Here is a 113,372-nt window from a genome sequence, read left to right on the forward strand (position 1 = left end):
GAGGGCCACTTGCGGCATCCAGGTGTCGCTGTCGAGCACCGCATCGCCGGCCACTCGAACCTTCAGGCCGACGATGTCCTGCTTGAGGTGAAGGCCGTTGAAGCCGGGGTCGCCGAGAAATGCGGCCAAGGCTCCACCGACCGGGCCGGTGTCGAAGTCTTGTTTGGCGAGCGATACCTCGACGCGATCACCCCAGCTTGCAGCCACGCCGTAGCCGGTGAGGCCGAAGTCTTGAGTCTTCACGCGGGTGACGAAGCCCGAGCCGCCGAACTCGGTGCCCGTGCCATAGCCGCCGGTCACGGCCCAGGGCGTCAAGCCGCCGCCGGCCGCGCCGTCGATGCTGCTGACCCCGCCGGTGAGCAGCAGCTTGCCGCTGTGGGTGCTGGCGCTCGGGGGTGTGCTCTGAGCCAGCGCAGGTGCGCAGGCCATGGCCAGAGGAAGCAGGCCGCACGCAAGTGCGATGCGGCTGGGTTTGAACGGCATGGGCTCTCTCCTCGCTGGGTGTGATGAAGGAACTACGTTCATCTTCATCACTTGGATGCGTTTTATCCGGAGGGCCCGTTCAGACGGGCCGGGCGAACGTGCAAAGTTGGCAACAGCGGCGGCAATCAGCCCTGGCGAGGCAGCGGTGGGAGCTCGTCGAACAAGGGCATCGGTGCATCATGGTAAGCAGGCACTGGCTCCTGCGCCATGGGCACCGCACCGGTGGTGTGGCGCGGGTCCAGCAGGTCGGAGAGCTTGGCCAAGCTACCCGCACGCACACCGAGCAGGCGCAGCCGGCGCGTCAAGTCCACGCGCTTCAAGCATTCGCCGGCAGCACGGCGGATGGTGTGCGCGTCCATCGTGTGAGCGGGCAGCGTCAGGTCGCGCGTGACGATCTTGAAGTCGTCGAAGCGCAGCTTGATGCCGATGGTCTTGCTCGCGTAGCCCTTGCGCGTGAGGTCGCCTGCAAGCTCGATGCACAGCTCGGTGAAGATCGGCGTGAGCGTGTTGCGGTCGCGCACGGCATGCAGGTCGCGCTCGAAGGTGGTTTCGCGGCTGATCGACTTGGGCTCGCTGTAGGTGACGACCGGTCGCTCGTCACGGCCATGCGCGGCCTCGTGCATCCAGGCGCCGTAGCTCTTGCCGAAGTTGGCGACCAGGAAGGCCGGGTCGGCGGCGGCCAGGTCCCCGATGGTGTGGATGTTCAGGGCAGTGAGCTTCTCGGTGGCCTTGGGACCGATGCCGTTGATCTTCTTCGCGGCCAGCGGCCAGATGCGTGAGGGAATCTCGTCGTACGACAGCAGCGTGAGGCCGTTCGGCTTGTCGAGCTCGGAGCAGAGCTTGGAGAGCAGCTTGTTCGGCGTCACGCCCACCGAGCAGGTGAGGCCGGTGGCTTGGTGAACAGCGTCCTTCAGCGCCTGCCCTGCGGCGCGGCCCTGGTCGTGCTGCGCGCCGGGGATCTCGGTGAGGTCGATGTAGATCTCGTCAACGCCGCGGTCTTCGACGATGGGCGCGATGCTGCGCACGGCGGCCTTAAAGAGGCGTGAGTACTTGCGGTACTCGTCGAAGTCGACCGGCAGCAGCACGGCCTCGGGCGCCAGCACGGCGGCCTTCATCATGCCCATCGCCGAGTTGACGCCGAACGCCCGCGCCTCGTACGTGGCCGTGGTGATGACGCCGCGGCCGGTGTAGTTGCGCAAGCGTGCGTAGCGCCGCGTGCCGTCGGGCAACAACACCGGCCGGCTGTCTCGCCCGCCGCCGATGACCACGGGCTGGCCTCTCAGGTCGGGATAGCGCAGCAACTCGACGGACGCATAGAACGCGTCCATGTCGAGGTGGGCAATCAGGCGCTGAAGAGGCGGGGGCATGGGGTGGGCGGAAAGCTGTATTTTCATACAGCATCGAGCGCGGCGCCACTAGGGCGGCCGAAATTCGGCGGCCCTGTTCTCTGATGAATCCCCCTGTTTGCGGAGGTGACATTCGCGTGGTGCCCGCATAAGGTAACGAATCGTTTTTTTGCGCCGGGGACGGCTTCTTGAATGAGACCTTCTCTGGTGGCGGCGCTGAGCGCCGATTTTTTTGTGTGGGCCGCGCGGGCGAGCGCTGCGCCTGCACGACCGACCAACGCCATCGCGGCCGCATCGCGACGGATGCGCGTCATGGTGCGGACCCGAAAGACAGCCGGCAATTGGCCTGAACGCTGTCAATTGCAAGGTCCAAAGCACGCCCACTTCGCAAATCGCCACCGGGTAAGAGAACGATCACTTGACCATCATGCAAGTCTGGCGACGCTTGCCTACATTCGTGTGCCTGTACCCGAAGCAGCCGCCACGAAGTACTCCAATGCAGTTTTCTATTCGCTCGACACCGCCCTACCGGATTCCGACCGACCTGCCATTGCGCCTGCCGCGCTGAGGCTCGTGAGCCGATTTCTGGCGGTGCTGGTCGGCACCGCTTTCCTTGCCCTGAATGCGTGGGCCCAGCCTGCGGTACTCCAGCGAGTCGGCCTGCGCGACCACCGAGGCCTGGCCGTGGACGCGGCCTCATTGAAAGGCCGCCCGGTGTTGATGAACTTCGTCTTCACAGGCTGCTCGGCCACTTGCCCGACGCAAGTGCACGAACTGGCCGAACTGCACCGCGCGCTGCCGGGCGACGTGCGTGCAGCCGTGCGGTTCCTGTCGATCACCGTCGACCCTTGGCACGACACACCGCAGACGCTGGCGGAGTTCGCACAGCGCATGGGTGCCGACTTGCCGGGTTGGCGCTTCGCCACCGGGGCACCGCCGCAGGTGGAGGCATTGCTCGCGCGCATGCAGGCGTTCGATACGCGTCGTAGCCAGCCGCGACCTGAGGACCATCGAACGTCTCTCTACCTCTTCGACGCCAGCGGTGCGCTGGTGCAGCGATTCGCCGGCGTGCCGGTCGACCGGCCGCGCCTGGCCGCTGAACTGAACCGCCTGGCGCGTGAGCCGCGCGGCCATGGCCCTGTGAACACCAACAAAAAACCCAACGAGAACAAGACATGAAACCCATCGTGCAGAACGGCAGCCCCTCATTCAGCAGGAGATGGACGACACGCCTCGCGATGGCAGCTGCTTTGGCGTCACTCGCCAGCTGCGGGGGCGGTGGCAGCAGCGATACCGATGTGGCGAACACCGACGACGGGACGCGCGAGCACGCGCAAGCCACGTCGATGCGCGACGAGTTGTCGGTGGTGCTGCCGCAGACGAACGACCCGCTCTTTCAGAACCTCACGATACCGGTGGATGCCGCCACCAAGGGCCTGTGGTCGACCACGAAGGCGTGGCCGATGAACGGCCTGCATGCCGTGCTGCTGCCCGACGGCAAGGTCCTCACCTACGGCACGCCGAAGAACACGCCTGCCACGCAGGATGGCCGCACCTTCGACCTGTGGACGCCGTCGCTCGGTTTCGACGACGCCAGCCATGCGACCAGCTACGACGCCGCGCGCGTCAACAGTTTCTGCAACAGCGCGGCCTGGCTCAGCGATGGCCGGCTGATGCTCACAGGCGGCAATTCGCCGCTGGCCAGCAGCCTCGTCACGGCCTCCACAGGCGGCGCGGTGACAGACACCTCAATGATGGCCGACCAGCGCTGGTACGCCACGATGCTGACCCTGCCCGACGGACGCAACCTCATCGTCGGCGGCATGGACCCGTACCAGGAGGGCATGGTCGACAAACCCGATGCGGCCATTGCTGCCGGCACGGTGTCGATGACGCCTGAGGTCTACACCATCGGCACCGGCTGGCGCAGCCTCACCGGCGCGCGAAGCCGCGAAGCCTTCGGGCCCGACTACCTCCGGGCCTCCTACCCGCGTGCCTGGGTGGCCCCGAACGGGCGGGTGTTCGGCATCTCCGCCGAGACCATGTGGTCACTGGACCCGACTGCCAACGATGGCGCCGGTGCGGTCACCGTGCTCGGCGCGTTCAAGGGCCCGGCCAACAAGGTGATGCCGGTCAACGTCGGCGCCACCAGTACGGCCGTGATGTACGCGCCGGGCAAGGTGTTGCAGGTCGGCGGCAATGGCTACTTCAACGGCGACGGGTTGCCGGCAAGCAACCTGGCCACGGTTGTCGACATCAACGGAGCCGCACCGGTGGTCACCGAGACGGCGCCGATGAGCTACGCGCGCCGCTACGGCAATTCGGTGGTGCTGCCGAACGGCCAGGTACTTGTCACCGGAGGCACCGCCCTGGGCAACAACGCCGGCAACGACGCCGTCTACGCCGCAGAAATCTGGGACCCGGCTTCCGGTGCCTGGACCGTCGGTGCCAGCGCGGCACAAGTCCGCGTGTACCACTCGGCCACGCTGCTGCTGCCGAACGGGACCGTGCTGTCGACCGGAGGCGGGGCGCCCGGACCGGTGAACAACATGAACGCCGAGGTCTATTACCCGCCGTACCTCTTCAAGAACATCGACGGCGTGGCGCAGCTTGCGCCGCGCCCGGCGATGTCGTCGATCAGCGCGCTCAGCTTCAGCCATGCCGGCTCCGTGCAGATCCGGATGACCGACGCGTCGCCTGTCACGCGCTTGGTGTTGCTGGCGAACGGCACGGTCACGCATTCGTTCAACACCACGCAGCGCTTTCAGGAACTGAGCTTCACGCAAGACGGTGATCTGCTCGCAGCCACGATGCCGGCCAGCGCCAGCCTGGCGCCGCCGGGCTACTACCAGATCATTGCGCTGAATGCCGACGGCGTGCCATCGCGTTCGGTGATCGTGGGCCTGGGCCTCACCGGCAATCTGCCGCTGTCCCAGACCGACCTGCCGCGCAACCAGGCGCTGGTTTTCGAGAGCGTCAACGCGACGGGCCAGGCCATCGCCACCGACAGCGACGGATCGGGCGTGCTCGCTGCGGTGCCGAACACCGCCGCAGCACCCGCTGCGGTGCAGTTCTGGGTGCGCAACGGGCTGGCGGATGCCAACTGCGTGTCGCTCGAATCGATCGCCTCCACCGGCCAATGGCTGCGCAGGCAGGGTTTGAAGGTGGCGCTTGGCAGCAGTGACAGCAGCGCGGCATTCCGCAGCGATGCGACCTTCTGCCCCGAGGCCGGCCAGTCGGGCCTGGGGGTGACCCTTCGTTCCAAGGCGCGCAGCGATCTGGTGCTGCGCCACCGCGGTGCCGAGCTGTCGCTCGAAGCCGTCGCCGACGACGCGGTGTTCAGAGCCGATGCCAGCTTCGCGCCACGCGCGACCCTGCCACGCGGCGCGGTGCTCGAGTTGGGCAGCGTGGCGACGAGCGGCTCGGCAATTTCCGTCGACGCGGCGAATCTCGCAGTGCTCGCTGCACTCGGCAGTCCACCCACAGCCGCGGCGCTGGCTCCGGCTGGCTACGTCGCCCGCAATGGCTTGGCCGACGCGTCGTGCGTCTCGCTCGAGTCCGTGGCTGCGCCCGGCAAGTGGCTGCGCCATGCCGGCTACCGCCTTCAGCTGAGCGCCTACGCGGCCACCGGCGTGTTCCTCAACGACGCCACGTTCTGCCCCGAGCCGGGTGTGTCCGGCAGCGGCGTCTCGCTGCGGTCAAAGAACTTCCCGGCCCGCGTGATGCACCACCGCGACGGCCAGATCTGGATCGACACCCAGGCCAGCGACACCGCGTTCACCACGAGCGCCAGCTTCCTCTCGCAGCAGCTCTCGCCGGCCACAGCACTGCCTGTGCTCGGCCCGGTTGCGGCGCTGCCGGTGAACATCGGCAACTCGGCCAGCTGGACCCCTGGGCTCGACGCCTCCGGGCTCGAGTTCAGCTGGGACTACGGCGACGGCAGCAGCTCGCCCTACTCGGTCAGCAGCTCCGCCACGCATGCGTATGCGAACCCGGGCCTCTACCTGGTGACGCTGACGGTGCGCAACGCCGCCGGCCAGAGCAGCACGAAGAGCTTCATGCAGGCGATCTACCGCAGCGCGACGGCCAATCCTTCGAGGGCTTCATCGGCGATGCTGATCGAGCCACGCAATGGGGCGTCTGCACGGCTGTGGGTCGTGAACCCGGACAACGATTCGGTCAGCGTCTTCGACACCGGCACCAATGCACGCGTTGCCGAGATCGCCACCGGCAGTGCGCCACGCACGCTCGCGCTTACGCCCGACGGCAGCGTGTGGGTGGTGAACCGCGATGGGGCTTCCATTTCGATCATCAACGGCAGCACGCTCGCGGTCACGCGTACTGTTGCGCTGCCGCGTGCCTCGCAGCCCTACGGCATCGTCTTCGCGGCGGCCGGCACGGCTTATGTGAGCCTCGAGGCCGCGGGCCGATTGCTGGCGCTCGACGGCAGCACTGCCGCCACGCTGGCCACACTCAACGTCGGCACCAGCCCCCGCCACCTGTCGGTGAGCGGCGATTCGAAGCGAGTGCTGGTGTCGCGCTTCGTGACGCCACCCTTGCCAGGCGAGGGCACGGCCGCAGTGCAGCCCACGATCGACGGCGTGCAATACGGCGGCGAGGTCGTGGTCGTCGATGCCACCAGCATGGCGGTGAGCTCATTGGTCGTGCTGCGCCACAGCGGCAAGACCGACACCGAAATCTCCGGCGGCGGCGTGCCGAACTACCTGGGTGCGGCCGTGATCTCGCCGGACGGTCGGTCCGCCTGGCTTCCATCGAAGCAAGACAACGTGATGCGTGGCTTGCTGCGCAACGGCCTGAGCCTGGACTTCCAGAACACCGTGCGCGCCATCAGCTCGCGCATCGATCTGGGCACGCTGAGCGAGGACTACCCCTCGCGCATCGACCACGACAACGCCGGCGTCGCCAGCGCTGCAGCCTTCGATGCCACGGGCGCCTATCTGTTCGTCGCGCTCGAGACCTCGCGCCAGGTGGCGGTGGTCGATGCGATCGGCGGCAAGGAACTGTTCCGCATCGAAGCCGGTCTCGCGCCGCAGGGCGTGGTGGTGTCGGCCGACAACACGCGGCTGTACGTGCACAACTTCCTCGGGCGCAGTGTCAGCGTCGTCGACATCTCTGCACTCACCACGCGCGGCGAATTCGCAAGCACGCTGCTCGCGACAGTCGCTAGCATCGGCACCGAAAAGCTGGGCGCCACGGTCCTGCTGGGCAAGCAGCTGTTCTACGACGCTCGCGATGCACGCCTGGCGCGTGACTCGTACATGAGCTGTGCCAGCTGCCACCACGACGGTGCCCACGACGGCCGCACCTGGGACATCGGCGCCCAGGGCGAAGGCCTGCGCAACACCATCAGCCTGCGCGGGCGCGCGGGCATTGGCCACGGGCGGCTGCATTGGAGCGGCAACTTTGACGAGGTTCAAGACTTCGAAGGCCAGATCCGGAGCTTGGCCGGCGGCACCGGCCTGATGAGCGACGCCGCGTTCGCTACCGGCACGCGCAACCAGCCGCTGGGCAACGCCAAGGCGGGCGTGAGCACCGACCTGGACGTGCTCGCGGCCTATGTGAATTCGCTGTCGGTGATGCCGCAGAGCGCGCAGCGCAGCAGCACTGGCGCGTTGACGGCCGATGCCGTTGCCGGCCGCGCGGTGTTCGCGAAGCAGAACTGCGCGAGCTGCCATGGCGGTACCAACTTTGCGACCAGCGGCCTGCTGCTGGCCGACGTGGGCACCATCAAACCCACCAGCGGCAAGCGCCTGGGCGAGGTGCTCCCGGGCATCGACGTGCCGACGCTGCGCGATGTCGCGCTGACCGGGCCCTATCTGCACGACGGCTCGGCCGCGGCTCTCGGCGCCGCAGTGACGGCACATCGCGGCATGGCGATTGGCGATGCAGACCTGGGCAACCTGGTCACCTATCTCGGGCAGATTGGCAGCGAAGAGACGGTCGCTCCAGCCGCATTGCCGGTGGGAGCTGTGCAATGCGCGGCCGAAGGGCGCAACTGCACGCTGCCGGCCGGGACGCCGGCGACCGTGTACTACGGCGCCAATGGCAGCCACACCAGCAAGGGCGTGGTGTCGGGCACGATCGCCTGCAACAACGCGAGCTTCGGCGATCCGATCTTTGGTACGGGCAAGTCGTGCAGCTATGTCGCTGCCGTGAAGTGCGCGGCCGAGAACGCCACCTGCACCGTGCCCGCCGGGGCGATGGCCACGGTGCTGTACGGCGCAGGCGGCCGTTACATCGCGCGGACGGTGCCTGGCGGCACGGTGCTCGCATGCAACAACGCGAGCTTCACCGATCCGATTTTCGGGAGCCCCAAGGCCTGCTGGCTGAGATAGCGGGAGGGCGGTAACGACGGGCATGGCGGTCGGGGCACGCAACGGCTAAAGTCTTGCGACACCCTTTCATTCGACCACCATGACCATCGAAAACCAACACGATGTGGACGGCCTCAAGCGCGTCGGCCGCATCGTTTCGCTCGTGCTGCACAAGATGCTGGACGCCCTGGAACCGGGCATGACCACGCGTGAACTCGATGCCATCGGCGCGCGCTTGCTCGAAGAGCATGGCGCCCGGTCGGCACCACAGCTCACCTACGGCTTCCCGGCGGCCACCTGCGTCAGCGTCAACGAAGAAGCGGCACACGGCGTTCCTGGCGATCGTGTGATTCATGCGGGCGACCTGGTCAACGTCGATGTTTCGGCCGAACTCGGCGGCTATTTCGCCGACACCGGCGGCACCCGGGTGGTGCCGCCATCCACGCCGGCGAAGACGCGCCTGTGCCATGCCACGCACGAGGCCTTGAACGCGGCGATGAAGCAGGCCCGCGCCGGCGCGCGGCTCAACGGCATCGGCCGCGCCATCGAGCGCACGGCACGCGCTTACCAGCTCAAGGTGATCGAGAACCTGGCCAGCCATGGCGTGGGCCGCGCGCTGCACGAAGAGCCGGGGCAGATTCCCGGCTACTACGACGCACGCGACACGCGGGTGCTGCGCGAAGGCATGGTCATCACCATCGAGCCTTTCCTGTCGACCAAGAGCCGTTTCGTCGAAGAGACCGGTGACGGCTGGACGCTGGCTGGTGTGCCCGGGAACCTCTCGGCGCAGTACGAGCACACGATGATCATCACGCGCGGCGCGCCCATCGTGGTCACCGTGCATTGAGTTCCCATGTACACGGGCAACTGCCTTTGCGGCGGCATCCGGTTCAGCATCGACGGTGAGCTGGCACCGATCCAGCTCTGTCATTGCTCGCAGTGCCGCAAAGCGCAAGGCACGCCGTTCGCAGCCAACATGCCCATCGCCCGCTCGGCCTTCCGCCTCGACAGCGGTGCCGAGTTGATCAAAGAGTTCGAGTCGACTCCCGGCAAGAAGCGCGCGTTCTGCAGCCGCTGCGGCTCGCCGGTCTACAGCCGCCGCGATGCGACTCCGGATGCGTTGCGAATTCGCGCGGGGCTGATCAATGAGCCGCTGGCCGTGCGGCCTGCCGCACATTTCAATACAGGCTCGAAGGCAAACTGGTGGACGATCGGTGACGATCTGCCTCAGTTTTCCAAAGACTTCATCCCTCAAAAACCATGACCACACGCCGCATCGGCCTGGTGGGCGACTTCAACCCCGCCATCCCCGCACACCAGGCCATCCCGATGGCCCTGCAACTCGCCTCCAACGCTCTGGACGTTGATCTCGACCACGACTGGCTCCCCACCGAAGAGATCACTCACACCAACCGCTTGTCGCGCTACGACGCGCTGTGGTGCGTGCCCGCCACCCCCTATCGCAGCATGGACGGTGCGCTGAGCGCCATCCGCTTCGCGCGCGAGAACAAGCGCCCGTTTCTCGGCACCTGTGGCGGCTTTCAGCACGCGGTGATCGAGTACGCACGCAACGTGCTGGGCTGGGCCGATGCCGACCACGCCGAGACATCCACCGATTCGTTACGGCTGGTGATCACGCCGTTGGCCTGCGCGCTGATCGAGTCGACCGGGGCGGTGCGCTTCGAGCGTGGCTCGCGCATTGCCACCGCCTATGGCGTGAACGAAGCCGGCGAGGGCTACCACTGCAGCTACGGCATCGACGCCGAGTACCAGGCGGAGTTGATGTCAGGGCCGCTTCAGATCACGGCACGCGACGAAGACGAGGAGGTTCGTGCCATCGAGCTCGAAGGCCACCCGTTCTTCGTCGCCACGCTGTTCCAACCCGAGCGCGCAGCACTCCGCGGCCGTCTGCCACCGCTGGTGGCCGCCTTCGTGCGGGCGATCGACAGACAGGCGCGTTCGCGCTGAGCCGGCACATCCGCGAGCAGACATGAGCCAACTTGATTTCGAAGCCCCGCCGATCGAGTCGTCGCAGATGCGGCGCGCGGGCAAGGGCTTGCTCTCGCTGGCGCTGATGGATGCGCGCAACCACACGCTGCGCTGGATGAGCGCGCTCGAAGCGGCGCTCACCGAACCGCCGCTGGCCGTGCCAATGCAGCCGGAGCTGAACCCGCCGCTGTGGTCGCTGGGCCACCTGGGGTGGTTCCAAGAATACTGGATCTCGCGCAACCTGCAGCGCCATCGCGGCGAGCATGCCGACGCAAGCTCGGTACGCCTGGCGTCCATCGACCCATTTGCCGACGAGTGGTACGACCCGACGCTGGCGCCCCACGGCGCCCGTTGGCAGTTGCCGCTGCCACACGCCCAGGCYACGCGACAGTACCTGGCCGACACGCTCGAGACCACGCTCGAATTGCTGGAACACGCCGGCGAAGAAGACGACGCGCTGTACTTCTATCGCCTGGCGCTGTTTCGCGAAGACATGCAATGTGAGGCCTTCGCCGAGATGTCGCAGACGCTGGGTTTCGACGCCAAGCTGCTGCCTGCGTTGGGCACGATGGCGCCGCGCGAGCCGCTCATGTTCCCGGCTTCGCGCTTCAGCCTTGGCAGCCCGCCCGAAGGGTTCGCGTTCGACAACGAGCGCGCAGCCAACGAGCACAGCGTGCCCGAGTTCGAGATCGACGCGCAGCCGGTCACCTGGGCTCAGTACTGCGAGTTCGTTGAAGACGGCGGCTACGACGAGTCGCGTTTCTGGTCTGCCGAAGGCTGGGATTGGGTGCAGCAGGAAGGCCGCCGCACGCCGCGCCATGTGGACCAGATGCGCCAGAGCGTGCTGCTGCAACGCTTCGGCAAGCTCACGCGCGTGCCCATGAGCCAGTCGGCCATGCACGTGAGCTGGTATGAAGCCGATGCCTGGTGCCGCTGGGCCGGGCGGCGTTTGCCGACCGAACTAGAGTGGGAGGCGGCAGCGCATGCCGGCGTCTCACGCGGCTTTCGCTTCGGCTCGGTGTGGGAGTGGATGGCCAGCGGTTTCAGGCCGTACGCCGGCTTCGTGCCGGGGCCGGACCGCAGCTATTCCATGCCGTCGTTCGGCACGCACAAGGTCTTGCGAGGCGCTTCATTCGCCACGCGCGAGCGCATGCGCAACCCCAAGTTCCGGCGCTTTCTGCTGCCGCAGCGGGATGATGTGTTCAGCGGCTTTCGCAGCTGCGGGTTATAGACCGCCTGCTCGGAATACGCACGCGCTGAGGCTGCGTCAAGGCGCGTAGCGAACTGCGCTCTCGCCGCGGCAGAAGCCATACAGCTGCATGCCGGCCTGCTTCGCAATGTCCACAGCCAGCGTGGTGGGCGCCGAGATCGTGGCCAGCACCGGCACGCCCAGGCGCGCGCATTTGCGCACCAGCTCGTAGCTCGCGCGGCTCGACATGATCACGAAGCCTTCGTTGTTCGCCAGCCGGTCCAGCGCGCGCTGGCCCAGCAGTTTGTCGAGCGCGTTGTGGCGGCCCACGTCTTCCATCACGGTGGTGACGTGGCCTTCGGGCGTGACCCAGGCGGCGGCGTGGTGGGCACCGGTCTGCGCATTGAGCGGCTGCATCGACGGCAACTGAGCGAATGCGCGCAGCACGGTGGGGGCTTGCAGACCGCCGACCCAAGCCGCCGGTGCCACACCCTCGGGCAAAAGGTCGAGCTGCTTCAGGCTGTCGATGCCGCACAGGCCGCAGCCAGTGCGGCCGACCAGGCTGCGGCGTTTTTCTTTCAGGCGCATCTCGGCGGCAGCGGCCACCTCGATCTGAATCTCCACGCCTTCGGCGTTGCCGATCACGTCGATGCCATGGCATTCCGCACGTGAATCTAGCAGTCCTTCGGACAGCGCGAAGCCGAGCGCAAACGCCTCCAGGTCGGCCGGCGTGGCCATCATCACGGCATGCGAGATGCCGTTGAACACCAGCGCAATCGGCACCTCGGCGGCAATTCGGTCGGTGAGGGCCTGGCTGCCCTTCGGCCCGAGGCGCAACACCGCGACTTCGCGCGTGGAGTCAGGCGGCGGTGAGTCGGGCAGTCGATCGTTCATGCCTCTACGCTAGCACGCTCCGGTGGCTGACGATGGCCTCCTTCACCGCAGGGTGAAGGTCGTCGCCGCCGGTGTCGATGTAGCCCAGCAGCTCACGCCGCATGCGCGGCTCCCAGAATTTCTTGATGTGGTTGGCGATGCCTTCCCGCGCTTCGACCGGGTCGGGCATGCTCTCGAAGAAGCTGCCGATCTGATTGGCCATCTTGACCAGGTTGTCCACGTGCATTCGAACCTCGCTTTATTTTGCGGTAACGGCAGCAGCGGATGAGCCGGCATTCAGCAGCTCGTGTTGCACACGGTTGAAGCGGCTGTACTCCTGCTGCCAGGCCGAGGGCTGCATCACCGGCATCACCTGCACGGCCGTCACCTTGTACTCGGGGCAGTTGGTCGCCCAGTCGGAGTTGTCGGTGGTGATCACGTTGGCGCCCGATTCCGGGAAGTGGAAGGTCGTGTACACCACGCCCGGTTGCATGCGCTCGCTCACCGTCGCCCGCAGCACGGTCTCGCCCGCGCGGCTCTGGATGCCGACCCAGTCGTCGGTCTTGATGCCACGGTCTTCGGCGTCGTGCGGGTGGATCTCCAGCCGGTCTTCGCTGTGCCACTGATTGTTCTCGGTGCGCCGCGTCTGCGCGCCCACGTTGTACTGCGACAGGATGCGGCCGGTCGTCAGCAGCAGCGGGAACTTGCGCGTGACCTTCTCGTCGGTGGCCACGTACTGCGTGATGATGAACTTGCCCTTGCCGCGCACGAACTTGTCGATGTGCATGGTCGGTGTGCCATCGGGCGCAGCGTCGTTGCAAGGCCATTGCACGCTGCCGGTCTCGTCGATCTTGTCGAAGCTCACGCCTTTGAAGGTGGGCGTCAGCGCGGCGATCTCGTCCATGATCTGCGACGGGTGCGTGTAGTTCATCGGGTAGCCGAGTGCGTTCGACAGCTTGACCGTCACCTCCCAATCGGCCAGCCCCGCCTTCGGCGGCATGACCTTGCGCACGCGCGAGATGCGGCGTTCGGCATTCGTGAAGGTGCCGTCCTTCTCGAGGAACGACGAACCCGGCAAGAACACGTGCGCGTACTTGGCGGTCTCGTTCAGGAAGAGGTCTTGCACCACCACGCATTCCATCGCCATCATGGCCTGCGCCACGTGCTGCGTGTTCGGGTCTGATTGGACGATGTCTTCGCCTTCGCAGTACAGGCCCTTGAAGCTGCCGGTGAGGGCTGCGTCGAACATGTTCGGGATGCGCAGGCCCGGCTCGGGCTGGAGCGTCACGCCCCACGCGTCTTCGAACGAGGCACGCACGGTGCTGTCCGACACATGGCGGTAGCCCGGCAGCTCGTGCGGGAACGAGCCCATGTCGCAGGCGCCCTGCACGTTGTTCTGGCCGCGCAGCGGGTTCACGCCCACGCCTTCGCGACCGACATTGCCGGTGGCCATGGCGAGGTTGGCGATGCCCATCACCATGGTCGAACCCTGGCTGTGTTCGGTGACGCCGAGACCGTAGTAGATGGCTGAGTTGCCCTTTTGCGCATAGAGGCGGGCGGCGGCTCGCACTTCGGCGGCGGGCACGCCGGTCACGTCTTCCATCACCTCGGGCGAGTTGTCGGGCCGGGCCACGAACTCGCGCCATTCGTTGAATGACTTGGGGTCGCAGCGCTCCGCCACGAAGGCCTCGTCGACCAGGCCCTCGGTGACGATCACGTGCGCCAGCGCGCTGATGATCGCGACGTTGGTGCCCGGCTTCAGCTGCAGGTGGTGTTGGGCGCTGATGTGCGGCGACTTGACGATGTCGATGCGGCGCGGGTCGACCACGATGAGCTTCGCACCTTCACGCAGGCGCTTCTTCATGCGCGAGGCGAACACCGGGTGACCATCGGTCGGGTTGGCGCCGATGACCATGATGACGTCGGCCTTCTCCACCGACTTGAAGGTCTGCGTGCCGGCCGAGGTGCCGTAGGTCTGGCCCAGGCCATAGCCGGTGGGCGAGTGGCACACCCGGGCGCAGGTGTCGACGTTGTTGTTGCCGAAGGCCGCACGCACGAGCTTCTGCACGAGGTAGGTTTCTTCGTTCGTGCAGCGCGACGAGGTGATGCCACCGATCGAGTCGCGGCCATGCTCGGCCTGGATGCGCTTGAACTCGCCTGCGGCGTAGTTGATGGCTTCGTCCCAGCTCACCTCTTGCCACGGGTCGGTGATCTGCTTGCGGATCATCGGCTTGAGCATGCGGTCTTTGTGGGAGGCATAGCCCCAGGCAAAGCGGCCCTTCACGCACGAGTGGCCTTCGTTGGCCTTGCCGTCTTTCCACGGCACCATGCGCACGACCTCGTTGCCCTTCATCTCTGCCTTGAAGGAACAACCCACACCGCAGTAGGCGCAGGTGGTGATGACGCTGTGCTCCGGCTGGCCGAGCCAGATCACGCTCTTCTCTTGCAGCGTGGCAGTGGGGCAGGCCTCGACGCAGGCGCCGCAGCTCACGCACTCGCTGTCCATGAAGTTCTCGTCTTGCCCCGCTGACACGCGAGACTCGAAGCCGCGGCCGCTGATGGTCAGCGCGAAGGTGCCTTGCGTCTCTTCGCAGGCCCGCACGCAGCGGTTGCAGACGATGCACTTGCTGGGGTCGTAGGTGAAGTACGGGTTGGACTCGTCCTTCTGGTCCTTCAGGTGATTGGCACCGTCGAAGCCGTAGCGCACGTTGCGCAGGCCAGTGACGCCGGCCATGTCCTGCAGCTCGCAGTTGCCGTTGGCACTGCAGGTCAGGCAATCAAGCGGGTGGTCGCTGATGTACAGCTCCATCACGCCTTTGCGCAGCTCTTGCAGCTTGGGCGTTTGCGTGTGCACGTTCATGCCGGCTTCGGCCGGCGTGGTGCATGACGCGGGGTAGCCCTTGCGCCCATCGATCTCCACCAGGCACAGCCGGCAGGAGCCAAAGGGCTCCAGGCTGTCGGTGGCACACAGCTTGGGCACCTTCACGCCGGCGTCGACGGCCGCGCGCATCAGCGAGGTGCCTTTTGGCACCGTCACCTGCACGCCATCGATGTTCAGCGTGACCTCTTGCTCCGACTCGCGCCGGGGGGTGCCGTAGTCGATTTCGTTGAGGTGATCCAGCATGGAGTTCTCCTTCAGGCGGCTTGATTGGCCGGCGCGTTGTCAGGTGCAGCGAGGCCGAAGTCTTGCGGATAGTGGTTCAAGGCCGACAGCACCGGATAGGGCGTCATGCCGCCCATGGCGCACAGCGAGCCATTGACCATGGTGTCACAGAGGTCGCGAAGCAGTTGGACCTCTTGTTGGAGGGGAATCGGGCGGTTTTGGTTCGCCGTGATCTTGTCGATGACCTCCACCCCGCGCGTGGAACCGATGCGGCAGGGCGTGCACTTGCCGCAGCTCTCGATGGCGCAGAACTCCATGGCGTAGCGCGCCAGCTGCGACAGATCGGCCGTGTCGTCGTGGACAACGATGCCGCCGTGCCCGACCACCGCGCCCAGCGCCGCATAGGCCTCGTARTCGAGCGGCACGTCCCATTGCGATTCAGGCAGGTAGGCGCCCAGCGGGCCGCCCACCTGCACGGCCTTGATCGGCCGGCCGGTGGCCGAGCCGCCGCCGTAGTCGTACAGCAGCTCGCGCAGCGTCACGCCGAAGGCCTTTTCAACCAGGCCGCCGTACTTGATGTTGCCGGCGAGCTGGATCGGCAGCGTGCCGCGCGAGCGGCCCATGCCGAAGTCTTTGTAGAAGGTGGCGCCGCGCGCCAGGATCAGCGGCACGGTCGCCAGCGTGATCACGTTGTTGATCACCGTCGGCTGGCCGAACAAACCCACCAGCGCCGGCACCGGCGGCTTGGCACGCACGATGCCGCGCTTGCCTTCCAGGCTTTCGAGCAGGGCGGTTTCTTCGCCGCAGACATAGGAGCCCGCGGCCTTGCGCACCTCGAGGCTGAAGTGGTGCGTGGAGCCCAGCAGGTTGTTGCCGAGGTAGCCCTCCGATTCGGCCCGGCGTATCGCCTCGTTCAGCGTGGCGATGGCGTGCGGATATTCGGAGCGGACGTAGATGTAGCCCTTGGTCGCACCGGTGGCGATGCCGGCAATCGTCATGCCCTCGATCAGCATGAAGGGGTCGCCCTCCATCGTCATGCGGTCGGAGTAGGTGCCGGAGTCGCCCTCGTCGGCATTGCAGACGATGTATTTCTGCTCAGCTGGCGTGGCCAGCACCGTCTTCCATTTGATGCCGGCCGGGAAGGCGGCGCCGCCGCGGCCACGCAGGCCCGAGTCGAGCACTTCCTGCACGATCTGCACGGGCTGCAGCGCCAGTGCGCGTTTCAGGCCGGCGAAGCCTTCGTGCGCGGTGTAGTCGGACAGCGAGAGCGGGTCTGTCACGCCCATGCGGGCGAAGGTCAGCCGCTCCTGCTTCTTGAGATAGGGAATGTCTTCGGTCAGGCCGAGTTGCAGCGCGTGCTCGCCGCCGGTGTGGAAGGCGGCGTCGAAGAGAGAAGCGACGTCGCCCACGGTCACCGGGCCATAGGCAATGCGGCCCAGCGGCGTGCCGACCTCGACGAGCGGCTCCAGCCAGAAGAGGCCGCGCGAGCCGTTGCGCACCAGCGTGATGGCCACGCCGCGCTGGGCTGCTTCATCGGCGATGCGGCGCGCCACCCGGTCGGCTCCAGCGGCGAGCGCTGCCGAATCGCGCGGCACGTAGATCGTGGTGTTCATGGGGTGCCTTTTGCTTCGGCAATCAGTTCATCGAAGCGCTGCGGCGTGACGCAAGCATGCAACTCATCGCCCAGCATGATCGCCGGCGACTGGGCGCACAAGCCCAGGCAGTACACAGGCTCCAGTGTGAAGGCGCCATCGGCCGAATGACCGTGCACCGCGCAGCCGAGGCGCTGCTGCGCATGGGCCAGCAGCGCGTCGGCGCCCATGGCCTTGCACGACTCGGCGCGGCAGATCTGCACCACCTTGCCGGCCGCCGGGGCGGCGCGGAAGTGGTGGTAGTAGGTGATGACGCCGTGCACCTCGGCGCGAGACAGGTTGAGCACGCTGGCGATCTCGGGCACCACATCCGAAGGGATGTGGCCCAGAGCGTCCTGCACCTCGTGCAGGATGGGCAGCAGCCCACCCTGTTCATGCCCTCGGCGAGCGAGCACCTCGCGCACCAGGGCCACGTGTTCCGCTGATGTCACGGGCGTCATCACGTTTCGCTCAGTTGAAGAACTTCGCCGTGCTCAGCAGCGTGCGGTACACGCCCCATGCGAGCGGAATGCCCACGGCGGCCCAGGCCAGAACGACCATGGCCGTTGGCGTGGTGCCGCCCGAACCGGGGCCGCTGCCGACTTCAGATGCGCTGGCGCGTTCGTGTGCCAGGCGCTTTTCTTCAGCCAGCTCTTCATCGGTCATGAACCACTTGTCGGCCACCGGGCGCACCAGCAGGTTCGCGATCAGGCCGATCACCAGCATGCCGACCAGGATGTACATGGTCTGGTTGTAGACCTGCTCTCGCGGGATGCCCAGGCCGAGCTGGTACTCGCGCATATAGTTCACGACCACGGGGCCGAGGATGCCGGCCGTGGCCCAGGCGGTGAGCAGGCGGCCGTGAATGGCGCCAACCATCTGCGTGCCGAACAGGTCGGCAAGATACGCCGGCACGGTGGCGAAGCCGCCGCCGTACATGCTCAGGATGATGCAGAAGGCCGCCACGAAGAGCAGCTTGCTGCCGGCCGCGGCGCTGCCGGGGATGCTGAAATACAGCACGCCGCCGAGCACGAAGAACATCACGTAGGTCATCTTGCGGCCGAGCTTGTCGGACAGGCTGGCCCAGAAGAAGCGGCCACCGATGTTGAACAGGCTCAGCAGGGCGGTGAAGCCCGCGGCCACGCCGGCGATGGCGGCCAGTTGCGTCTTGTCGAGTTCGCCGAACTTCTTGGCCACGCCAATCAGGCCGCCGCCGAACACTTCCTGCAGCATCGGGCTCGACATGCCGATCACGCCGATGCCGGCGCTGACGTTCATGCACAGCACCAGCCACACCAGCCAGAACTGCGGAATGCCCCAGACCTTCTTCACGTGCACGTGGCGCTGCGTGATCATGGTGTTGGACGCATCGGCCGCCTTGGGCACCCAGCCTGCGGGCTTCCAGCCGGTGGGCGGCACGCGGTAGCCGAAGGCACCGCCGAGCATGAAGACGAAATAGATCAGTGCCATCACGATGAAGGTCTGCATCACGCCGACGTCGGTCGGCGTGGCGAACATCTTCATCAGTTCAGCGGCGAGCGGCGAGCCGATCATGGCGCCACCACCGAAGCCCATGATGGCCATGCCGGTCGCCATGCCGCGGCGGTCAGGGAACCATTTGATCAGCGTGCTGACGGGCGAGATGTAGCCGAGGCCGAGACCGATGCCGCCGATGATCCCGGAGCCGATGATCATCAGCCAGAACTGGTGGAGGTAGATGCCGAGGGCCGACATCAGCATGCCGCCGCACCAGCACAGCGCGCTCACCACACCGGCCTTGCGCGGGCCGGCGCGTTCGAGCCAGCCACCCCACAGTGCAGCCGAGCAGCCGAGGAACACGAAGAAGAGGGTGTACATCCAGCCCAGAGTGGAGATCTTCCAGTCGCAGGTGCTGGTGAAGAGCTCGGCGAAGAAGCCGACGTCGGGGCCGCACTTGATGGCTTCCTTGATGCCCAGCGCCTTCGACAGCGGCAGCCAGAACACCGAGAAGCCGTAGGCCATGCCGATGCACAGGTGAATCGCAAGGGCTGCGGGCGGCACCAACCAGCGGTTGAAGCCTGGCCCGGCGATCGTTCTTTCTTTTTCCAGCAAACCCGGCGCGCTATCCGGCGCGCCGACAACCGTTCCCAATCCGACAGACGACATTGTTTTTTCTCTCCAGTTTCGTGGTGCTTCCACGGGTCCAAACGACAAGGCCGCAAGCATAAGCAATGCCTAATGACATTTCATAGTTTTGCGAATGCATTGACGCTGCATTTCCACGGCGCACGGCGAGGCAAACTCGAGCTGGCCTTCTCGCATTCGTTGAAACCGTGAGAAATTCACGGTTCGGCCGGCTGAACGCGTCGAAGGTGCGACGGAGCAGCAGACGTCAGCACACGCCCAGGCAAAGGCGGCCGGAGGCGACGCCTTGCACCTATCCAGTCAGCTTGTTGCGGTGCGATGGCAGAACCGCAACACCTGCCCCACCGAAGACACGTTATGTGTCAGGGGCAGCGGGCCTCGGCTCCGTTGTAGATGGCGAGCGCCTGGTTGCCGATTTCGTCGGCGAGGCGCACCACGGCCCGCCGGTGGGCGGCGGCCACGGCCAGCAGATCCCCTGCGACCGGCTCGCGAATGGTGCTGCGGCACAGCAAGGGCAAGGCCTTCACGACGTCGCTTTGCGCCGACCACACGCTGTCGAGCCACACCTCCTTGCCGGCGATGGACTCGAAACGTTGCACGTCAACCTTGACGCGCACCGCATTCGGCGATGGCACGTTGCGCGCATCCACCGCACCGAAGCGCTGCGACAGGCGCTCGAACAGCGCGGCGCGCAGTTCGTCGCGCAGCGGCGAGATCCACTGCTCCTGCTCCAGCAAACGCAAGCTTTCGTCGGGCAGCCGCACCACCCATTGCGATTGATCGACAGCCGGCGGCACGCTCACCGCGAGCAGGTCGACCGGCAAGGCCGGCAGGCTCGTATCGCGTGCGGGCGCAGTGGCCATCGACTGCAGGCTGTGGAAGCGCGGTGCAGCAGGCGAGGAGCAACCGGCGACAGCAAAGACGCTTGAGGCCAGGGCGAGGACAAGGTATTTCATCGTGGGCTGGATGTTCAACGGCGCTCGGGCGAACTGGGAATCTTCGGGTCTTCCGGCTTGCCGCGCAGCAGCGATTCCGGATGGCGTTGCAGGTAGTCGGTCAACACGCGCAACGATTGCGCGGCGCGCTGCAGGTCGATCAGCGTCTGCTCAGCGTTGCGCTGCAGGGGCGCGCTCGGGTCGAGCAGGTTGCGGTCGGCGCGGGCCAGGCTCTCCTGCACCGACTGCAGCGTGCGCCTCACCTCGGCGAGCGAAGCCTGTGCATCCGGCTTGAGCTGCTCGATGGCGGTGCGCGCCTGCGTCAGCGTCTCGTTGAGGTTGCGGCCGATGTCGTCGAACGGCACCTTGTTGATCTTGGCCACGATCTCGGCGAGCTGCGGCTGCACGTCGGCGAGCGTGCCCGGCACCGTGGGGATGGCCGGGATGGTGGTGGCCGTGTCGAGCGTGGCGCGGGTGGCCCGGCCCGGGAAGTCGAGCGCGATGTACATCTGTCCGGTGAGCAGGTTGCCGGTGCGGGCCTCCGCGCGCAGGCCGCTGTCGACCAGGCGCTGCAGCAGTGCGATGTCGCGCTTGGCGTCGTCGCTGCCGGGCTCGTGCAGCGCATCGCGCACGGCGCCCAGGCGGGTCGGGAAGATTTCGGCCTCGACCTCCACCGGGAAGCGCTTGCGCTTGGTGTCGTAGTCGAGCCGCACGGCCTTGACCGAGCCGATCTCGATGCCGAGAAAGTCAACCGGCGCATCGACGGCCATGCCGCGCATCGATTGGTCGAACACCATGCGCACGCGTTGCGGCGGACCGTCGGGCGGCGCCATTGCGCGCTTGCGGTCGGGGTACAGAACGAAACGGCTGCCGTCGGCTGCTGGGGGCACGTCACGGGTGCCCGGCGGGCGCTCGAACGACACGCCGCCTGCCAGCACCGACGCCAGCGTCTGCGTGTTGACGGTGAGGCCGCTGCTGGTGAGAGAGACCTCCACGCCGCTGGCGTTCCAGAAGCGCGTCTGGCCGTTGACCAGCTTGTCGTACGGCGCTTCGATGAAGACCTGCACCGACAGCTCGTCCACCAGCGGGTCGAGCGTGTAGCCCACGACCCGGCCCACGCGGTTGCGGCGATAGAAGATCGGCGAGCCCACGTCGAGCGAGCCCAGGTCCTCGGTGCGCAGCACGAAGCCTCGCCCCGGCTCCCCGCGCAGCACGAAGGGTGGTGCCTCGAGGCCTGTGAACTGGCGCCGCTCCGTGGTCGACACGCCGGCATCGACGCCGATGTAGGCGCCGGAGAACAAGGTCTCGATGCCGCTCACACCGGCGGTGTCGATGCGCGGGCGCACCACCCAGAAACGGGTGTCGTCGACGGCGATGTTTGCGACCGAGCGGTCAAGCCGCACCGACACGTGCACGCGGTCCCGGTTTTCGCTCAAGGTCACCGACTGCACACGACCGACCACCACTTCCTTGTAGCGGACTTCTGTCTTGCCGGGGCGCAGGCCGTCGGCGGAATGGAAGTCGATCGTCACCTGCGGGCCGGTGGAGAGCAGCGCGCGGATCAGCAAAGAGATGCCGATCGCCAGCGCGACGATGGGCACGATCCAGACCAGCGATGGCCCGCGCCATTTGCGTGTGACGGGCTTGGGCGGCGAGAAGGGGGGTGTTTCGATGTCGTCAGCCATGGGTCTCGGGAATGGTGGGCTCCTCGGGGGGGGATTCCTCAGGCCAGATCAGTCGGGGGTCGAAGCTGCCGGCGGCGAGCATGGTCAACACGACCACGGCGCCGAAGGCCAACAGCCCGGCCTGCGGCTGCACGCCGCCGAAAGCGCCGAAGCGCAGCGTGCCGACCAGCAGCACGACCACGAACACGTCGAGCATGGACCAGTGGCCCACTGCTTCGACCATGCGGTAGAGCTGAGCACGCTCGAAGCATTTCCAGCGCGAGCGGCGTTGCGCCGTGATGGTGAGCAGCAGCAGCACGGCGATCTTGAGCAGCGGCACCACGATGCTGGCGATGAACACGATCAGCGCCAGCGACCAATCGCCCCCGACGCGCAACTCCTCGATGCCGCCGAGGATGGTGTGGTTGGCGTCGCCGAACACGCTGTTGGTCGACATGATGGGCAGCAGGTTGGCGGGCACGTAGAGGATCATCGCTGCGATCAGAAAGGCCCAGGTGCGCTGAAGGCTGCCGGGCCGCCGATGGTGCAGCGCGGCGTTGCAGCGCGGGCAATGAAGCGGCGTGTCGGCCGGCACCGGCCGCGCAAGCTGCGACACGCGGCCGCAGGCCTGGCAGCTGAAGAGATGCTGCTGGGTGCCGGTGTGCAGGGGCGGCTCAGGGGCGGTCTCCATCATCGCGTGGACCCCAGCTCGCTACCGATCTTCCACAGCGAATGCGTGCCTGCGGCCAGGATGGAGGTGAGCAGCAAGGTCAGCGCTGCGTAGGCGAAGAGGCCGATGCCGGGTGTCGCACTGGCAAGCCCTGCGCTGCGCACCACGGCGACCAGCGTGCCCATCATGAACACCTCGACCATGCTCCAGCGGTTGAGAAAATTCAACGAACGCATCGCCGTGTTGAAGCCGGGCGGCACCAGCCCCCGTACGATCGACAGGAGCACATACAAGCGCACCAGCGTGAAACAGAGCGGGAACACGATGGCGGTGGCGGCGGTCAGCAAGGCCACCAGCGGTTGACCGCTTTCCCAGGTGTAGCGGATGGACTCCGGCAGCGTCGCGCGGCTGATCACGCCGCGCAGGTCGAGCGTGACGATGGGTGCGGTGTTGCCGATCACGATCAGCAGCAATGCCGCGAACGCGAAGGCCAACAGGCTTTGCACCGGCATCACATGGCCGCGGCCCAGCAAGGCGTTGCAGCGGAGGCAACGTGCCACGTTGCCCGGCTTGAGCTCGATGCGCTGGTGCACCGCATCACACTCGTTGCACACCACCAGATCGGGGCGGGCAATCAATACGGCCTGGGTGCGTGAGGTGGCCGACGCGCGGGGCGCAGGGGCATTCACGTGCATCTCGGGCTGGGTCATCCGCCGATCTTAGAGCCAGAGCCGCGGGGCGGCAGCGCGCAGGGGCACAGCTGGCAAGGCGCTGCGGTGTTCGGCCTCATCGGCTGCTTGGCGAAGGCCCTTTTCGGCGTCAGCTTGAACTCACCGGCCCGCTTCTGGGCGCTGTCACAATCGCGGAGTTTCCTCGAGGGCTGACCAGCGCAGTGTTGAAGCAATCCGGTGGGTTTTCCATGGCATGGCTACTGGCCCTGGCCTGTCTTCTCGTCAGTACCGGCGCGGAGTGGCACCGTTGGCGCGGCGTGGCCTCGCGTGCGGCGGTGCCATTGACGGTGGCCAAGGCCAAGCCCCGCAGCTTCTTCCTCACCGAGCGCAGTGCCGACACCATTCCCATGCCGCCCGGCGTGCCTGCAGCCCACGCGAGTGCGTTGGCCGCTTTGCCCAACGGTGAACTGCTGGCCTGCTGGTGGGCGGGCGCGCGCGAGAGCGCACCTGACGTGCAGATCTACATCGCCCGTTGGCGAGATGGCCATTGGAGCGACGCCCGCGCGATCGTTGATCGCCGTTCGCTCGGCAAGGCGTTGCACGTGGGTGTGCGGCGCATCGGCAACCCGGTGATATGGGTCGCCGATGACGGCCGGGTCCACTTGTACATCGTGGCCACCGGCCTGGGCGGCTGGGCCGCGGGCCGCGTGGCCCAGCTCACATCCGAAGACGGCGGCCACAGCTTCGTCGCGAATCGCTTGCTGCCGCTCACGCCGCTGTGGAACACCAGCGTGCTGGTGCGCACGCGGCCGGTCGGTGTGGCCGATGGCGGCTGGCTCCTGCCGGCCTACTTCGAACTTGGTCACAAGTACCCGATGGTGATTTCTTTCGATGCGCATGGCGAGCCACGCTGGGTGCAGCGCATCGGCGACAAGGTGACCTCGCTGCAGCCCGCGCTGCTGCCGCTGAGCGGCACCGAGCTGCGCGCGATGATGCGCGACATCAGCCCCCAACGCCGTGTGCAGCAGGCCGTGAGCCACGATGGCGGCCTGAGCTGGCAGGACATCCCGGCATCCACCCTCGCCAACCGAGACAACTCGGTGGCGGGCCTGCAGCTCGCAGGCGGCGGCTACGTGCTGCTCCACAACGACACGCCGCCCGGGAGCACCTCGCCGCGCCAGTGGTTGCGCCTCTCGACCTCGACCGACGGCACGACCTGGCTGCCGGGGCCGGACACGCAGCGCGGCGTGGCCGATGACGAGTTCTCTTACCCCAGCATCGTGCAGATCGGGCAGCAGCTGCACGTGACCTACACCCAGCAGCGCACGGCCATTGCCCACCGCGTCTACGACATCAAGTACCTGGAGCCCGAGCCATGAACCTGCCCTGGCTCGGTTTGCAGGTGGTCTACGCGCACGTCGCCTGGGGCGTGGTGCTGGCGGCCTGCGGTGTTGGCGCGCTGTCGTGGCGGACGCCGTTTCCGTCGCGGTTGGCGATGGGGTGGATGATTTTTTCGCTCGTGGCGTGCGCGCTGCCCGGTCCGGCCTCGCCGGCCCACTGGCTGATGCTCGCCTTTCAGCTGCCGAGCTTGCTGCTGGTCGCCTGCTGCGGCATGACGATGCTGGCCAACGCGCGTTGCGTCACGTGCTACCGCGTGCTTCCGCCCGGCTTGGCGCTGGGTCTCGCGATCGTGGGCGCTGTCTTGTATGTCGACACCGTGGGCTGGTTCGGCATGGGCTTGTATGTGCGCGGTTTCGGCCCTGAAGCGGCGTTCGCCGGGCTCCTGGTCGGTGCCGCGGCGGTGCTGGCCATTGCGACCGACCAGAGCCGCTCGGCCGGTTTCGCCGTGTTGCTCGCCTTGATGGTCTTTGCACTGTGCCGGCTGCCCACCGGCAATGTGTGGGACGCCGTGCTCGACCCCTTGCTCTGGGTGTGGGCCATCTTCAGCCTTGTGGCGCGCTGGAAGGCGCGTCGCCCTGCAGCTCCCTTGGTCCCGTCTACCTGACCGATGCTCCCGATCCGATCGCACCTTCGTCTTGCGCTGGCTATGGCCGGCGTGCTCTTCGTCGCGGCCACGCTGGCACGCATCGCCTTGGGTTTGTGGTTCGCGCCGCAAGGCATGTCGGCCAGCGACTGGGGCGGTGCGCTGTGGTTGGGGGCGCGTTTCGACGCGCGCGTGGCACTGGTCAGCGTGCTGGCAGCCTGGCTGCTGAGCAGCCTGCCGTGGCTGGGCAAGTACCTGAAGCCGCCACGGGCGCGCGGGCTGTGGTGGGCCTACTGGATGATCGCGGCGGCGGTATGGGGCCTCGCGGCAATCCTCGATGCCGGCCACTACGCCTATCTGGCGCAGCGCCTGTCGGCGGTCGTGTTCTCGCTCGCCCGCGATGCTGGTGAGGCCACCGGCATGGTGTGGCAGACCTATCCGGTGGTGTGGATCGGACTCGGCTTTGCGCTGTGGTTGGTGCTGTGCCACCTGGTGTTCTCGGCGCTCTGGACCTGGGCGGCGCGGACACCAGTGGCAAGGCCGTGGCCTGCTCGGTTGGCGGAGACAGTCGTGGTGCTGCTTGCGGTGTTCGTCGTGCACGGCAAGCTGTCGCAATACCCGCTGCGCTGGAGCGATGCGGTCGAGCTGCCCAACACCTTCTCGCAGTCGCTTGCGCTCAACCCGCTGCACAGCCTGTACGACACCTGGACCTTCCGCGTGCAACGGCTCGACGACGCGCAGATGCGGCCCGGTGCCGACCGCGTCCGCGCCTTCGTCGGCCTGCCGCCGCTGAAACCCGGCGAACCGATCTCGTTCCTGCGCACCGTGCCGCCCAAGCCCGCGGCCGCCAACGAACCACCGCCCAACGTGGTGCTGGTGCAGCTCGAATCCTTCGCTGCACACAAGACCGGTGTGCTCGGCAACCCGCTGGGCGCCACGCCGGCGTTCGATGCGTTGGCAAAAGACGGCTTGTTGTTCACCCACATGATGACGGCGCATGCCCACACTGCGCGCGGCGTGTGGGCCTTGGTGACGGGGCTGCCGGATGTGTCGCGCGAGTCCACTGCATCGCGCAACCCGGCGGCGGCCAACCAGCACAGCATCATCAACGAGTTCAAGGGCTACAAGAAGTTCTACTTCATCGGCGGCAGCACCTCGTGGGCCAACGTGCGGGGCGTGCTCACCGGCAACATCGACGGCATCGACATCTACGAACAGCAGCGCTACAAGGCCCCGGTGGTCGACGTGTGGGGTGTCTCCGACAAGAGCGTCTTCTTCGGCGCCAACGAAGTGTTCCGCGCGCAGAAGCAGCCGTTCTTCGCCTACATCCAGACCAGCGGCAACCACCGGCCCTACACCGTTCCCGACGAAGACCTGGACGCCTTCGTGCCGCCCACGCCGAGCGAAGCCGAACTGAAAGCGCAAGGCTTCATCTCGCGCGACGAATACCGGGCGTTCGCTTACCTCGACTGGTGCATCGGCCAGTTCATGGAGCGCGCACGCAAGGAAGCGTATTTCAAGAACACGGTGTTCGCCTTTGTCGGCGACCACGGCATCATCGGCCCGACCGGCCCGCACATGCCGCGTGCCTGGCACGACCTGGCCATCACGCAAGGCCATACGCCGCTGTTGATCTATGCGCCCGGCAGGGTGGCCCCGCGGCGCGTGGACACCTGGGCCCAGCAGGTCGACGTGCTGCCGACGCTGGCCTCGCTGGTGGGCATCGGCTACCGCAATACCAGCCTCGGCCGCGACCTGCTCGATCCGCAGTTCGACGCTTCGCGCGTGGCCTTCGAGTTCCAGTTCACCGGCCCCGGCGAACCCGGCATGCTGGTCGATCACCACATGCTGGTGAACCGCAAATCCCCTGCGGCCTACGACATTCTTTCGGACAAACCCATGAGCAACCTGCTGCAGCAAAAGCCGGTGCCGCCCGACGTGCAGCAGCTGGAGCAACAGTGGGGTTCATTCACCGTGGCATACGACAACGCGGCGCTGTATCTGCAAACGCACAACCCACGCTTCAGAGACTGAGATGCCGGTGCTGCAAACCGAACGCTTGCAGCTGCGCTGTTTCGACACGCAAGATGCCGAATTCATTCTCGAACTGCTGAACGACCCGGGCTGGTTGCAGCACATCGGCGACCGCAATGTGCGCAGCACCGACGATGCGCGCCAATGGATATCCACCCGGCTCGTCGACGTCTACCAGCGGCTCGGGTTCGGCTTCTGGGCCGTGCACCTGCACGATGACCCGACACTGCTCGGCCTGTGCGGCCTCATCAAGCGCGACACCCTGCCCGAAGTGGACGTGGGGTATGCCTTCCTGCCGAGCCACCGAGGCAAGGGCTATGCGCGCGAGGCCGTCGCAGGTTGCTTGAAGCACGGGCACGAGGTGCTGGGCCTGCACCGCATCCTCGCCATCACGTCACCCGGCAATATGGCATCACAGCGCGTGCTCGAGACCTCGGGCATGCAGTTGGAAGATCGGCGTACGCTCGCTGGTGAGGAGCGCGAGACGCTGGTATACGCCTGGAGCTCGCCGCCCCGCTGACGGCTTGTCAGACGTTGCTGGTCGCGCGTACTTCCGCCAGGCTGGTGATGCCTTGCAGAACCTTCTCGATACCGTCTTGCCGCAGCGTGCGCATGCCTTCGATCATGGCGGTTTGCAGCAGCTCTTCGGCGCGTGCGCTGGTCTGGATCAGGCGGCGCAGGCCGCGTGAGACGACCATCAGCTCGTGCAGTCCAGCTCGGCCCCGCGTGCCGGTCTGGCCGCAGTGTTCGCAGCCGGGGCTGTGGTGCATGCGCAGCTGGCCTTGCACGCCGAAGCGCTCGACCCACTCGGCGCGCACGGTGTCGCGGCTGAAGAGGGGGTTGCCGGGCGGGCACACGTGCAGGTAGTCGTCGAGCAGTTCGTTGACTTCGTCGTCGGTCGCGAGGCGCGACTGGCGGCAGTGGTTGCAGAGGCGGCGCACCAGGCGCTGCGCCAGCACGCACAGCAGCGAGTCGGCAAAGTTGAAGGGGTCGAGGCCCATGTCGATAAGCCGCGTGACGGTCTCGGGCGCGCTGTTGGTGTGCAGCGTGCTCAGCACCAGGTGGCCGGTGAGCGAGGCTTCGATGCCCATCTGCGCGGTCTCTTCGTCGCGCATTTCGCCGACCATGATCACGTCGGGGTCCGCGCGCAGGAAGGCGCGCAGCGCTTTCGCAAACGTCCACTCGATCTTCGGGTTCACCTGCACCTGGCGCAGGCCGGGCTGGGTGATTTCGACCGGGTCTTCGGCTGTCCAGATCTTGCGCTCAGGCACGTTGATGTGGCTCAGCGCCGAGTGCAGCGTCGTCGTCTTGCCCGAACCGGTGGGACCCACGCACAGCACCAGGCCGTAGGGCCGTTCCATCGCCTCTTTCAGGCTCTTGAGGTTGTAGGGTGACAGGCCGAGGTTGTCGACCGGGATGGGCTTGGCCGAGGCCAGGATCCGCATCACCACGTCTTCGAGGTTGTTGTTGGTGGGGATGGTTGCCACGCGCAGTTCGATCTTGTGCTGCGGCGAAAACTTGGCGAAATTGATCTTGCCGTCCTGCGGTTTGCGGCGCTCCGAGATGTCGAGGTCGCACATGATCTTGATGCGGGCGATCAGCGCGTTGCGGTAGTTCGGCGGCAGCTCCAGGTGGGTGCGCAGCACGCCGTCCTTGCGGAAGCGCACCTTGATCTTGTCGCGCCCCGGGTAGCTCTCGACGTGGATGTCCGACACGCCGTCCTTGTGCGCGTCGATGATCATGTTGTTGATCAGTTTGACCAGCGAGTTGTCGGACTGCTCGATCTGCCGATCGTCTTCGGGGAAGGCGTCGTCGTGTTCCTTCTCTAGTGTCTCGACCAGCTTGTCGGTGTCGTGCAGCACGAAGGGGATCGGCTCGGCTGCATTGGAGGCAGAAAAGCGGAGTACGCTCGCGGCGCCGATCTTGTCGTAGGTCTTGAAGAGCGCGTCTTCCATGCTGGGGCTTTGGGACAGCACCGGCACGCATTTCATCTGCGTGATGAACTCGATCTCGTCGACGGTGGCGCGGCGGCGCACCGGGTCGTCCAACGCGATGACGAGGCGGCCCTCGCGGATCATCAGCGGCATCACCAGCACGCGCACCGCCACCGAGTACGGCAGCTTGCGCAACGCGTCTTCTTCGACCGGGAAGGCGTCGACGTCGACCAGCGGGTAGCCCATCTTGCGGGCCAGCGCGGTCTGCAGGTCTTCGCGCGAGACGAGGCTCATCTTGACCAGCAGTTCGCCCAGCGGCACGCTGCGGTCGTTCTGCTGCTGGCTCAGTGCGTCTTGCAATTGCTCATCGGTCACCAGGCCCAGCGAGGTCAGCGCTTCGCCGATGCGCACCATTGGCATGCGCGCCTGCTTTTCGATGGCTGCCAGCAGCTGATCGGCTGTCACCACCTGTCTCAGCACCAGGATGTCACCCAGCTTCTGATCGCGCATCTGCTTCTGCACGATGGCGGCTTGCTCGACTTGCGCGGGCGTGGCCATGTTCTGCTCCACCAGCAACTCGCCGATGCGCGGGCCGATCTCGTACGACTTGTAGCCGCTGCGCGGCACGAACAGCCGCTGCACGGCGCCCTTGTCGTCGACCGGCGGAAAGAGGAAGAGCCCGTGGGCGTTCTCGACATGGCCGACGGTGCTGCCGTCCATCTGCGAGCCATCGGGCAGGATCACGCGAAAGCTGCTTTGTGGGCGCTGCTCCAGCATCAACGCATGCTTCTCATGCGTCAGCAAGGTGGTGCTGACGGGCTTGAGCGGCTCCATGACGCGCAGCGAGCGGAACTGGCTGAAGCGCAGCGGCATCGTGGTACGTGCAGGTGGCACTTGCACGTGCGCGACGAGGTCGTCCGGCACGAAGAAGATGAGCCTGCCGGCGACAGCCTTGCCGTTGATGCCGACGAATTCACAGCCCTGTGCCTGGTGCTGTTCCAGCGCGTCGGGGTAGGCGGCGAAGGGAGGAGTCGGCCAGCGAAACGCAGCATGGCGGGTTTTCTCCGCAGCGGCAGGCGGCAGGGTGGCCGGCGGGTCGCTGGCGAAGTCCATGTTCACGAAATCGGAGAGGTCGGACATGTTGTTTTCGCGGGGGACCTGCTGGCGCCCAGGCGATGGCAAAGCGCGGACATTTTCCGCTCGGCCATGGTAGGGAGCGTGCGCTTGTGTGAAGCGGCGAAATGGGAGGGTTTGGCGGGGCAGTTCGCGCCTGCGCCTTGCTGGAGGCCTTCCCCCGACTCGATTCAGCCCCTCATCTGCATCGGCAGGAAGGTCACGATCTGCGGGAAGACATACAGCAACGTCGCCATCAACACCATCAGCAGGAAGAACGGAAGTGCCGTTCGTGCGATGTAGCTGATCTCGCGCCCCGTCATGCCTTGCAGCACGAAGAGGTTGAAGCCCACCGGCGGGGTGATCTGCGCCATCTCGACGACGATGACGATGAAGATGCCGAACCACAGCGGGTCGATGCCGGCCTTCTGCACCGTGGGCAGGATGACGCCCATCGTCAGCACGACCATCGAGATGCCGTCGAGAAAGCAACCCAGGATCACGTAGAAGATGGTGAGGGCGATGACGAGCTGAAACTTCGACAAGCCCATGCCGCCGATCCATTCGGCAAGGTGGCGTGGCAGCCCGATGTAGCCCATGGCCAGCGTGAGGAACGCGGCCCCGGCAAGGATCAACGCGATCATGCAGTACAGCCGTGTGCCGCCGAGCAGCGATTCCTTGAACGTGCTCCAGCTCATCGAGCCCTGCACGGTTGAGAGGATCAGCGAACCCAGCACACCCAGGCCTGCTGCTTCGGTGGCAGTGGCGATGCCGCTGTAGATCGACCCCAGCACTGCAGCGATCAGAAGCACCACCGGGATCAGGCTGCGCGAGGCGTCGAGCTTGGCTCGCAGCGACATCGGCGGGTCGGCCGGCGGAATCTGCTCCGGGTGGCGCAGCGACCAGATGGCGATGTAGCCGGAGAAAATCACCGCCAGCAAGATGCCTGGCAGAACGCCACCAATGAAGAGCTGCGAGATCGACACGTCCGCCGAGACGCCGTAGACGATCATGATGATCGAGGGCGGAATCAGCAGCCCCAGCGTGCCGGCTCCGGCCAGCGAGCCGACCGACATGGCCTCGGGGTAACCGCGGCGCGTGAGTTCCGGCAAGCTCATCTTGCCGATGGTGGCGCAGGTGGCAGCGCTCGAACCCGACACGGCCGCAAAGATCGCGCAGCCGACGACATTGGTGTGCAGCAGGCGGCCCGGCAGCCGCTGCATCCACGGCGCAAGGCCGCGAAACATGTCCTGGCTGAGCCGTGTGCGAAAGAGAATCTCGCCCATCCAGATGAAGAGCGGCAAGGCGGTGAGCGTCCAACTCGAGGCCGAGCCCCAGATGGTGACGGCCATGGCATCACCGGCCGGCCGGGAGCTGAACAGCTGCATGCCGATCCAGGCCACGCCCGAGAGCGTGAGGCCGATCCACACGCCGCTGCCGAGAATGAGAAAGAGCGATGCGATCAGCAGCGCGGTGATCAGCAGGTCACTCATTGCGCAGGGGCTCTTCGCTTTGCACGACCGCGCGGCGGCCGACGATTTCGAGCACCAGCTCGTCGATGAAGGCGATGGCCAGGATCACCGTGCCCGCTGCCATCGAGAGCTGCGGAATCCACAGCGGCGTGGCGTCGTTGCCGGTGGAGATGTCGTGGAACGCATACGACTGCCAAGCCAGCTTGCAGCTGTAGCCCGCAAACAGGACCGCCAGCGCGGCCGCAGCCGCAAGCGCCCAGATCTCGAAGCCGCGCTTCCAGCGGGGCGTGAGTGCGCTGATCAGCAAGGTCACGCGGATGTGCTCGCCACGCTTGAGCGTGTGGGCTAGCGCCAGGAAGCCGGCCGCTGCCATCAGAAAGCCGGCGTAGCTGTCGGTGCCTGCCACGTTGAACTGCAGCTGCCGGCTCACGATGGAAAGCAGCACCATGCCGAGCAAACCGACCATGCACAGCGCTGCCAAGGCGGCAGCGCCGTCATACAGGCCATCGAGCGCGCGGCGAAGGGGAGTTGGCGGCAAGGCGTTGGCGACCGCCATCACATCTTCTTGTAGGCGTCGACCACCGCCTGGCCCTCGGGGCCGGCTTTCTGCAGCCACTCTTGCAGCATGGTGTCGCCCACCTTCTTCATGTCGGCCTTCAGCGCGGGGGAGGGCGGCACGATGTTCATGCCGTTCTTCTTCAGCAGCTCAAGGTACTCGGTGTTCTTGGCACGGGACGTGGCCCAGCCGCGCGTCTCGGCATCGGCACCGGCCTTGAGCAGCGCCGCCTGCGTGGGCTTGTCGAGCGCGTCGAAGGCGGCCTTGTTGACCAGCACCGCGTTCTTCGGCAGCCATGCTTGGGTGTCGTTGAAGTACTTGAGGTACTCGTAGGTCTTGGTGTCGAAGCCGGTGGAGCCCGACGACATGTATGACTCGATCACGCCGGTGGCCATGGCTTGCGACAACTCGGCCTGCTGCACCGTGACGGGCTGTGCGCCCAGCAGCTCGGCGATGCGCGAGGTGGCCGGGCTGTAGGCGCGCCACTTGATGCCTTTGAGGTCGGCCGCCGAGTTGATGGGCTTCTTGCTGAAGATGCCTTGCGGCGGCCAGGCCACTGCGTACAGCAGCATCAGGCCCTGCTCGGCGAGCTTCTTCTCGAGCACCGGCTTCTGCGCCTTGTAGAGCTTGGCCGATTCGTCATAGCTGTCGGCCAGGAAGGGCAGGCCGTCGGCACCGAAGATCTGCCATTCGTTCTGGTAGTTCACCAGCAGGATCTCGCCGATCTGCGCCTGGCCGCCTTGCACCGCGCGCTTGATCTCGGGCGCCTTGAACAGTGAGGCGTTGGCATGCACCGTGATCTTGAGCTTGCCGCCGCTGGCCTTGTCGACGTCGGCCGCAAACTGCGTGAGGTTCTCGGTGTGGAAGTTGCTGGCAGGATAGGCGGCGGGCAAGTCCCACTTGGTCTGGGCCTGGGCGGTGCCCGCGAGGGCCAGGGCTGCAATCAGCATCGAGACATTGAGGCGCATGTGAGATTCTCCGCTTGGGGCAAAGCGCAAGGGTAAGGGGTGAGAGGGTTGGCAGCATTGGGGCTTTTACGACGCCAATCACAAACACTGCTGCGCAACGAGGACCAACTTAGCAAGCCCTGTTCCAAGCCACTCGATCAGATGGGCCACGAATGGGCCGAAGAACGGACCAACGAATGAGCAAACGAATGACGCTGCCATGAACCTCCGATTTGTCGAAGCCTTCTACTGGGTCGTGCAGCTCAAGAGCGTGTCGCGCGCGGCCGAGAAGCTGTTCATCACTCAGTCGGCCATGTCCAGCCGCATCGCGGCGCTCGAAGACGAGCTGGGCGTGCTGCTGCTCGACCGGCGCGACAAGCAGTTCCGCCTCACCGTGGCGGGCATGCGCTTCTTCAGCCACTCGCAGCGCCTGCTGGCCTTGCAGCGAGAGATCCGCGGCGAGATGGGAGCGGGTGCGCGCAAGGTGTCGCTGCGCATCGGCGTCATCGAGTCGGTGTTGCATTCGTGGCTGCTCGAATGGGTGCAGCACACTCGCAAGGCCGACCCCGACTTCGAGCTCGAGCTGTCGGTCGAAACCACGCCGGTGCTGGTCGACCAGGTGAAGCGCGGCGCGCTCGACCTTGCATTCGCCGCCTTGCCGAGTTCGGGCGAAAGCCTGCGCAGCCGCGAGCTGCCGGCGATGGAAATGGCCTTCGTCGGCCACAAGGACATTCACCGCAAGCGGCGCTACACGCTGGCAGAGCTGGCCGCCTACGACATGCTCACCTTCCAGCGCGGCTCGCAGCCGCACGTGGCGCTGATCGACCTCTTCCGCGAGCTGGGCGTGGAGCCGCCGCGCATCCACACCATCTCATCGATCTCGGCCATGGTGCAGCTGGTGGAAGGCGGCTTCGGCGTGGCGACGCTTCCGCTGGCCGCCGTGCAGCGCTTGAGCGACCGTTTGCCGCTCAAGCCGTTGGCCTGCGAGACGCCTCTGCCGCCGCTGCCGGTGCACGCCAGCTACCGTGAAGACCCGACCTCGGTAGTGGCATCGGGTGTGGTCGATGCCATCCTCGATTTCATCGGCGCACCGCGCACTCCCCACAAAGCGGGCCGAAAAGCGTCATCGAAAAAATCGATGAACTAAGCAGAAAATTTCTTGTTTGCCCGAGCGGCAACGACCCCAACACAATGCGGCCAATTCGCAAGACGGTCATTTGAATTGGGGTTTTTGTGCTGACACCAAAAGCGACATCTTCCGCACCCGAACAGGGCGGCATCGCACGGTCCCGTGCAGCCATCCGAAGCGGCGATTTCACCTCGCACACCAGCGGCCTGGCACGCGACCACGTGCAGGGCAACGTCGTGATCCTGCCGAAGGCGCTGGCCGACGACTTCCTTCGGTTCTGCCAGCTCAACCCGAAGCCGTGCCCCGTGCTGGCGGTCTCTCAACCGGGCGACCCGATGCTGCCCAAACTCGGTGCCGACATCGACATCCGCACCGACGTGCCGCGCTACCGCGTGTGGCGCCGCGGCGAGCTGGTCGACGAACCCACCGACCTGCGCGCACTCTGGCGCGACGACCTCGTCACCTTCGTGATCGGCTGTTCGTTCTCGTTCGAGCAGGCCTTGCTCGACTCGGGGCTGTCGCTGCGCCATGTCGACCAGAACCGCAACGTCGCGATGTACCGCACGAACATCGCCACCGAAGCGGCCGGCCCTTTCCACGGGCCGATGGTGGTCTCGATGCGACCGCTGAAAGCGAAGGCGGCGATCCGCGCCATCCAGATCACCTCGCGCTTTCCGGACGTGCATGGCGCACCGGTGCACCTGGGTGACCCGTCGCTGATCGGCATTGCCGACCTCGCCAAGCCCGACTACGGCGATGCGATCGACGTGATGCCCGATGAGCTGCCGGTGTTCTGGGCCTGTGGCGTGACACCGCAAGCTGCCATTGCACAGGCCAAGCCCGACTTCTGCATCACGCATGCGCCCGGCGCCATGTTGATCACCGACTTGCTGAACCACCAGCTCGCGAGTTTCTGAAGCACCCGACCCTTCTGGCTCTCTCAACCTCATCCTCACCGGAGTGAAACATGCAAGCAAGACAGCAGCGTAGAACCGTGATCCAGGCGCTCGGCGCCGCGATGTTGGGCCTGGGGTTTGGCGCGCGAGCGCAAGCTCCGGCCGAGGTGAAGATCGGTGTGATCTACCCGCTCACGGGGCCGGGTGCGGCAGTGGGTGCCGAGCTGCGCAGTTCGCTCGAACTCGCGGCCGACATCATCAACAACGGCGCGCCTGGCATCACCGACCTGCCGTTCTCCGGCGGCAAGGGCCTGCCAGGCTTGAAGGGCGCCAAGATCAAGCTCGTCTTCGCCGACCACCAGGCCAACCCGCAAACAGGTGCCACCGAGGCCGAGCGGCTGATCACGCAGGAGAAGGTGGTTGCGATCGTCGGCTGCTACAACAGTGCAGTGACTGCCACGGCGAGCCAGGTGGCCGAGCGAGCCGGCATCCCCTTCCTGAACCCGGAGTCGTCGTCGGCCTCGCTCACGGCGCGGGGCTTCAAGTGGTTCTTCCGCACCACGCCGCACGATGACCTGTTCGTGCACAACGCCTTCGACTTCCTGCGAGAGCTGGAGGCCAAGAAAGGCATCAAACCCGGCGTCATCGCTACCCTGAACGAGAACGGCCTGTGGGGCACCGAGACGACCAAGCTGCAGGCCAAGCTGGCGCCCGATTTCAAGTACAACCTCGTCAAGCAGGTGCTGTATCCGGCGAAGACGACGCAGCTCACCTCCGAGGTGCAGACGCTGAAGGCTGCGGCGCCGAATCTGGTGCTGCAATCCTCGTACACGGCCGACGCGATCCTGTCGATGAAGACGTACAAGGAGCTCGGCTTCTCGCCCGACATGATCCTGGCCAACAACGCCGGCTTCACCGACACCGACTTCATCAAGACCTTGGGCAAGGACGCCGAGTACGTGATCACCCGCGAGGTGTGGGCGCTCGACCTGGCCAGCCGCAACCCGCTGATCAAGCAGGTCAACGACCTCTTCAACAGCCGCTACAAGATCAACTTCACCGGCAACTCGTCGCGCAGCTTCACCGGCCTGATGGTGATGGCCGACGCCATCAACCGCGCCGGCTCGACGCAGCCCGAAGCCATTCGCACCGCGCTCGCCGCCACCGACATGCCGGGCAGCAAACTGATCATGCCGTGGAAGGGCGTGAAGTTCGACGCGACCGGTCAGAACACGCTGGGCCAGGGCATCTTGGTGCAGATCGTCGACGGCAAATACAACACGGTGTGGCCGTTTGCCATGGCCTCGCGTGAGGTGGTGTGGCCGATGCCGAAGTGGGATCAAAGGAAGTGACACACCCCCGGAGCGGCTGACGCCGCTCCCCCTCGAGGGGGCGACGCCAGCGGCCCGGCAAAGCCGGTTCCGCGGCGTCCGCTTGATCGCTTCCGCTTGGTGCGTCTCTCGCAATCCGAGCCGCTGGAGTAGCTGTATGACGTTCGAAATCCTTCTGCAAACCCTCGCCTCCGGCGTGTTGATCGGCCTGATCTACGCGCTCGTGGCGATCGGCCTCACGATGATCTTCGGGGTCATGGACATCGTGAACTTCGCGCACGGCGAATTCCTGATGCTCGGCATGTACAGCGCCTTCTGGCTCTTCGCGCTGTACGCACTTGACCCGATCCTCACGCTGCCGCTCACGGTGCTGATGCTGTTCGCCTTCGGCATGCTGCTCTACAAGCTGGTGATCAAGCGCATCGTCAACGCACCGATGCTGAGCCAGATCTTCACCACCTTCGGGCTGATGATCCTGATGCGTGGTGTGGCCCAGTTCCTGTGGAAGCCCGACTTCCGCTCGATCGAGAACTCGTGGGTCGCGGGCAGCGTGAAGCTCGCCGGCATCCAGCTCGGCCAGCCGCAGCTGGTGGCGGGTCTCGGGGCGGTCGCCGTCACGATGCTGATCCACGGGTTTCTCACCCGCACCAAGCTCGGCGCGGCACTCGAAGCCACCGCGGCCGACAAGGAGGCCGCGCAGCTGATGGGCATTGACTCGCATCGGATGTTCTCGCTGGCCTGGGGCATCGGCGCGGCCTGCGCCGGTGCGGCGGGTGTGCTGCTGGCGACCTTCTTTCCGATCTTCCCGGAGGTCGGCGCCAACTTCATCCTGATCGCGTTCGTGGTGGTGAACCTCGGCGGCTTCGGCAGCGTGACCGGTGCGTTCTGGGCCGGCATCCTCGTCGGCGTCATCGAGGTGATGGGCGGCTTGCTGCTCGGGCCTGAATACAAGACGGCGGTGGTGCTGGTGCTGTTTCTCGCGGTGTTGATGTTCCGGCCGCAAGGCTTGATGGGGAAAGCATGAAAGTATTGAATACCCTGATCGGGCTCGGCGTGGTGGCGGCATTGCTGCCGTTCACGACCGACAACCCGACGCACCTCAACCTCGCCATCCTGGTGCTGATGGCCGCCCAGCTCGGCGTGGCCTGGAACGTTCTCGGCGGCTATGCCGGCCAGGTGTCGCTCGGGCACGCGGCGTTCTACGGCCTGGGGGCCTACACCTCGACGATGCTGCTGCTCAACTTCGGCATCAACCCCTGGTTCGGCATGCTGCTCGGCGGCGTGGTGTCGGCGCTGCTGAGCCTGGCTTTCGGCTGGTCGTGCTTCCGCATGAAGGGGCATTACTTCGCGATGGCGACCATCGCGGTGGCCGAGATCGTGCAGATCGTCTTCACCAACTGGGACTATGCCGGCAGCGCGGTGGGCCTCACGATCCCGATGACGGAGCGTGGTTGGGGCGCGATGGTGTTCGCTGACAAGGCGCCGTACTACTGGCTCGCGCTCGGCCTTCTGGTGCTAACGCTGCTGGCGAACTGGGCAGTGGAGCGCAGCCACATCGGCTACTACCTGCGCGCCATCAAGGATGAACCCGACGCTGCGCGCAGCATCGGCATCAACATCGCCCGCTACAAGCAGATCGCCTTGTCGCTGAGTGCCTTCTTCACCGCGCTGGGCGGCAGCCTTTACGCGCAGAAGGAGCTCTACATCGACCCGAACTCGGTGCTGAGCACGGCGCTGTCGATCAAGATGGCGCTGGTGGCCATCCTCGGCGGGGTGGGCACGCTGTTCGGGCCAGTCATCGGCTCGGTGGTGCTCACCACCATCGAGGAGCTGACACGCAGCTTCTTCGGCGGCGGCGGGCGCGGCACCGACACCATCATCTACGCGGCGCTGATCATCGGCATCGCGGTGTTCTACCCGAGCGGCGTGATCGGCTGGTTCCGCGAATGGCAGCAACGGCGCAAGACGAAGCAGCGTGCGCCGGCTGAATCGAAGAATGCGCCGGTGCGTGAAGCGGCTGTCGAAGAGGTGGCGCCATGAGCTTGCTTGAACTGCATGGCGTGACCAAGCGCTTCGGTGGATTGACGGCCAACCAAGACGTGTCGTTCAGCGTCGATGCCGGCCAGATCGTCGGCCTCATCGGCCCCAACGGCGCCGGCAAGACCACCGCCTTCAACTGCGTGGCCGGTTTCTACGCGCCGACTTCGGGCCGCATCGAGCTCGACGGCAAGACCATCTCCGGCCTTACGCCGGAAGCCTGTGCCCGCGCAGGAGTCGGCCGCACCTTCCAGGTGGCGCGCACCTTCACCAGCATGACGGCCTGCGAGAACGTGATGGCGGCTGCGCTGCTGCACGAACGCCGCGTGAGCTCTGCCCGCGCCGAGGCGCTGAAGCTGCTGGCCTTTGTCAACCTCGACCACTTTGCCGACAAGCCCGCCGGCAGCATGACCATCAGCGAGCAGCGCCGCCTGGCCGTTGCACGTGCGCTGGCCACTCGGCCGAAACTGCTGTTGATGGACGAGGTGATGGCCGGGCTCAACCCGTCCGAGGTGCGCGAGATGGTGAAGGTGGTGCTCGCCATCCGCGAGCGCGGCATCGCCTGCCTGATCGTCGAGCATGTGCTCGAAGGCATCATGCCCATCGCCGACAAGATCGTGGTGCTCGACCGCGGCATCAAGATCGCAGACGGCACACCCACCGAGGTGTCGCGCAGCCCGGCCGTGATCTCGGCCTACCTGGGAGATGCGTGATGAGCGCCACCCTGCTTGAAGTGAGCAAGCTGCGCGTCAGCTACAGCGGCGTGCTGGCTCTGTCGGACGTCTCTCTCAACGTGCCGGCGGGCAAGATCGTCGCGTTGGTCGGCGGCAACGGCAACGGCAAGTCGACCACCTTGCGCGCCATTGCCGGGCTCAATGCATTGGACTCCGGCAGCATCCGCTTCAACGGCGAGCCGGTGCACGCCTTGCCGGCGCACAAGCGCGTGCCGCTGGGCTTGTCGCTGGTGCCCGAGGGCCGGCGCCTGTTCCCGCGCCTCACGGTGCAACGCAACCTGGAACTCGGCGCCTTCACACGCGACGATGGGCGCGAGGTCGCGGCGAATGTCGACGCGATGTTCGAACTCTTCCCCATCCTGAAGGAGCGGGCGACGCAACTGGCCGGCACCATGAGCGGTGGCGAGCAGCAGATGCTGGCCATCGCGCGCGGCCTGATGGCCAAGCCCAAGCTGCTGATGCTCGACGAGCCCTCATGGGGCATCGCCCCCAAGTTCGTGACCAAGGTGCTGGAGGTGATCCAGCGCGTCAACGAGACCGGCGTCACGGTGCTGCTGGTCGAGCAGAACCTGCACAAGGCGCTGTCGATTGCGCACCACGGCTATGTGATCCAGACCGGCCGCATCGTGATGCAGGGCAGCGGGCACGAACTGGCCAACAACGACGAGGTCAAGAAGGCCTACCTCGGCCTCTGACGCCATGTTGCAAGCCTCGCTCACCCGTCGCGATCTCGCACTGCTGGCCGGCTCGGCCTTCGTGTCGCCGCGATCGCGAGCCGCTGCCGGCACCGCGTGGCGGCTGGCCACCGGCTACCGCAGCGAGTCGTTCCAGACGGTGAACCTGATGACCATGGCGCGCGAGGTGGAGCAGGCGACGCACGGCGAGCTGCGCATCAGCGTCCATCCCAACGGTGAGCTGGGCAAGCTGGGTGAGATTCGCGGGCTGGTGCAAGGTGGTCTGGTCGATGCGGGCGAAACCATCATGAGCAGCCTGGCCGGCGAGATGCCGATCGCCGGTGCCGACTCGGTGCCTTTCATCACCAACTCGTACGACGATGCGCGCCGCATGTGGACGCTGCAGCGGCCGCTGGTCGAGAAGCAGTTCACCGAGCATGGATTGCAGGTGCTGTATGCCGTGCCCTGGCCGCCACAAGGCTTGTATGCCAACAAGCCGATTGCCGGCATCGGCGACCTGCGCGGCAGTCACATGCGCAGCTACAACGCGACCACCGCACGCATCGCGACGCTGGTCGGCGCCGAGCCGGTCGACGTGCCGATGGTCGAGGTGGGCCGCGCTCTCGCCGAGGGCCGCATCGAAAGCATGATCACCTCGGCCGTTACCGGCGTGGAGAATCGCGTCTGGAGCTTCGTGCGCTACTACTACGACATCAACGCCTGGTTCCCCAAGAACATCGTGTTCGCCAACGCGAAGGCCATGCAGACCTTGTCGGCCAGCGCGCGCCAGGCGGTGCTCGCCGCGGCGGCCGATGCCGAAACGCGCGGTTGGGCGGCCAGCGTGTCGGCGGCGGCGAGCTCGGTGGACGAGCTGCGCCGCAATGGCATGAAAGTCGAGCGCGTGTCGCGCGAATTCAGCCTCGACATCCGCCGCCTGGGCGAGCGCTTCTCGCTCGAGTGGGTGCGCCAGGTCGGCCGCGACGCCAACGACGTTTTCATCCCGTATTTCAACCCTCAGCGATAGGCCACCGCGTTGCCGGGCTGGCGATACCATGCCCAGAGTCTCTTCGGCAGCGCTCATCGACTTTTGAAAGCTTTGCCATATGCACGCTCAACCTCGCACCCCCGACCGCTGGCAGTTCTGGATCGACCGCGGCGGCACCTTCACCGACGTGGTCGGCAAGCGGCCTGACGGCAGCCTCGTCACCCACAAGCTGCTGAGCGAGAACCCCGAGCAGTATCGCGACGCAGCGGTCGCCGGCATCCGCCATCTACTGGGCCTGAAGGCCGGCGAGCCCATCACACCGGCGCAGGTGGAGTGCGTGAAGATGGGCACCACCGTCGCGACCAACGCCTTGCTCGAACGCAAGGGCGAGCCGACGCTGCTGGTCACCACGCGAGGTTTTCGCGACGCGTTGCGCATCGCCTACCAGGAGCGCCCGCGCATCTTCGACCGCCACATCGTGCTGCCCGAGTTGCTCTACGGCCGCGTGATCGAGGCGCATGAACGCGTGGGCGCGCAGGGCGACATCGTCGAAGCGCTCGACCAAGTGCATCTGCGTGGCGAATTGAAGGCCGCATTCGACACTGGTCTGCGCAGCGTGGCCATCGTCTTCATGCACGGCTACCGCTACACCGCCCACGAGCAGGCGGCCAAGAAGCTGGCGCAGGAGATTGGCTTCCCGCAGATCAGCGTGTCGCACGAGGTGAGCCCGCTGATGAAGCTGGTGGGCCGCGGCGACACCACGGTGGTCGACGCCTACCTCTCGCCCATCCTGCGCCGCTATGTGGAGCAGGTGGCGGGTGACATGCCGGGCGTGAAGTTGTTCTTCATGCAGTCGTCGGGTGGGCTCACCGATGCGCATGCCTTCCAGGGCAAGGACGCCATCCTCTCCGGCCCGGCAGGCGGCATCGTCGGCATGGTGCGCACCGCGCAGCTTGCGAAGGCTGACCTCGGCGGAGAGAAGGTGATCGGCTTCGACATGGGCGGCACGTCGACCGACGTGAGCCACTTCGCCGGCGAGTTCGAGCGTGCGTTCGAGACGCAGGTGGCCGGCGTGCGCATGCGCGCGCCGATGATGAGCATCCACACCGTGGCGGCAGGCGGTGGCTCCATCCTCAGCTTCGACGGCGCGCGTTTCCGCGCCGGCCCCGAGAGCGCCGGCGCCAACCCCGGCCCGGCCTGCTATCGGCGCGGTGGCCGGCTGGCGGTGACCGATGCGAACGTGATGCTCGGCAAGATCCAGCCTGCGTACTTCCCGAAGGTCTTCGGTCCGAACGCGAACGAGTCGCTGGACCGAGAGGTGGTGACGCAGAAGTTCAACGCGATGGCGGCCGACATCGAACGCGCGACCGGCGTGAAGCGCTCACCCGAAGAGGTGGCCGAAGGCTTTATCGACATCGCGGTCGGCGCGATGGCCAATGCGATCAAGAAGATCTCGGTGGCACGTGGCTATGACGTGACGCGGTATGCCTTGCAGTGCTTCGGCGGGGCGGGCGGCCAGCACGCCTGCCGCGTGGCCGATGCGCTGGGTATGACCCGCGTGTTCGCACATCCATTGGCCGGCGTGCTGTCGGCCTACGGCATGGGCCTGGCCGACCAAAGCGTGATGCGCGAGCGCTCGATCGAGCTGCCGCTGGACACGGCGCTGCCCGAGGTGCGCGAGCGGCTCGAGGCGCTGGCGACGGAGACTGCCGACGAGCTGCGCCGCCAGGGCGTCAGCAGCGCAGCGGTGACCGTGCACCGGCGTGTGCACCTGCGCTATGAGGGCACGGACTCCGCGCTGGTCGTTCCGTTCGGCAATGCGGCCGAGATCCAGTCCGCATTCGAGACGGCTTATCGGCAGCGCTTCGCCTTCTTGATGAGCGAGCGGCGGCTGGTCGTCGAAGCCGTGTCCGTGGAAGCCGTCGGCGCTGGTGATGCGCCGGCAGAAGCCGTGCGCAGCGAGCTGACCCAGGGTGCCGCCGCCGTGGCCGACACCGTCAAGCTCTTCAGCGGCGGCCGCTGGTGGGATGCCGCGCTCGTCGTGCGTGAACAGGCGCACCCGGGCCACACCATCGACGGCCCGGCCATCATTGCCGAGAAGAACGCCACCACCGTCGTCGAGCCGGGCTGGCGCGCGCGCGTTACGGCCCTCGACCACCTGGTGCTCGAACGTGTGCAGCCACGCGAATCGCGCAAGGCCATCGGCACGACCGTCGACCCGGTGATGCTGGAGGTGTTCAACAACCTGTTCATGAACATCGCCGAGCAGATGGGCCTGCAGCTGCAGAACACGGCCTACTCGGTGAACATCAAGGAGCGGCTCGACTTCTCATGCGCGCTCTTCGACGCCGAAGGCAACCTGATCGCCAACGCGCCGCACATGCCGGTGCACCTGGGCTCGATGAGCGAGTCGATCAAGACGGTGATCAACGGCAACGCCGGCCGCATGCAGCCCGGCGACGTGTATGCGTTGAACGACCCGTACCACGGAGGCACGCACCTGCCCGACGTGACCGTTGTCACGCCGGTGTTCGCCGACGACGGCAAGCAGATCCTTTTCTATGTGGGTTCGCGTGGCCACCATGCCGACATCGGCGGCACCACGCCGGGCTCCATGCCACCGTTCTCGACCCGTATCGAGGAAGAGGGCGTGCAGATCGACAACGTGAAGCTGGTCGAGGCCGGGCAGCTGCGTGAACAGGAGATGGTGGCGTTGCTGAAGAGCGGTGAGTACCCCTCGCGCAACCCGCAGCAGAACATCGCCGACCTCAAGGCGCAGATTGCGGCCAACGAAAAGGGTGTGCAGGAGCTGCGCAAGATGGTCACGCAGTTCGGGCTGGACGTCGTGCGCGCCTACATGGGCCACGTGCAAGACAACGCCGAAGAATCGGTGCGCCGTGTGATCACGAAGCTGAAGGACGGCGAGTTCACGCTGCCGCTGGACAACGGCGCGCGCATCAAGGTGGCGATCAAGGTCGATGCGAAGGCCCGCAGTGCGGTGATCGACTTCACCGGCACCTCGGAGCAGCTGGTCAACAACTTCAACGCGCCGCGCGCGGTGTGCATGGCGGCGGTGCTGTATGTCTTCCGCACACTGGTGAACGACGACATTCCGCTCAACGCGGGCTGCTTGAAGCCGCTGCAGGTGATCATCCCCGAAGGATCGATGTTGAACCCGCGGCCGCCCGCCTCGGTGGTGGCCGGCAACGTGGAGACCTCGACCTGCATCACCAACACGCTGTACGGCGCGCTGGGTGTGATGGCCGCGGGCCAGTGCACGATGAACAACTTCACCTTCGGCAACGCGCGTTACCAGTACTACGAGACCATCTCGGGCGGCTCGGGGGCCGGCCCCGATTTCGACGGCACGAGCGTCGTGCAGACGCACATGACCAACTCGCGGCTCACCGACCCCGAGGTGCTGGAGTTCCGATTCCCCGTGCGGCTTGAAAGTTATGCAATCCGCGCCGGCTCGGGCGGCACCGGCCTGCGCCGCGGCGGCGACGGCGGCATCCGCCGGGTTCGCTTCCTGGAGCCGATGACCGCGTCCATCCTCTCCAACGGCCGGCACACCGGTGCCTTCGGCATGGCCGGTGGCGAGCCGGGGGCGGTGGGCGTCAACCGCGTGGAGCGTGCCGATGGCCGCACCGAGCAGCTCGACCACATCGGCTCGGTCGAGATGCAGCCGGGCGACGTGTTCGTGATCGAGACACCCGGCGGGGGCGGCTACGGCGGTGACTGAATCGCTGCCGGCCGCCTGGTACGGGCCGCTTTTCACGCTCGTCTTCGCGCTCAAGCTCGCGCTGGTGTGCGGCGTGGTGTATGTGGCGAGCTTCGCAGCGAGGCGCTTCGGCCACGGCGTGGCGGGAACCTTGTCGGGGCTGCCGATGATTGCCGGGCCGATCATGGGGTTCGTGTTGTCGCAATCCCCGGCTGACCAGGCGCATGCCATCGCGCTGGCCACGCTCACGGCCTACCCGGCGATGGTGGCGCACATGGTGGTGTTCGCGAGGGCTTCTCTGGGCCGGTCGTGGTGGGTTGCCTGGGCCGCAGCCAACGCCGCCTTTCTGCTGGCGGGCGCTGGACTGTTGTGGTTGGCTCTCCCGTTCCCGGCGAATGCCGTCCTTGCTGCCTTCACGCCCTGGGTCGGCCTGCACCTGATGCCGTCGCCGCGACAGGCGCCCGCCGCGCTGCACATCCCTGCGGTGGAGATGGTTCTGCGCGTCGCCGCTGCCGGTGGGTTGGCGACGGTGCTGATCCTCGGTGCGGCGCCGCTGCCTGCGGCGGTGAGCGGCCTGTTGTTGTCGCTGCCCATCACGGGGAACGTGTTGCCTTGCTTCACACAGGCTCGCCATGGACCCGACGCCACGGTCGAACTCTTGCGAGGTTTTTTGCGCGGCATGGCCGGCTTCCTGGCGCTCTTCATCGTTCTGGCGTGGGGCCTGCCCGCGTTGGGCGCCGTGATGTCCTACGTGCTGGGCTGGGCGGCCGCGCTCGTGACGGCCTACCTGGTCCACGCCCTAACGGCGCGACGGCGGCACTTCAGTGATGCCACGGCAAGCCGATAACCCCGGTCATGATCTCCGCTCCCATTCCGTCCGACGAGGCCGAGCGCCTTGCGGCGCTGCGCGCGCTGTTGATCCTCGACACGCCGCCCGAAGAGCGTTTCGACCGCATCGTGCAGTTCGCGGCCTCGGAGTTCGACATGCCGATGGCGCTCATCAGCCTCGTGGATGGCGATCGCCAGTGGTTCAAGGCGCGGGTGGGCCTGGATGCGTGCGAAACGTCGCGCGAGGTGTCGTTTTGCGCTCATGCGGTGTCCAGCCGCCGGATGCTGCTGGTGGAAGACGCACTGAAGGACCCGCGGTTCTTCGACAACCCGCTGGTGCTCGCCGATCCGCACATCCGTTTCTACGCCGGCTCGCCGCTGGTGCTTCGCTCCGGCGCGATCGTCGGTACGCTGTGTGTGCTCGACACGCGCGAGCGCACGCTCGACGCAGTGGACCGCAGCATCCTCGACTCTCTGCGTGCGCTCGCGGTGGCCGAACTGGAGCCTGGCCCATGAACCGCCGGCTGCTGCTGCTGGAACCGCATTTCGTGATGCGGCGGACCGTGGTCACCGTGGCTCGAGAACTCCGTCTCTGCGAGTTGCACGAAGCCACCAGCCACGAAGCTGCGCTGCGCATGCTCAAGACGGACATCTACGACGGCATGCTGGCCGACATCGGCGACGACATGCTGGGCCTCGCCCTGGTGCAGCAGGTGAGAGAGGGTTCCACGCTGTGCGACAGCACGCTGCCCATTGCGGTGATGGCCGGCCGGTTGGACGCGCCGACCATTGCGATGTTCAAGCAGCTCGACGTGCGCCGCATGATGATCAAGCCTTTCAAGGTGAAGACGGCCATCGAGGTGCTGTCGAGCATCTCCGGCGTGCCGCTGCCGAACTGATTCCGCGCTTGTCGGCCAGGGAGGGGGGCGCCGGCGATTCCGATCCATTGAAGGGCTGCGCGGCGGTCGGCGTCGGCCGTGGCGCGTAGTCAACAAAGTCACGATCTGTGCCTTGTCGGCATGGGGCTTGCGTTTCAGCGGGGTATTAGCATCGGGTTCCGAATGCACCCAGCCGCCCCCTCCTCATGACCCTTCGTGCCTGGCTGGCAGCCTGGTTGCTGTGCTGGCTGCCCTGTGCGGCCGTGCTGGCCTCGCCGACGGACTTGCTGGGCCGCTGGAGCATCGTGGCTGCCGATGGATCGGCGCGCGCTGTCGACCGCGTCTCTGCCACGGGCGGGCGCTTTCGCCACGAAAGTGAACTGCAGCTGACGGGCGCCGGCGTGCACGTCATCGATTTCAAGAACTCCAGCGTCATCGCCCGCTTCGAGCACCGTGTGTACGACACCAGCGGCGTGCTGGTGGCCACGGCAGCCGGCGGCATCGACAGCGACGAGTTCAACCCGTTCTTCCTGCGCCATGGGCGTGAACTGAACCTGCCGCCCGGCCGCTACCGGGTGGTGAGCGAACTCGAGTCGCCGTTCTTCCTGGCGCAGCCCGAGCCCTATGTCGACAGCCTGGGCGACTACCGGCGGTCGATCCGCACGGGCAATGCGCTGCTGCTGGTCTGCCTCGGCATCTTCATCGGGCTGGGCCTGTACTACATGAGCCTGGGGTTCATCCGACGCCAACGCGTGCACACGATGTACGCCTTGTTCATCCTCGGCAACCTGCTCTACAACTCGACGGCGCTGCTGGCGGTGCACGACCTGATCGCGACCGGCTGGTTCTACCTGATCAGCGTGCCCATCCTGCTGTCGAACATGGCCTATGTGGTGTTCGTGATCGATCTGCTGGGCATCCGTGCGGACACCGCCCCTCGCTTGCACAAAGTGAGCCGCGCGGTGCTGGTGCTGCTGGCCTCGTTCGTCGCCATCGCCGCGCTGCGCCCGCACTGGTCGCTCGAACTCGACCGCATCGGCGTGGGCATCTTCCTGCTGTTCGGCATGACAGCTGGTGTGATCCAAGCACGGCGCAGCACGCTTGCTCGGCTCTACCTCGCGGCCAACATCGGCTTCTTCATCTCGGGGATCAGCGCGATCTCGCTGATCGACCTGAAAGGCGTGTACTCGATCTACATCGAACACATCGGACTGGCGTCGGTGACCATCGAGGTGCTGCTACTCGCACTGGTGCTGTCGTACCAGTTCGGCATGCTGCAGAAGGAGAAGGAGAGTGCGCTCCTGCGCGCAGAGAACAACCTTCGCCTGGCCAGCACCGATGCCCTGACCGGCCTGCCCAACCGCTATGCGCTGGAGCTCGCGCTGGCTGCGCTGCCACTCGAAGGCGGCCTGACCTTCATCGATCTCGACGGACTCAAGCGCTACAACGACACCTTCGGCCATGCCGGTGGCGACCAGTTGCTGCGCGACTTCGGCACCGGCTTGGCCGAGCGCCTCGGCAGCCGGGCCACGCTGCACCGCCTGGGCGGCGACGAGTTCGCTGCCACCGTCCACGACGGTGCCGTCGAATGGGTCGAGCAGCAGCTGGCCGACACCGTGGCCGCGTTGCGCCGGGCAGGTTATGAGTCGAGCGGTGCGAGCTGCGGCTCGGTGCGGGCATTCGAGTGCACGCACCGCGACGAGCTGGAGCCGCTGGCCGATGCCCGCATGTACGAGAACAAGCGGCGCCGAAGCGTGCGCGACCAGACCGTGCCGCTCGATTCCAGCCCGGTCTGACAACACAAAAACCAAGACCCACAGGAGAAGAACGAATGAAAAGCATCCACCCCTGGCGTCTGATCTGGCCGGTGCTGGCCACCCTGGTCGTGCCTCTCGTGGCCGCCTGGTTCGTCTACCCCGGCACGCACTTGCCGCCGAAGTTCGGTGTGTTCCCGCCCGAGTTCGTGGTGCAGCAACCGCCTTTCTGGCTGCCGTACTTTTTGCTGATGCTGGCGGTGGTGATCCTGATCGTGGTGTTCCTGCTGTTCCCAGGGCTGTTCGGTTTCAAACCGGGGCCTGCAGCCGGGCCCATGCCTGCGCCGGTGCGCTTGCCGCTCTGGTTCTGGCTGGGCACGGTGCTGACGGTGTTCTTCTTCTGGCTGATGTTTGCGCGCTTCACGGTGTTCGGCCAGCTGGTGTACTACGCGTTCTCGCCACTGTGGTGGGGCTTCATCCTGATGCTCGATGGGCTGGTGTACCGCCGCACCGGCGGGCGGTCTCTGCTGGCCACGCGGCCGCACACACTGTGGCTGAGCGCAGGGGTGTCGGTCGTGGGCTGGTACTACTTCGAATACGCCAACTACTTCGTGCTCGGCAACTGGTACTACCCGAACGGCCACATGCCCGAGCTGAGCCACGCAACCATCGTGGTCCTGTTCCTGGTGGCGTACACGACGGTGTGGCCAGCCATCTTCGAGTGGTGCACCTTGCTGGCGAGCTTCCCGAAGCTGGCGGCGCGCTACGCAAACGGCCCGAAGCTGGCGCTGCCCGGCGGCTTGCTCGTGGCAGGCGGGCTGCTGCTGATCGGCGCGATGGTCTTCTTTCCGTTGCCGCTGTTCTGGGTGGTGTGGATCGGGCCGATGGCGGTCATCGTCGGCCAGATGATCCGCCTCAACGTCTGGACGCCTTTCAGCGCGATGGCGCAGGGCAACTGGTCGCCGGCCGTGCTCGTGGCCCTGGCCTCGCTGTTCAACGGCTTCCTGTGGGAGTTCTGGAACTACGGCAGCGCGCAGCCTGCCGGGCTGCCGCCCACCAACCCGAACTACTGGATCTACGACATCCCGTACGTCAACGTGATCCACATCTACGCCGAGATGCCGCTGCTGGGCTACTTCGGCTACCTGCCGTTCGGCATCCTGGTGTGGGTGGTGTTCCTGTGGGCCGGGCAGCTGTTCGGCTTCAATGCCAGCCTCGACTTGACGCCTGTCGAAGGCCGGCAGCGTGCCGGCGAATCTGCAACGACTCCGTGACCCGCGGCAGCGGGTGATGCCGATGTTGCATGCTGTTTCCGCGTGGGGACGGCTGCGTTTTGAGATGATGGTGGGGCCGCTGTAAGAAGCCCTAACGGGCCCCGACAGAGGCGGGTCGTCTCACTCGTTTGCGACACCTTCCACCCCACTCAAGGAGATAGTTCATGAACCAACGTCTGATCGCTTCGTCCGCACTGGCTTCCGTGCTCGCCCTCGGCCTGATCGGCCAAGCCGCCGCTGAAGAGAAGGCGAAGGAAAAGTGCTTCGGCGTCGCCAAGGCCGGCCAGAACGATTGCGCCAACCTCTCAGGCTCGCACTCGTGCGCCGGGCAATCCAAGGCCGACAAGGGCGCTGACGAGTGGAAGTACGTCGCCAAGGGCACCTGCAAGGACATGGGCGGCACCGATGCCGAGACAGCCAAGAAGGCGATGAAGAAGTAAGTCGCATCGAGCAAGTCGCTCGGTCGCTCTGCACGTGAACGCGGTGGCCGCTTCCAGCATGCCGGTAGGCGTTGGCCTGCGCCAACCCCACTACGCCGAGCTGCTGGAGCGGCGCCCGGACCTCGGCTTCGTGGAGGTGCATTCCGAGAATTTCTTTGCCGATGGCGGCGCAGCGCTGGCCGTGCTGCACGAGGCCCGGTCGGCCTACCCGGTGAGCCTGCATGGCGTGGGCCTGTCGCTCGGGTCGGCGGTCGGGCTGGACCCGTGGCACCTCGAGCGGCTGGCCCGGCTGGTGGACCGCATCGACCCGGTGCGGGTGTCCGACCACGCGAGTTTTGCGCGCGCACCGCAGCGCCCGGGCGGGCCCGTGCTGCATGGCAATGACCTGCTGCCGCTGGCCTTCACAGAGGCGTCCCTGGCCATCATGGTGGCCAACGTGTCGCAGGTGCAAGACCGCCTGAAGCGGCCGCTGCTGGTGGAAAACCTTTCCGCCTACCTCGCGTTCGCCGACCGTGATTTCAGCGAACCCGAGTTCTTCAATGAACTGGCGCGCCGCAGCGGCTGCGGCTTGCTGCTCGACGTCAACAACCTGGTGGTGAATGCGCTCAACGACGGTGAGCGCGACGTGGTGCGCGCGGCCTGCGATTGGGTCAATGCGATCGACACGCACACCGTCGGCGAGATCCACCTGGCCGGCTACAAGGACATGGGCGACATCGTCATCGACGACCACGGCAGCCGGGTGCACGAGCCGGTGTGGCAGGTCTATCGCCATGCGGCGCAGCGTCTCGGCCAGGTGCCCACGCTGGTGGAGTGGGACACCGATGTGCCTGCGCTCGACGTCTTGCTCGGCGAGGCGAACACCGCCGCCGCCTTGATGCGCGAGACGGCATGAACGACGCCGAACTTCAGCGTGAACGTGAGCGTCAACAGGCGCTGATGAGCTCGTTGCTGACGCGCGATGGGGGCGGGTTGCAAGGCTGGCTCAGCCATGCCGATACGCGCAGACAGCGTGGCATGCAGGCCTATCAGGCCAACGCCGGAGCGTCGGCCGAGCGGGCGCTGGCTGCGTCTTTCCCCACTGTGCAGGCGCTGGTCGGCGAAGAGTCGTTTGCGGCGATGGCGCGCGCGTTCTGGCATGCCAATCCACCGCTGCGTGGCGACCTGGCGTGGTTCGGCGAGGCGCTGTCGGCCTTCATCGCCGACAGCGAGCAGCTCGCTGATGTGCCCTATCTGAGGGACGTGGCACGGCTCGATTGGCTGCTGGCCCTGGCCGAGCGCGCGGTCGATGGGAAGGCCGACCCGGCCACGCTGAATCTGCTGGCTGAAGTCGACCCGTCTGCGCTTTGCATCGAGCTGATGCCTGGGCTGGCGGTGCTCGAGAGTGCCTACCCCATCGTGAGCTTGTGGTTGGCGCACCAGCCGGGCGACGAGGCCGCAACGCACCGCGAGAAGGCCCGCCGCGCATTGGTTGCCGGCGAAGGCGAACGGGCGTTGGTGGCGCGCGCCGGATGGCGCGGAACGGTGCTGGCTGTCGACCCTGCCAGCGCGCGTTGGACCCACAGTCTGCTGCGCGGCGACACGCTTTCACAAGCAATGGCCGAGGCCGGCGAAGGTTTCGAGTTCGAGCACTGGCTGGTGCAGGCCTTGCAACGCGGCTGGCTGACGCGAGTGAAGCCGCTGGTTTGATTTATCGCGCGCCGGCTGCAAGGTATCGCGCTGCCGGGCGACCAAGATATGAGCGCTGCGCACTGCGGCTGGCTCGCAAGACCGACCCGAACGAAAGCCTCCGATGAACACTGCCGTCCTCACCCCGTTGCTGTCCTTGTGGAACCGCTTCGTTGCCGCACTCGAGGCGCTGCAGCCGCTGGCGCAACTGGGCGCGCGCTTCTATGTGGCGCAGGCGTTCTTTCTGTCGGGCCTGACCAAGATCCACGACTGGGACACCACGCTCGCGCTCTTCAACGACGAGTACAAGGTACCGCTGCTGTCGCCCACGCTGGCCGCCTTCGCCGGGACCACCGGGGAGCTGGTGCTGCCGGTGCTGTTGTTGCTCGGTCTGGCCGGGCGCTTTGCGGCGCTGGGCTTGTCGGTGATGAACGTGGTGGCCGTCATCAGCCTCGCTGAGATCGCGCCGGCCGCCTTGCAGCAGCACCAGCTGTGGGGCAGCCTGTTGATCGGCCTCGCGCTGTGGGGACCGGGCAAGTGGTCACTCGACCGGGTGCTGGAGCCGCGCTTGATGCGTCCTTGAGGGTTCGCGGCCTGCTCGAGTCAACGCGATGCGCCTGCATCGCGTTTGAGAGGCCAAGAATCCGCTTGCAGCTTGGTCGAAAACCTCTTTGCCGACCGGGCCGTGACGAAGGTGCAAACTGATTTCATCGGAAGCGGGGATGTCGTCACCGGCGTCCCTGCGCTTTGAAGGTCAGGCATCGACAGAGAAGAGGTCACCATGCGTATCCGAGTTCACGTCGCCGTCGCAGCCCTGGCGGCGCTCGTGTGGCTCCCGGCCCATGCGGAGTCGCTCAGCTGCAGCCGCGGCACGGCGACGGAAGGCGACTCGCGCGTGTCGGTCACCTACAAATGCGGCGAACCTCTGCTCAGGGACAGTTTCTGCGCGCCGGTGTTCTACGGCGACAACCCGCGTCCCGTGCCCGAGCCGTTTGCCAGTGCCTACTTGCCCTGCCAGAAGGTGGACGAGTGGCTGTACGACCGCGGGCCCGGCAACCTGATGGTCACGGTGCGGTTCCGAGCCGGCGTCGTTCAGGCGATCGAGTACGGGCGCACGCCGCACTGAGCGACATCAGAGGTCGCGTGGGCGGAACGCGATCACCATTGTGGGCGGGATCGTTCCGTCGGTGTCGCGCGGGAGGATCTCCGTCTTCTCGATGGCTCGCAGTACCGCGTCATCCCAGGCCTTGACGCCGCTGCTCTTGGTGAGCTTGCTCGAGAGAATGGTGCCGTCGGGTGCCACACGCACTTCCACTTCAGCCATCGGGTTGCCGTCGATGCTGTCGGTGAACAGGATGTTGGGCTTGATGCGCGCCTTGATGCGCCCTGCATAGGCGGCCGACGGGCCCGCGGAGCGTGCGGCGGTGCTGTTCTGGCTGCCGCCATCGACGCCCATCATCTCCTGGATGCGGGCCAGATTCCTTTTGCGCTGCTCGTCGAGTTGCTTCTCTTTGTCGGCCTCGGCCTTGGCGAGTTTCGCCTTCTCTTCCTGTGCCTTCTTCTTCTCGAGCTTGTCCTTCTCTTCCTGCTCGCGCTTGGCCTCCGCGACCTTCTTCGCCTTCTCCTGCTTCTCTTTTTCGATGGCGATCTGCGGGTCGGGTGCCTGCACCTTGGGCTCTGGCTTCGGTTCAGGCTTGGGCTCGGGTTTCGGTTCGGGCTTCGGCTCTGGTTTTGGTTCGGGCTTGGGCGTTGGCTTGGGTTCGGGCGCCACGTCCCGTTGGGCGGCCACCTGCGGCACGGCGGCCCACAGCTCGGCTTCCACACCTTCGGGCTCGCTCACTCGCCAGCTCACGCCGAACGCGATGGCGATGATCAGGCCGATGTGCACCAGCGTCGCAAGCGCGAAGCCGCGGCCGGTGCCGTCCGAAGTCTTCGGCATCAGGTCCTCGCGCTGGAACGTGGAATTTCGCATCGCTCAGCCGTTGTTCTTCACCGACAGGCCCACGCGTTGCACGCCGGCCTTCTGCAGCAGGTCCATCACGCGCACCACGGCTTCGTACTTCACCGCCTTGTCGGCCGAGATGACGACGGGGGCCTGCGCATCGCCGCCCTGCGCCGCGCTCACGCGGTCAGCCAGGGTCTTGAGCGTCATCGTCGAGACGTCCTTGTTGTCCACGCGCAAGCGAAGCGCTTCGTCCTTGCCAACCACCACCTCGATGACCTTGCTCGGCTGCTGCTTGCTCTTGCCCACGCTCGGCAGATCGACGACACCCGTCGTGATGAGCGGCGCGCTCACCATGAAGATGATCAGCAGCACCAGCATCACGTCGATGAAGGGCACCATGTTGATCTCGTTGATGGTGCGGCGGCGGGACCCACCGCGCATCGGGGTGACGGCGGGCATGTCAGGTCTCCTGCCGGGCCGCCCCAAAGGAGGCCTGCGCCTCCTTGGGGGGCAGCGAACGAAGGTGAGCGTGAGGGGTTGTCATCTCAGCGGCCTCCAGGGACAGGGCCGGTGCCGGCGCCCACGGGCGGCAGAGGCTGGCTGGCGTTGCGCTGCAGGATGTTAGAGAACTCTTCGATGAAGGTCTCCATCTGCATCGCGATGCGGTCGATGTCGCGCGCGAAGCGGTTGTAGGCGATCACCGCAGGGATGGCAGCGAACAGGCCGATGGCCGTGGCCACCAATGCCTCGGCGATGCCGGGCGCCACCGTCGCAAGCGACACCTGCGTCAGGTTAGCCAGGCCGACGAAGGCATGCATGATCCCCCACACCGTGCCGAACAGGCCCACGTAGGGCGACACCGAGCCGACGGAGGCGAGGAAGGAGAGGTTGGACTCCACCACGTCGAGTTCGCGCTGGAAGCTCGCGCGCATCGCGCGGCGCGAGCCATCGAGCAGCACGCCGCCGTCGACCACGCGGCGCTCGCGCATCTTCAGGAACTCGCGCATGCCCGAGGCGAAGATGCGTTCCATCGGTGCACCCTCGACGCGGCGGCCGGCGTCGTTGTACAGGTCGTTGAGGTTCTTGCCGGCCCAGAACTCGCGCTCGAACTCTTCGTTCACCGAGCGCACACGCTTCAGGCCGAAAAGCTTGCCGAAAATCACCGTCCAGCTTGCCAGTGAGACCAGCAGCAGGCCGACCATGACGAGCTGGACCACGAAGCTCGCATTCAACACCATGCCGACGATGGAAAGATCTTGGTTCATTCAGCGGTTCCCGGTTTCTTGGTGGTCATGGGGTGAGAGGGGCCGATTGCAGCACTTGTTCCGCCAGTGCCTGCAACAAGTGTTCGGGGATGCGGCGCGGCCTGAAGCTCGTGGCGTCCACGCAGCCGATGCGGATCTCGCCTTCGGCCAGCCGCTCGTTGCCGCGCCAGGCCACCTGAGCAATGTTCATGCTGGCCTGGCCCGCATGTTCGACTTGCACGGTGATGGTCAGCAGATCATCGAGCCGGGCCGGGCGCAGGTAGCGCACGCTGGTCTGCGAGACGATGAAGATGGCGCCGGTCTGCGTACGCAAGGCCTCTTGCTCATAGCCGAGCGAACGCAGCCACTCGGTGCGTGCGCGCTCGAAGAACTTGAGGTAGTTGGCGTAGAACACCACGCCGCCGGCGTCGGTGTCTTCCCAGTAGATGCGCAGGTCGTGCGCGTGATGATGGGGGCTGGTTGCTGTCATTTACGCAGGGTAAGCGGCAAGGTGCCGCAACCTGCGATTATGGCTGCGCGCGCTTGTAGACCGGCCCCCACAGCGGGTGGCCCTGTTCCGACTTGCTCAGCGTGAAGTTCGGGTCGTCTTTCTTGGCGGCGCGGAACTCGGCTTCGCACTCGACGACGCGGTTGCTGGTGCAGTAGATGAAGGCCAGCGTCTTGTGGGCGGCACCGCGGTCGCGCGGCGAGACCAGCCCGCTTTGCAGCGAGAGGTTCAGCTGCTTCTCGGCCTCGGCGTACTGCGCGTCTTCATAGGCGCGGATGCCGCTTTGCAGGGCCCGCTCGGCGGGGCGTGAGGTCACATCGAGCAGGCCCACGGGGGGCGCCGGAGGCGGCGTGACGCAGCCTGTCAGCAGCACGGCCAGCACGGGAACGAGCGCGAGAGCCTGATGAGTTCTCATGATCCGAAGCGGTATTTGAGTGAGACCGGCTGGCCCGGGACAACGGTGACGCTCGATGTGTATGGCTGGAATTCGTCGTTGCGGATCGTGATCGTGTGGCGGCCTTCGCTGAGCGTCAGCTCGTTCAGCGGTGGCGCTGTGCCCATCGGCTTGCCGTCGACCTCGACCTGGCCCCATGGGCTGATGGCTAGGTGCAGCACCCCGGTGGCGGCCGGGCCAGCCGCAGCGAGGCGCGTTTCACGCTCGCGGGCCTCGCGGGCGCGTCGTTCCTTGGGGGTTTCCTTGAGCAAGACCGGTGGTGGCTTGGCCACGGGGGCCTGAGCGACACGGGGTGTCTCGGCGACGACTGCAGGTGGCGGTGCGACGACCGGCGCGGCCGCCACGGGAGGCGGCGTGACAACGGCGGGAGCAGATGCCGTGGCGACGAGGGCGGGCGCACTGGCCGCAGCCGAAGCCGAGGCATCGACGGGTGCGGGCGCAGGCGCGGCAACCACCGCCACGGGAGGCGGCAATGCTGCTGCTGAGGCCACAGGCGGCGGAGCAATCGCAACCGGCGCAGCCTCTGGAGCCACTTCTGTGGAACCCGAGTGAGACGACAAAGCCCACCAAGCCACGCCAGCCACGAGCAGAGCAGCCACGGCACCACCGATCCACAGCGGCTTCTTGGTCGGCGCAGGCGCCTCATCGGCGGGGTCAGCGGTCTCCTGGGCGTGCTCTTCGAGCCAATGGCGCAGCTCGCGCGACAGGGCGCGGGCCGAACGGTAGCGGTCGTCGGGGTTCTTCTCCATCGCGCGTGCGGCGATGTCGGAGAGGGCCTTGGGCACGGTCGCGTCGACCTCGTGCGCTGGTGGCGGCACGAACTCCACCACGGCGTCGGTGATTTCCTTCAGCGAGGCGCCGCGGAAAGGGCGCGTGCCGGTCAGCAGCTCATAGAGCACCACGCCGAGCGAGAACACGTCGCAGCGGCGGTCGACCGGCTGCTGGCGCACCTGCTCGGGTGACATGTAGTACGGCGAGCCGCCAGCGATGTCGCCATCGGTGTGCTCGTGGTGATGGGCGACGCGTGCAATGCCGAAGTCGAGCACGCGCGGCTGCGTGCGACCCACCATGAAGATGTTGGCCGGCTTGATGTCGCGGTGAACCACGCCCTTGGAATGCGCGTAGGCCAGCGCATCACCGACCCGGCGCACGACCAGCGCGGCCTGCGTGGGCGTGGGCTTCCATCCTTCGAGGCGCAGCTGGCGCAGGTCGCGGCCTTTCAGCAGCTCCATCGCGATGTAGGCGCCTTGCTCACTTACGCCGGCGTCGAACACCGTGACGATGTGCGGGTGGCTGAGGCCGCCCGCAGCCCGCGCTTCGTTCAGGAACAAGGCGTTGAAGGACTCGCGCTCTTCAGCGGCGATCTCGAGGTTCAGGGTCTTGATGGCGATCAGGCGCGACAGCAGCGGGTCGTGCGCGGCGTACACGCGGCCGAGGCCGCCTTCGCCGATCTGGTACTTGAGTGCATAGCGGCCGATGTGGCCGATGGTCGGCAACTGGTCGGCGGCCTTGTTGGGCGGGTTCGCGTTGAACGCGGCCGCAGGCTGTGCCGGCAGGCCGCCCATGTCGGTATCGCTCCAGGGCGCGGAATCGGCGGAGGGAGCGCTGCCGTTCGGGCCGGATGGAGACGGTTCAGAGGCTAAGCCGGACATGGAAGAACTTGGATTCGTCATTCAACGGGGCAGTAAGCAACCACCATCGTATGAGCTTAGAGCAAGCGGGGTGCGCAAAGGCACCAAAAAGCACCGCGTTCGCGCATTAGTAACACCCCGTCACGAAACTGGCTGTGAGGTTTTGCACTACACGACCAATGCAGTTTGCAGTCTTGAGACGGCTTCTCGCAAGCTGTCCATGCTGCTGGCATAGGAAAAACGCACGTAGCGCTCGCCCGCATGCGGGCCGAAATCGCGACCCGGGGTGATGGCCACGTGCGCACGTCGCATCATGTCGAAGCTGAAATCCCAGCTGCTGTTCGAGTGGGCCGAGCAGTCGGCCCAGGCATAGAACGCGCCGTCCGGCATCACAGGCACGCGCAGGCCCAGGGCGTTCAGTGCAGGCACGAGAAAGTCGCGGCGCTTGCGGAATTCATCGCGGCGGCGCTCGTACTCGGCGATCGACGCAGGCTCGAAGCAGGCCAGCGCCGCATGCTGGGCCACCGACGAGGCGCAGATGTAGAGGTTTTGCGCGAGCTTCTCGACCGGCGCGACCAGTGCCTCGGGCAGCACCAGCCAGCCCAGCCGCCAGCCCGTCATGCTGAAGTACTTGGAGAAGCTGTTGATCGAGATGATGTCGTCGCCATGGGTGAGCGCACTGTGGCCGAAGGCATCGTCGAAGCTCAGGCCGAGGTAGATCTCGTCGACCATCGTGAAGCCGCCGCGGCTGCGCACGGCCTGGGCGATGCGAGCCATCTCGTCGCGGGCGATCGAGGTGCCGGTGGGGTTGGAGGGCGAAGCCAGCAGCACGCCTCGCGTGCGTTCGGTCCACGCGGCTTCGACGCCGGCGGCGTCAAGCTGGAATCGATGCTCGGGCGGTGATGGCAACAACACCGGCGTGCCATCAGCAGCCGCTACGAAATGGCGGTTGCAGGCGTAGCTCGGGTCGGGCATCAACACCTCGTCTCCGCGGTCGACGAGTGCGAGGCAGGCCAGCTGCAATGCGGCAGAAGCGCCGGCCGTGATGACGATGCGCCGCGCCGGTACATCGACACCAAAACGTTCGGCGTACCACCGGCTCAGCCGCTCGCGCAGTGCGGGCAGGCCGGTCGCCTGGGTGTACTGCGTGCGGCCCTGGTTCAGGCAGCGCAGCGCAGCCTCTTGCACTAGCGGCGGCGCTGTGAAGTCGGGCTCGCCGATGTTCAGGAAGATCATCGGCGTGCCGCCGCGTGCCGGATCGCACTCGGGGCTGGCCGCCAGCTCCGCCGCGGCCTTGGCGCACTCCATCACATAGAAGGGCTCGATGTGGTCGAGGCGGCCGGCGAGCTTCATCGGCGTATCAGCAGCTGATCAACGCCGAGAGGCGCGAAACGCCTCGACTTCCACCGGCCGCAGGTCCACCGCTGCCTTGTCCAGCACGCCGTTCACGTACTTGTGCCCGTCCGTGCCGCCGAAGCTCTTGGCGAGTTCGACCGCTTCATTGATCGCCACCTTGTAGGGGATGTCGATGCAGTGCTTGAGTTCGTAGACGCCGATCATCAGCACGCCGTGCTCGACCGGCGACAGGTCGCTGGTCTTGCGGTCGACATGGCGCGTGAGTGCGGCGTCGATGTCGGACGCTTCGGCGATGCAGCCGTGCAGCAGCGCATCAAAGTGCGCGCTGTCGCATTTGTCGAAGCCCTCTTGCTCGCGCACGTGAGCGTCGACCAGGCTGGCCTCGGCACCGGACACCAGCCACTCGTACAGGCCTTGCACGGCGAATTCGCGCGAGCGTCGGCGCGATGACTTGGGACGTGCCGTCTTGGCCGCGGGCCGTTTGGCCGGGGCGCTCTTCTTGGGTGCTTCAGCGGTCACGAAAGGTCTTCCAGCAGATTGGCCATCTCGACCGCCACGCGGGCTGCGTCGCGGCCTTTCTCTTCGGCACGGGCCCAGGCCTGTGTCTCGTTTTCAACGGTGAGGATGGCGTTGGCGACCGGAATCTCATGGTCCAGCGCCACGCGGTTGACGCCGGTGCCGCTTTCGTTCGCCACGAGTTCGAAGTGATAGGTCTCGCCACGAATGATGCAGCCGAGCGCGATGAGAGCGTCGAAGCGGTTGCTCTGCGCCATCGCGTTCAGTGCGATCGGCACCTCGAGCGCCCCAGGTACCGTCACGTGGCGGATGTGCTTGGCGGCTACGCCCAGCGTTTCGAGTTCGGCGATGCACGAGGAGGCGAGTTGCTGCGTGAGCTTCTCGTTGAATCGGGCTTGCACGATGCCGATTCGCAAATCGGTGCCGTCCAGATCGGCGGCCTGGCCCTTGTCTGCGTTTTGCATGTGTTTTTCTTTCAGTGTTCCGGAGCAACGAAGCCGGTGACTTCGAGGCCGTAGCCGGTCATGCTGGGCATGCGTCGTGGGCTGCCCAGCAGCTTCATCTTGGTCACACCCAGCTCACGCAGGATCTGCGCGCCGATGCCATAGGTACGCAGGTCGATCTGGCCACGCACGGGCTCGGTGTCGGCCGGCGTGCCGAGGCGGGCGAGCAGGGTGCCGGGATCGTCACCGCAGTTCAACAGCACGGCCACGCCACGGCCAGCGGCCTGCAAGGTTTGCAGTGCCTTGGGCAGGGGCCAGGAGTGACTGCAGGCGCCGGCGTCGAGCAGGTCGAGCACCGACAAGGGCTCATGAACGCGCACCAGCACTTCTTCGTCGGTGCGCACGGGGCCATGGCTCAGCGCCAGATGAACGCCTCCGGTGCGGTCGCGGTAAGCGGTGCAGTCGAACACGCCTTGAGCCGTCGTGAGCTTGCGTTGGCTCACGCGTTCGATCAGCGTTTCGTTGCGGCTGCGGTAGCCGATCAGGTCGGCAATGGTGCCGATCTTCAGGCCGTGTTCCTTGGCGAAGATCTGGAGATCGGGCAGACGGGCCATGGTGCCGTCGTCGTTCATGATCTCGCAGATCACCGAGGCGGGGCTCAGGCCGGCCATGCCGACGAGGTCGCAACCGGCTTCGGTGTGGCCGGCACGCATGAGCACGCCGCCGTCCTTGGCTTGCAGCGGAAAGACGTGGCCCGGTTGCACCAGGTCGTTGGCCTGCGCATCGCGCGCCACTGCGGCCTGGATGGTGCGGGCGCGATCGGCTGCCGAAATGCCGGTGGCAATGCCGGTGGCGGCCTCAATCGACACCGTGAATGCCGTGCCGTGCTGGCTACCGTTGCGCGTGGCCATCGGCGGCAGGTTGAGCCGCTCGCAACGCTCGCGCGTGAGCGTGAGGCAGATCAGGCCGCGGCCGAAACGCGCCATGAAATTGATGGCCTCGGGCGTCACGAGGTCGGCGGCGAGCACGAGATCGCCTTCGTTTTCGCGGTCTTCCTCGTCGACGAGGATGACCATGCGGCCGGCCGCGAGCTCAGCAATTAATTCGGGAACCGGGGAAATGGGCATCCATCAATTGTAGGTGCCCGGTCTGGCGCTGGCAGGGCTGGGTTCTTAGCCCGAGACGCCTGGCGTCAGCATGCGTTCCACATAGCGCGCGATGAGGTCGATCTCGAGGTTGACGGCCTGTCCGACCTTCAGCGTGCCCAGGGTCGTGTTCTCCAGCGTGTGAGGGATCAGGTTGATGCTGAATTCGCACGCATCTGCCAAATCGGTCACGCGGTTGACGGTGAGGCTGACGCCATTGACGGTGATCGAGCCCTTGTAGGCCAGGAACTTGGCCAGGGCCTTGGACGAGCGGATGCGCAGCTCCCATGACTCGCCGACCGTTGCAAAGAACTCCACGTGGCCGATGCCGTCGACGTGGCCGCTCACGATGTGCCCGCCGAGGCGGTCGTGTGCGCGCAGAGCTTTCTCGAGATTCACCGGGCCGGGTTCGCTCAAGCCGGCGGTCTTGTCCAGGCTTTCGGCGGAGATGTCGATGGTGAAGCGCTGGGTCGGTGTGTCGAAGCTGGTGACCGTCATGCAGGCCCCGTTGAGCGAGATGCTGTCGCCGAGCTGCACATCATCGAGATAGCCGGCCGGCGCCTGCAGCACGAGCTGCTTGCCGTGCGACGGGTTCGCTCCCAGGGACTTCGCTTCGACGATGCGGCCGAGGCCGGTGATGATGCCTGTGAACATGGTTGTGAAGGGTAGGGTGAATCAGAAGTGTTCGCGCCCGGGTGGGCGTGCGATGAGGCGCAGGTCATCGCCCAGGCGTTCGATGCTCACGAAGCGTAGCGCAAGCGCATCGTCCAGGCGTTCGATGGGGCCGAACGAGGCGAGGCCCTGCCCATCGCCGAGCAGCTTGGGTGCCTGATAGATCAGAAATTCATCCACAAGACCTTCGCGCACGAAGGAGCCGCTCAGCTTGTGGCCGGCTTCCACGTGAAGTTCGTTGACACCCCGCTGGGCCAGGTCGGCCAGCATGCTGGCCAGATCGACCTTGCCGTCCGCGCCGGGGGCGAGTGCAATCTCGGCGCCGCGCGCAACGAGCGCTTCCTTGCGTGGCTTGTCGGGGCTGGCGGCGTAGATCAGCACCGGGCCGGGCGGCTCCAGGATGCGCGCCGACGCCGGCGTGTCGAGCCGCGAGTCGACGATCACGCGCAGTGGTTGGCGGGGCGTTTCCACCAGGCGCACATCGAGGCGCGGGTTGTCTTCGAGCACCGTGCCCACGCCGGTGAGCACGGCGCTCGCGCGCTTGCGCCAAGCGTGGCCGTCCGCGCGGGCGAGGTCGCCGGTGATCCATTGGCTTACGCCGTTCAACAAAGCGGTGCGGCCATCGAGCGAGACGGCGGTCTTGAGCCGGACCCATGGGCGCTTGCGCAGCAAGCGTGAGAAGAAGCCGATGTTGATCTCGTGTGCTTCATCGGCCATGAGGCCGAGTTGCACATCGATGCCTGCGGCTTTCAGGCGCTTCAAGCCTTCGCCGGCGACCTGCGGAAACGGGTCTTGCATCGCCGACACCACGCGGCCGAGGCCTGCAGCGACGAGTGCGTCGCAGCAAGGCGGCGTGCGGCCATGGTGCGCACAGGGCTCGAGCGTGACGTAGGCCGTGGCACCGCGCACATCGTGCTTGCGCTCGGCGGCATCGCGCAAGGCCATCACTTCGGCGTGATGGCCACCGGCTTGCTGGGTGTGGCCGCGGCCCAGCACGTGGCCGTCGGGCGAGGTGATGACACACCCGACGCGTGGATTCGGCTCGGTCAGGGCGAAGCCCTGTGCAGCGAGTGCCAGGGCTTCACGCATGAAGGCCTGGTCGGCAGGGGAAAAGGTGGCGGTGTTCATCGGCGTGGCCTTGAAGCGGCCACGTCGTTCAAGGTTGGTGCTGAACGGTGGCCACGGAGGCGTCATTGTGCGGCGGAACGGCGCTCGAGCAGCTGGCTTGACCCCGCACGACAAGGTAGTTCTGTTGGCCGAGGTAGCCCAGTACCCGGGTGTAGCGATCCGGGTGCTCGTCGTTGTGATCGATGCGGCCGTTGCCATCGTGGTCGGCGCTGTAGCGGCAGACCATGAACGTGGTGGCGGTGTTGCCGATCGCCCAGCCTTCCGGGACGATGCGAAGCTGACCCGACCAACCGCCGTCCGATGACGCCTGTGGCACGAGGCAGGTGTACGCGATGGACGTCGCCGCGGTGTCGGTTTCGCAACGCGGCGCGGTGGTGGGGCTGGGCTCGAGCAGCAGGTTCACGGCAAGCGGCATCGGCTTGTCGTTGGCGAGCACTGGGTCCGGCGCGGTGGAGAGTGAGAAGCGGATGTAGCCGCTGAGCAGGCTGCCGGATACTGCCGTGCATTCGGTAAGCTCGGCGTTGGTGATCTCGCGCACGGCCAGCGATGCGCGGACATTGCACTGGCTGATCACCAGGCCGGTGGCGTTGTTGACGATCCAGGCGATGGTGCTGTGGCTTGAAGGCTTCACCACGCTGCGGCCTTCGCTCAGCACCTTGGCGCCGGCGGGCAGGTGGTGACGCGGTGTTAACACCTGGTCTTGCGGAGCGATGGCGAGCGCAGCCGAGTAGATCGGCGCCGTGCTCGACAGATTCGATTGCAGCTGAATGGCCTGCGTCGTGCCGCTGCGGTCGAGCCAGCTCACCACGACTTGATTGCGCTTGAGCGATGCATCTGACGCTGGCATCACCGTGCGCGTGAGCGTGTAGGTGGTGGGCGTGTCGCTCGAAGTTGCTTGATGCGCGCTGATGCCGTCAAAGGCCGCTGCATTGGCGAACTCGCGCACCTGCTCGATATCTCGTTGGGCCAGGCCCACGGCCTCTGTGCGCTGGCGAGCGATGTCGCCGTTCAGCCGCAGCCACGATTGCAAACGAGCGGCTCCCAGCACGCCCATCGACAGCACGAGGAAGCCGACGAGCGCTTCGACCAAGGTGATGCCGCGTTGGCGGCGACGTGAGGATGCGTTCATGACGGTTCTCAGAAGTCGCGCCAGCTGCCCGCCACGCGGGCGTAGCTGCCAGTGCGGTCATGCAGGGCCTTGAGGAGCGCGGCGTTGTGGTCGATCTGTGTGGCACCGGTGGCTTGCAGATTGCCTTCGACCAGCACGGCGCCGTTGACCGATGCGCCGGCGGTGTCGGTCCAGCTGGTTGACGTTGTGTAGACGACGCCGTGGATGATGGCGTTGGCATGGATGTCGACGGGGCCGTCGGCCACGAGAAGCACTGGGCGTTCGGGCGTGCCGAGCACGATCGGTGTGTCGAGCTTCAAGCCCCCATCGAGCCACATCAGCGAGGTGTAGGGAGTTTGCGCGAGTGACTGGTCGCAGGCGCTCTTGCAGTCCACGATGCGAACGGTCGGCTGGGCACGCCAGGTTGCCTTGTCCATGCGGAAGACGCTTGCGAACAGGCCTTGCACGCTGAGCTGCGCCAGCGCGGGATCGTCGTCGATCACCGATGCGGCTACAGGAGTGCCAGGGCTGCTGGTGAGCTGAAGTCGTGCGCTGTCAACGCTGCCGCCGCTGTGCACAGTGATGCCACCTGAGCGCGGGTCTGAGTGGCGAACAACGAGCGTAGGCGAGTTGAAGCTGGATGTGCCACGCACGGTCAGGGCTGCGGGGGGCGGGCTGTCCAAGCCCGGCAGACGCCCGACAAGTACCTGTACCTGTGCACGGGAGCCGTTCGAGCTGCCGCTGAGGCAGGCGGCAGTGCCGTCGCTGCACCCGATCGACGTGAGCTGCAGCAGGCCGGCTTGGCTTGCTGGTGCAAGCCTAATCGCGAAAGCCAGTGCACTGCTGCCCGCGCCGACCGGTTGCGGCGCGCCCGAAGCCGGGCAGCTGCAGGCCCAGTTGCCACCGTTCTCGACGCAGGCAGCCTCGAAGACGGCGGCGCCATGCTCCCGAAACGGCGATGCCGCAGCCTGTTTGCTGGGCAGGCAGTCGTCACCGATCGGGACATCGTGGTTGAGTTGCGCGATGGCCCACTCCAAGCCCGCTTCGGCGGCCTCGAAAGCCTGGGCTGCGCGGTACTGGTTCGCCGAGGTCTTGGCTTCGAAGATCATGCTGCGGTTGGCGAACGCCACGCTCAGCAAGATGGCGAAAACCATCATCAGCGCAATGCCCAGGGTGGCCGCGCCGCGCTGGGCGGTGAGTGAGTGCGATTTCATGCTGGGCACGCGCCGCTGAGTGCGTCGTTGCGAAGGCGGACCGTGGCCTGCACGGTGCGGCTGACCTCGGGGTTGGTCGCAGCCTTGGCCTCGATGTGTACCGCGAAGCTGCGCAGCTGCTGGCGGGGCGGGCAGGTGTTGCTGCTTCCCGCCGCACAAGGCCGGGCGCAGAAGCCGTCGAGCACGATGTCTTGTGCGTGGGGTGTGATGCTGAACGATGCAACGCGCAAGGTACCGCTGTCCGTCATGGCCTGCCAACTTCCGTTGCCGATGCGCATTTCGATCACGCTGTCTCGAAGGCGGTAGGCGAAGTCGTGGCTGTCTGTTTCGCTGCGTGCATACGAGAAGCTGGTTGCTTCGTCGGAGACGTTGAGTGCGGTGTAGGGATTGGCCTGGAGCGGACTGCCGGAGGCGTGCCACACGCCGTCGCCTGCGCGGTTCCAGTAGCCGGCGCGGCGAAGGTCATGTGCGACCAGGTCCGAAGCGGTGCGCAGGTCTTGCATCAGGCGCGCTTCGACGATGAGGCTGCGGTTCTCGCGCAAGTGGTGCGTGAGCGTGAGCAAGGCGGCGGCCACGATCACGAGACCGATGGCGATGCCCACCATCAGCTCGACGATCGACAAGCCACGCTGACGAGCGCGGGTGTTCATAGGTTCCAGCAACGCTTGTTGTCGGCGCCGGAGTTGGCCGCTTGTTCGCTCGTGCCCGATGCGTAGATCGTGTTGCCGCCCTCGACAACGAGGCGCAGGACTTTGCAGGCGCTGTCTTTGGCTTGCGTGCCTGCGCCGGTCGCCGTGGCGGTGAACCCGGTGGTCGAGATGTCGATGACGCTCAGCTGGTAGTAGCCCATCGACGTGGTGGCATTGATCTTCAGGTCGGCGATGCTTGCGTAGCTGCTGTGGTCAGAGCGCCAGCGCTCCTGGCTCATCTGCAGCTGGAGCAGAGCAGTGAGGCCATCGGTACGCCGTGCCTTGAAGAGCGGGCCGGCGAAGCTCGGGTAGGCGGTGGCCGCCAGGATGCCGGCGATGGCCGTCACCACCACCATCTCGATCAAGGTGAAGCCGCGTTGCGTGTTGCTGTTCATGGCAGTTCCTCAGCAAGCGCGATAGCCGGAGATCGCGGCCTGCGGCGAGCAGGAGCGCACGCGGCCCATGATGTTGACGGTGTGGTGCACCGCGCGGTTCTGYGGGCCGGTCACGCGCAGGGTGGCGGTGGGGCTGGCGGTACCGTGCAACGGGTCGAACAGAACCGAGCCCACGTTGGCTTGCAGGCTGACGCGCTGTGTGGAATCGAGCGCAACCGTCTTGATCTGCTGTGCGTCGCCTTCGCACTGCGCCGGTCCGGCAGCGGTGCACTGGCATTGATCCGCCGAGCCGGTGTGGATGACGTAGCAAGTCGAGCCGGTGCTTGCATCGGCCTTGAAGCTCACGCGCACGGCCTGGTTGCGTGACACGGCTTCAGATCGGGCAAATTGCAGATCGCTTGCCATCTGCGTGGCCACGCCGTCGATGCGGCGGGTATCGATCAGGTTGCCGAAAGACGGCATGGCTGTCGTCATCACGATGCCGGCGATGGCAACCACGACCATGGTTTCGATCAATGTGAAGCCGTGAGCCGACTTTCTGGCATGACCGCGTGAGCTTGTTGTTTGCATGTTTTCCCCCTGTGTTTGAACTGCATCCAATGTAGGAAATGCAGGTCGTTCCAGCTTCCACCGCTGGGGGGAAACACCGGGCCTCTGGTGGGGGCACCCGGCAGGGGGGGCTTCGCCTTCCCAGCGGTCAGCTGTCCGGGCGGGTGAACTCGCGGCGCTTCATTGCCAGGTAGTCGTCGCGATCGAGTTCATGCAGCTGTGTCGCGTATTGCTCGGTGGCAGCGAACCATGCCTCCATGCGCTGGGTGCGTTGCTGTGCCGGCGGGGCGGTCAGCGAGGCGAGGTACGCGTCGATCGCCAGGTAGTAGCGCATGGTGTTGCGTTCGACCACGCCGCGCATGCCGCCGATGTACGGCGAGCTGGCACCAGGCTTCTCTTTGGTGAAGCCGACCTTGCCCGATCCCACGGTGGCCAGATATCCGCGCATGGCCAGCTTCGCCGTCAACCCGTAGGCGTAGGCGTAGTCCAGGTGCAAAAAGGTCTTCTGGCCGCCTTCGAGCGGGATGGCCTGCAACTGGATGCGGTAGTCATGCGTGCTGAAGGGGCCGCTCGCAGCGCTCAGCCGCACGGACAGGTAGTCAGGGCTGGCTTCGAGAGGTTGCAGCGTGAAATTCACGCGGTAGCTGTCGCTCAGCGGCTGGTCGAGCTTGCGGCCGATGTTCACCGCCACGGTGCCGGCCGAGGCGGTGCACTGCTTGGTGTTGATGTGCAGCATCAAGATCTCGCACCAGACCTGCGGCTGCTGCAGATGCTCGCGCGCCAGTGCATACGGCTGGGAGACGACAGCGTCGATGCTGCCTTGCAGTTGCTCGCCCGCTTCGGTGGAAACCAGTTTCAGCGGCCTGCCGAAGGGGCTGTGTACGAGTTCTGGAGCGAGCTGCGCTTGGCGCTCGCGCAGGGCCACGCCTGCTGGCGGCTCGGCCAAGGCGGGAAGGGCGACCGCGCACGCGACCATCCAGGCAGCGAAGGGGCGAATGAAACTCAAAGCTCGATGACTCCGAACGGCAACGCCCGATGTTGACGCTTTGGCGCGGAGGGCGTTGTAGGACTTGTTCCGTTGCGCGGGTGAGGCATCAACGCATCGGGAACGGCTGGAAGCCGTCAGATGTCGCGAATCAGCTGGCGGAACTCGTCCACGTCTTCGAAGCTGCGATAGACGGAGGCGAAGCGAACGTAGGCGACCTTGTCGATGCGCTTGAGTTCTCGCATCACCAGTTCCCCGAGGCGGGTCGAGGCCACCTCTTTCGCACCGCTGTTGAGCAGCTTGTCCTGCATGCGCTCGATGGCGGCGTCGATCTGCTCCACGCTGACCGGGCGCTTGCGCAGCGCCAAGGTCATCGACGCGCGAATCTTGCCGATGTCGAACTCGGCCCGCGTGCCGTCTTTCTTGACCACAGAGGGCAGGGCGATTTCCGCGCGCTCGTAGGTCGTGAAACGCTTGTCGCAGCTCTGGCAGCGGCGCCGGCGGCGCACGACATCGCCTTCGTCGGACTCGCGCGTCTCGACGACCTGGGTGTCTTCGTGGGAACAGAAAGGACAGCGCATGAGCGGCTTCGCCAAAAACGAGGGCGGGGTCGCTCAGCGACCCCTTCTCGGCTTATCTGTAGACCGGGAAGTCTTTCGTCAGCGCGGCGACCTTGGCTCGCACGGCCGCGATGTTGGCTTCATCATGCGGCTTGTCCAGCACGTCGGCGATCAGATTGGCCGTGACCCGAGCCTGTTCTTCCTTGAAGCCGCGGGTCGTGAACGCCGGTGAGCCGAGGCGAATGCCGCTGGTGATCATCGGCTTTTGCGGGTCATTGGGGATGCCGTTCTTGTTGCACGTCATGTGCGCCAAGCCCAGGATGGCCTCGGCCTCTTTGCCGGTGAGGTTCTTGGGCCGCAGGTCGACCAGCATCACATGGCTCTCGGTGCGGCCGCTCACGATGCGCAGGCCGCGCTGGGTCAAGGTTTCGGCCAGTACGGCGGCGTTCTTCACCACCTGCTGCTGGTATTGCTTGAACTCGGGCGAGAGTGCTTCCTTGAAGGCCACCGCCTTGGCGGCAATCACGTGCATCAGCGGGCCGCCCTGGATGCCGGGGAAGATGGCGCTGTTGACCTTTTTGGCAACGGCTTCGCCGTTCATCACGATGATGCCGCCGCGCGGGCCGCGCAGGCTCTTGTGCGTGGTGGACGTCACCACGTCGGCATGCGGGACGGGGTTCGGATATACGCCCGCGGCGATCAAGCCGGCGTAGTGCGCCATGTCGACCATGAAGTAGGCGCCGATGGCCTTGGCGACTTTGGCGAACCGCTCGAAATCGATGCGCAGGCTGTAGGCCGAGGCCCCGGCGATGATCAGCTTGGGCTTGTGCTCGTGGGCCAGGCGCTCCATCGCGTCGTAGTCGATGGCTTCGTTGGCGTCGAGCCCGTAGCTCACGACCTTGAACCATTTGCCGCTCATGTTGAGCGGCATGCCGTGCGTCAGATGGCCGCCCTCAGACAGGCTCATGCCCATGATGGTGTCGCCGGGCTGCAGGAGTCCGAAGAACACAGCCTGGTTCGCCTGCGAACCGGAGTTGGGCTGCACGTTGGCATGCGCAGCGCCGAAGAGCTGCTTCACGCGGTCGATTGCCAGCTGCTCCGCGATGTCAACGTATTCGCAACCGCCGTAGTAACGCTTGCCCGGGTAACCCTCGGCGTATTTGTTGGTGAGCTGGGTGCCTTGCGCAGCCATCACGGCAGGCGAGGCGTAGTTTTCAGACGCGATCAGCTCGATGTGGTCTTCCTGGCGCTGGTTCTCGCGCTGGATGACAGACCACAACTCGGGGTCGACATTGGAAATGGTGGATTGAGCGCGGTCGAACATGTGGCAGTCCTCTGTGTCAGAAGTCCCTCGGCAAGCCGCATCGTGGATGCGACCTCGGGGCTGCCCAGGCGAACGGCTGAACCGGCCCCGGCACCCGGGGCGGGCCGCGCTTCCCAGTGGTTCACCACCTCAGCTCCGTGGCATGTGCCATGAGCCTCTATCGCCAGTCGCGCAGCGGGTGAAGTGTACCGCGGCACCCGCGCGCGGCGGGTGAAAAAGCTCAGCGCAGCAGTGCGATCTGCTCGTTGGTCTGCTTGTCGCTGGCGGCTGCAGGCCGTGTGTCGACGTCCGGCCCGGTCACGGTCGCGGGCAGCGTCACAGGCGTGGTCGGCACGATCAGCGGCGCAGTCACCGAGATCGACTTGCCGGCGGCCACCAGACGCAGATGATCCTGCTCGGCTAGCACCTTGCCGGCGTAACCACCGTCGTCGGTCAGATTGGCCGCTCCTACGTAATAGCGCAGTCCGGCTTCGATGCTGCCAGCGCGCGCGATACATTCCTTCAACACCTGCACGCCGACGCGCAGGTTGGTTACCGGATCAAAGGCCGCGTGGTTGCCGCCGAAAGCTTCGTACTTGTCGTCGTGAACCTGCGTCATCACCTGCATCAGGCCTTGGGCGCCCACTGGGCTCTGGGCGAAGGGGTTGAAGCTGGACTCAATGGCCATGATTGCCAGGATGAGCGTCGGCTCCAAATGGGCCTTGGCGCCCACCGTCCACGCCTCCTTCACCAGACGGCTCACCGGTTCGGGTGCCACGTGATAGCGGCGCGACAACCAGATGGCCACCGCTGCTTGCTGGCGGGTGAGATCCTTGGGGTCGTATGCGGTTGCCCGGGCGATGGCATCGGGCTCGCTCAAGTCGGCCAGAGCTTCCAGGGTGCCTTCGGTACGGGCTTCGTGGCGGGCTTGCAACCAAGTCAGCGTGCGTTGTTCCACGGCGTGGCGCAGCTCGCGCTGGCCGGCAATGAACAGCAGTGCCGAGACGAGCAACAAGCCGAGCAAGGCCAGGGTGTTGTGGCTGACTTCCAGCAGGCCATGGCCCACGTCACTCAAGAACACAGCGCTGGAGCGCGTCGCCGATTGGCGGGCCGCTTTCAGCAGCGAAACTAGATTTTTAAGCGCTGTCATGTCACTCCTTTCTTCTCTGTCCCTCCTGTGCTTGGCCCGAGGGCAAGCGACTGGAATGTGACAGTGATAATCCGCAGCGTGAATTTGCCGCGAATTAGGCAGCGTTGCACCATGTGTCTCGGGGGTGAGTCATGGTGCGGGTTTCCCCTGGTCTACGTCAGGGTCGCGGATTCTAGGAAGACCGATCATAACCAGTCAAGCATTAGGCCGGCATGTTTAATAACTCAAAGCTATGAAGTACCGGGATTTGCGGGACTTCATGAGTGGTCTGGAACGCCTTGGCGAACTCAAACGGGTCGCAGAGCCAGTGTCTGCGCGGCTCGAGATGACAGCGCTCAGCGACCGCGTGTTGCGTGCCGGTGGTCCGGCACTGTGGTTTCAAAACCCCGACGGTTACAAAATTTCGGCCTTGACGAACCTCTTCGGGACAACTCGTCGTGTCGCTTTGGGCATGGGTGCTACCGAGGTAAATGAGCTTCGAGACGTGGGCCGTGTGCTGGCCAGCCTGAAGGAGCCGGAGCCACCCAAAGGGCTCAAGGACGCCGGCAAGCTGTTACAGATGGCCAAGGCCCTGTGGGACATGAAGCCGGCCTCAGTCCGCGGCGCGAGCTGTCAAGAAGAGGTCTTGCAAGGCACCGAGGTCGATCTCGGCGAGTTGCCGATCCAGACCTGCTGGCCCGGCGACGTGGCTCCCTTGATTACCTGGGGCCTCGTCATCACGCGGGGGCCGCAATCCGGGCCGAACCCCCGCAAACGACAGAACCTGGGCATCTATCGGCAGCAGGTCATCGGTCCGCGCCAAGTCATCATGCGATGGCTCGCCCACCGGGGCGGGGCGCTTGACTTCCGCGACTTCGCACTGGCCAATCCCGGCAGTCCATTTCCGATCGCGGTCGCGCTGGGCGCCGACCCAGCGACCATTCTGGGCGCGGTGACACCGGTGCCTGACACCTTGTCGGAGTACCAGTTCGCCGGCTTGCTTCGAGGGAGCCGTACCGAAGTCACCGACACATCAGTCGGCGATCAGGGCGTCATGCTGCAGGCACCCGCCAGCGCCGAGATCGTGCTCGAAGGCCACATTCCCATCGCCGCCAAAGGCTTCACCGGCACCAGCGCGCATGGCGTGGCACTGAAAGAGGTCGGCGGCTATCTGTATGCGCTCGAGGGCCCGTTCGGCGATCACACCGGTTATTACAACGAGCAAGACTGGTTTCCGGTGTTCGAGATCGCCCGTCTGACCCGGCGCAAGAATCCGATCTACCACTCCACCTACACCGGCAAGCCGCCTGACGAGCCGGCGATGCTTGGCGTGGCGCTGAACGAAGTCTTCGTGCCGATCCTTCAGAAGCAGTTTCCCGAGATCGTGGACTTCTACCTTCCGCCCGAAGGTTGCAGCTACCGCATGGCCATCATCAGCATCAAGAAGAGCTACCCCGGCCACGCCAAGCGTTTGATGTTCGGCGTGTGGAGCTTTCTGCGGCAGTTCATGTACACCAAGTTCATCGTGGTGACCGACGACGACGTGGACATTCGCAACTGGCAAGACGTGATCTGGGCCATCACGACCCGCATGGACCCGGTGCGTGACACCACGCTGGTGGAGAACACGCCGATCGACTACCTCGACTTTGCTTCGCCGGTCAGCGGCCTGGGCGGCAAGATGGGGCTGGACGCCACGAACAAATGGCCAGGCGAAACCAGCCGCGAATGGGGACGCAACATCCGCATGGATTCCAGCGTGGAGCAGCGAGTCGCCCATCTGTTCGACGCGCTGATGAAGCCGGCTCAATGAAGCGGTGATGAGCCATAGCGGTTCTCACTTGGCATTGCCGAAGCGGCTCACCTAGCTTTGAGATGCCTGCATGCAGGTAATCTCACCGGCGCAGTCCCTGCGCTACAGGAGCCCCGGACCCACTTCCTCTGGAGCCCCGAAATGGTGGCGTCAGCCATCCGCCCCCTCTCACCGCAAGGTCGAGAGGGGGTTTCGTTTTCTGGACTAGAACCTGACCATCAAGGCGACCAGCTCGCGCAGCGCGCGGTTCACGCTGGTGTAGCCGGTGGCGGTCGGCACCCAGTCGAGCGCCGGGTTTTCAACACGACGAGCCATGGCCATCGGGGCAGCCTGGATCTTCATGGTGCCACCTGCCGCCTGTTCGAACGACTTCTGCGCGCGAGGCATGTGCCATCCATGGGTGACGAGAACGATGCGTGTGACATTGGCCTGCTTCAACAGAGGCACGGTGCGCAAGGCGTTCTCGCGGGTATCGTGCGAGCGGTCTTCCAGCCACTTGATGGGGTGGCCGAAATCACGTGATGCGATGCGGGCCGCTGTTTGGGCTTCGGGCTGGCCGTCGGCCTGGCCCCAACCCAAGCCGCCACTGAACGCGACGGGCGCGCCGACCTCGCGGCTCAGCCAGATGCCATAGCGCAGGCGCTCGAGCGAAGCTGCAGTCAGGTTTGCGACGCCGTACTCCGGAGCCAGCGTCTCCTGGCCTCCACCGAGGATCACGATGGCGACCTGCTCCTTCGCGGCGACGGCGGCTTTCAGTTCCGCAATCGCTTCGGCGCTGAGCACGGGCGGCGGCTTCAGCATGAACTGGTTCAGCAGTTGGCCGGTGCCCAGGCAGGTACTGAACCACAGGCCCACGATGCTGATCAGGATGACGAACCAGCCGAGGCCGCGACGCGGCAGGATCAAACGCGCGCCGATCAGGATCAACAGGAAGAAAGGAAGAGGTGGCAGCACCAGGGCCGCAATCACCGGCGTCCACGATTCAATGCCGAGCAGGGTCAGCAAGCCGTTCATGCCGTGTCTTCTTTCTTGAGGTTGTAGGTCGGGTCGGCGCGATTGTGCCGGGGTGCACGCGCTCACAGACCGCTGTTTGCACCAGCGTGGCTCACGAACAGTGAGAAATTGCGCGCTTGTCGTGGTTTGCCGTTGCCTGTCCAGCGTCCGCTGGCGCGGCTTGCGTGGCTACGGTGCCAAACGTTCGCGTACCCAGGTGTCGCCTTCTTGGCGATAGTGCAGCCGATCGTGCAGGCGAGACTTGCGGCCTTGCCAGAACTCCCAGCTGTCGGGCACCAAACGGAAGCCGCCCCAATGCGGCGGACGGGGCGGTGAGAGTGCGTAGCGTGCAGCGGCCTTGGCCGCATTGGTCACCAGCACAGCACGCGAGCTGATCACTTGGCTTTGCGGCGAAGCCCACGCACCAAGGCGTGAATCGAGAGGCCGAGAGGCGAAGTAGGCGTCGGACTCTTCTGCGCTGGTGCGTTCCACGCGGCCCTCGATGCGCACCACGCGCTCAAGTTCGACCCAATGGAACTGCAACGCTGCGAACGGGTTGGCCGAAAGCTCGGCGCCCTTGCGGCTCTGGTAGTTGGTGTACCACGTGATGCCACGCGCATCGAAACCCTTGATCAGCACGATGCGCGTCGACGGGCGATGATTCGCGCCCACCGTGGCGAGGGTCATCGCATTGGGCTCGGGCACCTGCGCATCGAGCGCTTGCTGGAACCACAGGCCGAACTGCTCCAGCGGGTCGCTGCGCGAAGCGGACTCGTCGAGTTCGGCGCGCTCGTAGCTTTTGCGAAGGTCGGCGATGTGATTCATGTTCTGAGTATAGAAAGTGCTTGCAGCTACCTGAAAGCCTCAGGTGAAACCCGCAAGGGACTCGCGGCTTGCTTACCGAATTCAACTTACGGGGAAGGCCTTAAGTGAAGCCCCCACTATCTTCGCAAGCCCCGAACTCCGATTCTTCTGATGATGGTCGGCCACCAAGGCGGGCCGCAAATCCATACGCACAAGGGAGAGTGGCCGCATGATTTCTCGGCCGGCAGTCGTGGTGTTGGCAGCAGGCCGGGGGTCGCGCTTCCGCGGCTTGCATCACAAGCTGATGCAAGGCCTGGGCGCATCGACGGTGCTTGCGACTACCTTGTCCAACGCCCTGGCGACTCAGCTTCAGGTGCTTGTGGTGACGTCTGAGCCGCTGGCAGAGCTTGTGAGCCGCCACGTTGCCACGCGTGACATGGTCGTGCTGCCTTCGCCCGATTCACCGGCCAGCCAGCGACTGGGTATGGGCTATTCCATCGCGGCCGGCGTGGCCGCACGGTCGGATGCATCAGGGTGGCTCATCCTCCCCGCCGACATGCCGATGGTGCGTACCAGCACGCTCAATGTCGTTGCGAGCGAGCTCGAAAGCCATGCCATCACCTACGCTCAATACCACGGCCGCCGCGGCCACCCGGTAGGTTTTGCAGCCGAGTTGTACTCCGAGCTGGTAATGCTCACCGGAGACGAAGGCGCCCGCCGTCTAGTGGCGCGCTACCCGGCGCAGGGTGTCGAGGTCGATGACCCGGGCGTGCTGCTCGATGTGGACACCGAAGACGACCTTGCACGGGTGCGCGCCGCCCAGCAGCAGATGCAGTTTCGCGAAGCTCGCTGAGCCGGCGCCCGGTCGCGTGGAGTGGCCGGGCTGCTATGTCACCAGCGAGTGCCGCCGCGCCAGATCGACCAGGCGCTCGATCTTCTTGTCGCGAATGCCGTGCGAGCGCAGTGAGCGTGCGGTTTCCAGCAGGTAGGCGAGGGTGGTGCCGTAGCGCCCCGTGGCGCGGCGCAGGATCTGCACCACATGGGCGTCGTCCATTTGGCCGGTGTAGTTGGGGCTCTCGCGGCTCAGCGTGAAGGCGAGCGCCGTCACATTGCCTTGCGGCGTGCGGCAGGCCAGCCACTTCGGGTCGTAGACGCAGTTGGTCATCTCGCGTGCCCAGAGGCGCGGCAGTTCGTCTTCCACCCGATCACGCGCGATGCGGTAGACCATGCCTTGGCAAGAGCCTCCGCCGACGAGTGCAAACACGAGCCCGGGGAACTCGGGCGTGCCTCGATTCAGGCGCGAACTCATCTCCAGCGCGCGGTGCCAGCCATGCACGCGGGCTGGGCGCTGCTCCACAGACTCGAACTCGGGGCGCCAGATGAGCGAGGCATAGCCGAAGACCCAGAGGTCACTGCGCCCGCCCCAGGCCGCGCGCGTTTGCGCCAGCATGTGCGCCGGTTCGCGCTCGGGGGACAGCGGTCTCAGGGGCTCGACGAGATTCATCGCGCTCAACTCTAGAATGATTTCGACCACCACGGGTACTGAAGATGAGTGTTCATGACGATGATGTGCAAGGCTACGCACTCGGCGCGGTGTTCGGCATCGTGGCGTTGGTGGTGGCGGGCGTCCTCGCAATGGTTTGTTTCAAGACCTTGCAGTCCTCGGCGTCTTCTTCGGTGTTTGCTTCCGGCAGCGCAACGGGTGAGCACATCTATTTCGACGCCGATGCCGACGCGCTGCCCGCCGATGCCAATGAGGTGCTCATGCGTGTGGCCGAGGCTGCCCGTCAGGACGACCGGGTGCTGGTGCTGATCACCGGCGTATACGGACGCGCGGAAGAGGCTGCCCTGATGCAGCGGCGCACCCTGCGGGTGAGGCACGCCCTCGAGTCCAACGGCGTGTCGCCATCACAGCTCGTGCTGGGCAAACCGCTCTACGCGCGCGCAGGCGACGCCAAGGCAGCTCGCCGCGTCGACGTGCTGCTGCAACCGTAGGACATCACCCACAGCGAAGCCCGGTCGCGGCCGATAGGGCGGGCGAAACGCCTGCCCTAAGGTTTGATGTCACTCAACCGGCAGGAGCCCTCCCATGAACCAACCGCCCCGGCGCGCTCGCAAAGGCTGGGTCATAGCTGCCGGTCTGGTGGGCTTGTTGGTGCTTGGGGTGATTGCCTGCGAGGTCGCAGGCTGGCCGTTTCTCGCCTCACCGGTGCAGCGCGAGCTCAGCAAGACGCTGCAGCGCGACGTACAGCTCAACCAGGCTGGCTCTGCTGACGCCGCAACCGTGCGCTTCATCGGTGGCCTGAAGGTCAAAGTGCCCGAGCTGCAGATCGCCGCACCCGAGTGGAGCCGCCAGCCGTACTTCCTGCACGCCACCAACGCCGAGATGCATTTGTCGTATGGCGACCTGTGGCGCGCCCGCCAGGGTGCTCCGCTCGACATCGACCTGCTACGGGCTGACCGTCTTGTGGTGCACGCAGAACGCCTGATGGATGGGCGCGCTTCGTGGGCCTTTGGGAAACCAAAGACCGAGGCCGAGCGACTCGCTGCCGACAACGAACCCAAGACGCAGCTGCCCACCGTGCGCGAGCTGCAGGTGCTGCAGGGTCAGCTGACCTTTGTGGACGCGCCCTTGAAGGCCGACATCACTGCCGAGCTGCAGCTCACGGAGGGTGCCGAAGCCTCCTCGGCGCCGACGCGATCGCAGCACCTGCCGGTGGCCTTGCGCGGGTTGATCGCGAGCGCCAAGGGAACCTATGGCCCCGCGACGCTGACCGCGAACTTGCGCACCTCCGGCATCACGCCGCTGCTGCGTGACGAAGCCGGCGCACCCGGCGTGCCGGTGGTGCTGGAGGTGAAGTCGGGCAAGGCCGCGGCAAGTTTCAACGGCACCGTGACCGACATCTTCAAGCTCGCCGACATGAACGGCGTCTTTCGTGTGTCGGGCCCTTCGCTTGCTGCAGCGGGCGACCCGCTCGGCGTGACGTTGCCCACCACCGGTGCGTTCAAGCTCGCCGGGCGCATCCGCAAGAACGGGCAGGTATGGAGTGTGGTGACGGACGATGCGACGGTGGGCTCAAGCAAGCTGACCGCGGCGATGACGTACGACACGCGCCCACGGGTGCCGTTGCTGTCCGGCCGCGTCTCCGGGACGCGCCTGCTGTTGGCCGACTTGGCGCCCACCATCGGCGGCGAACCCGATGCCGCCGCTGCGCCGCCGGCCAGCGCGTCGTCTCCGTCTTCGGCGCGCGTGCTGCCCGACAAGGAGTTCGACCTGCCCTCGCTGCGCGTGATGAACGCCAACGTCCTGATGTCGTTCGACCGCGTCGAGTTGGGCGCGCTCTTCGCCTTGCCACTGCAGCCCTTGAAGACCCACCTCACGCTGCAAGGCGGCAAGCTGCAGCTAAATGACCTGGTGGCGCGCACGGCCGACGGCAACCTCGCCGGCAGCGTGTCGCTTGACGGAACCGGCAAGCTCGCGCTGTGGCAAACCGACCTGCGTTGGTCGGGCGTGAAGCTCGAGAACTGGCTGAAGCAAGAGCGGGCCAAGGGCGGGCAGCCGTACGTGACGGGCAATCTCGTCGGCCGCGCGTCGCTGAAAGGCCAGGGTCGGTCCACCGCGCAAATTCTGGGCAGCATCGACGGCAACGTCACGACCTCGCTGCGCCAGGGCCAGGTGTCGCACCTGGTGATCGAGGCCGCTGGTCTCGACGTCGCCCAAGCGCTGGGCGTGTTCATTAAGGGCGACGACCTGCTGCCCGTGAGTTGCGCCTTCGCCGACATGCAAGCCACGCAAGGCGTGCTGCGCCCGCGCGCGCTCGTGATCGAGACGACCGATTCGACCGTGTGGGCCGACGGCAGCGTGTCGCTCAAGGGCGAGGCGCTCGACTTGCGGGCTGTCGTCACGCCCAAGGACTTCAGCCCATTGGCGCTGCGCACTCCCTTGCTCGTGAAGGGCACTTTCAAGTCGCCCCGCATCGCTGTGGAAAAAGCCCCGCTGGCCCGCAAGGTCGCTGGCGCGGTGTTGCTGGGCTTGCTCAACCCGTTGGCGGCCATCGTGCCGTTTGTCGATACCGGCGACAAAGACAACAAGCCCGACAGCTGTGCCCAGCTCCTGGAGCGCGCGCGACAGGCTGCACGGGAAAAGCTCGGCGAACAAGCCAAGGCCCCGCCGAAGGCTGAAGAGCGAAAAGGAGAGAAGGCGCCGACGCAGGAACGCAAGTCTTGAAGCGATTGACGATGTAATTTGGTTACTTGATAATCAGTGCTCAAGTTACATCCTCAATGACCGTCATCACCGACGAGGTGAATCGCATGAAGCCAGCCCTGCTCGAAGTCACCCAACGCATTCGCGAACGCAGCAGTTCCTTGCGTTCCGCCTACCTGAAACGTGTGGACCAATTGGCCAACCGGCCGCGTGGTTCCGACCGCATGGGCTGCGCCAACGTTGCGCACGCCTTCGCGGCGATGCCGGCGAACGACAAGCTGCGCATCGTCGCCGAGCGAGCGCCGCACATCGGCGTGGTCACCGCCTACAACGACATGCTGTCGGCGCACCAGCCGTACGAAGGATTCCCAGCGGTGCTGCGCGATGAGGCACACCGCCAGGGTGCCACGCTGCAAGTGGCCGGCGGCGTGCCGGCCATGTGCGACGGCGTCACGCAAGGAACGCCCGGCATGGAGCTGAGCCTGTTCTCGCGCGACAACATCGCGATGGGCACGGCCATCGCTCTCTCTCACGATGTATTCGATGCGGCCTTGCTGCTCGGCATCTGCGACAAGATCGTGCCGGGCCTCCTGATCGGCGCCTTGCACTTCGGCCACTTGCCTTGCGTCTTCGTGCCGGCCGGGCCGATGAGCACGGGTCTGTCGAACAACGCCAAGTCCAAGGTGCGCGAGCAGTTTGCGCAAGGGCTGGTGGGGCGCGAGCAGCTGCTGGAGGCCGAATCGGCTGCGTACCACGGCGCCGGCACCTGCACCTTCTACGGCACGGCCAACAGCAACCAGATGCTGCTCGAAGCCATGGGCCTGCACGTGCCCGGCGCGGCCTTCATCCACCCGCATGCGGAGCTGCGCGAGCCACTCACGCGCCAGGCCGTGCGGCAAGTGCTCGACCTCACCAAGACGAAGCGATTCACGCCCATCGGCCACATGGTCGACGAGCGGGTGATCGTCAACGCGATGGTGGCCCTGCTCGCCACCGGCGGCTCGACCAATCACCTGATCCACTGGGTCGCGGTGGCGCGCTCTGCCGGCATCCTGATCGACTGGACCGACTTCTCGGACCTCTCGCACATCGTGCCGCTGCTGGCGCGCGTGTACCCCAACGGCAGTGCCGACGTGAACCAGTTCCAGGCGGCAGGCGGCCCCGGCTTCGTGATCCGCGAGCTGCTCGATGCCGGCTATCTGCACGGCGACGTCACCACCGTGAGCCAGGGTGGCCTGCACGACTACGGCCGCGTGCCTGAGCGAGGCGGCGAGGGCGTGATCTGGAAAGACCTGCCGGCGCAAAGCGGCGACGACAGCGTGGTTCGCCGCGCCGATGCGCCGTTCAGCGAAACGGGTGGATTGAAGCTGTTGACAGGCAACCTCGGCCGCTCGGTGATCAAGGTCTCGGCCGTGCCTGAGGCCAACCATGTGATCGAAGCGCCGGCCGTTGTCTTCGACGACCAGGAAGATCTGATTGCCGCCTTCAAGGCTGGTCAGCTCGAACGCGATTTCGTGGCCGTCGTGCGCTTTCAGGGCCCGCGTGCCAACGGCATGCCGGAGCTGCACCGCCTCACGCCGCCCCTGGGTGTGCTGCAGGGCAAAGGCTTCAAGGTCGCGCTGGTGACCGATGGCCGCATGAGCGGTGCGTCAGGCAAGGTGCCGGCAGCCATTCATGTGAGCCCCGAGGTGCTGGCGCACGGGCCGCTGGGCAAGGTCCGCACCGGTGACATGATTCGCCTCGATGCCATTGTCGGCACGCTGAACGCACTGGTTGACGACGCCACCTGGGCCGCGCGCGAGCTGGCCGACATCAACCCCGAGCGCAGCGAGAACAATGCGCATGGCTTGGGCCGAGAACTCTTCGGTGGCATGCGGCGCAATGTGCGCACCGCCGAAGAAGGCGCCATCACCTGGTTGTGAACGAGAAAGCAAAGATGAACACACTCGAACTGGTTACTTACGGCCCGGTGATCCCGGTCATCGTCATCAACCGCCTCGAAGACGCGGTGCCCATGGCGCAGGCGTTGGTCGACGGCGGCGTGCGTGTGCTCGAGGTGACGTTGCGCACCCCCATCGCGCTGAAGTGCATGGAAGCGATTGCACGCTCGGTGCCCGGTGCCATCCTCGGCGCTGGCACGGTGCGCAGCGCCGCCGATGCGCAGGCCGCGAAAGACGTGGGCTGCACATTTGCCGTGAGCCCGGGGTACACGAGTGCGATCGGCGAAGCGTGCCGCGAGATCGGCTTGCCGCTGTTGCCCGGCACTGCCACCGGCAGCGAAGTGATGCAGGCCAATGCCGACGGCTATTTCTTCCTGAAGTTCTTCCCGGCGATGCAGGCAGGCGGCATCGCGATGCTCAAGGCGTTTGCCGGGCCGTTCACGGACGTCGTGTTCTGCCCGACGGGCGGCATCACCGTCGAGACGGCGCCGCAGTTCCTCGCGTTGCCGAACGTGAAGGTCTGCGGCGGCTCGTGGCTCACGCCGGCCGATGCCGTCGAGTCGAAGGACTGGGCACGCATCACGCGCCTGGCAAAGCAGGCGAGCGCCCTGGCGGCGGGCTGACGAACGGGCCTAAAGCGGCGCCGCCAAGAAGCCGCTGCAGCTGTGCTTCGGCCAGGGCGGAGTAGAGCGGCGCGCTGATCCAGCGCGACACCAGGCTGGCGCCGAGCGCGGCTGCCATGAGGCTCAGCACCATGGCATGGCCGTCGACCATTTCCATCACGATGATGAAGGCGGTGATCGGCGCTTGCGTGACAGCCGCAAGAAAGGCCGTCATGCCGAGCGCGATGAGCGGCGTCGACGGCTCGTGGCCCAACAGCGTGAGCAACGCGACGTCATTGCCGATGCCGGCGCCGATGGCGAGCGAAGGCGCGAAGATCCCGCCGGGCACGCCAGCCCACACGGCGAGCCAGGTGGCCACGATGCGCAGCGTCACGTAAAGCAGCGGCATGTCGGTGTGCCCCTCGAGCAGCCGTTGGGTGTAGTCGTAGCCGCTGCCGAAGGTGGCTCCGCTGCTGGCCAGGCCGATGGCCGCGATGACGACCCCGCAGCCGGCGGCGAAGGCAACCGGATGCTTGCGTTTCCAACGGCTGGCTCGGTCATTGCCACCGACGATGGACGTGTGCAGCAGCCGCGAGAAAAAGCCGCCAAGCAACCCGCAGCTGACGATCACCAGCAGGCCGGGCAGGGCGTAGTCGAGACCCAGTTGCGGCACGCGGATCACGCCAAAGTACGTGGAGTTGCCGAAGACCGACACGGCCATCAGGCCCGACAGCACGATGGCCGCGATGATGAGCCCGCTGTTGCGCTGCTCGATTTTGCGTGTGAGCTCTTCGATCGCGAACATGACGCCGGCCAGCGGCGCGTTGAAGGCGGCCGCGATGCCGGCCGCACCGCCGGCCACCAGCAGGCCTTGCGACGTGACGCCCGAGCGGCCGGGCAACCATCGCTCTGCATGCTGCATCACGCCGGCAGCAATCTGCACCGATGGGCCTTCGCGCCCGATCGCCAAGCCGCCCAGCAGGCCGCTGGCCGTGAGCAGCGTCTTGGCAACACTCAACTTCAGAGATACGAACCAGCTCCGGTTTTCGGGCGGCATGCTCGGCGACAACGCCGCCATCACCTGCGGGATTCCCGAGCCTGCAGCGCCCGGTGCGAAGCGCAGCGTGACCCAGACGATCGCCGCCGTCAGCGCCGGCGTCCACACCAGCGGCAGCCAGGGTTGCCAGGCGGTGAGTGCTGAAAAGCCATTCAGGGCCCGCTCGCTGAGCCACGTGAAAGCGACCACGGCCAAACCGGCCGCGGCGGCATGAGCCAACACGACCACTCGCGCGACCCATTGCCGCCAGTCCGTCAGGTCCTCTCGTACCGCAGTGACGAAATCAGGGTGCTGATTCATGCCCGAGGGCGCGCAATGCGCATGGCCAAAATTACATTTGTACGAATGCAATCAGTGTGCCATGGGCATGATGGCCCTGCTGCGCCGATATCATCGAACGATGAAGAAAGCAGTGACGCGAGCCGCCTCGAAAGCAGCGGACCCGGAAGAGGCCTCGACGCGGGTTCTGCGCCAGTTCAGGCAGATCCTCAACACCGTGAAGACGCACTTCCGCCAGGTCGAGAAGAAGGTCGGCCTGGGTGGCGCCCAGGTCTGGGCGCTGAGCGTCATCGGCAGCCGGCCCGGCATTGGCGTGAACGACCTTGCACAGGCCATGAACATCCATCAGTCGACGGCCAGCAACCTGGTGAAGACGCTGGTCGAACGCGAGCTGGTCACGATGGACCGGCACGAAGGCGACCGACGCGCCGTGAAGCTCAGGCTGTTGCCCGCTGGCGCCAAGGTGCTGAAGCGAAGCCCCGGCCCATTCGCCGGGGTGCTGCCCGAGGCCTTGGCCTCACTCGATCAAAAGACGCTGAAGCGGCTTGAAACGGATCTCGCCAAGCTGATCGTCGAGCTCAAGGCCGACGAACGTGCCGCGCAGATCCCGCTCGCCGAACTCTAGCCCTCAGCCCCGCGCCGGCACGGGTTGTGGCGTGGGCACCTTCACCTGCCGGCGTATTGCCATCACCATCACCGCCGCCACCAGGCAGGCGGCGCCGGCCGTGATCAGCGCCGGTGTGTAGGTGAGCAGCAGCGTGCGGGTCAGGCCCGCGCCATAGGCTGCGGTGGCGGCACCGAGTTGATGGGCCGCAAACACCCAGCCGAACACCATGGCTGCGCGCTCCTTGCCGAACTCTTGTGCGGCAAGCTTCACCGTGGGCGGCACCGTGGCGATCCAGTCGAGGCCATAGAACATCGCGAACACCGACAGGCCGTAGAGCGTGAAGGTGGAGTAGGGCAGCCAGAACAGCGACAACCCACGCAGGCCGTAGTACCAGAAGAGCAGCTTGCGGTTGTCGAAACGATCCGACAGGTAGCCCGACAGCGTGGTGCCGAACAGGTCGAAGATGCCCATCATCGACAGCACCGAAGCGGCCGGCACGGCCGTCATGCCGTAGTCGCCACACAGCGAGATGAAGTGCGTCTGCACAAGGCCGTTGGTGCTGAGCCCGCAGATGAAGAAGGTGCCCGCGAGGATCCAGAAGGTGCGGTTGCGTGAGGCCTGGGCCAGCACCTGGAACGGGCCGAGAAAATTGAGCTTGGGTCTCGCCGTGGGCAGTGGCTCTTGCGGCGTGCCTTCGGGTTCGCCAAAGGAGCGCAGGCCGATCTCGCGTGGGTCGTCTCGCATGAATAGCATGACCACCGCGGCCACCGCCACGCAGCTGAGGAAGACGGGAATCACCGCATAGCGCCAGCCCATGTGCTCGATCAGCCAGGCTGCCAGCGGCAAAAAGATCAGTTGCCCCGTGGCTGTGCTGGCGGCGAACATGCCGACCACCAGGCCACGCCGCTCGGTGAACCAGCGGTTGGCCACCATGGCGCCCAGCACCAGGGCCGTGAGCCCGGTGCCGCAGCCGAGTACCAGGCCCCAGAGGATGAACAACTGCCAGAGCTGCGTGACGCCGGTCGCGAGCGCCATGGCGATGGCGATGAAGGTCGCCGCCGCGATCATGATGCGGCGCAGGCCGAACCGCATGATGAACACGGCTGCAAACGGCCCAAGCAACCCGAACAATGCAAAGCGCACCGCGAACACCGACGAGAGCTGGTCGGTCGTCCAACCGAATTCCTTGCTCAGCGGCTGCAACATCGCGCCCGGCAGGCCCAGCGCTGCCGAGGTGGTGAGCATCGCGAAGAAGGTCACCGCAGCGATCACCCATGCGTAGTGGATGCCCTTGCGGTGAAGCGAGTTGGAGACGAGTTGCGCGAACATGGGTGTCCTGTGGTGGGCTCGCGGGATCAAAGTCCGCGAGGAGTGTCGCTCTCGCGGCGTTCGATCAGTTCGACCTTGTAGCCATCGGGGTCGGTGATGAAGGCGATCACAGTCGTGCCGCCCTTGACCGGGCCGGCCTCGCGCGTCACGTTGCCCCCGCCGGCGCGGATGCGGTCACAGGCGGCGGCAGCGTCGGGCACGCCGATGGCGATGTGGCCGTAAGCGGTGCCGAGGTCGTACGAAGAGACGCCGTGGTTGTAGGTGAGCTCGAGTTCGGCGTGCTCGGGGTTGGACCCGTAGCCGACAAAGGCCAGCGAGTAGTTCTGCGAGGGGTTCTCTGAGCGGCGCAGCAGCGTCATGCCCATGATCTCGGTGTAGAACTTGATGGAGCGATCGAGGTCGCCCACGCGAAGCATGGTGTGCAAAAGTCTCATGACAGCACCCCACTCGTCGAGTACGACGGGTGACCCTCCGAGAGGGTCGGGCCTTGTTTGGGGCGGCCCGGCGCGGCGGCCCGTTGGAAGTTTGGTGAAGGTTTCATGGTGTGTCGAAGATGAAGCAGGTGGTGGAGGCGTGAGCGTAAAGCTTGCCGTCCGGGCCGACCAGCCTTCCTTCTGCCGTGGCCATGCGAGAGCCGACGTGGATGACGTTGCCGATCGCCCGCAGCAACGGCACACGCGTGGTCACCGCGCGCACGTAGTTCACCTTCAGCTCGGCGGTCGTGTAGCCCTTGCCGGCCGGCAGCGTGGTGTGCACGGCGCAACCCACGCACGAGTCGAGCAACGTGGCGATCCAGCCGCCGTGCACGGTGCCGATCGGGTTGTAGTGGGTGAGTGCCGGTTTGCCCTGGAACACGGCGCGGCCGTGCGTCATTTCGATGGCGATGAAATCGAGCGTGGCACCGATGGGTGCGGAGGGCAACTCGCCGGAGAAGATGCCTTCGAAGAACTGCAAGCCCGTCTTGCCGGCCATCTGGTCGGGCCGCGACACACCGGGTGCGCCGAAGTGCTTGCGGCGCTCGGCTTCGTCAGATTGCCATTGCGCCAGTACCTGGGCTTCGTCGGTTTGCGTGTCCATCGCGTGCCTTGACAGTTGTATCTGCAATGATTGTATCTACAATTGTTCGTTATGCAAAAGCCTTCTTCTCGACAAACTGATGTGGCAACTTCCGTCGGCTTGGGCAGCCCGGTGGGCTGCAGCAGTTTCAAGCTGCGAAAACTATCGCGTCGCGTCAGCCAGCACTTCGATCAGATCGTCAGCGTGGCGGGGCTGAAGACGACGCAGTACTCGCTGCTGTCCCACGTGGTTCGCTTGGGGCCGCTGAAGCCGGGTGAGCTGGCGTCCGAGATGGAAATGGATGCGTCGACGCTCACGCGCAATCTGCAACCGCTCGTGGCGCAAGGGTGGGTGGAGGTCGGGCCTGGGGCGGACGCGCGCAGCCGCCTGGTTGCGGCCACCGATGCGGGCCGCGAGAAATACATAGAGGCGAAGCGTGAATGGAAGCGCGCGCAGATCGCCTTCAATCAGCGGCTGGGCGAGGCGCGCGTGGCCCAGTTGCACGCGGTGATCGACGATTGCCTGAAAGCGCTGAACGCTGAAGCGGAGAGCTGAGCTTCAGCGTTCCCGGCGCTTCATTTCCTTCACGACGCGCTCACCGTGTAGTTGAGCGCCAGGCGCCCGCCGTCCACATACACGATCTCGCCTGTCATATAACTCGAGGCGTTGCTGAGTAGGAACGCCGTCACGTCGGAGATCTCGTCGGGTTCGCCCAGCCGCTTCATCGGTGTGCGGCTCATGATGCGCGCACGCGCCTCATCGCTGCCCAATACCGCGTTGCGCGCCAGTTCGGTGGCGATCGTGCCCGGCGCCACGGCGTTGACGCGGATGCCCTGGTCGGCGAGCGACAAGGCCATTACCCGCGTGAGTTGATTGATGCCGCCCTTGCTGACGTTGTAGCTCGCGATGCTCGGGATGGCCATCAACCCGTTGACCGAGCTCATGTTGACAATGGCGCCGCCACCAGTCTTCACCATCTCGCGCGCTACCGCTTGGCCGACGAGGAAGGAGCCTTTCAGGTTGACGTCGATCACGGCGTCCCAGTCGGCTTCGGTGATGTCGAGAAAGTCGGCGGCCTTGAAGATGCCCGCGTTGTTGACCAGGCCGTCGATGCGGCCGAAGGCTTGCAGCGTGTGTGCGACAGCCGCGTCGACCTCAGCCTTGGAGGCCACGTTGCAATGCCGATAGCTGGCGCGTTGGCCTTGCTCGACCAGCGACAGGGCCAACGCCTCGCCGCGTTCATCGTCCACGTCCCACAACGCGACTGCTGCACCGTCTTGCGCCAAGCGCTTGGCGCAGGCCGCGCCGATGCCTTGCGCAGCACCGGTGATCACGATGACCTGGTCGTGCAGGTTGAATTGAACGGGCTTCTTCATGCGGCTTTGCTTTCATCCAGCCAGACCGCGAGGCCTTGGGCGTTGAGTTCGATGTCCATGGCGAGCAGCGTGAGCGTTTCGCTGTCGGTGAACGTGCAGCCGTGCGCGTGCACTTGGCGCAGGTACATGTCGGCCAGGGCTTGGCGGAGCTGCGCATGGCGGTCGCTGGCATCGCGCAGCGGCTCGGCGAGCGCCACCATTTCGTCGATCTGCGACAGCATCATCTCGCCCAGCACCGGCACGTTCTCCACGCAGCCGTAGTGCGTGAGGTACAGCCGCACCGGCTGGTACGACAGCATTCGTCGCACCGATTGGCGCAAGGCCTCGGGGTCGAACTGGATCGGCGTGGTGGTGGGCAGCAGCCAGGGGCCGAGCGCGCTGTCGAACTCGCGATAGCTCAGGCCGAAGGTGTCGCCGGTGAAGAAGCCCCGGGTTCGCTCGTCCCAGATGCAGTGGTGATGTCGCGCGTGGCCGGGCGTGTCGATCAGCTGAAGCGGCCGGCCGGCGAGGTGGATGGTCATGCCATCGTGGCTCAAGAGCACGCGTTCCTTTGGCACCGGTGTGACCTTGCCGTAGGAATTCGCCATTTCTTCGGCGCCGTACACACGGCGGGCGCTCATCAGCAACGCCAGCGGGTTGACCATGTGGCGCTCGCCGCGTGGGTGCACCACGAGGCGGGCGTTCGGCAGTTCTTGCATCAGCGCTCCGGCACCGCCCGCATGGTCCAGGTGGACGTGCGTGACGATGACCCAGTCGACGGCGGATACCGGCACGCCGAGCGATGCCAGCGTGGCGAGCAAGCGTGGCACCGTATACGTCGTCCCCGTGTCGATGAAGGCAGCACGGCCCTCTTCGACCACCAGGTAGGCCGCGTCGAAGCGGGGGCGGTGGAAGTCGGTGTCGATGGCATGGATGCCATCGCCGAGCGCCTGCACGAAGGGTGGCAGAGACGTTGTTGAAACAGCCATGTTTCATTTTAGGAGGCTGTCGGGCTTGGGGTCGGGCCCGCGTTGGGCCTGTAAAGGGGTTCAGCCAAGGCGCAAGGCGCAGCGATACCGAGTGGTATCGCGAGCATTTGCAACGACGGATCAACCCGTTTGCAGGCTCAACCCGAAGGGCCGGGATGAGTTGCGGCGCCAGTCGTCGTTGCCGCCTCGTTGTGTGGCTCGCCACACGCCTCGTTGGCGCCTAGACTGGCACCGCAACTCATCCCGGCGCGGGCCCGACCCCAAGCCCGACAGCCTCCTGGGCACTGCTTGAAAACCCCCGGCTACACTGCCCGCCATGAATATCGACGAGCTCCTGACGCCGATCTCCGAGTCGGCCCCATGCGGCGAAGACCTGTCGTTTTCGACCGAGTTCGATGCCATCGCCGAGATGCGCCGCGAAGATGACCCGACCCTCGACCAAGGCGAATGGGTCACGACACTGAAGACGGCCGATTGGGGCGCCGCCCGTGCGCGTTGCGCCGAGCTGTTGGCCCAGCGTTCGAAGGATCTGCGCCTTGCCATGTGGTGGGCCGAGGCCGGCACCATGACCGAGGGCTACACGGGCCTGCAGCAAGGCATCACGCTGTGCGGACAGTTGTGCGAGCAATACTGGGACGGCCTCTACCCCGAGGCAGAAGACGGCGACCAGGAGCAGCGTGTCGGCAACATCGGCTGGTTCCTCGGCCGCCTGATATCGCTGTCGACCGCCGCGCCCATCGTGCGGGGCCGATCGGGTGCGTACTCGCTGCAACAGATGCAGGCTGCACGCTCGCTGCAAGCCACGCTGGAGCGCTCACCCGAGGCGGCCGCACAGCTGGCGCCCGAGACGCTCACGCTGGACAAATTTAACCGTGCCTTGCGCGAGACCCCGAAAGACGGCTTGCGCCAGACGCTTGCAGCCATCGAGGCCTGCCAGCAAGGATTGACCGCGTGGCAGGCTGTGATCGATGCGAAGCTGGGCGCTGATGGCCCGAACTTCGCACCAGCTCGCAACGCGCTGGCCGCAGCGCACCACGAAGCGCAGCGCATGGCGCGCGAGGTCGGCGCGCTGGCGGGTGCCGCTCCTGTAGAGGCTGCCGGCACCACGTCATCCACCACTGAAGCAGCTGCGCCGCGCTCGGCCGCTGGTGGGCCGCTGCGCTCGCGGGAACAGGCACTGGCGCAGTTGCGCGAGGTGGCGGCGTTCTTTCGTGCGACCGAGCCGCACAGCCCCGTCGCCTACCTCGCCGACAAGGCCGTGCACTGGGGCGACATGCCCTTGCACCTGTGGCTGCGTTCGGTGGTCAAGGACGCAGGCGCCCTGGCTCACCTTGAAGAACTGCTGGGCCTCGAAACGCCGCGCGAAGACGGCCACTGAGCCTCGCGCAGCCTTACTGGCTGATTCGGAACTCGATGCGCCGGTTGCGAGCGCGCCCTTCGGGCGTGTCATTGGCCGCGACCGGACGGTCTGGCCCCGACCCTGAGGTGCTGATCAGCGACGGCGCCACCCCTTTGCTGGCCAGGTAGCTGCGCACCGCATCGGCGCGGGCCAGCGAGAGCACGACGTTGGTGTCGCGCGCGCCTTGCGCGTCGGTGTGGCCGATGACCTCGACCTTCTTGTTGCCCAACATCAACAGCGTGGTGGCGATCTCGTCGAGGATGCCACGGCCGGCGGGGCGCAGCACGCTGCTGCCGGCTTCGAATTCGATGATTCGGTTGGCCAGCGTCGCGTCGACGGCCGTTTGCTCTTGGGCTGCCACCCGCAACGCATTGCGCACCGCGTAGGTGGGGTTCAGCGAGGTCGCCATGTCGGCGGCGAGTTGCTGGCGCTGTGACTCGTTGGCCACTTCGCCCTTGAGCTCGATGTTGTTGCCGTTGATTGCCAGTTGGCCGTGCGACACCAGCTTGAGCTGTGGCGACACGAGCTTCTGCACATAGCCGCTCCAGTTGGGCGGTGCCACCACCGAGCCCACGCCGAGCTGGTCGACCACGCGTTCGGCGCCGTAGACCTCACGTGCCTTGGCGAGGATGGCGTTGCGGGTGGCTTCGTCGGGCACCGTGCCCGCGACAACCACTTGATTCGGTGTGGCACCGGTCTGCGCGAACGCGGACGCCAGGCTCAACAGGCAGAGCAGGGCGGACGCCAAGTCTCGTATGCGCGTCATCGTCATTCCCCAAGAAAAGTTTCGCGGAACATGTCGACCGCTGCCGCGAGCGACAGTGACGGGTCGCGCAGCTGGTTGGACAGTTTGCGCAGGCCATAGTCTGTGCCGATCCAGTCTTCGACCCACTCGGCCTGCGTCACCGCCACGTTGTTGTCTCGGCAGGCGTCGATGTCGATGGCCGAGCGCAGCGTGGCGGGTGAGGCGCCGTGGAAGCCCATCACCAGCACCGGCTGCTGGCCATGCGAGGTGACGAACAAACCGGTCTCGGCCGAGGTGCGTGCGAAGAACCTCGTGACCAGGTCGACCCACAGCGTGAGAACGTGTGGCAACTGCATCGGGTCGCGCGGCAGCGGCAGCATCAGCCCCTTGCTCAATTCGGCATGGCCTTGCGTCAACACGGGCTGCAGCAGCAGGCCCAGCGCGAGGGCGGTTTGTCGGAAGGAGACAGCCTCGCCGGGCGGTGACACGACCGCCTCGAAGCGTTCGAGTGTGAGCAGCTGGGCGAAATTCTTGTAGCCTTCGCGCAGTACATCGGTGCGCACTTCCATCTCCAGCGGCTGCGAGGTGAGTTGCTCCTGTACTTGCGTGAAGTCTTCGGCCTGCAGTGCTTGCCGCACCTGGGCGTCGAGCCGTCCCCACAAGGGGCTCAGCGCCTGCGGACTGTGGGGCAGAAACTCGGCCGGAGAAGGCACTTCGAACGAGGCGGCCATCACGAATGGGAAGCGCCGGCCCGAAGCGTCCTGGCTCGCCGCCATGTGCCCCACCAACCCGGCATTGCTCTGCGCGCCGAGGATCGCAAAGTGCACCGGAGCTGCCCCGTCGTAGACGATCTTCCAGCGCGTGTCTTCGGCCAGCAGCTCCATGGTCTGCGACATCCACTGGTCGATGCTGTGGATGAGCGCAGAGCCCGCCGAGCTGCGCACGAAGTCGCCGCGTGACGGCAGCTTGCCGAAGTAGAGCGCCTGAGCCATCGCGCCGCTCATGGCTTGCCTCCACTGGCCGCCGCGACCGGAGGCGCTGCCCCCAACGAGCCCACCACGAGCGCCGGCAACTGCACGCCTTTCAGTCCGCCCGAAGCGCTCGGCGTGTCGGGCGCGCCCTGCGCCGTCGGTGAGCCGACGTTGGGGCTCGAGATCAGGCGGAGCTGCACCGTGACCGCCAGCGCACCATTGGGCCAGGTGAGTTCGAACGCGCCGGTGTCGAGCTTGCGGCGCTTGGCCTTGCTGATCATCTTCTCCAACCCGTAGCCGCCCGGCTCATTCAGGAACTCGACCGCGCGGCCGTCGGTGGTGATGCCGCTGATCTTCACCCCCGGTGCCCCCTGGCCTGGCCAGACGAAGTTGACCCAGTTCGCCACCGCGTTGCGGTAGCGCAGTTGTTGGCCGTCGACTTCGATCGTGTACTCCGCCATGCCGGGCACGGGCGTGGGCAACATCTGGAAGTTGGTCTGTGGCTCATTGCTGCCAGCGCCACCTGCCGCCGCGCTGCTGCCGGCAGCTCCGCCCTGGCCCGCGATGGGTGCCACCCAGACCGGGAAGCCGGCCGAGAACTCAGGCCGCAGCTGCAGTCCGATGTCAGCCCAAGTGCGCGGCGTGATGGTGTCGCCACGGCGAACCACCAGTGCAGAGAGTGCCTCGGCGCTGAACTTCGCGACGCTGCCCTCAGGCCCGAACATCTTGCTCATCTCGCCGGCCGTGGCTTCAAGCCGCGAGGCCTTGTCGAACGGGTACTTGCCGGCTAGCGTGCGCTGGAAGGGGTCGTAGACCTGGGCCGTCCACACGCGGTTGATTTCGTTCTCGGCGGCCGGCACGATGACCGCGAACGACTGCACCAGCGGGCGCACCAGCAGCGGTCGCAGCGTGGCCTTGGCGGCATCGGTCTGGCCATTGAGCATCTGCTCTTCGACGAGCTTCAACGAATCGCTCAGTTCCGAGCTGCCTTCCAGCGTCTGCTGCATCAGCTGGCGGCTGGCGGGCCCGTTGTCGCCTTGGTTCTTGATCTGGTTGAAGCGGGTGCGGATCTTCGACAGCGTCTGCAGGTAGTTGCGAATCAGTGGCGGGTTGTTGTCGCGGCCGATCATCAAGCGCGTGAGGCCCGAGAACTCCTTGCCGATCGGGCCCATAGGGATCGCGGCTTGGCCGGTCGACACATCGATCTTCACTTCAACCTGACCCGGCGACATGCGCAGAATCGACTGCTTGAACCACTCGATGAAGCCCTTCTGACCCTTCGCGAGCTTGTCGTTCAGCAGGCCTGGGTTGTCCCACGAAGTCTGGTCGTAGAGCGCCGTGATCAGCTTGCCGACCGGCGACGCCGCTGGGTCGCCGAGGCGGTTCATGCGCGCGACGGCCTGCTCGAAGTTGGCGAACTCCTTGACGCTCACGCCCTGCATGAACTTTTGCCACTCCTGCACGTACTCGGCCTTGTAGAGCTGCACCAGCGCCTTGCGGATCTGCTCGGGGCTGCCTTCGAGCGTGAGGTCGTCTTGCGTGGCGGTTTTGAGAACCCAGTCGTCAGCCTTGGTCTCCTTGACTGACGCCTCTTTGAAGGCATCGTCGATGAAGCCGTCCCAGGCCTCGCGGGTGAAAGCGCCCGAGATGGCGTAGCTGCCGGCGACGATGTCCTTGTCGGCATCTTCGACCAGCCGCGCCACGGTAACCGGCGGGTAGCGTGTGGCCGCGCGCGCCTTGATCTCGGCGTAGACGCGCTCGCGTGCCGGCATGCCCTTCACGACGCGGCGAAGGTTCTCGCGCGTGGTGTCGAGCAGCGCGAGGTTGGTCTGCGTGACAGGGAAGTCAGGAGCGGTCACCTGCGTCAATGAGAACGACAGGATGCGCTCGGCCGAGCGGATCAACTGCTCGCGTGGCATCGACCCGCGGTTGGCCTCGAGCCAGCCGCGCCAGAAGCGCGTGAGCTGGTCGCCCAGGTGGCCGGCTTCGACGCGGCCGCGGTCGCCCAGCATGATGTAGGTCTTGAGTGCGTTGTAGGCGTCGGAGACGTTGCTGGTCGAGGCAGCCGAGTACACACCCATGGGCTCGGGGTTCGCCGTGCTGCCGCCCTTCGTTGGAGTGGGGCTGCCGTCGGCAGCGCGGGCGAGAGGTTGCAGTTGCGCGGCGTTGGCATTCACCTCAGTCAGGTAGCTTGCGATGGCGGCGGCCGTCGGCTTCAGCATCACCTCTTGCAGGCCTGCGAGATAGGTAGCGCGAAGCTTCTGCTCGACCGCGTCACCTTGGTACAGGCCCAGCGTCAAGGACCACGGGCGCTCGTCGCGGTAGCGCTGCAACTGGTCGACGCGGTCTTGCACGATCTCGAGCGCTTCGAGACGCGACTGCAGGTCGATGCGGCCTTCTTGCAGCTTGATCGCCTTGTTGAGGTCGGCCTGCACGTTGGCCACGAGCTGCCGGTTGCCGGCGTACGACCAGGTCCAGCCGGCCAGCAGGGCACCGAGCAGCAATGCACCGCCGAAGAACGCCGCATAGCGCCAGCGCAGCTTGCTGCGGCTGGTGTATTGCTGCACCAGGTTGCGGTCGGCGAAGACGACCTTGGAGAACAGCTCGCGCAGGAAGAAGCCGTTCTGCGCCACGACCGATGCGGTGGGCGCCGTGCTGCTCGCTGGTGTGAGCGCAAAGCGTTCTGCCACGCGCTGGCTGGCACGGCCGGTCGATTGGCCTTCCTGCACCGCACTCGTGAAGTAGAAGCCGCGGAAGATCGGGCGGAACTGGTAGGGGTTGTCTTCGAACAGCGTGGTGATGAAGGTGCGCAGCGGTGCCTTTAACGCCATGAACTCAAGCGGGAAGGTCAGCACGCCTGGCGGAAGCTTTTCGCCGCGGTGCATCGACATCCGAACGATCGAGGCTTCCTTCAGACCATCGTTCAACTCATCGAAGTGCCGATCGAAGCTCGCGACGACATCGGACTTGGCTGTGGGGTCGTAGGGCAGGGTGGCGCCCCACACGCGCTCGCGTTCATCGCGGTCACGATCCTCGAAGAACTCGGCGAAGCCCGAGATCAGGTCGGCCTTGGTGAAGACCACGTAGACCGGCGCGAAGACCTCGAGTTTCTCGGTGAGTTCTTGCACGCGCTGGCGCAGTTGCTTGGCAAGCGTGATCGCAAATTCGGGGCGGTTGCTCGACAACTCGGCCAAGCTGGCCGCGATGATCACGCCGTTGAGCGGTGCCTTGGGGCGATTGCGCTTCAGCAGCGACAAGAAGCCCAGCCACTCGGCACGATCTTCTTCATGCACCGAGTAGCGGCCGGCGGTGTCGAGCAAGATGCCTTCGGTCGTGAAGAACCAATCGCAGTTGCGCGTGCCGCCGATGCCTTGGATCACCGATGAGGTCTTGTCGGAGAACGGGAAGTTCAACCCCGATCGCACAACGGCCGTGCTCTTGCCGGCAGCCGGGTTGCCGATCACCGCGTACCACGGCAGTTCGTACAGCGCGGCCGAACCGGAGGTCTGCCCCAGCTTGGAGGTCTTGATGGTCTTGACGGCCTCGAGCATGCGCTCGCGCACGGCCACCATCTCGGCGCGGCTCTCCTTATTCGGCGCAGCCTTGATGGCGCGGTCGGCTTCGGCGTCCATCGCTGCTTCGAGTTGTTGGCCCGCCTTGCGGGCGCGGTGGCGGCGTACTGCCCACACCGTGAACCAAACGAGTAGCAGCGTCAGCAGGATGAGCACTGCCCAGATTGCACCGAGCTTCAAGGTGTCGGCACCTACGAAGAGCAGGGCTGCCAGCGCGAGCAAGCCAATGACGGCGAGCGTGCGCGTGTCCAGCAGAAGGCTCCAAATTCTTTGCATGAGGGAAATGTCCGTTCGGTATGTTCAAGCCGCCTGCGCCGGCGCAGCAGCGATGGGCTCGGGAGGTGCGACAGGCGGTGTCAGGATGACTGCAAAACGCTCGTGGGCAGGGAAGGCCCCGAGCACCAGCGCAGGCTTCTTTGATTCCTGAACCTGCCCGGCTGTGAGTGCGACGCAGGCGAGAAGTCGGGCCACGCCAAGATCTCCGCAACCCACACCCAGGCGCAAGGCGTGTTCGCCGGGGTCGATATGGGGCAGCAGCTCTTGCGTCGTTTCGTAGACTTCGCCGGTGCGCGAAGCGCGGTGGTCCGCGTCGGTGGTGACGTGTTGTATTTGCTCCGCCTTCCAGCCGCTGGCTTGCAGTGCGTCGGTGGTGGCTTGCTGCAGAGTTTGCGGGCTGACGCGGCCGTTGGCGTCGGCGGATTTGTCACGCTTGATCAGGCTGGCCCGGTTCAACTTGGCGACCGGCGGTTGCGCTTCTGGAGGCGACAGCCATGCGGGAGATGCCAACAACAAGGAGGCTGCACCTTCGCCGGGCACGCGACCTCGCTGGTTGTTGCCGGAGAAGAGTTCTTGTGCCGATTCCATCGCAGCGGTTTCGCTGTCGCTCACCAAACTATCGGCGGCGAGCACCCACAACAGGCCAGCTTGCTTGTCACGCTGCCACTGCAGCAGTTGCTGGTCCATCAGCACCCAGAAAGATTCGGCGCTGGCAACGGGGTGCACATGCAACTGCACGGCAGGGCGCACGCTGTTCGCCATGGCCCGCGACTGGCCCGCAGCCTTCAGGCCTGTTTCGATGAAGGGCTCGAACAAGGTGTCGAGCCATGTGATGGCCAGCTGCTGCGTCTGCGCAGACCACCGCGCCGGTATGGCCACACGAATCGCAACGGTCGGCGGCAAGCTCGGTGCTGCGGCGACCTTGTTGCGCGGCGAGAGTGGCAGCGCGCTCAGCACGGGCCATTGGGCTTCGATGGCTTCTTGCATCGACGAGGCCGCTCTTTCCATCAAGGTCAGCGCGCGCAGCATGTCGGCTGGTGCCTCGTAGCCGGCCCACACGTCGGGCTTGGCGGCGGCGAGAGGAGCGGTGAGCTCGGCGACCGCATCGGACAGCGTGTCGGTCGACAAGTCGGGCATCGAGGCAGTGAACACGGCCAGGCCGTCGTCGTTTTTGATCTGCTTGTCGAGTTCGGGCTTGCATTCACCGCTCGCGATCATCGACTGCGCACCACTCCAGCTATTGCCTGCGCGCACCTGTACCGCGGTGGCCATCACCCTGACCTGCGAACTGCGTTCATTCTCAGCGGTGGCAACTTCGCCTGAGGGTGGAGTTGCTGCCACGACGACGGGAACCACCACCGGCGCTGCGGCATAGGTACGCAAGCGCTTGACGGCCAGGATGGTGAACACCAGAGCTGCGGTGAGCACCATGGGCAGCACTGCCAGGTTCAGCGCGAGATCGGTTGTGCTGGGGTCGACCTGCGCCGACTGCCAGCGCCACATCGTGGCCAGCCAAACGAGCACGGTGATCACCAGCAGCAGCGCGAGGATCTTCCAGACTTTGGCCATAGGTTCGGACGGCAGATGCTCAGCGCATCTTCAGCAAGCAGGCGGCGAGTCGACGAGACATCGCCAAGAGAAGTTGAGGTGGAGACGTCAGCAGGCGTCGGTGGTGACTGACTGCGTGGAGATCAGGACCGCACCGCAGGCGGTCTTGTCGCCGTGCCGCGCAGCGGCCTTGCCGTCGATGATCATGGTGGGGTCGCCGGTGGCGATGACGGTCGTGCCGTGACCTCTCTTGGGGCAAGTGACCTTGTCACCGACACGTGCGATGCCTTTGCCGTGCGTGCCGCTCACGCCAGAGGCTTCGATGACCTCGCCGCCGTGGTCTGTCTTGTCGCCCAACACGATGAACGGACGCCCCATTTCACCCACTCCCTATGCCAAGTTGCCGGCTTGTATGCCGCACGAATCAGAGCGATCGAGTCTAACGGTTGAGGCGTGTTTTCAGCCCCCCACTTTCGGGCGAGAAGGCAGCGTTTTTCGCAGCTCGACGTGACCTAGGTCCGCGTTCTGCCAGTGACCGCCCCATGTGAGTCCGACACGTCGTGCAACCTCTCCGTACAACTCGTAACCCTTGGCGGCCCAGGCATCGCGCTCGCTGATGACCAGCTTGCCTGCGCGCATGAAAGCACTGTCGGCCGCGAGACCGTACTGGTGATAGCTTTGCCATGCGGCGGCGTTGGTCACCTGCGCGCCTAGGCTGGCGAGTTGCGTCTGTCGCTCGGGACTTCGATAGCCTTCGATCAGGACCATGTCGTAGCCGTGCTCGTCATGCATCAGCCGATAGGCAAGCAAGAGACGTTGGCGGAAGTCGGCGTCGAGCTGATCCCATCGCCGATCGGCATTGCCGAGTTGCGGACGCACGCTTTCGACTTCTGCCGTGGTGAAGACCTCAGGTGGCAGCGGTGGTGGAGGGACGAGTTGCTCGCCTTGCAGCAGCGCAGCGACCACGCTGTCACCTCGAGCTATCGACGTGTCGTCATAGGCATCGAGCGTGTGCCATCCGCGCAATGAAAACACGATGAGCGGTGGCACCAATAGCAGCGCGACCGCGATGGCCACACCCAGCCAATGGCGTTGTAGCCATCGCTTTCCACCGAGCGCGGCGCCGCCCGCCTGCGCCAAGCCTTGCTCCGCGTTGTGCCGCGCCATGCGCTGCGCACTCTGCTGAACACCAGACAAACGTTGGGTGGCTCGCATGATGCGGCCCATCACCTGCTCGCGGAACGCCGGCAGCAACAGCAATGCGGCCAGCGAGCAAGCCAGCACGAAGTAACCCACGATGGCGATCCACATCATCTTGTAAGCAAGCTTTACCGAGCCCCCCTTCGGGGCGTTGTCGCCCAGAAGGGCGTCTCTAGAATCGCTGGGTGCTTGCGCATCCCGCGCACCTTGCCGACCCTGGGGCGGCGATCACATTCAGTGCCCATGAACCAGCCGCAAAACCCAGTCCCACCGCGTGGTGCCCGCCCCCAGTTGTTCAATGCACCGGCGAGCACGACAGCGAGCGCCAAGCGACAGCCTGACTTCGGGCCGAGCATCTTAGCCACGATCGATGGTGGGCAGTCGCGTTTCGCGAGGTCACGTGGCGGCCCAAGCAAGGGCTTGCTGATCGTTGGGGCACTGGCGCTGATRGGCGCGGCCGGTTACCTGGGCGTGAAGTTCAGTGGATCTCGCGCCGCGCCCGAGATCGCGGTAGCTGCAGCACCCGTGCTGAAGATTGTCGAAGCCGCGCCGATCGCATCGCAGCCTATGGCGGTCGCGCAAGGCGCGGCGGCCATTGAAACGGTGACACCTCCTGCGGCTGCACCCGTATCAGAGTCAGCCGCGAGTCAACCAATCACTGTGGCAGCCAGCCTCAACAACATTCAGCAAACGCTTGATCGTGCGGAGCCTGCTCCGGCCAAGAAAGAACAGGTGGCGAGCAAGGAAACTCCGGCGCCGCGTCGTGCGTCGTCAACGGTCAACGCAAAGTCGTTAGCGAAGCCTACGCTGGATGACGACGCCGATCTGCTGGCAGCGATGCTGCCCCACCTGAAGCGCACTGCTGCGGCGCCGACGAGTCCAGCGTATGAGAAGCGTTGCGGCCAGCTGGTCGGCCAAGCCGCTGCGGACTGCAAGGCAAAGTTTTGCGGTGGGAAGCAGGGAGCCGATGCGGCTTGTCCTGCCGTGCAGAAGTAGGAATCGAACACTTCCCCAAAGAGGCAGCACCTAGCAGGGCGCGGGCCTACTGCGCTACCCACTTTCCATTGACGACAACGAAGGTCTTCGTTTGACCTTCGAACTCGGGATGAGTGAGCCAAGAGAGACGCAGCGGTTCCGGCTGAGAGATGCCTTGCGTGACGACTGACAAATCACTGCCTTGATCCGATTGAAGCGCCATCGATTTCAAGCAGCTTTGGACGAGCATGTCGTCTCGAAGGGCCAGCTTTTGCGACCCGGATTTCCATTCGACCAGCAGCAGATGGTCTTCACTGCCGGCGCCACAGAATCCGGCCCCTTGCTCTTTAACGGATGGCTTGGCGACAGCAAGAACAATGTAGCGATGACCGTCCTTGTCGAAAGCCCGCGCGCCAAGAACAAAGGTCTGCGAAGCGCCGCGAGTTGCCGCGCGCAGCTCGATGTCCGCTTTCGACGCTTTGACTCCGCCTGGTTGAGTTGATCCTGGCACCGGTCTGGCCACGACACCGTAGTTTGTGGACTCAACAATGAAGGTCGTGCCGTCTGGCAGGGCAAGTGCGGATGACTGCGCGAAGACGGGTTGCGCAAGCATTGCGATTGCCAACAGAAGAACGGCAGGATGACGTGGTCTGGGTAACAGGCCACTGTGTAGCGCCATTCGTCTAGGTGTGATGGTTGTGCGGCAATGGGAGTGCGAAGGTCATTTCGGATAGGTGCCCGCTACCGCCGGTGGGTCGGGAAAGGTTGGCACCCGCGTTGGTCGTTTGGGTGCAGGCCAACCATTCTTTGCGGACCAAGCCTTGATGTCGGCGATTCGTCCGGGCATATCCCCGTTGGGGCAATCGTGCAGGCAATACCAATCGTTCTCGTCCTTGCCGATCACAGGCTTCTTGTCGTCAAAGCGTGCCCAACCAATGAACTCGCGGATGTAGGTGCCCGCGCCTTCCTTGTCTTTCGATTTCGGGATGTAACTCGTCACGTCAATGTAGGGACGATCCGGGTCGTACAACTGGTAAGCCCACTCGCGGCAACCGAAGGTGGTGCTGAATTCGTCGAGCTTGAACTTCGGGCCGTAGAGGTAGTACTCGTCGGTCTGAGCGAAGGGGGTTGGTATGTTCTTCGTGATGCAAAGACCGGGTGCCCAATCGGTGCTGACATCGCCGAGGCCCAAGAACCAGTGGCCCAAATCATATTGAATGTTCGTAGGCCCCTCTCCGGAGCTCAGCTTGATGGACAGGAGCTGATTGAGTCTTCCGCGCAGTGGGCCGTTGTGAGTATTTGGCGTGGTGACCCAGCCCTGCCTATCGAACTCTATGGTGATTACCGACAATGGGTCATTTGATGCCGCAGAGGGTTTCGTGGTCCGAAATTCCGTCACTGGGTTGAAGACCTGCTCCCAATTGCGCCATGTGTCGCCCGGCTTCGCCTTGCCATTGCGCCTGATGGCTCCCTTCTTGGCGATGCGCCAGTCTCCCGTCACCATCAAGAAATACCGCATCTCCCACGAGCGCTCGATCCATGCATGGGTGCCGCCTTCTTTAGGTGGTTTTGCCGGTGGCTCCGGCTGTGCAGCGGCGCTTTGACACGAGGCCGCAATGCATGCACAGGCGAGAACCAGTGCACTGGCGGCTGAGCGAAGAGCGCAGTGGGGATGGTTCATAGGATCTTTGGCTCGTGGACGGTGATGTGCAAGTGATGCGAGTGCAGTCGCTCGTTGCTAGAGCTCCCACCTCGTTGCATGTTATTTGCCGGCGCAGTCTTGTCCTGTGTGTTTTCGTCCATGACCCACGGGTCGAACAGCTGTCGCACGCATGAACATTTGAGCAGCGAGGTGCGGAACAAGCGGACATCAGCTGGCTCTGCGCTATTACGCTCCTTGTTCCATGCGTCGAGAGCCTTGTTTTCAGCGTCAGTCGCATCGCGTGACGCTTCTTTGGCATCCTCAACCTTGGCTTTGCTCTCTGCAATCTTTGCTGAATCCTTCGCTTTCTCCGCAGCTCGCAGCGTCTTCTCAGCTCCTGTCAGGTCAGCATTTGCCGTCTTGGCTGCAACGATCGCGTCCTCATACTCGCCAAACTTCGTTACCTCGGTGTCGCTGACGTTGTCGGCGTCATTGCCATTACCACTCTGGGATGGTTTTTTTCCTTCGAATGCGCGGCGCAATTCCTGCCGATTCATGCGTGTCGAGCCGACGTAGCCGACATCCAACCCGAGCCCGGCCCTGTGGGCGATAGAACCCAACATTGGCCTCCAGCAGGAGGTCACCTGCAATGACGGGATGTCATTTTCCAGCGCTGCATTCAAGAGCGCGGCGAAGCCGCTGGGATGCACGCGGGTGAGCCCCTCTTTGAGCAAGGTGTAGCCAACAATATTGGCCTTGGGGTTGTCGGAGTCGATGAAGGTGACCTTCAGTGACTTGGCTGCGTGCTTCCCGGTGGCTACCGGGACGGACATGGTCAGCGTTGCCGACGTCAGTTCGCTGTAGATGCTCTTGATGGCAGTGATGACTTCAGCTTGCGTTCCGGTAGGCATCAATGCATCAACCTCGGCGGCCGTGTACTTATGCGAAACCTTCATCCAGATGTTGCCTGTCAGCGGTGCGGTGTATTCATCAACCTCAGGGACGGCCTTGCTCTCCACTGCCGCAGGTGCTGCTTTGACGTCTTTGCCCTTCGTTGCCGGCGTCGGGGTGTCGCTGTCGGATAGCAGGCCCTCCTTCTCCGTTACCTTGACGATGATGTCGCGCTCGCCGACGGCAACGGCATAGACAGGTGTGGTGCGGTGGCCCATGGCTGCATCGCTGTTTAGATAGAGCGAGACTTTGTCGCCAGCTTCTGCGTCAACAGTGAACTTGCCTTCTGTGTATGTTGTCTTGCCATTCTTTTTGGTCGCGCCTGAGTTCACGCGCGAAACCTTCTTCTCATGGGATGCGATCACCTTGCCGTTCACGGCAGCCGCATATGGGAGGTTAACGCTGGCGGCCGTAGTGCATTGAAAGATATAGGTCACCTTGCGTGATGCCTTGGCCGGCACGTCCGTCGCGCCGACTGTGTTGTTTGATTTGGTGGTGCCCGTTAAGACGGGCTTCTGCGGGCCAGCCATATCAGCAGCCCTCCAACATACTGTCGCTGGCGGTCACGTCTGCTGCAACGTCTTGTTCCCAATAGAGCTTGACGCTTTCGGCCTCTGAACTCGATATCCGTTCAGTCAAACCACGTTCGTCAGTGCGTCCCTTGATCTCGTTGCCGTCGGCCAGTACCAAACGATACAACTTGCCAACGACCGGTTTCCCAGTTTGCTGGTCGACCGCGCGGAACTGTTCATGGAACAACTTAACTCGCGAGTCCGGCAACGCCGGTAACGCCGTACTGCCACTTCCACCGCCCGCCCACTCATGGGTGGCGGCCTTGACGGTGAACGTTCCCGGCGTCACGAAGTCGATGTTGCTGCCATCCAGCACCACCTTGCTGTCCCCCCCCACCATCTCGATACGCTGGCTGGCGGTTATGGTGATCTCGTTGTTGACCGAGATGATGGTGATGTCCTTGTCTGCCAGGATCTCCAGTTGGTCGGTGTGCGCGCGCAAGCTCAGGTCGCCATTGGCGGCGATGGTTTGTAGCTCGCCCTGATGTGTGTAGAGGCTGGTGGTCTGCCCAGAGACCCAGCTGGCGGTGTGTGCGGCCACCGCATGCACGTCACCTTGGGCCGCGAGGCTGGTGTCCTGCCCTGAGAACATCGCGAGCATGGCAGGGCTGGTGAACATGGCGCTGCTCGGCGTGTCCATCACTACGTAAGGCTTCGCGAATCGCTCGACGGGGTCTGAGGAAGGCTCGCGTCCGGTTGCCTTCTTCTCGCTCGAGTGCTTGCCTTGGCGTTGCGGGTCAATGGATTCGATCAGGCTCTGCAGCGCATCGTTGGCGCTTGTCCCGTGGCTGGCCAGCTTCATGGCGCCTTGAGCTTGCGCTGCATCGCCGAGGGCTTGTCCGAGTTGCTGTGCTCCCTTGAGTTGAGCGATGGCTTCCTGCGTGTCCAGTTGGGTGCTTTGTGCGCTGCCATACGTGCCGGCTCGCGGCGTTGTGCTGAGCAACATCCCTTCGGCTGCACGTACGCTGGCCCAGCCTTCTGTGTGGGCGTAGAACCCGCTGCCAAGCCAGGCGCCACGCTGACTGCTCTGTGCGCCTTGGCCGATGATGTGGCCCAGACTCAGCTCACTCCAGGGGCTGCCTTGGCTTTGGCTTGCCAGGCGCATGCGGAGTTGGCTGGTGGCGTCGTCGATCACCCATTGATTGAGGCCTCCGCCGTCCAGCGTTTGGCTGTGCCAGCCGGACAGCGTGCCGGGGTGGTTGGCGCCCGAGTCCACGCCTGCCGGCCAGGGCAGGGCGTCTTGCCCGTTGTGGAGTTGGCCGACGATGAGCGGCCGGTCGAGGTCGCCTTCGACAAAGTCCACCAACACCTCAGTGCCGACGCGAGGAATGAAGACGGCGCCCCAGTTGCTGCCAGCGCTCGGCTGGGCCACACGCACCCACTGGCTGGCACTGGCATTGCCGGGCGCTTGCCCAGTCTCTTCCTGGCCAGGAGAAAGCGGGCCGCTGAGACCACCGGCTTGCGGGGCTTGCCCGCGCTGCCACGGAAACTGAATGCGTACACGAAGGTCGCGTTCGGTCGTGACAGTGTCGCCGGCGTGCCCGACGACCAATGCGGTCTGCACACCGGGCGCTGTTGGCTTGGCGCAAGCCGCGGGTGCCAACGTCGCAGCCGCAGGTGCGGCCTTGAATTGGTTGCGGTAGCTTCCGGCTTCGAGGTCGGTGTGCTTCAGCAGCTGCGCTGCTTGGCTGCCCAGGTTGTTGGCTGCTTCGTGCTGCACGCTGAGCACGACGAACTGGCTGTCCGACCGCGCGCTGATGGGGTTATACAAACTGTGCTCGGTCAGCTGGAAGTTGCAACCTGGCGCGAGTGTGCGCACAGCGCTGTCGCCACTGAGCTTCTTGAAGGCCAGTTCGTGGCGCGCGAGCGCGAGCGCTGCGCGGTTGTCGGCCAGGGGGCTGTGAGCCGAGTCGTCGTCGGCTTCGTGCTTCGCAAAGCGTCGCTCGCCGCGGCCGTCGTAAATTTCCAGCATGGGGACGTCGCCTGCCTTGAGTGCGCTTTGCGTCTGGGCACTCACTCCCGCCAACTGCTTGGCATCCCACGCGGCTTGTGTCACAGCGTTCGGTTGAACACTGCGCTCAAGCGCGATGGCGGTGATGGTGTCTTCGGCCAACCCGAATCGGCGGACGTCCGGTTTGCCGAAGCGCAAAGCGCCGAGGTCGGGTCGCTTGGCCTGGGCATCATGAATGACAAGGCAGTGCTTGGCGGCCTTGGCGCTGCTGAGTGCTTGGCCATCATCGGCATGGTCGAGGCGCCAGTTCCAGCCTTCTTCGGATAGCAAGCGCGCGACGAAAGCGGCATCGGTCTCGCGATACTGTGTGGTGGTGCCGCGGCGAGGCGCAGCCTCCAGCACTTCGGGGCTCAATTCGAGTTTGAAGTTGGCCTGCGGGTAGGCGCGCAAAACTGCACTGATGATTTCGTCCGCGCGCTGACCGAGGAACACGCGGCTGTCTTGCCGCAGGCTGAGAAAGTGCGTGAAGGCGACGAGCTGCAGGCGGTAGCGTGCGAGGCCGCCGTCGCTGCCAAGCTGGGCAGCCTGGGCGACGTAGCCATGCCAGGTGCGGTAGCTGCCGTCAGCGCGCATCAGCCGCAGGCTCATCTGTTCGCCGATTAGGGCTTTGAGCTCGAGGTGCGCGCTGGTGCTGAGGCAATCGACGACCGCCAGCAGCGAGGACAGGGGCTTCGCCTCGTCGCCGCCGAGGCCGCTGACGTCTTCATTCCACTGTGCCCGTTCGACCACCAGGGTGGCACTGGGCAAGGCGGTCTCCAGCTGCATCAATCGCTTGTGCTGGCTGATGCTCAGCGCGGCTTTCAGGCGGTTGAAGCCGTCCGAAACGGCCTGATTGACGGTATCGAGGTTCATGTTCTGCTCCCTTGCTTCACTTCTTTCGGCTCGACCTCATTCGGGTCGTACGCGCCGCTTGCCGAGCTGGATGAGCCTCGGCGTCTTCTTCAACAACTCATGGCAGCGTGATGGTCACGTGCGCGGCCTGGGGCGCCAGCTTTACCACCTCCTGGTAAGCCGCCAGATCGCGTTCGGTACTGCGTGACAACTGCCAGCGCAGGCCAGTGAAAGCCAGCAAGCCCAGCAGCGCAAACACCGAGGCAATGACCCACAACGGCACTTCGTTCTTCAGTCGATTGGTCACCTGATCAGGTGGCGCCCAGTGCGGCGCGAACGTGGCGCGCGAGCCCTTCAGGTGTGCGATCTCGTCACCCAGCCGGGCGGTGAGGTAGTTCAGCTTCTCGCTGCCTTCGATGATGTACTTGCCCTGGAAGCCCATCAGCAGGCACATGTGGAAGACTTCGAGAATCTGCACGCGCGGGGCGCCTTCGCGACGAAGCGTTTCCAGCTTGGCAAAGAACTGTTCGCCGGCGAGTTGCTCACCGAAGAACTGCAGTTGCAACGGCTGGCGTTGCCAAGCGTCACGCACCTTGAACTGCGACATCAGGATGAGCTCGTCGACCGTGGCACAGAACGCGTATTTGCAGAGGTGAATATCTTCCGCCGAGCTGTGCAATCGGGTCGCACCGCGCTCCAGTCCGGTCAGGAACTCCTTGATGTGCGAGCGGAAGGTCTCGGCGTCGCCAGGCCCTTGCTTCGCGCGCAGGAGAAACAGCAGGTAGAAGCCGTCGTACATCAAATCCAGCAGCGTGCGCGCCTCGCGGGGCGTGCTGCCGCTGGTGGGCGTGAGTGCGGCTGTCGGGCCGCCGTTGAACAGTGAAGGCGGGTGATTGGCTTGAGCGTTCATGCGTTGATGGCGATCAATTCAAGTTTGAGGTCGGCGATGCCGCTGGGCACATAGATAGACACGGCCTGCGCCTGCATCATTCGTTCGTACAGCGCACCGCGCGGCTCGACGGCAAAGTAATAGCTGCCGGGACGTACTGGAATGGCGGCAGGAACCTGCGGCGCATGTGTCAGCGGCACGCCGGCCATGGCCGAGAGAACGAGCTTCTCGACGTCTTCAGGCGCACCGATCTTGAAGCGCAGAGGTACCGCATCCACCAGCTCCGCGGGCGGCATAGAGGCGCTGACGCCGAGGTACAGATTCGTGGTGCCGGAGATCTGTTGCGCGTCGAGCCGGCCTTGGTGGAACGACGGGCGCACTTCAGACAGGGCGATGGCGAAGTAACGTGTCGAGATCACGGTCTCGAGCAACTCGCGAATGATGTGGTCGAGCTTGAAGAAAGCCGGGCCTGGGTTGGCGTGTTCGTAAGCAGGCAGATCGGCCAACGTGAACCCTTTGGAGAAGGTCATCAACGCGCCGGCCAATTCCAGCAGGCGCTGGAAAAGTCTCTCCGGATGCAGGCCCGGGTGGCGCATCAAATGCGACAACGATGCGTAAGCGCCGCTTGCAGTGTGCAAGAGCCAGAACGAAGCCACATCGCCTGAGCGGAACTCGATGATGTTCTTCGACGGCTCGCGGTGAAAACCGTAGAGCGCATCGACCTTGGCTTGCAGCACGTCGAGCAGCCGACGCAGGTGCAGGAACATCACGGGCGAGGCCTGAATCGTCAGCGACGGCGGCACGTAGCGTGGGTCGAGTTCGTAGCCGCCAGTGGCATTGCGGCGAACGCGCAGCACCGGCATGGTCACCAGGTGGCTGCGAGGCTCATGCTCGGACAGCAGCTTCACCGATTTGCCGAGCACGCTGAGTTGCGCCGCGGTGGCATCCGTGAACTGATCTTCGATGTCCTTCTGGACCTGGTAGTAGCGCGTGGCCGTATCGGCCTCTTCGCGGTTGGGTGCAAAGTTGCTGCCATTGGCCCGCAGCGGCGCGACGGCGGCATGCAGCACAACTTCGTTACCTTGCGCAAAGCTGGAGTCGAGCGTCAGCGGCGGGGGCAACTCGTCTTCGGCAGGCGCGTTGTAGAACTCGCCGTCGGGCAGCACCATCTGCAACTCGAGCAAGCGCAGGCGGCCGGCTTGTAGCGCATCGGTATCGACCTTGACGCTGCGCACTCCCCATGCATATGGATGCAGCGAACGCGCGGCCTGGGCCAGTCGCCATTCGTGATACGCGTCTTGCTGTTGGAAGTGTTGTGGCCGCAGGAACAAGCCCTCGCCCCACAGAACCTTTGAAGTTGGAATCAAGTTCTACCTTCCAGCAAGAGTTATCTGACGGCGCAAGCCGTGCTGTTGAGTTTCATCGCTGCACTCGATACACCGACAGGTTCGCCGCTGGCGATGCTCAAGGTGCAAGCATGCGCACCCAATACGAAACCTTGATCGAGCTGAAATGTCTCGAGCTCGAATGCATAACGCCAACGCTGCGGTGCCGGCGCGCGAAACAGGGCCACGATGCCCACGTGCGTTGCCTCGCGGGCCCAGCGTTCGTTGATCTGTTGCTGCTGGCCGGGCAAGAGAACGATCTCGCGGCTCTCGATCAACTCGTCGGCGAGCGCTTCTTTTTCTTTAGCGTTGTTACCGAACGTTTCATATGGCGCGTTCAGGAACGCTGTCGTGCTGCGCAACTTGTAGACCCGCACCACCAGCGACAAGGACCGACCACTCGAGTCGACATTGAGCGAGTCACTTGCCGCGAGCTTCAGCTTCATGCGACGTGCGGGTTTGGCAGACTCTGGCAGCTCTGGCAATTGCGGCGCCTCTGGCTTCTTGAAGCCAATGGTCTCGAGTGCCTTATCGCCCATGTTGCCCAACCCTTCGCCCAGTTTGCCGACTGTCTGACAGCCCGTGAGCATCAGCATGGCAAGAACCACCGCCGCGTGCATCCATCTGTTCAGTGGGTTGTCTCGCTTCATCATTTTCGATTTCAATCGCGCCTTGTCTTATGTCGGCAAGACCCGCTGCAATGCGCCGCGAGACATTGAAGTTTAAAGGCGTGAACACACGGTTGCGTGTGCCGCCCCCAAGAGAGGGATGGCCCTGTTGCGACGGCTCGGTAACATGGCGTAAGCCTTGCGGACCTTCCAGTTTTTTGAGATTTAATTCGATACAACTGCATCTGGTTTCAGATTGTTCGCATACCAAAAGCTCGCTCGGCGAGTTGAATTGAGGGAGTCGGTTGGTGAAGTTTTCAGTCCTGAGTCTGCAGCGGTCCTTGGCGACATTTGCAGTAGCGAGTGCGGTTCTGTTTCTCGGCGCATGTTCGACGGCGCCGACGCAGGTCACGGCGTTGATGCCGCCAACGTACGACGATCTGATGGCTTCGGCCGAAGAGGCGCAGCGCAAGGGCGGCATCGTCGAAGCGATGGCTTTCTATGAGAAGGCGACCAAGGCCGACCCTGCCAAGAAGCAGCCTTGGTCACGCATCGCGCAAGCCCAGTTCGACGCGCGCAATTACGGCTCGGCCATCACTGCAGCGCAAGAAGTCTTGCAGCGCGACACCGGCGACGTCACTGCAAAAAGCATCATGGCCGTGAGCGGCTTGCGCGTATCTGCCAATGCACTGGAGCAACTTCGACTTGCCAATGCTTTGGGTGGCAACACGCGAGATGAAGCGCAGACGCTTGCTCGCATCATGCGCGACGCATTGGGCGAATCGATTCTTCCGGCGCCTGCTGTAACGAGTAGTAATACAGCAGGCCCTACTCGGCAGGCAACGCCTCCAGTGCGCCGTGTCGCACCGGCGCCGCAAGTTGCGCCGACACCGGCACCAGCAGCTCCGGCTGCCGAACCCAAGCGCAATCCATTCGACGCCCTCAAGGGCTGAGACTCACGCTGACTGCATCTCTCAGAGAGGACATCATGGCCAAGAAAGAAAGTGTTCAAAAGCGTCTCGAGCGCGTTCGCCCCCCGCGGGTCCAGCTTTCATACGACGTCGAAATCGGCGACGCGATCGAGAGCAAGGAGCTCCCGTTCGTGATGGGTGTGATGGGTGACTTCACCGGTCAGCAAGACCCGGACAAACCGCTGCCCAAGCTGAAGGATCGCAAGTTCGTCAACGTCGACCTCGACAACTTCGACGAAGTACTCGACGGCATGGCACCCAAGGCGAGCTATCGCGTCACGAACAAGCTCAGCTCCGATGGTGGCGAGTTCGCGGTCAATCTCCAGTTCAAGTCGCTCGACGACTTCAGCCCTGAGGCGGTGGTTCAGCAAGTGGAGCCCTTGCGCAAGCTGCTGGAGGCACGCACCAAGCTCTCCGACCTGCGCAACAAGCTGGCTGGCAACGACAAGCTCGAAGACGTGCTGAGCGATGTGCTCAGCAACACCGAGAAGCTCAAGCAGCTCGGGCAGGAAGCCGGCAAGGATCAGGAGTAAGCCATGACCTCAGCATCGCAATCCACCAGTCAGGCTTCTGCAGCCGGTACCACCGAACTCGGTTTGCTCGACGACATCGTCGCGCAGAGCAAGGTCGCCAAGACGAGCACGGAGCACAACCGCGCCAAGGACATCATCGGCGAACTCGTCAAGGAAGTGCTGCAGGGCACGGTGGTGGTCTCCGACAACCTATCGGCCACGTTGGATGCACGTGTCGCCGAACTCGACCAGCTGATTTCAGCGCAACTGAGCGAGGTGATGCACGGCGCAGAGTTTCAGAGACTCGAATCGTCGTGGCGTGGCCTGCACTACCTGTGCAAGCACACCAGCACCGGTGAGCAGATCAAGATCAAAGTGTTGAACACCACCAAGAAGGAACTGGTGCGTGACTTCAAGACCGCAATCGATTTCGATCAGAGTGCTTTGTTCAAGAAGGTCTACGAAGAAGAGTTCGGCACCTTCGGCGGCGCCCCGTTCGGCGCATTGATCGGCGACTTCGATATCGGCCGCCAAGCTGAAGACATGTACTTCGCGGAGCAGATGTCCCACGTGGCTGCTGCTGCTCATGCGCCTTTCATCTCGGCCGCTTCGCCGGAGCTGTTCGGGCTCGAGAGCTTCACCGATATGGGCAAGCCGCGTGACCTGTCCAAGGTTTTTGACACAGTCGAGTACGCCAAATGGAAGTCGTTCCGTGAATCAGAAGACTCGCGTTATGTCGGCCTCACCATCCCACGTTTCCTTGGGCGCCTGCCTTACAACCCGAAAGACGGCACCACGACCGAAGGGTTCAACTACGTCGAAGAGGTTGATGGCTCCAACCACGGCAAGTACCTGTGGGTCAATGCAGCCTACGCGTTTGGCGCGCGCCTGACCGAGGCGTTTGAAACCTACGGCTGGTGCGCGGCGATCCGAGGCGTTGAAGGTGGAGGCCTGGTCGAAGATCTGCCAACCCACACCTTCAAGACGGACGACGGCGAAGTCGCGCTGAAGTGCCCGACTGAAATCTCCATCACCGATCGACGTGAAAAGGAACTCAGTGACCTCGGGTTCATCTCGCTGGTGCACTGCAAGAACACTGACTACGCCGCATTCTTCGGTGCTCAGTCCGCGCAGAAGACCAAGAAGTACGACTCCGATTCGGCCAATGCCAACGCGGCTCTGTCGGCTCAGTTGCAGTACATGTTTGCCGTTTGCCGCATCGCCCACTACATGAAGGCGATGATGCGCGACAAGATCGGCAGCTTTGCCTCCGCGGCCAACGTTCAGGAATTCCTGAACCGCTGGATTTCACAGTACGTCACTGGCGACGACTCTGCCACTCAGGCCGTCAAGGCCCAGTACCCGTTGCGCGAAGCCTCTGTCCAGGTATCTGAAGTTCCGGGGCGCCCTGGTGCGTACCGCGCGGTGTCGTTCATTCGCCCGCATTTCCAACTCGATCAGCTCTCGGTGTCTCTGCGACTTGTCGCAGAACTGCCGGGTGCTAGCGGGGCTTAAGCTGTTTAACCAAAGGAGAGAAAAATATGAAAGATATATACGTCGAGTTCGGATCTGCTGCTGACATCAAAGGCGAGACCAACGATTCCAAACACAAGGCGCAAAACGCTGTCGAAGTCAGCTCGTTCCGCCATTCGATGCGCCAGCCCAAGTCGGCCACTGCGTCGAACGCCGGCGGCCACACCGCCGAACGCGTCGAGCATGAGGAACTGCTTTTCACGAAGGACGTCGACAAGTCGACGACCAAGCTGCTGCAGGCCTGCTCCGCAGGCACGGTGTATCCGTTGGTCACCGTCTTCTTCTACCGCGCCGTGGGCGGCAGCAACACCACGGGTTCCGGCCAGAACAACCGTGTCAACTACCTCAAGATCGAGTTGAAGAACGTGCTGGTCTCTTCCGTCAACACCGACATCTCGGGTGAAGCCATTCCGACCGAGACTTTCGGCCTGAAGTACTCGGCGATTCGCTGGACGTACAACCAGAGCAAGATCGACGGCTCGGGCATCGAATCGTCCGGCAACAACATCCAGGGTTCGTGGAATCTCGCGAACAACGTGGTCACGTTCTAAGCGGTATTTTCAAAGAAAGGAAGGCGGCTTGGCCGCCTTCTTGTTTATGGTCGACCAGTACAAGTCATCTCTGCTGGATCGCTTGGTCGACTTGCAGCCGGGCATCGATGATCCGCAGGCCGGGCGACCGGTGGCGTTGGCTGAGATCAAAGACAGCGTCGCACGGGATCTCGAGTGGCTGCTCAACACGCGCAGCAATGAGTCGCTGCTCGAACTCGAAAGCCCCTTGCTCAGATCGTCTCTGCTCAGCTTTGGCATTCCGGATTTCTCGGACCGAAGCATGGACAACCCGACGCATCGCGCTGAGATCTGCCGGTCAATCGAGAAAGCGGTATCAGACCATGAGCCTCGGCTCAGGCAAGTCGAGGTTGAGTTGGGTGCTGAGGCCAGTGCCGACAAGCGACTGCACTTCATCATCCGGGCGATTCTGATCGTCGACTTCGCGAGGGAAGCCGTGAATTTCGATGCCCATCTGCAACCGCTGACGTTGGAGTATTCGATTGCACGTGGTGGGAGATCCAACGGCAAGCGGTCCCGGTAGGCGTCGATGAACGAACTTCTCCCTGACTTCGAGCGCGAACTGGCCTTCTTGCGTCGGCACGCCGGCGAGTTTGCCAAGCAGTATCCCAAGATCGCCGGCCGCCTTCAGTTGAGTGGCGATGTTGGCGAAGACCCGCACGTTGAGCGCCTCATCCAGTCGTTCGCGTTGCTCGCCGCGCGTGTTCACAAGCGGCTCGACGACGACTTTCCGCTGGTCACAGAGTCCTTGCTGGACGTTCTTTACCCGCACTACCTCCGGCCCTTCCCTTCCTGCTCGGTTGCGCAGTTCGACATAAGCAGTACTGCGGGGCAGATGAGTTCTGCCGCAGTCATCGAGCGGGGCACCACGGTCACGACGCGACAGGTACGTGGCGTCACCTGCAAGTTCCGCACGGCTTACCCGGTTCGGCTGGCTCCTGTGAAGGTTCGCTCCGCCATGTATCGGCATTCGGCGGCTGCGCCTGAAGGAACGAGGCTGCCGTCGGCGTCGACGGCGGTGATCTCCGTTCAACTCGATCTCTTGTCGGGCCTCTTCCAGTGGACAAGTCTCGGCGACACGATCAGGGTGTATCTGGACGGTGAGCCATCTCAGGTGAGCCCGCTGCGTGAAGCGCTGTGCAACAAGGTGGTGGCGGTGATGGTGCAGACCACGCCGCACGGCCCATGGTCCGGCCCGCATTCGCAACGTCCAGAACTCGCCGGCTTCGGCGATGACGAAGCCTTGATTCCTTACGACGAGCGTTCGCACCCAGCGTATCGCTTGCTGACCGAGTACTTCGCTTTCCCCGACAAGTTCAACTTCGTCGATCTGCCCTTGCCGCGTGCTGCGCTTCCGATCGTCAGCGAGGGTGCGGACATGACCGCGGCGCTGCGAAGCCTCACGCTGCATTTTGTGTTGTCGGGCATGCATTCCGATTCCGAACAGGCGCGCGTGCTGGAGACTATCTCGGCGCGTAACTTCGTGCTCGGCTGCAGCCCCGTGGTGAATCTGTTCCAGCAGAACGCCGATCCGATTCGCGTTACTCATGCGGCCACGCAGTATCCGGTGGTCGTCGATGCACGCAGGGCATTCGGTTACGAGGTCTACTCGATCGACAAGGTCTTCCGCGTCAAGCAGACGCCACACGGAGAGGCGATCGATGAGTTCAGGCCGTTCTTCTCGTTGCACCATGACGACTTGCTGGGTGATGACGACAGCCTCGGCGAGCAACCACCTGGCCGCTACTGGCATGCGCAGCGCGACGACGCCATTGCCGCCGTCAGCCCGGGCTATGAGCTCGAGATGTCGATCGTCGATGTCGATTTCGAGCCCGCTACGCCGCAAACCGACACCTTGTCGATCCATGTCACGGCCACGAACCGCGATCTGCCAAGTCTGCTCAGTTTCGGCGCGGCAGGGGGTGACCTCTTCATCGAAGGCGGCAGCATCGCGCGCGAGATCCGCATGTTGCGCAAGCCCACCTCCGCCCAGAGCTTCGGCCGAGGCAAGGGCAATCTCTGGCGGCTGATTTCTCATCTGTCGCTTAACCACCTGTCACTCAGTGGCCGGGGTGTCGAAGCCTTGAAGGAGATGCTGCGCCTCTATGACTTGCCGCAGGACGCGGCCAACCGACGCCAAGTCGACGGCCTGGTCTCTGTTGAATTCGTACCCGCCACGGCCTGGCTTCAAGGCGAACCATTTGCGACTTTCGTGCGTGGCACCGAGGTGCGGCTGGTGGTCGATGAAGAGAACTTCGTCGGCACCGGTCTGAGCCTTTTTGCAGCCGTGCTGGACCGATTCTTTGGCCTGTACGTGCACATAAACAGCTTCACTCAGCTCACGGTCATCTCGTCGCGATCGAAGCAAGCTCTCTTCAAATGCCCACCCCGCAACGGCGCGACAGCACTGGTCTGATCGAGCAACTGCTCGACAACCCTCACCGCTTCGAGTTCTTCCAGGCGGTGCGGCTCCTGGAGCGCGCGTTTGCAGATTCGCAACCGCCGGGTGCCGACCTGCTGCCAGCGCAGCTGCGCTTCCGGAACTCCATCTCGTTGTCCTTTCCTGCAAGCGAGATCGAGTCGCTGACTGTTCGTCGCAGCGAGAACGAATCTTCGGGGCAAGCCATCGAGCGAATCGAGATGACGCCCGCCTTCATGGGGCTCCTCGGCATGTCGGGCGCCTTGCCTTTCGTCTACACCGAGCAGATTACCCAGCGCGAGCTCTACGACAAAGACTTCGCGGCGCGCAGCTTTCTCGATCTCTTCAGCAACCGGGCGGTGGCGCTGTTCTACGCGGCCTGGAAG

General features: G+C 65.1%; 105 protein-coding genes and 1 riboswitch (2 of these 106 cut by a window edge). Of the genes, 46 read left to right on the forward strand and 59 right to left on the reverse strand.

Going from position 1 to position 113,372, the window contains the following annotated elements:
* Both AC1DYS_RS17820 and dinB read right to left on the reverse strand, forming a co-directional pair.
* Positions 1–483 carry the start of a DUF3034 family protein gene (locus AC1DYS_RS17820; RefSeq protein ID WP_477901500.1) on the reverse strand. 504 nt of this gene lie to the left of the window's left edge, so the window shows 483 of its 987 coding nt (coding positions 1–483); its start codon is at positions 481–483; its stop codon lies off the left edge, out of view.
* A 125-nt stretch (positions 484–608) separates the two neighbouring features.
* Positions 609–1,850: a DNA polymerase IV gene (dinB, locus tag AC1DYS_RS17825; RefSeq protein WP_477901502.1), complete on the reverse strand. Its 1,242-nt coding sequence runs from the start codon at positions 1,848–1,850 to the stop codon at positions 609–611.
* A gap of 552 nt (positions 1,851–2,402) precedes the next feature.
* Here dinB and AC1DYS_RS17830 point away from each other — a divergent pair.
* The 6 genes from AC1DYS_RS17830 (at position 2,403) to senA (ending at position 11,384) form a co-directional block, all read left to right on the forward strand.
* A complete protein-coding gene (locus AC1DYS_RS17830; protein ID WP_477901504.1) occupies positions 2,403–3,008 on the forward strand; it encodes an SCO family protein in 606 nt (201 codons plus the stop codon).
* Positions 3,005–8,185, forward strand: coding sequence for an AbfB domain-containing protein (locus AC1DYS_RS17835; protein ID WP_477901506.1), 5,181 nt, complete (start codon positions 3,005–3,007; stop codon positions 8,183–8,185). Before AC1DYS_RS17830 ends, AC1DYS_RS17835 begins: the two co-directional genes overlap by 4 nt.
* Before the next feature lie 79 nt (positions 8,186–8,264).
* A complete protein-coding gene (gene map / locus AC1DYS_RS17840; RefSeq protein WP_477901508.1) occupies positions 8,265–9,011 on the forward strand; it encodes a type I methionyl aminopeptidase in 747 nt (248 codons plus the stop codon).
* A gap of 6 nt (positions 9,012–9,017) precedes the next feature.
* On the forward strand, positions 9,018–9,428 hold the full coding sequence (locus AC1DYS_RS17845) for a GFA family protein (RefSeq protein WP_477901510.1): 411 nt from the start codon (positions 9,018–9,020) through the stop codon (positions 9,426–9,428).
* Positions 9,425–10,132 carry a CTP synthase C-terminal region-related (seleno)protein gene (locus AC1DYS_RS17850; protein ID WP_477901512.1) on the forward strand — a complete coding sequence of 236 codons (708 nt, stop codon included), beginning with the start codon at positions 9,425–9,427 and terminating at the stop codon, positions 10,130–10,132. The genes AC1DYS_RS17845 and AC1DYS_RS17850 overlap by 4 nt, the downstream gene beginning before the upstream one ends.
* Positions 10,133–10,154: 22 nt before the next feature.
* On the forward strand, positions 10,155–11,384 hold the full coding sequence (senA, locus tag AC1DYS_RS17855; protein ID WP_477901514.1) for a selenoneine synthase SenA: 1,230 nt from the start codon (positions 10,155–10,157) through the stop codon (positions 11,382–11,384).
* A 36-nt stretch (positions 11,385–11,420) separates the two neighbouring features.
* Here senA and fdhD read toward each other — a convergent pair whose 3' ends face one another.
* The 10 genes from fdhD to AC1DYS_RS17905 form a co-directional block, all read right to left on the reverse strand.
* Positions 11,421–12,236 carry a formate dehydrogenase accessory sulfurtransferase FdhD gene (fdhD, locus tag AC1DYS_RS17860; protein WP_477901516.1) on the reverse strand — a complete coding sequence of 272 codons (816 nt, stop codon included), beginning with the start codon at positions 12,234–12,236 and terminating at the stop codon, positions 11,421–11,423.
* A 4-nt stretch (positions 12,237–12,240) separates the two neighbouring features.
* Positions 12,241–12,462 carry a formate dehydrogenase subunit delta gene (locus AC1DYS_RS17865; protein ID WP_477901518.1) on the reverse strand — a complete coding sequence of 74 codons (222 nt, stop codon included), beginning with the start codon at positions 12,460–12,462 and terminating at the stop codon, positions 12,241–12,243.
* A 12-nt stretch (positions 12,463–12,474) separates the two neighbouring features.
* Positions 12,475–15,339 (reverse strand): formate dehydrogenase subunit alpha, encoded by a 2,865-nt coding sequence (fdhF, locus tag AC1DYS_RS17870; RefSeq protein WP_477901520.1) that lies wholly within the window; start codon positions 15,337–15,339, stop codon positions 12,475–12,477.
* An 11-nt stretch (positions 15,340–15,350) separates the two neighbouring features.
* The gene (locus tag AC1DYS_RS17875; RefSeq protein WP_477901522.1) at positions 15,351–16,931 is read right to left on the reverse strand and encodes a formate dehydrogenase beta subunit; all 1,581 of its coding nucleotides are present in this window, start codon (positions 16,929–16,931) and stop codon (positions 15,351–15,353) included.
* The gene (locus AC1DYS_RS17880; RefSeq protein WP_477901524.1) at positions 16,928–17,401 is read right to left on the reverse strand and encodes a formate dehydrogenase subunit gamma; all 474 of its coding nucleotides are present in this window, start codon (positions 17,399–17,401) and stop codon (positions 16,928–16,930) included. The genes AC1DYS_RS17875 and AC1DYS_RS17880 overlap by 4 nt, the downstream gene beginning before the upstream one ends.
* A gap of 19 nt (positions 17,402–17,420) precedes the next feature.
* Positions 17,421–19,094, reverse strand: a complete 1,674-nt coding sequence (locus AC1DYS_RS17885) for an OFA family MFS transporter (protein WP_477901526.1) — start codon at positions 19,092–19,094, stop codon at positions 17,421–17,423.
* Between the two features lie 341 nt (positions 19,095–19,435).
* A complete protein-coding gene (locus AC1DYS_RS17890; RefSeq protein ID WP_477901528.1) occupies positions 19,436–20,029 on the reverse strand; it encodes a PqiC family protein in 594 nt (197 codons plus the stop codon).
* Between the two features lie 14 nt (positions 20,030–20,043).
* Positions 20,044–21,693, reverse strand: a complete 1,650-nt coding sequence (locus AC1DYS_RS17895; RefSeq protein ID WP_477901530.1) for a PqiB family protein — start codon at positions 21,691–21,693, stop codon at positions 20,044–20,046.
* Positions 21,686–22,366: a paraquat-inducible protein A gene (locus AC1DYS_RS17900; RefSeq protein WP_477901532.1), complete on the reverse strand. Its 681-nt coding sequence runs from the start codon at positions 22,364–22,366 to the stop codon at positions 21,686–21,688. Before AC1DYS_RS17900 ends, AC1DYS_RS17895 begins: the two co-directional genes overlap by 8 nt.
* Complete coding sequence (locus AC1DYS_RS17905) at positions 22,363–23,052, reverse strand: paraquat-inducible protein A (protein WP_477901534.1); 690 nt, start codon at positions 23,050–23,052, stop codon at positions 22,363–22,365. Before AC1DYS_RS17905 ends, AC1DYS_RS17900 begins: the two co-directional genes overlap by 4 nt.
* 209 nt (positions 23,053–23,261) lie before the next feature.
* Here AC1DYS_RS17905 and AC1DYS_RS17910 point away from each other — a divergent pair, with 209 nt between their 5' ends.
* From AC1DYS_RS17910 to AC1DYS_RS17925, 4 genes are read left to right on the forward strand one after another with little or no spacing between them, the layout of a single operon-like run.
* A complete protein-coding gene (locus AC1DYS_RS17910; protein WP_477901536.1) occupies positions 23,262–24,392 on the forward strand; it encodes an exo-alpha-sialidase in 1,131 nt (376 codons plus the stop codon).
* Positions 24,389–25,018 carry a hypothetical protein gene (locus AC1DYS_RS17915; RefSeq protein WP_477901538.1) on the forward strand — a complete coding sequence of 210 codons (630 nt, stop codon included), beginning with the start codon at positions 24,389–24,391 and terminating at the stop codon, positions 25,016–25,018. The genes AC1DYS_RS17910 and AC1DYS_RS17915 overlap by 4 nt, the downstream gene beginning before the upstream one ends.
* 3 nt (positions 25,019–25,021) lie before the next feature.
* Complete coding sequence (locus AC1DYS_RS17920; protein ID WP_477901540.1) at positions 25,022–27,031, forward strand: LTA synthase family protein; 2,010 nt, start codon at positions 25,022–25,024, stop codon at positions 27,029–27,031.
* 1 nt (position 27,032) lies between these two features.
* A complete protein-coding gene (locus tag AC1DYS_RS17925) occupies positions 27,033–27,551 on the forward strand; it encodes a GNAT family N-acetyltransferase (RefSeq protein WP_477901542.1) in 519 nt (172 codons plus the stop codon).
* A gap of 7 nt (positions 27,552–27,558) precedes the next feature.
* Here the strand turns inward: AC1DYS_RS17925 and AC1DYS_RS17930 are convergent, their stop codons facing one another.
* The 4 genes from AC1DYS_RS17930 to AC1DYS_RS17945 all read right to left on the reverse strand — a co-directional run bounded on the left by AC1DYS_RS17930 (position 27,559) and on the right by AC1DYS_RS17945 (position 33,074).
* The gene (locus tag AC1DYS_RS17930) at positions 27,559–30,105 is read right to left on the reverse strand and encodes a GspE/PulE family protein (RefSeq protein WP_477901544.1); all 2,547 of its coding nucleotides are present in this window, start codon (positions 30,103–30,105) and stop codon (positions 27,559–27,561) included.
* 164 nt (positions 30,106–30,269) lie between these two features.
* Positions 30,270–31,571 carry a TRAP transporter large permease gene (locus AC1DYS_RS17935; protein ID WP_477901546.1) on the reverse strand — a complete coding sequence of 434 codons (1,302 nt, stop codon included), beginning with the start codon at positions 31,569–31,571 and terminating at the stop codon, positions 30,270–30,272.
* The gene (locus AC1DYS_RS17940) at positions 31,564–32,106 is read right to left on the reverse strand and encodes a TRAP transporter small permease (RefSeq protein ID WP_477901548.1); all 543 of its coding nucleotides are present in this window, start codon (positions 32,104–32,106) and stop codon (positions 31,564–31,566) included. The genes AC1DYS_RS17935 and AC1DYS_RS17940 overlap by 8 nt, the downstream gene beginning before the upstream one ends.
* Positions 32,106–33,074, reverse strand: a complete 969-nt coding sequence (locus tag AC1DYS_RS17945) for a TRAP transporter substrate-binding protein (RefSeq protein ID WP_477901550.1) — start codon at positions 33,072–33,074, stop codon at positions 32,106–32,108. Before AC1DYS_RS17945 ends, AC1DYS_RS17940 begins: the two co-directional genes overlap by 1 nt.
* 199 nt (positions 33,075–33,273) lie before the next feature.
* Between AC1DYS_RS17945 and AC1DYS_RS17950 the strand changes: the two genes are divergently transcribed.
* The 19 genes from AC1DYS_RS17950 to AC1DYS_RS18040 all read left to right on the forward strand — a co-directional run bounded on the left by AC1DYS_RS17950 (position 33,274) and on the right by AC1DYS_RS18040 (position 52,528).
* A complete protein-coding gene (locus AC1DYS_RS17950; protein ID WP_477901552.1) occupies positions 33,274–34,200 on the forward strand; it encodes a LysR family transcriptional regulator in 927 nt (308 codons plus the stop codon).
* A gap of 131 nt (positions 34,201–34,331) precedes the next feature.
* Entirely contained in the window at positions 34,332–35,099 is a 768-nt protein-coding gene (locus AC1DYS_RS17955) for a putative hydro-lyase (RefSeq protein ID WP_477901922.1), read from the forward strand.
* A gap of 50 nt (positions 35,100–35,149) precedes the next feature.
* Positions 35,150–36,430 carry an ABC transporter substrate-binding protein gene (locus tag AC1DYS_RS17960; RefSeq protein ID WP_477901554.1) on the forward strand — a complete coding sequence of 427 codons (1,281 nt, stop codon included), beginning with the start codon at positions 35,150–35,152 and terminating at the stop codon, positions 36,428–36,430.
* 136 nt (positions 36,431–36,566) lie between these two features.
* Positions 36,567–37,433, forward strand: coding sequence for a branched-chain amino acid ABC transporter permease (locus tag AC1DYS_RS17965; RefSeq protein ID WP_477901556.1), 867 nt, complete (start codon positions 36,567–36,569; stop codon positions 37,431–37,433).
* Positions 37,430–38,449 carry a branched-chain amino acid ABC transporter permease gene (locus tag AC1DYS_RS17970; protein WP_477901558.1) on the forward strand — a complete coding sequence of 340 codons (1,020 nt, stop codon included), beginning with the start codon at positions 37,430–37,432 and terminating at the stop codon, positions 38,447–38,449. The genes AC1DYS_RS17965 and AC1DYS_RS17970 overlap by 4 nt, the downstream gene beginning before the upstream one ends.
* Positions 38,446–39,159 (forward strand): ABC transporter ATP-binding protein, encoded by a 714-nt coding sequence (locus AC1DYS_RS17975; protein WP_477901560.1) that lies wholly within the window; start codon positions 38,446–38,448, stop codon positions 39,157–39,159. Before AC1DYS_RS17970 ends, AC1DYS_RS17975 begins: the two co-directional genes overlap by 4 nt.
* A complete protein-coding gene (locus AC1DYS_RS17980; protein ID WP_477901562.1) occupies positions 39,159–39,875 on the forward strand; it encodes an ABC transporter ATP-binding protein in 717 nt (238 codons plus the stop codon). The genes AC1DYS_RS17975 and AC1DYS_RS17980 overlap by 1 nt, the downstream gene beginning before the upstream one ends.
* Positions 39,876–39,879: 4 nt before the next feature.
* Positions 39,880–40,878: a TRAP transporter substrate-binding protein gene (locus AC1DYS_RS17985; protein WP_477901564.1), complete on the forward strand. Its 999-nt coding sequence runs from the start codon at positions 39,880–39,882 to the stop codon at positions 40,876–40,878.
* Positions 40,879–40,957: 79 nt separating this feature from the next.
* A complete protein-coding gene (locus AC1DYS_RS17990) occupies positions 40,958–44,581 on the forward strand; it encodes a hydantoinase B/oxoprolinase family protein (RefSeq protein WP_477901566.1) in 3,624 nt (1,207 codons plus the stop codon).
* Entirely contained in the window at positions 44,574–45,407 is an 834-nt protein-coding gene (locus AC1DYS_RS17995; RefSeq protein ID WP_477901568.1) for a hypothetical protein, read from the forward strand. The genes AC1DYS_RS17990 and AC1DYS_RS17995 overlap by 8 nt, the downstream gene beginning before the upstream one ends.
* A gap of 8 nt (positions 45,408–45,415) precedes the next feature.
* On the forward strand, positions 45,416–45,904 hold the full coding sequence (locus tag AC1DYS_RS18000; protein WP_477901570.1) for a GAF domain-containing protein: 489 nt from the start codon (positions 45,416–45,418) through the stop codon (positions 45,902–45,904).
* Positions 45,901–46,287 carry a response regulator gene (locus tag AC1DYS_RS18005; protein WP_477901572.1) on the forward strand — a complete coding sequence of 129 codons (387 nt, stop codon included), beginning with the start codon at positions 45,901–45,903 and terminating at the stop codon, positions 46,285–46,287. Before AC1DYS_RS18000 ends, AC1DYS_RS18005 begins: the two co-directional genes overlap by 4 nt.
* Before the next feature lie 185 nt (positions 46,288–46,472).
* Positions 46,473–48,062, forward strand: coding sequence for a sensor domain-containing diguanylate cyclase (locus tag AC1DYS_RS18010; protein WP_477901574.1), 1,590 nt, complete (start codon positions 46,473–46,475; stop codon positions 48,060–48,062).
* A 35-nt stretch (positions 48,063–48,097) separates the two neighbouring features.
* Positions 48,098–49,294 (forward strand): hypothetical protein, encoded by a 1,197-nt coding sequence (locus tag AC1DYS_RS18015; RefSeq protein WP_477901576.1) that lies wholly within the window; start codon positions 48,098–48,100, stop codon positions 49,292–49,294.
* Between the two features lie 164 nt (positions 49,295–49,458).
* On the forward strand, positions 49,459–49,734 hold the full coding sequence (locus AC1DYS_RS18020; protein ID WP_477901578.1) for a BufA1 family periplasmic bufferin-type metallophore: 276 nt from the start codon (positions 49,459–49,461) through the stop codon (positions 49,732–49,734).
* A 43-nt stretch (positions 49,735–49,777) separates the two neighbouring features.
* Positions 49,778–50,629 (forward strand): MNIO family bufferin maturase, encoded by an 852-nt coding sequence (gene bufB / locus AC1DYS_RS18025; RefSeq protein ID WP_477901580.1) that lies wholly within the window; start codon positions 49,778–49,780, stop codon positions 50,627–50,629.
* Positions 50,626–51,423: an HvfC/BufC family peptide modification chaperone gene (locus AC1DYS_RS18030; protein WP_477901582.1), complete on the forward strand. Its 798-nt coding sequence runs from the start codon at positions 50,626–50,628 to the stop codon at positions 51,421–51,423. Before bufB ends, AC1DYS_RS18030 begins: the two co-directional genes overlap by 4 nt.
* A 103-nt stretch (positions 51,424–51,526) precedes the next feature.
* The gene (locus tag AC1DYS_RS18035) at positions 51,527–51,985 is read left to right on the forward strand and encodes a DoxX family protein (protein WP_047494359.1); all 459 of its coding nucleotides are present in this window, start codon (positions 51,527–51,529) and stop codon (positions 51,983–51,985) included.
* Between the two features lie 198 nt (positions 51,986–52,183).
* Positions 52,184–52,528 (forward strand): DUF2845 domain-containing protein, encoded by a 345-nt coding sequence (locus tag AC1DYS_RS18040; protein WP_477901585.1) that lies wholly within the window; start codon positions 52,184–52,186, stop codon positions 52,526–52,528.
* A gap of 6 nt (positions 52,529–52,534) precedes the next feature.
* On the opposite strand, the gene tolA is transcribed toward AC1DYS_RS18040, so the two are convergent.
* From tolA to AC1DYS_RS18145, 21 genes are all read right to left on the reverse strand, one after another.
* On the reverse strand, positions 52,535–53,374 hold the full coding sequence (gene tolA, locus AC1DYS_RS18045) for a cell envelope integrity protein TolA (protein WP_477901587.1): 840 nt from the start codon (positions 53,372–53,374) through the stop codon (positions 52,535–52,537).
* Positions 53,375–53,377: 3 nt separating this feature from the next.
* The gene (gene tolR / locus AC1DYS_RS18050; protein ID WP_477901589.1) at positions 53,378–53,806 is read right to left on the reverse strand and encodes a protein TolR; all 429 of its coding nucleotides are present in this window, start codon (positions 53,804–53,806) and stop codon (positions 53,378–53,380) included.
* A gap of 86 nt (positions 53,807–53,892) precedes the next feature.
* Positions 53,893–54,612 carry a protein TolQ gene (gene tolQ, locus AC1DYS_RS18055; protein ID WP_047494367.1) on the reverse strand — a complete coding sequence of 240 codons (720 nt, stop codon included), beginning with the start codon at positions 54,610–54,612 and terminating at the stop codon, positions 53,893–53,895.
* 25 nt (positions 54,613–54,637) lie between these two features.
* The gene (gene ybgC / locus AC1DYS_RS18060) at positions 54,638–55,081 is read right to left on the reverse strand and encodes a tol-pal system-associated acyl-CoA thioesterase (RefSeq protein ID WP_477901591.1); all 444 of its coding nucleotides are present in this window, start codon (positions 55,079–55,081) and stop codon (positions 54,638–54,640) included.
* A 37-nt stretch (positions 55,082–55,118) separates the two neighbouring features.
* On the reverse strand, positions 55,119–55,514 hold the full coding sequence (locus AC1DYS_RS18065; protein WP_477901593.1) for a TssQ family T6SS-associated lipoprotein: 396 nt from the start codon (positions 55,512–55,514) through the stop codon (positions 55,119–55,121).
* A complete protein-coding gene (locus AC1DYS_RS18070) occupies positions 55,511–57,205 on the reverse strand; it encodes a serine/threonine-protein kinase (RefSeq protein ID WP_477901595.1) in 1,695 nt (564 codons plus the stop codon). The genes AC1DYS_RS18065 and AC1DYS_RS18070 overlap by 4 nt, the downstream gene beginning before the upstream one ends.
* A gap of 147 nt (positions 57,206–57,352) precedes the next feature.
* Positions 57,353–58,537 carry a pyridoxal phosphate-dependent aminotransferase gene (locus tag AC1DYS_RS18075; protein WP_477901597.1) on the reverse strand — a complete coding sequence of 395 codons (1,185 nt, stop codon included), beginning with the start codon at positions 58,535–58,537 and terminating at the stop codon, positions 57,353–57,355.
* Positions 58,538–58,555: 18 nt separating this feature from the next.
* Positions 58,556–59,137 carry a transcription antitermination factor NusB gene (gene nusB, locus AC1DYS_RS18080; RefSeq protein WP_477901924.1) on the reverse strand — a complete coding sequence of 194 codons (582 nt, stop codon included), beginning with the start codon at positions 59,135–59,137 and terminating at the stop codon, positions 58,556–58,558.
* Complete coding sequence (ribH, locus tag AC1DYS_RS18085) at positions 59,056–59,520, reverse strand: 6,7-dimethyl-8-ribityllumazine synthase (RefSeq protein ID WP_477901599.1); 465 nt, start codon at positions 59,518–59,520, stop codon at positions 59,056–59,058. The genes nusB and ribH overlap by 82 nt, the downstream gene beginning before the upstream one ends.
* A gap of 11 nt (positions 59,521–59,531) precedes the next feature.
* Positions 59,532–60,626, reverse strand: coding sequence for a bifunctional 3,4-dihydroxy-2-butanone-4-phosphate synthase/GTP cyclohydrolase II (ribBA, locus tag AC1DYS_RS18090; RefSeq protein ID WP_477901601.1), 1,095 nt, complete (start codon positions 60,624–60,626; stop codon positions 59,532–59,534).
* A 45-nt stretch (positions 60,627–60,671) separates the two neighbouring features.
* Positions 60,672–61,298: a riboflavin synthase gene (locus AC1DYS_RS18095; RefSeq protein WP_477901603.1), complete on the reverse strand. Its 627-nt coding sequence runs from the start codon at positions 61,296–61,298 to the stop codon at positions 60,672–60,674.
* 21 nt (positions 61,299–61,319) lie between these two features.
* Complete coding sequence (gene ribD / locus AC1DYS_RS18100; protein WP_477901605.1) at positions 61,320–62,444, reverse strand: bifunctional diaminohydroxyphosphoribosylaminopyrimidine deaminase/5-amino-6-(5-phosphoribosylamino)uracil reductase RibD; 1,125 nt, start codon at positions 62,442–62,444, stop codon at positions 61,320–61,322.
* Between the two features lie 28 nt (positions 62,445–62,472).
* Entirely contained in the window at positions 62,473–63,573 is a 1,101-nt protein-coding gene (locus tag AC1DYS_RS18105) for a type IV pilus modification PilV family protein (RefSeq protein ID WP_477901607.1), read from the reverse strand.
* Positions 63,574–63,581: 8 nt separating this feature from the next.
* Positions 63,582–64,766 carry a PilX N-terminal domain-containing pilus assembly protein gene (locus AC1DYS_RS18110; protein ID WP_477901609.1) on the reverse strand — a complete coding sequence of 395 codons (1,185 nt, stop codon included), beginning with the start codon at positions 64,764–64,766 and terminating at the stop codon, positions 63,582–63,584.
* A complete protein-coding gene (locus AC1DYS_RS18115; RefSeq protein ID WP_477901611.1) occupies positions 64,763–65,416 on the reverse strand; it encodes a PilW family protein in 654 nt (217 codons plus the stop codon). Before AC1DYS_RS18115 ends, AC1DYS_RS18110 begins: the two co-directional genes overlap by 4 nt.
* Positions 65,413–65,850 carry a type IV pilin protein gene (locus AC1DYS_RS18120; RefSeq protein WP_477901613.1) on the reverse strand — a complete coding sequence of 146 codons (438 nt, stop codon included), beginning with the start codon at positions 65,848–65,850 and terminating at the stop codon, positions 65,413–65,415. The genes AC1DYS_RS18115 and AC1DYS_RS18120 overlap by 4 nt, the downstream gene beginning before the upstream one ends.
* Before the next feature lie 9 nt (positions 65,851–65,859).
* Positions 65,860–66,420 carry a GspH/FimT family pseudopilin gene (locus AC1DYS_RS18125; protein WP_477901615.1) on the reverse strand — a complete coding sequence of 187 codons (561 nt, stop codon included), beginning with the start codon at positions 66,418–66,420 and terminating at the stop codon, positions 65,860–65,862.
* 127 nt (positions 66,421–66,547) lie between these two features.
* Positions 66,548–67,405, reverse strand: a complete 858-nt coding sequence (locus tag AC1DYS_RS18130) for a hypothetical protein (RefSeq protein ID WP_477901617.1) — start codon at positions 67,403–67,405, stop codon at positions 66,548–66,550.
* Between the two features lie 116 nt (positions 67,406–67,521).
* Positions 67,522–67,965: a transcriptional regulator NrdR gene (gene nrdR / locus AC1DYS_RS18135; protein ID WP_477901619.1), complete on the reverse strand. Its 444-nt coding sequence runs from the start codon at positions 67,963–67,965 to the stop codon at positions 67,522–67,524.
* 52 nt (positions 67,966–68,017) lie between these two features.
* Entirely contained in the window at positions 68,018–69,268 is a 1,251-nt protein-coding gene (gene glyA, locus AC1DYS_RS18140; RefSeq protein ID WP_477901621.1) for a serine hydroxymethyltransferase, read from the reverse strand.
* Positions 69,269–69,323: 55 nt separating this feature from the next.
* A riboswitch (ZMP/ZTP riboswitch) is annotated at positions 69,324–69,449 on the reverse strand.
* A 39-nt stretch (positions 69,450–69,488) separates the two neighbouring features.
* The gene (locus AC1DYS_RS18145) at positions 69,489–70,397 is read right to left on the reverse strand and encodes a lytic transglycosylase domain-containing protein (RefSeq protein ID WP_477901623.1); all 909 of its coding nucleotides are present in this window, start codon (positions 70,395–70,397) and stop codon (positions 69,489–69,491) included.
* A 232-nt stretch (positions 70,398–70,629) separates the two neighbouring features.
* On the opposite strand from AC1DYS_RS18145, the gene AC1DYS_RS18150 reads away from it, so the two are divergent.
* A complete protein-coding gene (locus AC1DYS_RS18150; protein WP_477901625.1) occupies positions 70,630–72,189 on the forward strand; it encodes a UbiD family decarboxylase in 1,560 nt (519 codons plus the stop codon).
* A gap of 204 nt (positions 72,190–72,393) precedes the next feature.
* Here the strand turns inward: AC1DYS_RS18150 and AC1DYS_RS18155 are convergent, their stop codons facing one another.
* Both AC1DYS_RS18155 and pdxH read right to left on the reverse strand, forming a co-directional pair.
* The gene (locus AC1DYS_RS18155; RefSeq protein ID WP_477901627.1) at positions 72,394–73,203 is read right to left on the reverse strand and encodes a YdcF family protein; all 810 of its coding nucleotides are present in this window, start codon (positions 73,201–73,203) and stop codon (positions 72,394–72,396) included.
* Positions 73,204–73,371: 168 nt separating this feature from the next.
* Entirely contained in the window at positions 73,372–74,007 is a 636-nt protein-coding gene (gene pdxH, locus AC1DYS_RS18160; RefSeq protein WP_477901629.1) for a pyridoxamine 5'-phosphate oxidase, read from the reverse strand.
* Between the two features lie 208 nt (positions 74,008–74,215).
* Between pdxH and AC1DYS_RS18165 the strand changes: the two genes are divergently transcribed.
* On the forward strand, positions 74,216–74,839 hold the full coding sequence (locus AC1DYS_RS18165) for a nucleotidyltransferase family protein (protein WP_047494407.1): 624 nt from the start codon (positions 74,216–74,218) through the stop codon (positions 74,837–74,839).
* 33 nt (positions 74,840–74,872) lie between these two features.
* Here AC1DYS_RS18165 and AC1DYS_RS18170 read toward each other — a convergent pair whose 3' ends face one another.
* Positions 74,873–75,490: a gamma-glutamylcyclotransferase gene (locus tag AC1DYS_RS18170; RefSeq protein WP_052197899.1), complete on the reverse strand. Its 618-nt coding sequence runs from the start codon at positions 75,488–75,490 to the stop codon at positions 74,873–74,875.
* A gap of 89 nt (positions 75,491–75,579) precedes the next feature.
* On the opposite strand from AC1DYS_RS18170, the gene AC1DYS_RS18175 reads away from it, so the two are divergent.
* The 4 genes from AC1DYS_RS18175 (at position 75,580) to eda (ending at position 80,756) form a co-directional block, all read left to right on the forward strand.
* Entirely contained in the window at positions 75,580–75,981 is a 402-nt protein-coding gene (locus tag AC1DYS_RS18175) for an OmpA family protein (RefSeq protein ID WP_477901632.1), read from the forward strand.
* Positions 75,982–76,075: 94 nt separating this feature from the next.
* The gene (locus tag AC1DYS_RS18180) at positions 76,076–78,214 is read left to right on the forward strand and encodes an AsmA family protein (protein WP_477901634.1); all 2,139 of its coding nucleotides are present in this window, start codon (positions 76,076–76,078) and stop codon (positions 78,212–78,214) included.
* 56 nt (positions 78,215–78,270) lie between these two features.
* The gene (gene edd, locus AC1DYS_RS18185; protein ID WP_477901636.1) at positions 78,271–80,115 is read left to right on the forward strand and encodes a phosphogluconate dehydratase; all 1,845 of its coding nucleotides are present in this window, start codon (positions 78,271–78,273) and stop codon (positions 80,113–80,115) included.
* 14 nt (positions 80,116–80,129) lie between these two features.
* A complete protein-coding gene (eda, locus tag AC1DYS_RS18190; RefSeq protein WP_477901638.1) occupies positions 80,130–80,756 on the forward strand; it encodes a bifunctional 4-hydroxy-2-oxoglutarate aldolase/2-dehydro-3-deoxy-phosphogluconate aldolase in 627 nt (208 codons plus the stop codon).
* On the opposite strand, the gene AC1DYS_RS18195 is transcribed toward eda, so the two are convergent.
* Positions 80,713–82,092: a chloride channel protein gene (locus AC1DYS_RS18195; RefSeq protein WP_477901640.1), complete on the reverse strand. Its 1,380-nt coding sequence runs from the start codon at positions 82,090–82,092 to the stop codon at positions 80,713–80,715. The two genes, eda and AC1DYS_RS18195, sit on opposite strands and share 44 nt — an antisense overlap.
* On the opposite strand from AC1DYS_RS18195, the gene AC1DYS_RS18200 reads away from it, so the two are divergent.
* Positions 82,091–82,696 (forward strand): MarR family winged helix-turn-helix transcriptional regulator, encoded by a 606-nt coding sequence (locus tag AC1DYS_RS18200; RefSeq protein ID WP_477901642.1) that lies wholly within the window; start codon positions 82,091–82,093, stop codon positions 82,694–82,696. The two genes, AC1DYS_RS18195 and AC1DYS_RS18200, sit on opposite strands and share 2 nt — an antisense overlap.
* A gap of 3 nt (positions 82,697–82,699) precedes the next feature.
* Here AC1DYS_RS18200 and AC1DYS_RS18205 read toward each other — a convergent pair whose 3' ends face one another.
* From AC1DYS_RS18205 to AC1DYS_RS18215, 3 genes are all read right to left on the reverse strand, one after another.
* Positions 82,700–84,007 (reverse strand): MFS transporter, encoded by a 1,308-nt coding sequence (locus AC1DYS_RS18205; protein ID WP_477901644.1) that lies wholly within the window; start codon positions 84,005–84,007, stop codon positions 82,700–82,702.
* A gap of 26 nt (positions 84,008–84,033) precedes the next feature.
* Positions 84,034–84,441, reverse strand: a complete 408-nt coding sequence (gene gloA / locus AC1DYS_RS18210) for a lactoylglutathione lyase (protein WP_477901646.1) — start codon at positions 84,439–84,441, stop codon at positions 84,034–84,036.
* Positions 84,442–84,544: 103 nt separating this feature from the next.
* A complete protein-coding gene (locus AC1DYS_RS18215; protein ID WP_477901648.1) occupies positions 84,545–85,084 on the reverse strand; it encodes a PaaI family thioesterase in 540 nt (179 codons plus the stop codon).
* 51 nt (positions 85,085–85,135) lie between these two features.
* On the opposite strand from AC1DYS_RS18215, the gene AC1DYS_RS18220 reads away from it, so the two are divergent.
* The gene (locus tag AC1DYS_RS18220; protein WP_477901650.1) at positions 85,136–85,618 is read left to right on the forward strand and encodes a MarR family winged helix-turn-helix transcriptional regulator; all 483 of its coding nucleotides are present in this window, start codon (positions 85,136–85,138) and stop codon (positions 85,616–85,618) included.
* Positions 85,619–85,647: 29 nt separating this feature from the next.
* On the opposite strand, the gene AC1DYS_RS18225 is transcribed toward AC1DYS_RS18220, so the two are convergent.
* The gene (locus AC1DYS_RS18225; RefSeq protein ID WP_477901652.1) at positions 85,648–86,439 is read right to left on the reverse strand and encodes an SDR family NAD(P)-dependent oxidoreductase; all 792 of its coding nucleotides are present in this window, start codon (positions 86,437–86,439) and stop codon (positions 85,648–85,650) included.
* The gene (locus AC1DYS_RS18230) at positions 86,436–87,407 is read right to left on the reverse strand and encodes an MBL fold metallo-hydrolase (protein WP_477901654.1); all 972 of its coding nucleotides are present in this window, start codon (positions 87,405–87,407) and stop codon (positions 86,436–86,438) included. The genes AC1DYS_RS18225 and AC1DYS_RS18230 overlap by 4 nt, the downstream gene beginning before the upstream one ends.
* Before the next feature lie 316 nt (positions 87,408–87,723).
* On the opposite strand from AC1DYS_RS18230, the gene tssA reads away from it, so the two are divergent.
* On the forward strand, positions 87,724–88,785 hold the full coding sequence (gene tssA, locus AC1DYS_RS18235) for a type VI secretion system protein TssA (protein WP_477901656.1): 1,062 nt from the start codon (positions 87,724–87,726) through the stop codon (positions 88,783–88,785).
* A 13-nt stretch (positions 88,786–88,798) separates the two neighbouring features.
* On the opposite strand, the gene AC1DYS_RS18240 is transcribed toward tssA, so the two are convergent.
* From AC1DYS_RS18240 to AC1DYS_RS18265, 6 genes are all read right to left on the reverse strand, one after another.
* A complete protein-coding gene (locus AC1DYS_RS18240; RefSeq protein ID WP_477901658.1) occupies positions 88,799–89,572 on the reverse strand; it encodes an OmpA family protein in 774 nt (257 codons plus the stop codon).
* 2 nt (positions 89,573–89,574) lie between these two features.
* Positions 89,575–90,555 (reverse strand): type VI secretion system-associated protein TagF, encoded by a 981-nt coding sequence (tagF, locus tag AC1DYS_RS18245; protein ID WP_477901660.1) that lies wholly within the window; start codon positions 90,553–90,555, stop codon positions 89,575–89,577.
* A complete protein-coding gene (gene tssM / locus AC1DYS_RS18250; protein WP_477901662.1) occupies positions 90,552–94,370 on the reverse strand; it encodes a type VI secretion system membrane subunit TssM in 3,819 nt (1,272 codons plus the stop codon). Before tssM ends, tagF begins: the two co-directional genes overlap by 4 nt.
* A 24-nt stretch (positions 94,371–94,394) precedes the next feature.
* The gene (locus tag AC1DYS_RS18255) at positions 94,395–95,939 is read right to left on the reverse strand and encodes a hypothetical protein (RefSeq protein WP_477901664.1); all 1,545 of its coding nucleotides are present in this window, start codon (positions 95,937–95,939) and stop codon (positions 94,395–94,397) included.
* 87 nt (positions 95,940–96,026) lie between these two features.
* Entirely contained in the window at positions 96,027–96,296 is a 270-nt protein-coding gene (locus AC1DYS_RS18260; protein ID WP_047494447.1) for a PAAR domain-containing protein, read from the reverse strand.
* A gap of 81 nt (positions 96,297–96,377) precedes the next feature.
* Entirely contained in the window at positions 96,378–97,232 is an 855-nt protein-coding gene (locus AC1DYS_RS18265; protein WP_477901667.1) for a M15 family metallopeptidase, read from the reverse strand.
* Positions 97,233–97,361: 129 nt separating this feature from the next.
* Between AC1DYS_RS18265 and AC1DYS_RS18270 the strand changes: the two genes are divergently transcribed.
* On the forward strand, positions 97,362–98,114 hold the full coding sequence (locus AC1DYS_RS18270) for a hypothetical protein (protein ID WP_477901669.1): 753 nt from the start codon (positions 97,362–97,364) through the stop codon (positions 98,112–98,114).
* 46 nt (positions 98,115–98,160) lie between these two features.
* On the opposite strand, the gene AC1DYS_RS18275 is transcribed toward AC1DYS_RS18270, so the two are convergent.
* The 7 genes from AC1DYS_RS18275 to tssJ form a co-directional block, all read right to left on the reverse strand.
* Entirely contained in the window at positions 98,161–98,706 is a 546-nt protein-coding gene (locus tag AC1DYS_RS18275; protein WP_477901671.1) for a hypothetical protein, read from the reverse strand.
* 108 nt (positions 98,707–98,814) lie between these two features.
* On the reverse strand, positions 98,815–99,774 hold the full coding sequence (locus tag AC1DYS_RS18280; RefSeq protein WP_477901673.1) for a hypothetical protein: 960 nt from the start codon (positions 99,772–99,774) through the stop codon (positions 98,815–98,817).
* The gene (locus tag AC1DYS_RS18285; RefSeq protein ID WP_477901675.1) at positions 99,771–101,216 is read right to left on the reverse strand and encodes a hypothetical protein; all 1,446 of its coding nucleotides are present in this window, start codon (positions 101,214–101,216) and stop codon (positions 99,771–99,773) included. The genes AC1DYS_RS18280 and AC1DYS_RS18285 overlap by 4 nt, the downstream gene beginning before the upstream one ends.
* Before the next feature lies 1 nt (position 101,217).
* Positions 101,218–104,121: a type VI secretion system Vgr family protein gene (locus AC1DYS_RS18290; RefSeq protein ID WP_477901677.1), complete on the reverse strand. Its 2,904-nt coding sequence runs from the start codon at positions 104,119–104,121 to the stop codon at positions 101,218–101,220.
* A 97-nt stretch (positions 104,122–104,218) separates the two neighbouring features.
* Entirely contained in the window at positions 104,219–105,010 is a 792-nt protein-coding gene (gene icmH / locus AC1DYS_RS18295) for a type IVB secretion system protein IcmH/DotU (protein WP_477901679.1), read from the reverse strand.
* On the reverse strand, positions 105,007–106,356 hold the full coding sequence (gene tssK, locus AC1DYS_RS18300) for a type VI secretion system baseplate subunit TssK (protein WP_477901681.1): 1,350 nt from the start codon (positions 106,354–106,356) through the stop codon (positions 105,007–105,009). The genes icmH and tssK overlap by 4 nt, the downstream gene beginning before the upstream one ends.
* A 20-nt stretch (positions 106,357–106,376) precedes the next feature.
* On the reverse strand, positions 106,377–107,027 hold the full coding sequence (tssJ, locus tag AC1DYS_RS18305) for a type VI secretion system lipoprotein TssJ (RefSeq protein WP_477901683.1): 651 nt from the start codon (positions 107,025–107,027) through the stop codon (positions 106,377–106,379).
* Positions 107,028–107,401: 374 nt separating this feature from the next.
* On the opposite strand from tssJ, the gene AC1DYS_RS18310 reads away from it, so the two are divergent.
* The 7 genes in view from AC1DYS_RS18310 to tssG are tightly spaced (at most 35 nt apart) and all read left to right on the forward strand, a layout consistent with a single transcriptional unit that may run on beyond the window.
* Complete coding sequence (locus AC1DYS_RS18310) at positions 107,402–107,935, forward strand: hypothetical protein (RefSeq protein WP_477901685.1); 534 nt, start codon at positions 107,402–107,404, stop codon at positions 107,933–107,935.
* 35 nt (positions 107,936–107,970) lie between these two features.
* Positions 107,971–108,486, forward strand: coding sequence for a type VI secretion system contractile sheath small subunit (gene tssB / locus AC1DYS_RS18315; protein ID WP_477901687.1), 516 nt, complete (start codon positions 107,971–107,973; stop codon positions 108,484–108,486).
* A 3-nt stretch (positions 108,487–108,489) separates the two neighbouring features.
* Positions 108,490–109,980, forward strand: coding sequence for a type VI secretion system contractile sheath large subunit (gene tssC / locus AC1DYS_RS18320; protein WP_477901689.1), 1,491 nt, complete (start codon positions 108,490–108,492; stop codon positions 109,978–109,980).
* A gap of 26 nt (positions 109,981–110,006) precedes the next feature.
* Positions 110,007–110,549: an Hcp family type VI secretion system effector gene (locus AC1DYS_RS18325; RefSeq protein WP_477901691.1), complete on the forward strand. Its 543-nt coding sequence runs from the start codon at positions 110,007–110,009 to the stop codon at positions 110,547–110,549.
* A gap of 28 nt (positions 110,550–110,577) precedes the next feature.
* On the forward strand, positions 110,578–111,090 hold the full coding sequence (gene tssE, locus AC1DYS_RS18330) for a type VI secretion system baseplate subunit TssE (RefSeq protein ID WP_477901693.1): 513 nt from the start codon (positions 110,578–110,580) through the stop codon (positions 111,088–111,090).
* A gap of 6 nt (positions 111,091–111,096) precedes the next feature.
* A complete protein-coding gene (tssF, locus tag AC1DYS_RS18335; protein WP_477901695.1) occupies positions 111,097–112,983 on the forward strand; it encodes a type VI secretion system baseplate subunit TssF in 1,887 nt (628 codons plus the stop codon).
* Positions 112,947–113,372, forward strand: partial view of a type VI secretion system baseplate subunit TssG gene (gene tssG / locus AC1DYS_RS18340; protein WP_477901697.1) — the start only. It continues 645 nt past the right edge of the window; the window shows 426 of its 1,071 coding nt (coding positions 1–426); its start codon is at positions 112,947–112,949; its stop codon lies off the right edge, out of view. Before tssF ends, tssG begins: the two co-directional genes overlap by 37 nt.

The sequence above is a fragment of the Rhizobacter sp. P2_G4 genome, assembly GCF_056403575.1.

Coding starts and splice junctions, on each gene's coding strand:
- dinB (WP_477901502.1), bottom strand. CDS start 1,850: ATGCCCCCGCCTCTTCAGCGCCTGATTGCCCACCTCGACATGGACGCG.
- AC1DYS_RS17835 (WP_477901506.1), top strand. CDS start 3,005: ATGAAACCCATCGTGCAGAACGGCAGCCCCTCATTCAGCAGGAGATGG.
- map (WP_477901508.1), top strand. CDS start 8,265: ATGACCATCGAAAACCAACACGATGTGGACGGCCTCAAGCGCGTCGGC.
- AC1DYS_RS17845 (WP_477901510.1), top strand. CDS start 9,018: ATGTACACGGGCAACTGCCTTTGCGGCGGCATCCGGTTCAGCATCGAC.
- AC1DYS_RS17850 (WP_477901512.1), top strand. CDS start 9,425: ATGACCACACGCCGCATCGGCCTGGTGGGCGACTTCAACCCCGCCATC.
- fdhD (WP_477901516.1), bottom strand. CDS start 12,236: ATGAACGATCGACTGCCCGACTCACCGCCGCCTGACTCCACGCGCGAA.
- AC1DYS_RS17865 (WP_477901518.1), bottom strand. CDS start 12,462: ATGCACGTGGACAACCTGGTCAAGATGGCCAATCAGATCGGCAGCTTC.
- fdhF (WP_477901520.1), bottom strand. CDS start 15,339: ATGCTGGATCACCTCAACGAAATCGACTACGGCACCCCCCGGCGCGAG.
- AC1DYS_RS17885 (WP_477901526.1), bottom strand. CDS start 19,094: ATGTCGTCTGTCGGATTGGGAACGGTTGTCGGCGCGCCGGATAGCGCG.
- AC1DYS_RS17890 (WP_477901528.1), bottom strand. CDS start 20,029: ATGAAATACCTTGTCCTCGCCCTGGCCTCAAGCGTCTTTGCTGTCGCC.
- AC1DYS_RS17895 (WP_477901530.1), bottom strand. CDS start 21,693: ATGGCTGACGACATCGAAACACCCCCCTTCTCGCCGCCCAAGCCCGTC.
- AC1DYS_RS17900 (WP_477901532.1), bottom strand. CDS start 22,366: ATGATGGAGACCGCCCCTGAGCCGCCCCTGCACACCGGCACCCAGCAG.
- AC1DYS_RS17905 (WP_477901534.1), bottom strand. CDS start 23,052: ATGACCCAGCCCGAGATGCACGTGAATGCCCCTGCGCCCCGCGCGTCG.
- AC1DYS_RS17910 (WP_477901536.1), top strand. CDS start 23,262: ATGGCATGGCTACTGGCCCTGGCCTGTCTTCTCGTCAGTACCGGCGCG.
- AC1DYS_RS17915 (WP_477901538.1), top strand. CDS start 24,389: ATGAACCTGCCCTGGCTCGGTTTGCAGGTGGTCTACGCGCACGTCGCC.
- AC1DYS_RS17920 (WP_477901540.1), top strand. CDS start 25,022: ATGCTCCCGATCCGATCGCACCTTCGTCTTGCGCTGGCTATGGCCGGC.
- AC1DYS_RS17925 (WP_477901542.1), top strand. CDS start 27,033: ATGCCGGTGCTGCAAACCGAACGCTTGCAGCTGCGCTGTTTCGACACG.
- AC1DYS_RS17930 (WP_477901544.1), bottom strand. CDS start 30,105: ATGTCCGACCTCTCCGATTTCGTGAACATGGACTTCGCCAGCGACCCG.
- AC1DYS_RS17935 (WP_477901546.1), bottom strand. CDS start 31,571: ATGAGTGACCTGCTGATCACCGCGCTGCTGATCGCATCGCTCTTTCTC.
- AC1DYS_RS17940 (WP_477901548.1), bottom strand. CDS start 32,106: ATGGCGGTCGCCAACGCCTTGCCGCCAACTCCCCTTCGCCGCGCGCTC.
- AC1DYS_RS17945 (WP_477901550.1), bottom strand. CDS start 33,074: ATGCGCCTCAATGTCTCGATGCTGATTGCAGCCCTGGCCCTCGCGGGC.
- AC1DYS_RS17950 (WP_477901552.1), top strand. CDS start 33,274: ATGAACCTCCGATTTGTCGAAGCCTTCTACTGGGTCGTGCAGCTCAAG.
- AC1DYS_RS17960 (WP_477901554.1), top strand. CDS start 35,150: ATGCAAGCAAGACAGCAGCGTAGAACCGTGATCCAGGCGCTCGGCGCC.
- AC1DYS_RS17965 (WP_477901556.1), top strand. CDS start 36,567: ATGACGTTCGAAATCCTTCTGCAAACCCTCGCCTCCGGCGTGTTGATC.
- AC1DYS_RS17970 (WP_477901558.1), top strand. CDS start 37,430: ATGAAAGTATTGAATACCCTGATCGGGCTCGGCGTGGTGGCGGCATTG.
- AC1DYS_RS17975 (WP_477901560.1), top strand. CDS start 38,446: ATGAGCTTGCTTGAACTGCATGGCGTGACCAAGCGCTTCGGTGGATTG.
- AC1DYS_RS17980 (WP_477901562.1), top strand. CDS start 39,159: ATGAGCGCCACCCTGCTTGAAGTGAGCAAGCTGCGCGTCAGCTACAGC.
- AC1DYS_RS17985 (WP_477901564.1), top strand. CDS start 39,880: ATGTTGCAAGCCTCGCTCACCCGTCGCGATCTCGCACTGCTGGCCGGC.
- AC1DYS_RS17990 (WP_477901566.1), top strand. CDS start 40,958: ATGCACGCTCAACCTCGCACCCCCGACCGCTGGCAGTTCTGGATCGAC.
- AC1DYS_RS18000 (WP_477901570.1), top strand. CDS start 45,416: ATGATCTCCGCTCCCATTCCGTCCGACGAGGCCGAGCGCCTTGCGGCG.
- AC1DYS_RS18005 (WP_477901572.1), top strand. CDS start 45,901: ATGAACCGCCGGCTGCTGCTGCTGGAACCGCATTTCGTGATGCGGCGG.
- AC1DYS_RS18010 (WP_477901574.1), top strand. CDS start 46,473: ATGACCCTTCGTGCCTGGCTGGCAGCCTGGTTGCTGTGCTGGCTGCCC.
- AC1DYS_RS18015 (WP_477901576.1), top strand. CDS start 48,098: ATGAAAAGCATCCACCCCTGGCGTCTGATCTGGCCGGTGCTGGCCACC.
- AC1DYS_RS18020 (WP_477901578.1), top strand. CDS start 49,459: ATGAACCAACGTCTGATCGCTTCGTCCGCACTGGCTTCCGTGCTCGCC.
- AC1DYS_RS18030 (WP_477901582.1), top strand. CDS start 50,626: ATGAACGACGCCGAACTTCAGCGTGAACGTGAGCGTCAACAGGCGCTG.
- AC1DYS_RS18035 (WP_047494359.1), top strand. CDS start 51,527: ATGAACACTGCCGTCCTCACCCCGTTGCTGTCCTTGTGGAACCGCTTC.
- AC1DYS_RS18040 (WP_477901585.1), top strand. CDS start 52,184: ATGCGTATCCGAGTTCACGTCGCCGTCGCAGCCCTGGCGGCGCTCGTG.
- tolA (WP_477901587.1), bottom strand. CDS start 53,374: ATGCGAAATTCCACGTTCCAGCGCGAGGACCTGATGCCGAAGACTTCG.
- tolR (WP_477901589.1), bottom strand. CDS start 53,806: ATGCCCGCCGTCACCCCGATGCGCGGTGGGTCCCGCCGCCGCACCATC.
- tolQ (WP_047494367.1), bottom strand. CDS start 54,612: ATGAACCAAGATCTTTCCATCGTCGGCATGGTGTTGAATGCGAGCTTC.
- ybgC (WP_477901591.1), bottom strand. CDS start 55,081: ATGACAGCAACCAGCCCCCATCATCACGCGCACGACCTGCGCATCTAC.
- AC1DYS_RS18065 (WP_477901593.1), bottom strand. CDS start 55,514: ATGAGAACTCATCAGGCTCTCGCGCTCGTTCCCGTGCTGGCCGTGCTG.
- AC1DYS_RS18070 (WP_477901595.1), bottom strand. CDS start 57,205: ATGTCCGGCTTAGCCTCTGAACCGTCTCCATCCGGCCCGAACGGCAGC.
- AC1DYS_RS18075 (WP_477901597.1), bottom strand. CDS start 58,537: ATGAAGCTCGCCGGCCGCCTCGACCACATCGAGCCCTTCTATGTGATG.
- ribH (WP_477901599.1), bottom strand. CDS start 59,520: ATGCAAAACGCAGACAAGGGCCAGGCCGCCGATCTGGACGGCACCGAT.
- ribBA (WP_477901601.1), bottom strand. CDS start 60,626: ATGCCCATTTCCCCGGTTCCCGAATTAATTGCTGAGCTCGCGGCCGGC.
- AC1DYS_RS18095 (WP_477901603.1), bottom strand. CDS start 61,298: ATGTTCACAGGCATCATCACCGGCCTCGGCCGCATCGTCGAAGCGAAG.
- ribD (WP_477901605.1), bottom strand. CDS start 62,444: ATGAACACCGCCACCTTTTCCCCTGCCGACCAGGCCTTCATGCGTGAA.
- AC1DYS_RS18105 (WP_477901607.1), bottom strand. CDS start 63,573: ATGAACGCATCCTCACGTCGCCGCCAACGCGGCATCACCTTGGTCGAA.
- AC1DYS_RS18110 (WP_477901609.1), bottom strand. CDS start 64,766: ATGAAATCGCACTCACTCACCGCCCAGCGCGGCGCGGCCACCCTGGGC.
- AC1DYS_RS18115 (WP_477901611.1), bottom strand. CDS start 65,416: ATGAACACCCGCGCTCGTCAGCGTGGCTTGTCGATCGTCGAGCTGATG.
- AC1DYS_RS18120 (WP_477901613.1), bottom strand. CDS start 65,850: ATGAACAGCAACACGCAACGCGGCTTCACCTTGATCGAGATGGTGGTG.
- nrdR (WP_477901619.1), bottom strand. CDS start 67,965: ATGCGCTGTCCTTTCTGTTCCCACGAAGACACCCAGGTCGTCGAGACG.
- glyA (WP_477901621.1), bottom strand. CDS start 69,268: ATGTTCGACCGCGCTCAATCCACCATTTCCAATGTCGACCCCGAGTTG.
- AC1DYS_RS18145 (WP_477901623.1), bottom strand. CDS start 70,397: ATGACAGCGCTTAAAAATCTAGTTTCGCTGCTGAAAGCGGCCCGCCAA.
- AC1DYS_RS18150 (WP_477901625.1), top strand. CDS start 70,630: ATGAAGTACCGGGATTTGCGGGACTTCATGAGTGGTCTGGAACGCCTT.
- AC1DYS_RS18155 (WP_477901627.1), bottom strand. CDS start 73,203: ATGAACGGCTTGCTGACCCTGCTCGGCATTGAATCGTGGACGCCGGTG.
- pdxH (WP_477901629.1), bottom strand. CDS start 74,007: ATGAATCACATCGCCGACCTTCGCAAAAGCTACGAGCGCGCCGAACTC.
- AC1DYS_RS18165 (WP_047494407.1), top strand. CDS start 74,216: ATGATTTCTCGGCCGGCAGTCGTGGTGTTGGCAGCAGGCCGGGGGTCG.
- AC1DYS_RS18170 (WP_052197899.1), bottom strand. CDS start 75,490: ATGAATCTCGTCGAGCCCCTGAGACCGCTGTCCCCCGAGCGCGAACCG.
- AC1DYS_RS18180 (WP_477901634.1), top strand. CDS start 76,076: ATGAACCAACCGCCCCGGCGCGCTCGCAAAGGCTGGGTCATAGCTGCC.
- edd (WP_477901636.1), top strand. CDS start 78,271: ATGACCGTCATCACCGACGAGGTGAATCGCATGAAGCCAGCCCTGCTC.
- eda (WP_477901638.1), top strand. CDS start 80,130: ATGAACACACTCGAACTGGTTACTTACGGCCCGGTGATCCCGGTCATC.
- AC1DYS_RS18200 (WP_477901642.1), top strand. CDS start 82,091: ATGCCCGAGGGCGCGCAATGCGCATGGCCAAAATTACATTTGTACGAA.
- AC1DYS_RS18195 (WP_477901640.1), bottom strand. CDS start 82,092: ATGAATCAGCACCCTGATTTCGTCACTGCGGTACGAGAGGACCTGACG.
- AC1DYS_RS18205 (WP_477901644.1), bottom strand. CDS start 84,007: ATGTTCGCGCAACTCGTCTCCAACTCGCTTCACCGCAAGGGCATCCAC.
- gloA (WP_477901646.1), bottom strand. CDS start 84,441: ATGAGACTTTTGCACACCATGCTTCGCGTGGGCGACCTCGATCGCTCC.
- AC1DYS_RS18215 (WP_477901648.1), bottom strand. CDS start 85,084: ATGGACACGCAAACCGACGAAGCCCAGGTACTGGCGCAATGGCAATCT.
- AC1DYS_RS18220 (WP_477901650.1), top strand. CDS start 85,136: ATGCAAAAGCCTTCTTCTCGACAAACTGATGTGGCAACTTCCGTCGGC.
- AC1DYS_RS18225 (WP_477901652.1), bottom strand. CDS start 86,439: ATGAAGAAGCCCGTTCAATTCAACCTGCACGACCAGGTCATCGTGATC.
- AC1DYS_RS18230 (WP_477901654.1), bottom strand. CDS start 87,407: ATGGCTGTTTCAACAACGTCTCTGCCACCCTTCGTGCAGGCGCTCGGC.
- tssA (WP_477901656.1), top strand. CDS start 87,724: ATGAATATCGACGAGCTCCTGACGCCGATCTCCGAGTCGGCCCCATGC.
- AC1DYS_RS18240 (WP_477901658.1), bottom strand. CDS start 89,572: ATGACGCGCATACGAGACTTGGCGTCCGCCCTGCTCTGCCTGTTGAGC.
- tagF (WP_477901660.1), bottom strand. CDS start 90,555: ATGAGCGGCGCGATGGCTCAGGCGCTCTACTTCGGCAAGCTGCCGTCA.
- tssM (WP_477901662.1), bottom strand. CDS start 94,370: ATGCAAAGAATTTGGAGCCTTCTGCTGGACACGCGCACGCTCGCCGTC.
- AC1DYS_RS18255 (WP_477901664.1), bottom strand. CDS start 95,939: ATGGCCAAAGTCTGGAAGATCCTCGCGCTGCTGCTGGTGATCACCGTG.
- AC1DYS_RS18260 (WP_047494447.1), bottom strand. CDS start 96,296: ATGGGGCGTCCGTTCATCGTGTTGGGCGACAAGACAGACCACGGCGGC.
- AC1DYS_RS18265 (WP_477901667.1), bottom strand. CDS start 97,232: ATGATGTGGATCGCCATCGTGGGTTACTTCGTGCTGGCTTGCTCGCTG.
- AC1DYS_RS18275 (WP_477901671.1), bottom strand. CDS start 98,706: ATGCTTGCGCAACCCGTCTTCGCGCAGTCATCCGCACTTGCCCTGCCA.
- AC1DYS_RS18280 (WP_477901673.1), bottom strand. CDS start 99,774: ATGAACCATCCCCACTGCGCTCTTCGCTCAGCCGCCAGTGCACTGGTT.
- AC1DYS_RS18285 (WP_477901675.1), bottom strand. CDS start 101,216: ATGGCTGGCCCGCAGAAGCCCGTCTTAACGGGCACCACCAAATCAAAC.
- AC1DYS_RS18290 (WP_477901677.1), bottom strand. CDS start 104,121: ATGAACCTCGATACCGTCAATCAGGCCGTTTCGGACGGCTTCAACCGC.
- icmH (WP_477901679.1), bottom strand. CDS start 105,010: ATGAACGCTCAAGCCAATCACCCGCCTTCACTGTTCAACGGCGGCCCG.
- tssJ (WP_477901683.1), bottom strand. CDS start 107,027: ATGATGAAGCGAGACAACCCACTGAACAGATGGATGCACGCGGCGGTG.
- AC1DYS_RS18310 (WP_477901685.1), top strand. CDS start 107,402: ATGCCGCCAACGTACGACGATCTGATGGCTTCGGCCGAAGAGGCGCAG.
- tssB (WP_477901687.1), top strand. CDS start 107,971: ATGGCCAAGAAAGAAAGTGTTCAAAAGCGTCTCGAGCGCGTTCGCCCC.
- tssC (WP_477901689.1), top strand. CDS start 108,490: ATGACCTCAGCATCGCAATCCACCAGTCAGGCTTCTGCAGCCGGTACC.
- AC1DYS_RS18325 (WP_477901691.1), top strand. CDS start 110,007: ATGAAAGATATATACGTCGAGTTCGGATCTGCTGCTGACATCAAAGGC.
- tssF (WP_477901695.1), top strand. CDS start 111,097: ATGAACGAACTTCTCCCTGACTTCGAGCGCGAACTGGCCTTCTTGCGT.